This is a genomic window from Chengkuizengella sediminis, from assembly GCF_010078385.1.
GTDB classification, from domain to species: domain Bacteria; phylum Bacillota; class Bacilli; order Paenibacillales; family KCTC-33759; genus Chengkuizengella; species Chengkuizengella sediminis.
The window spans coordinates 173,015-288,357 of record NZ_SIJC01000002.1 but is presented as its reverse complement, the minus strand read 5'-3'; the positions used below and the strand labels follow the sequence as shown (position 1 = coordinate 288,357).

The following is a 115,343-nucleotide window of genomic DNA, read 5'->3' as shown; positions in this document are numbered from 1 at the left end:
AGGAGTCATGTTGTCATTATTAGGAAAGGAAATTACTTTGCTATTTACTTTATTTCTCACATCATTATCCATGATTAGTTTATTTGTAGTAAGAGAAGGGGAACACTCTACAATCGTTCAAGTTCAAGAAAAATTGTTCAAAAGACTTACTTCTGGTTGGAAATATTTATATAAACATAAAGGAACAAGAGTGTTGGTTTTAATGGATATCATGGAATCATGGGTAGGTACGATATGGATAGGAGCTGTCACACTAACTTATGTACAAGAAGCTCTAGGAAAAGGAGAAACATGGTGGGGATATATTAATGGTGGTTACTATTTCGGAACGCTTATAGGAGGGTTTTTAGTCTATCGCCTATCAAATATAATGAAAGGTCGTTTGGTCATGTTTATGCTAGCTGGTTCATTTGTATTTGGGATATTAACTATCATTTACGGAGTAGCAACAAATGCTTATTTGGCACTTGTACTAGTTGTTTTTATGGGACCTTCCTTTCAGATTAGAGATCTTGCACAGGAAACGATGTATCAAAATAGTACAGATGAAAAAACATTAACAAAAATACTTGCCGCAAGATCCACCTTAGTTCAATTCATTTTTATTTTCTCTATTATGGGTATTGGGATTATAACTGATCTTATCGGAGTTAAGTTAGTATATATTTTATCAGGAATTCTCTTAACCTCTTCTGCGGTATTTGGTTTTGTTCACCTTGTAATACGAAAAAAAGGGTTAACACTTGAAAAAGAGCAGATTGAAAACCCTTTTTAAATGCTAAGAGTAAAACTTTCAATGTTGAATCCATAATTAGGACATCTTACATGTTTTCCTTTTGGTTTTTAATATCTTGACTTTAAATTTTAAATTCTTCAAGAAACAGAGTGATTAGGATATACTAACTTTAAAGGGAGGTTTATTCTATTGAAACAATCAACTTGGGATGCAATTGTCAATAATGATAAATCATTTGATGGTTTGTTTTTTTATGCTGTAAAAAGCACACAAATTTTTTGTCGTCCATCTTGTAAATCTAAAATACCAAATCAAAAAAATGTGAATATATATACTACTACAGCAGAGGCTTTACAGAATGGTTTTCGACCATGTAAAAGATGTTGCCCAACCGATAGAACATGGGTTGAATCATCAGAGGATATCTCAAATAAAGCAATTTCATATATGAAACAAAACTATCAGGAGGAAGTACAATTAAACCAAATTGCGGCTGCTATAGCTGTAGATCCTTATCATTTAGTTCGTACTTTTAAAAAACAAACAGGAAAGCCTCCTCTTGAATTTTTACAAGAATTCCGTGTAATAAAAGCAAAGGAAACACTTATCCATACAAGTCTGACAATTACTGATATTGCTCTTAACCATGGTTTTAATAGTACAGCTTATTTTTCAACCGTCTTTAAAAAATTTACAGGATACTCACCTTCACAATTTCGTAAGCTAGAAGTATCTAATAAAGGATACTAATCGATTTAAATATTTACTATTGTTCTATGACTTGTTGGCTTGATATAATGAAATTTAGTTTAATTTATATCATAATTGAAACCAAAGGAGTTAAGCAAAGAATGACAAGAAAAGAAATAAAACAACATGCTTTAGAATCTTTAAAAGGAAATTGGGGATTAGCAGTTTCAGTTACTTTAGTCGTGTATAGCGGATTTTATTATCTACTTCCTTTTTTATTAGAAATATCACTTAGCGGGTGGGTTGGTGAGAGTCTTTCGATTTTAGGTGTTGACCTATTAAATTTCATCATACAGATCGTAATTATCCCTCTTTCAGTAGGAACAACCTGGTTTTTTTTAGAACTAAGTAGAAAACAACCTGGTAAATTAAAAGATGTATTTATCGTTTATTCTGATTCAAAACTAGCATTAAAAACAATTGGACTTAGTTTATTAGTTGGACTATTTGTATTGTTATGGATGTTATTATTAATCATTCCTGGAATTATTAAATCCATTGCTTACTCACAAGTTTATTATATTCTTAAAGATAAACCTGAGTTAACTGTATTTGAAGCAATAAAGGAAAGTAATAAACTCATGGAGGGTTATAAATGGAAGTATTTCATATTAAACCTTAGTTTCATTGGTTGGGTACTTTTAAGTGCATTCTCATTTGGAATTGGATTCATATTCCTGATCCCTTATATGAATACGTCATTGGCATCGTTTTATGATGATATAAGCAATCAAAATAAAGAAGTAATTTCATAATATCCAGTGAAATGAGATTAAAAGCCCAACAAGAAGATACAACTTCTTGTTGGGATAAATGATTTTTCAAAAATTATTTTTACTTCTCGGAGATAGTTACTTCAGCCATTTTATCACCTTGTTTAATAGCATCTACAAATTCCATACCTTTTGATACTTTTCCAAAAACAGTATGTTGTCCGTCTAAGTGAGGTTGTGGTTGGTAACAAATATAAAACTGGCTTCCACCTGTATTACGTCCAGCATGAGCCATAGCTAATGATCCACGCTCATGTTTATTTGGATTGATTTCGCAATCAATTTGGTATCCAGGACCACCCGTACCTGTCCCGTTTGGACAACCTCCTTGTGCAACAAAACCAGGAATTACACGATGAAATGTAAGTCCGTTATAGAATCCTTCATTTGTTAGTTTTTCAAAATTAGCTACCGTATTAGGTGCATCCTTCTCAAATAAATCAATAAGGATCTCAGCACCATCTTCCATTTTAATTTTTACTTGTTTGTCCATTATAATCACTCCTTTTTTTATAAATCAATCATTCATTTATGATTTGATTGCCTCTTGTTTGCGTAAACGTTCAGGAATCACATCATTACCAACAATATCTTCATGGCTTTCTCTATTTACAACTAAGTCCGCCTCACCATCTTTAACAAAAACTACCGCAGGTCTGCGAATACGATTGTAATTACTTGCCATTGCATAATTATATGCTCCTGTACACGAAACTGCAAGAATATCACCTGAATTTACTTTAGGTAATTCCAAATCCCATATCAGCATATCTCCACTTTCACATGCTTTACCAGCAATAGATACAACTTCTTCATTTTTATCATTTGCACGGTTTGCTAACATCGCTTCATAAGGAGAGTTATAAAGTGCAGGACGAATGTTATCAGTCATTCCACCGTCTACAGCTACATATTTTCTTACTCCAGGAATATCTTTTTGCGTACCTACGGTATATAACGTAGAACCTGCCTCTCCTACAATACTTCTACCTGGTTCTACCCAAATTTCTGGCATTGGATATTCATTTTTTGTGAAATTATCTTTAATTGCATCTGTGATTGCTTCTACATATTCTGGAATTGGAAGAGGTGTATCTTCATTTGAATAACGAATTCCAAATCCTCCACCTAGATTTATCACATCATATTCTATATTTAATTGTTTACGTACTTTTACAGCAAATTCTGCAACTCTTTCAACAGCTAACTTAAAACCTTCAACTTCAAAGATTTGAGAGCCAATGTGAGAATGCACACCTAAGATAATAATATTATTTAGTTGAGAAGCATCCTCCATCACTTTCATAGCTGAACCATTGCCAATATCAAAGCCGAATTTTGAATCAGTCTGACCTGTAGAAATGAATTCATGCGTATGAGCTTCAACACCTGGTGTTACACGGAATAAAGCTTTTACTTTCTTTCCTTTTTGTCCTGCTAACTCATTTAATAAATGTAATTCCACAAAATTATCAATCACAAAACAACCGATATTAGCATCTAGGGCCATTTCGATTTCAAAAGGTGTTTTATTATTTCCGTGGAAATGAATTCTTTCAGGAGGAAAACCTGCTTCAAGTGCAGTATATAATTCACCATCAGATACAACATCTAATGATAACCCTTCTTCATCCATCACACGACAAATTGCTTTCACACAAAATGCTTTACTTGCATAAGCAACCTGAAAAGTTAATCCAGACTCACGAAAGGCATCCATATATTCACGACATCTTTGTCGAACCAGTTCTTCATCAACTACATATAAAGGAGTGCCAAATTGTTTAGCTAATTTTGTTGTATCACATCTACCTATCTCTAGATGTCCATTATTATTCACTCTACTTGTACCATGTAAATACATTGTTCAATTTCCCCTCTTCTGAAATAAAATCATCATATTATTAATAAATTATCATATCAAGCAGTAGAAAACAATACGGCATTACTGTAATCTTAACAATTGGGGATGTAAGTCTAATAAAAGGGAGCTCACCCTTCTTTTAAAAATTAAAGAATATACCAGTTCAAGATTGAACTGATATACTTCATCATATGATCTCCAATTAATGTTTTAGGTTGGTTGTTTAGTTTCATCTTGCGGATTTGTAATGCTTGGTCGATTATTATCATGAGTAATGGGTCTTCTCAATACAATAGTGAAAAATGCTTTTGCATCAAACGGAATAAACGGCCACAAATAGGGTGCATTAAAGGATCTTGTAAAAACCAATATTAATATAATCAATGTTGTTCCAATAATTAAACCTGGAACTTTAAACAAAGCAACTAAAATTAATAAAATTAGTCTAGTCATGCGATTAGCAAGCCTTAATTCATAACTAGGTGTTGCATACATGCCCATCATAGCTATAGCTAAATATAATATAACTTCATATACAAATAGACCTGTTTGAACTGCAAATTCTCCTAATATGATGGCAGATATTAATCCAAGTCCAATTGCAAAAGGAGTTGGGGTATGGATCGATGCCATTCTCATGAGATCCGTACCAATCTCTGCAAATATAAATTGAAAAAGAATCGGAAGTTCACCTGTTTCTTTAGGTCCCAAAAACTCTAAAGCATCCGGTTTAAGACTAGGTTCAATTACAAATAAAAACCAAATGGGCAGTACAAAAATCGAGGCAAAAATCGCAAAGAATCGTACCCATCTTAAATATGTACCTACAACGGGAGCGTCGGTATACTCTTCTGCGTGCTGCACATGATGAAAAAAAGTAGCTGGTAAAATCATCGCACTTGGTGAAGTATCAACAAATAAAATAACATGTCCGTCTAATAAATGAGCAGCTATAACATCAGGACGTTCTGAGTATCTCACCATAGGAAATGGGTTCCAGCCGTTCCCAAAAATAATTTCTTCTAACTGCTTATTTGCTACTGGAATACCATCAACTTTGATTTCTTTTATTTTATCTCTTACAGATTCCACTAAATTTTTATCAACAACATCATCAAGATATCCAATACATACATCTGTTTTTGTTCTTTTACCAACATTCATGACCTCATACTTTAAATTAGGATCACGTAATCTACGTCGAACTAAAGTAACGTTAGTAAGCATTGTTTCAACAAATCCATCTCTAGAACCACGTGCTACTTTTTCTAAAGAAGGTTCGTCAATACCTCTTATTGGAAAAACTTTTGCATCAATTACAATAGCCCGTGTTTCTCCATCAACAAAAAAAGCACACATTCCAGCTAAAACACTATTCACGGTTTTAGTTAGATCATCTTCAACCTCGACTTGGATATGAGGAATATATTTATCCAAAAAACTTGATAATACCTTAGGAACTAACTCCTCACGTTTTAAATAACTCAATCTTTTTAAGATCTCTGTTAACACATCATCCTTGGCAAATCCATTAATATATAATAATCCAGTCTTCTTTGTTCCAAATTCCATTTCCCTAAACAAAACATCAAAGCTGCTATCTAATCCAATATGTTCATTCAAAGCTTCTTTAACTTTTTTTATATCCTTTGGAATAGGTATCTTTTCTTTATTTTCTTCTGCCATCGTTTACTTCCTTTCATGCTGCAATTACAATGTTCGATATACTATCCATTGAAAAAGTGATCCAATAATTTTCCCCAATACCATAGCCATTAATAAAACTATAATGTACTTTGACATATTCATTCTTTGCGCTAATATAGGTAAAACATTTAATACTTCCGTTAACCCAGCTGCTATCATTCCAACAAAAACACCAGCGAATAAGCCAAATATTATGGTACTTAACGGAAAAAGGTGAAAATTCCATTTATAAAAATCAGTAAATGTCCAAAATACCGCCCCAATTACAACAGCGGATTCATATAAATATAGAAACTTATTGGATTTAGTAAGCTGTGTTAAACGAGGCACAACATCCAGAACTGTTAAAAAAGCAACCAAACCGCTTCCTACTGCTATACCTCCAGATACCCCTATAAATATAACTAAAACATTACGAAACAGTTCCATCATCTGAACCACTTCGCTTATCATTCTGTTGAAATTGTTTTGTAATTAGAAACTGATTCATATTTTCTTTATACATAAACATCTCTAATTCAAGGGGTGAAGGCTCTTCACTAAATTTCTTCTTAAATAACCGGTTAAAAAATAATATCATCCCAATACCTAATCCTAATGAATATGGGATTTGCAGAAGTAAGGGAGAGTCTATTTCGTCCCCTGTTACTAATGTATAAATTTTTTGATGAACTTCCTCCATACTTACATCAGCATGAAAGTTCATAATAGCTAAACCAGAACCCACAAATAATAACAACCATACTAAAGCGATGAATATAATACTAGGTGAAGGTTTATTATCCTCAAATTCTACAAATACATGTGGTTCTCCAAAATATTCTATGGTTACATCTGGAAGGACTTCCTTCACTTTTTTTATAATCATCATTAAATCAATGACTAAATTCAGTTCATCTTTTGGTTGCTTAATTAATAGCTTCTTTAATATCATCTCCCATTCAGGATCAATGATGATTTGAGCAATATGTCCTAAATAGATCGGTTTTCCCTTTGTTAATTTGATCGATTTCCTTAACCTTAAATATAATACCTGCTGGTTGTTATTCATCACCACCACCCCTAACATACCCCAAAAAGTGAAGTCACTCATTGATGTGACATCAGGTTTAAAAAGTTCCGTTTCAAGAAGATTGTAATGCTGGAATAGTACTTCCTGTGCTGAAAAAATTGGGACTTTCTAAATCTTCTTCATAGTATGTACGTAAAAAAGCTCAGATAGTCATAATGCTATCTGAGCTTTAATCGTTCGTAATATTTTCTTTTCCAATCTAGATACTTGTACTTGTGATATTCCCAATCGGAGTGCAACCTCTGATTGGGTTTGATCTTTATAATACCTTAAGTATACAATGAGCTGTTCTCTTTCACTTAATGATTGAATGGCTTCATTTAAAGCAATGTTTTCAAACCATTTATCCTGTGTATCATCTGAAATTTGATCCATGAGAGTAATAGGATCTCCATCATTTTCAAAAACGGTTTCATGAATGGATGAAGGAGGTTTATTGGCTTCAAGTGCAAACACTACTTCCTCTGGGGTTACATCTAGTTCTTCTGCTATTTCAGATATGGTAGGTATTCGATTTAATCTTTTAGTAAGCTCATCCTTTATTTTTCGCACTTTATTAGCCATTTCTTTTAAGGAACGACTCACCTTTATGGTCCCATCATCCCTGAGAAAACGTTGTATTTCACCTATAATCATCGGAACAGCATAGGTGGAAAATTTGACATCATAAGATAAGTCAAATTTATCAACTGATTTTAACAATCCTATACATCCAATTTGAAACAAATCATCTGGCTCATATCCTCGATTTAAAAACCGTTGTACGACAGACCATACTAAACGAATATTATTATTCACTAAAGTATCTCTCGCTACCATATCACCAGTTTGACTTAAAGCAATCAATCTTTTGACTTCATTGTCCTTTAGATATTTATGTGTCTTGTTATTCAAATCCACATCCATATTCATACCCCTAATTGTATAAAGCTTTTTTTGATTCAATCCGCTTCATCATAGTTACCTTAGTTCCTTTTCCTAAGGCTGAATTGATCTCAACTTCATCCATAAAATTCTCCATAATCGTAAACCCCATACCTGACCTCTCTAACTCAGGTTTTGATGTATATAAAGGCTGTATTGCCTCATCTAAATTCTCGATGCCTAACCCTTCATCCTCTACAGTGATATAAACTGTATCTTCTTCTATTTTTGCAGTAATCGAAATCATACCCTCTGGTTTATTCTCATAACCGTGTATAATTGAATTAGTTACCGCTTCAGAAACCACTGTTTTAATGTCTGTTAGTTCGTTTACTTGTGGATCTAACTGAGAAACAAACGCAGCCACTGTAATTCTTGCAAAAGCTTCATTTTCAGATTTACTCATAAATTGAAGAGCCATATAATTATTCATTTTCATGATACAACCCCCAAACTAGAAAGAGCTTGTTCTTCATCTTCTTCAATAGTTAATATTTTAAACAAACCAGACATTTCAAAAAGTCGATAGATTGAAGAATTGACGTTACATACAACCATCCTTCCACCTTTATTCGTAATTTGTTTATATCGTCCTAATATAACCCCTAAACCTGAGCTATCCATAAATGATAGATCCTTAAGTACTAAAACGATATGATTACTATTTTCCTGTATTATCGCACTCTCCATTTTTGTTCGTAGCAGTTCTGATGTGTGATGATCAAGTTCACCCTGTAGTCTAACGATCAATGCTTCACCTTGATTAGATATCTGCACGTGCAGACTCATAGTTCTTCACTCCTTATTAACTGATGATGAAGCATTTCTACATTACATTTAATAATTCCTGCTCTTCGACAAAACTAGAAGAGAACTTTGTTTATTTGACATTTTCTTCTTTATTTTCTCTCGTATTTTCTTCTAAATCATTAGGTTGATTTTCTATTTTTAGTTCATCTTTTTTTTGAATAAATAGTACTTTTTCCAGAGTTCTTTTTAAGATCTGCCAATAATTTGCTTCTCTCACTTCGATAGGAGAATCAAGATCAATTTCTTTAATTTTTTCTCCATTTTGATAGATCTTTAATTTCCCAACCGTTTGTCCTAAAGTAACGGGTGCTTTTATTTCTGATTCTAATTCAATTTCATGTTTTATGTTTTCTTTGGATTCCCCTTTTTTCATCAACACGCTGTATTGTTGTTTTGCTACAATCTCAATATTTCGAACATCCCCTTTTTCAATTGGGATCGTACCGATCATTTCACCTGGTTTAAAAATAGGATAATTTGTGTATTGAGAAAAAGCATAATCAAATAACTTAGACACTTCATAGTTTCTGGATTTTGTACTAGGTTCACCTAAAACAACAGCTATCACACGCATTTCATTTCTCTTTGCAGTTGCTGCAAGACAATACTTAGCTTCACTCGTATAACCCGTTTTCAGTCCATCTGCTCCTTGATAAAATCTAACTAACTTATTCGTATTCACTAACCAAAAAGGATCATCTGTATCCTTACGTAAATAATCTTGATACTTACTTGTGAATTGTGTGATCATTTCATGTTTTAATAACTCTTTAGACATCATTGCAATATCATGAGCACTTGAATAATGTTCTGACGCAGGTAATCCATTACTATTCTCAAAATGTGTGTTCTCTAATCCAAGTTCTTTTGCCCGATCATTCATCATCTGAACAAACATTTCTTCTGATCCTGCTATTTTTTCAGCCATCGCTACAGATGCATCATTACCCGAAGCCATCGCTATGCCTTTTAGCATATCTTCAACACTCATCTCTTCTCCGACTTCTAAAAAAATCTGAGACCCTCCCATAGATGCTGCTAATTCACTAGTTCGAACCATCTCATCTTTTTGTATTTTTCCGCTATCAAGTGCTTCCATAATTAGTAACATGGTCATCACTTTTGTGATACTAGCGGGAGGTAAACGATCATGAGCATTTTTTTCATAAATGATGGTACCCGTATCTGCGTCTATCAACATCGCAGAATGAGAATTTGGAGCTAAATCTATCTGTTTTTCTTCAGGTTCATTGGCAATCAATTGAGCTGGGAATATCATACTTATGAATAATACTGTGCTTAAAAAATAGATTAAGTGTTTTCTGTACATTACATGTCTCCTCCTAGCATGAATTACTTGTATACAGTGTTTACTAATCTCATGTAAATTATTCCATATTAAAATAAATATTTAATCCCATGATTAGAACCATTTCATCTCAACCAGTCTAGTAGTGTGTAAATTATATTTTCATATGTTGGAAAAAGTTTATTGAAAGTTTAGGAATATTTAGACATAATAAATTTAAATGAAAAATAATATATAGCGTTTTTAGGTTTTTTAGGGAGGAGAAGTTATGGGCAAATTTTTAACAGAACTCAATGAGGAGTTAATTGAATTTATTCAAAAGCAACATATGTTTTTCACTGCAACAGCACCCTCAGATGATGGAAGGATTAATTTATCCCCAAAAGGTTATGACTGTTTAAAAATTGTAAACAACCAATCTATCATTTACTTGGATTATGCAGGTAGTGGGAATGAAACAGCAAATCATTTAAGAGACAATAAAAAAATTACAATCATGTGGAATAGTTTTGATCAAAAACCACTGATATTACGCGTTTACGGGTATGGTGAAGTGATTGAAAAACAAGCAGAAACATACGCTGAATTATTACAGGATCATTTTCCAGATATTGATCCAAAATCAGCAAGACAGATTTTCAATATTAAAATTGAGGCGGTACAAACAAGTTGTGGATTCGGTGTTCCAATCATGGATTATGTAGAGGATAGAGATGTACTCATAAAATGGACTAAAAACAAGACCTCACAAGGTATACTAGATGAATATATTGATAAACATGGAGCCAGATTGGATGAGAAGTTTCCAATAAACAGATAAAGGATCAATACTTAAGGAGAAATTCAAATATATCTGAACCTCAGAAGGAGACTACTCCCTCTAAGGTTCAGTAACCACCTATAGGAATTGCGGACTAAATAAACTTTAGTCCCAATCTTTAAGTTTATCTATCATTTTTTTCATCTTTCCTTTTACGTTTGAGTTTTGATCTTTTTCTTTGTTCTTCTTTTGCCATTCATAATAACTAGCAAATCCAATAAGACTCATCCCTGCTACTAATAAATAGACCCACCACGGTGCATTTCCCCATAAAGGTTTTGTTTGAATAAATAGATTTAACAATAACACTCCGCTTCCAATGAAGAAGTAAGATTTCATTTTATAATGCAAACCAGCTAATAATGAGATGAGAGATAATGTTCCTAGAATTACCGCATCATTCATCGTATAACTTAACTGAGCATCAATCACTAAAATAACTGCTACAATCAGTACTATTATGGCTTGTACCCATTTCATTTGGTTATAATTTTGCTTCCAAGTCATTTTTGATAATACCACCGTCAACACGATCCAAGGTAATACATAACATTCAACCTTTATTATTTTGGGAAGCTCTAAATTCATAATTGAAATGTAATATGGATAAAAAAGACTAACAGCTGTAAGTGTTGTCATTATTTTTTTAGTTAAATTCAACTTCACTCTTTTTATATGAGAAAAAATCCAATACACTGTTAAAATTGCAGGAACTAACTGCAGCCATAGAGGATCTTTCAAATCAATAAACTGATACAACATGATCATGTATAGGAATGAAATGAATGTATACCAATCTATAAAAATGTAATGATTTTTTTTAATTTGTATAATGAATTTAAAACAAATTTCACCGACCACTTTTAATATGAAGAATCCTGCTATACAAACTATAATCATAACCTGTTTACTTAAATGATGTTGATATTGAACTAATAAGAGGATAGATAACAATAATGGAATGAAATTTAATAAAGTCCATCTTCTTTGATGAAGTAAATAAAGTGTAAAAACGATATATATCATACCGATCACAACGTTAGCTAAAGCTGTATTTGCATTTACGACAAGAGTCACAATTCCAATCATGGATAAAGGAATTAAATAAAAATCAATCCTCTTCCTCCAAATACTATTCATGAATAACCATAAAACTCCTATTATCATGCTGGTTATGAAAAGTACGAAATCTATTTTAATAAATGAAACATCATAATAAAGAATATTGTAGTTTACAAGCATTAGTAAAATCGTAAAAGATGAATATAAAAACAGCTTTATAAACCACTCATTATTTGCTTTTATTACACTATAAATATACACCAATAAAGCTAGGATTAGTGCATTCGGATTTGCATCTACAAAATCAAACATGTACAGACTAGCTAGTACAGCAAAGGGTAAATAAAAATGAGCTGTCCAAAAGAAATATGGTTTAATGACTTCGTATTTTCTACCAATCCATTCATAAGCACTTAGTAAAACAACAGGAATGAACAATAAATAGATGGACAGATATAGATCATTTTTAATATTAAAGGCTGAAATTAACGACAAAAGGAAAAACAAACTTGTTACACTTGAAAATAGCCATAATCCGTTGATTTTTAATCTCATCGCTAATAGAATATGCATCCCTATACCTATAAGCAGCAAAGTTGGTCTTAAAAATGTCTCCTCTACATTAGGACTTAATAGAAGGAATAACCCTCCCGTATATGAAAGTTGGGAAATAATAAATGTTGTTAAACTTAATTCGTGTTCCTTTAATTTTTTCCAGAACTGACTTATGCCGAGTAATACAAGTCCGCAAACACTAAGATGAAAAGGTAACCCTAATATTAGTTCGTACCATCCTATTTTTATTTCATTGATTATATAACCAAAACTAAAGATTCCACTTAACAACCATATAATTGGGATTAATACAGCCGTTAAATCACGTACATATATATTTTGATTCGTCTTAAAAATTGCTAATATAATGAAGCCAAAAACAAACAACATCAGAAACACTTCAAAAAAACTCCCATGATATAAAGCCATTCCCATTACATATATCATTGTTAACATAGAAATAATCAAACTGCTTATTTTTATCGTTGAAGTCAGTTCCCATTGATTGAACAAATAAAAAACTGCAAATATCACAACAGCATATCCAAACATATACCACTCAAAATACATCAAATTAATGAGATCATAAACAATCTCAAAGGATTCATATCCAGCAACAATAAAAAATATCGGAGTTAAATAGGAAAACAGTATACGTTTGGTTTTAAAAGATAGATACAAGTAATTTAATGAGATTAAAACATATGCCAAAAACATAAATGTTGATGGTTGATGCAATTGTAGTAAAACACCTTGAAGACTAATATAAATGAATGCGAAAAAAGAAATAACTCCACTCGTATATTGAAACATCTTTTTTAAGTATTGATCCTTTTCTAGAACAAATTGCAACCCAATAAATACAAATCCAATGAGAGCAATGAAAATAACGTTAAATTGTTGTAAAAATGAATTTTCTATAAATTGATATAAACCGTAAACCAATAAAGCACTGAACACAAAATGATAATGTTTGGTTTGATATACAAAAAACATAGACATATACAATATGGCTGTTAATATCACATTAAAACTATAAAACAGAGCGTTTTCAAATATCATTAACATCAGGAAAGTACTTAAAACTAAATTTAATTGTGCATAATTCGGCAGTTCTTTAATGAATAATTGATGTTTTTGGAGTTTATTAAATTTATGGTAACCAACTAATAGAATCGCATTATAAACCATGATTCCAAAATAAAAGGCATCATTGGATAAATGCAATGCAGCTAATAAGAAACCTACACAAATTGAGGAAGTAACAAAGCTAATCCAGACAAACATTCTTGATTTAAATTTATGTGCAATAAGCATATATATTGGTAAACAAACCAAAGCACCTAATCCAATAAATAAATACCTACCCTCTCCCATTAAAGAAAACCACTCATTAAACAATTGAAAATATCCAGCAGATAAAATAACGATAGGAATGAACAAACTGCCTAATGTTAAGAATGCAAATGCTGTTTTTTCAATTTTTAATAATTTAAATGAAAACCAGCTTATGCCGAAAAACAAAGTAGAAACAAGGGCGATGGACATGATCTTCATTTCATTCGCCATGATACTCCAATTACTAGTGGCAACGTATAAACCTCCTATTAAAAGCAAAATCACACCTAAAATTAGTGTCCAAGTAATATTCCGATCTCTTATTTGTTCAGCTGATTTTACTTTTTTAGGTATTGGAGACTTCACTTTCTTAGGAATCAAAACCTCAGCATGATCTTTATCATTTGATAAATTTTGTTGTACTTCTTTGTTTGTTGGATCATGAATTTTTATAGGCTTAGATTCGTCATTCGTTGAAGTAGGAGCAGCTAAAGTGTTTTCTTCTGATTTCATCTTGGAGGTATATCGTTGATGAGCGCTTTTTACATTTTCATATATCTCATCATGAATATATTTTCCGTTGCGTAAAGCATCTAATTCTTCATTAAACATAACGCTTCTTTCCTTTTTAGAAAAATGCCTCATAATCACCATTCCTTTAAATTGGAATCATTTTGATAAATAACTCTATTATGAATGATGTTATCATAGACATCTTTTGCTAATAAGTACTATTTTTTTTTAGTACCTCACTTTTTGTTTTTCATAATTAGATATCTAGAAAAACCATCACCCAAAAATAAGGAGATGGTTCTATTTTAACATTTAGGATTACTGTTTTATAAGTTGATAGGTTATTCCTAAGTTTCTTTATGATCTGGTGAGATAATCCCATAATACAATAACGTCATAAACTGATCTCTAATCGTATTAATATCCGTGATTCCTACCAAATTTTCAGGTTTAGAAAAAAACTGTTTTATACTCATGATAAACAAAGTTAGAACATGGGGGGAAATGTCTTTGCGAATTTGGCCTTTTTTCTGAGCCTCAAAAAGGAAATGTTCAAATCGCGGGAAGAGTTCCTCCCTTTGATAAGTTAATAATCTCTGTGCTTGTTGAGGATAATATTTCACTAAATCCATAATAAACTCTTCAGATATCTTATCTGCTCCTTCATAATGCTGTAATTCCATTAACCCTTCCAAAGGATTATCATTGGCATGATCTAGCATTGCGTAAAAATCTGTAGTGATTTCATCAACAATTTCATTTAACACATGTTCTATTAACCCTTCTTTATTGGAGAAATGTTTATATATGGTCATCTTGGAAGCAGGGACTTCCTCAGCAATTTGCTCCAAGCTAGTCTCCTGCAATCCCTGCTCCATAAAAAGTTCCTTTGCTTTTTTAAGAATTTGTTCTTTTTTACGACTCAATGAAGCTCCTCCTAATAACTTTACATCGTAATATCTCTTCGTACAAATATAATATTGCCTATTAGAATCCCGGCTAAATATATCCCTAATGTAATGAATATACCAGGCATTGTCAAACTAGCTTCCAACACGATTTGCTTCGTATCAAACGTGGAAAACAAACTGAAGTCTGCCATCCAATTCAACTTTTCATTTAACGAAGAAAGCATGTTTAATAAAAAGGATACTAGAACGATCCCAACACCTAATGAAATAGCAGCACGTTCGGATGATAATATAGATGTAATAGCATAACCAATTCCTGCAAAAGCCAAGCTTATGAAGTATGCACCTAACATTAACATCATAACTGTTTTAGGAGAATCAATACTGCTAAAAAGAGAACCAAAAGTAAAAACAATAAGTAAGTTTACAATTGAAATAGCCGTAATTTGAATAAATTGAGCTAAGATTTTATGAAAGAAAATACTAGTTCTGCTATATGGCAATGTGAACAGAAACTCTCCTGTTTGCTGATCTTTTTCTTTAGAAATACTTGTAGCTGCCCAAATCCCCGAGAAGGCTCCTAATAATAAAACGGTAAACATAAATGGCTCTCCAGCCATCCAACCTTCAAAGGTAGTCATTAATTCTGCATCCATACCAAAAGCATCTAATAACCCTTGTGGCATCGTTTTTAACATGTCTACCATAAGTTCATTGCTAAGATACATATCAGCCATTCCAGCAAACATTGCACTAAATAATAAAATAACTGCACCACTAATCAGGAAGCTGCGTCGATTTAAAAATAATTCATTTCGAATTAAATTCATTTTCATCACTTTTCACCCTCTTCCTTTTCATAATACTCCATGAATAGCTCTTCTAGAGTTGGTTTGTGAATTGAAATATCTTGTATAGGGTTTTCTGAGATTTGCTTTAGCGCCGTATGAATTTCTTTTTGTATTGTTAAACTGTGAATGCCATTTTGAAATGTCACAGATGAATCGATTTGCTGCAAACCATACTTTTCAATCAAATTCCCTGATTCAACAAACTGAACTTCAATTGTCCGTTTCTTTGATTCCTGTATTTCACTTACTTTAGAAGTACGAATGATTTCTCCAGAACGTATGATTGCAACACGATCACATACCTTTTCAACCTCAGATAAAACATGAGTTGAAAAGAATATCGTCATACCTGATGCATTCAGTTCTTTTAATAAATCAAACAAGGAATGCTGCATTAAAGGGTCCAATCCCGAGGTAGGTTCATCAAGAATCAGCAGTTTGGGTTTATGCAATAAGGTTTGAAGAATACCTAACTTTTTTCGGTTACCCAATGAATATGATTTTACTTTTTTAGACATATCAAAGTTTAAAATTTCCGCATATTCTTTCGCAGAAGTGTCTTTTAGTTGGACATCATTCGCTCTAGCTGCAAATTCTAAAACTTGTTTTCCTGTCATATCCTTGTAGTAATTTATTTCTGATGGTAAATACCCGATGTTTTTCCTCAAAGATGGTTGTTCAGTTGATAATGTTTTATTGAGCACTTTAATTTCTCCTGAGGTTGGGTTAATCAACTGCATTAACATACGTATTGTAGTAGACTTCCCAGCACCGTTTGGTCCAATAAAGCCAAAAATCTCTCCTTCTTTTACATCGAGGTTAATTTTAGAAACTCCTTTGTGTTTTCCGTAATATTTCGTTAAATTCTTGGTGGAAATTGCACTCATGATTCTCTCCTCCTTATTATTAACATGGTCAAAAATATACTTTAAACTAATATAAGTATATTATAACACAAAAATAATTTTAATTTCCAATTAAATTATACTTTAATATTATAAAAGTACATTTTTATATTTTAATTAATTTTATAACACTAATTTTACCGTTCATAAGAGGAAGTTTAGGGGGCGCGCTCCTATATGAAAAAGATGTATATAGAATTTAAGAAGAATATCTACTTGGCTTTTTATGTTGTAAAAGAATTAAATCTTTGAAATTGAATTTGTAAGTTAGAAAAAGAGAGCTGAATATTCGAGGGTACTGATAAAAAACTAATCTGACGGAGATAGTGCTTTTCCTGTCAAAGTTAGAATTTCATTAATATACTAAGAAATATAGTGATACCGATATGAATGATGGGTACGGTACTACAAAAAGATAGTACTATTTTTTAAAAAAAATGATGGTTAAACTATTGGTGAGCTTTAAACAAATTAAAATGAAAGGATGGAAATCTTCATGCCAAATATAATATATTTTTTTCTAATATCTATTGGAATTTCAGTCCTGTTAGTTTACATTGCTCAATTTTTAGAAACAAGAATGAAAACAAAAAGAAATCTGATTTATGTTATTACACTGTCAATGTTTATACTTTCACTAATTTTATTTTCAATTCTTTACACACCGTTAAGGAACATTATTTCTATAAATAATTTGGATCCATTTAATTTATTGGCTATCGCAATTATATTATTAATGACAGCTTTACTAAGCTTCATATTAGGAGTTCCTTTGAAAAAAATACGTAATTAGCTTTTAACAATAAAAAATAATTAAACCTTTTTCATTTTAGGTTATAAGGACTTTAAAAAATAAAAAGCCTAATTTCTCAATATCTCAAATGAAGAATTAGGCTTTCATCATTCAAGAAAGACGTCAGATTAAGGAGATAAAAGTATGAGAAAAGGTTTCCTCAGTACAAATATGATCCTTACTTTAAGAAAACACTATTGTATTTACTCTTCAAGCCTTATTTCATAATAGTCTTGAACACCATAAGATTGAAAGCCACAATCTGTATACAGTTTCAAAGCGTTTTTATTCGAAACTTCTACCTCTAAAAAGATAGAATACCCTTTTTCTTGTTCAGCCAACACCGTATTTATCAACGTTTTACGTCCAATCCCCCTTCCTTGATGTTCTGGCAATATAGCAAATCCATATATCCAAGTTTCATCATTTGCATGATCTAATGTTATTTTCCCAACAGTTTGTCCACCATAATCGATCATATAAAAAGATCTATTTTCCTCCCCTTTAATCCTCTCATTAAAGATTTTCGCCTCATCTTGATTAAAATCAAAGCATTGAACATCTAATTCAACTTCTAGTTGTTGGTCTTCTATTCTTGCCTTTCGAAGCATAACATCAGGTGAATGAGATAATGAAGTTTCTTTCCATTTCATTTGATACTCTGAAAAACGATAAGAATATAGTGGGTTCTGTAAAAAATATTTCCCTGAAATAGAGGGAGCAGGAGCATTTAATAAAATAGAAGAGACTTCTTCCCTAGCACATGCTGTTAAAGCCTCTTGTAATAGGGTTGAGAAGATGCCTTTATTTCGATGTTCGGGGTGAACCATCCCACATACCTCTACCTTTGTACCGAACAAATACAGGCCTAAAAAACCGATTAATCTTCCATTCTTCTCATAGAAAAAATCTCGTTTCTCTTGTTCCTTTCGTGTTCTTAATATATCCCAATTTAATTTTAATGAAATCGGTTCTTCTTTTTCACAGATTTCTTGTAATTCTTTTATTTGAGTTAATTTCAACTGACTAAGCAACATGATTCTCCCCTTTCTCTTCCTAATTTATTATAACAAACACGGAAAACATAGTAGAGGATATCTTATGGAAACCATCATTTGGTTTATTCTTCTTTGCGGTGAATGAATAACTCGATTACTTTCTCTTCATACAAATCTTTCTCTTCTACATTAGGTAAATGACCAGATTTTTCGAATAAGATTATTTTTTTCTTTGGTGCCGTTGCATTTTTCAAGTAGTTTTCTACTAAATATAATGGGGCAATCATATCTTTTGCTCCTGTTATAAAGTATATAGGTACTTTATAATGATAGTTTTCATTGAATAAATTAATATTCATAATATCCTTCCAGAGTACATCCGTAGAAAACAGCAATCCTTTTTTCATATTAAATGCATCTTTGATTGAATATAGAGGAGAGAGGGCACTTATAACAAACAACAGGTTAGGATTAAACGATTTTTGGTTAAAGTTATATCCACCAATCTTAGCCATGGCGCTTCTTTGTAATTTAATGTACTCAGAAACTTGATTTTTATCAAACAAGTTCATACTACGAATTAACATTGTTTTTACTTTCTGATTTTGTTTCTCTTCTGCTAGTTTCAAAGCTTCTTGCGTACAATACCTTTCGCTTTCTTTCATATTTATCAATTGAGATATACCTAAATAAGCATGAATGAATTGTGGAATTTCTTTACATAAACGAAGTCCTAAGATCGATCCAAAAGAATGACCAACTAGGTAAATTTTTTTCTGATTATATTTTTCTAATAAGAAACAAATTAATTTTTTAAAATCATCTATTATGAAATCAATAGAGAGTTCTTCAGGTAATAAACTTTTGCTATATGTCTTACCAGATCCTCGTTGATCATATTGCACTATAGAAAAGTGTTTCGTTAATTTACTTTTTAAATCCAAAATACTTGAGAGTGCTATATTGGCTCCTCCAGGTCCTCCATGTATATACAGCAAAAGTGGTTTGGATTCATCATCTGTTTGAATGGAATAGTATTGAATCATATCGTTTGAATGTATTGAAAATAGCTTTGGTTTAACTTTGTTCACATTGATACTCCCCTCTCATATCCACTTGTAATTCTTGTTTTTCATCTTCAATTAGTTTATGTATGTTAAGGAGAGTTTACAATATGAATTAGGTCATAATTGATGGTGACAATAGTCAGTTTTCATCTAAAAACAAACTTTATAAAGTGAACCTTTCTTTCAGTGGGGGTTTTCATCTTTCCCCACTGAAAGTTAGACTAGTACAGGATGTACTGATGCATCGTTGGTCACAGGTCGTGACCAGAATTTAGATGTAATCCATTTTCTTGGTTTCTAGAGTCCGTTATCTCCCTCTTTGAGAAGAGGGAGTTTTACGGAATGTTGATACGTGATTAAAAAAAAAGAGAAAAGCATTCCTCCAACGAGAATGCAACCTCTTTTTCCAACTTGCCATTATTTTTATTTACTGTTACTCAACTACTTCATAAATGATTGGTAATTCCTCTATTCTATCAGAAGAAATTTTCACAGATTGCTTTATTAGTTCGTAACTATCTTGTACATTTTCGCTATTGCTATGAATCAATGCAATTACTTCACCAGCCGTTACTTCATCGGCTACTTTTTTCTTTAAAGAAATTCCTACTGCATAATCGATTTGATCCTCTTTTGTTTTTCTGCCTGCACCTAAGTACATCGCTGCATTCCCCATCGCTTCTGCATTGATTTCTTCAATATATCCTCCTTGTTCAGCAGTTACTTCGATGTGATATTGGGCTTGAGGCAGTTTTTCAGATTCAGTTACTACCTGTGAATTCCCACCTTGAGCTTCAATAAATTTCGCAAAGGTTTCAAGAGCTTTTCCAGTTCTTAATATTTCTTCAAGCTTCTGATATGCTGTATTGAAATCAGGGAAAACTTGACCAGCTACGGCCATATGAGATGCTAGTGTCAAACACACTTTTGTTAATCTCTCTTCTCCTTTTCCGCTTAGAACCTCAATCGCTTCTCTCACTTCATTTGCATTACCTATTTCAAAACCTAACGGTTGATTCATATCTGTAATTACTGCTACCGTTTTTCTGTTTAAATGATTTCCGATAGAAACCATCGTTTTTGCTAATTCTTTGGCATCCTCTAAAGATTTCATAAATGCACCCGCTCCAACCTTTACATCCAAAACGATTGCATCTGCACCAGAGGCAATTTTTTTACTCATGATGGAACTTGCTATCAAGGGCATCGAATTTACAGTTCCTGTTACATCTCTCAATCCATATAACTTTTTATCTGCCGGTGTTAAGTTTCCACTTTGTCCAACAAGTGCCATTTTGAAATCATTTACATTTTGAAAAAACTGCTCTTTAGTTAACTCGATCTTAAATCCTTCAATAGACTCTAATTTATCAACCGTTCCTCCTGTATGACCAAGTCCTCTACCTGACATTTTTGCAACTGGAACTCCTACTGAAGCAACTAATGGAACAACAATTAAACTTGTTTTATCCCCTACACCGCCTGTAGAATGTTTATCTACTTTAATGCCTTGTATTCCTGACAAATCAACCTGATCCCCAGAGCGTGCCATTTCCATTGTTAAGTCGGAAGTTTCTTTGATATCTAATCCTTGAAAAAATACAGCCATCGCCCAAGCTGACATTTGATAATCAGGGATGGTTCCTTCCGTATACCCTTTTATCATAAATTGAATTTCATCTCTAGATAAAGATAAACCTTCTCTTTTTTTAGAAATCAAATCAACCATTCTCATGTTTGTGTATCTCCTTTGTTATGGTGTTGGTGTAAATAAAACACTTTCATTAGAACCATCAATTTTCACTTTAAAAGTACGATAACTTTCTTGATTTTCTGTAAATAATATGCCTTTTTCTGTAATCTCTAAGTCTTCAATATATCCATTGATTAGTTCTTCATATGATCTCCCATTTGTTTTCACTTTAAATACAGTTGTATACACACTAACAGGACTCGCACTTAAAGAGGATGAGGCATATATCCAATCATTTTCTATTGACAATAATAAACTCACTGACTGATCACTAATTTTTATTTTTTCCGAGCCATCCAGCATTATTTTATGCAACTTCCAATCTTCAATATAATAAATCCAATCGTTCAAGATTATGTAATTATTCTTGTTAATTGTAGTCAGTTTTGTCTGCTCACTTCCATCTAGATTTATTCTGTATAAATTTTCATGTTCGTCATAACCAACATAATAAATCCAATCATCTAGAATCTTAGGGTTCTCTAAGTAACCACTTGTTAATTTAAGCAGATTAGATCCATCCAAATCAACAATATTAGAACCCTCTTGTGAAGTATAAAAAATCCTTTCATCTAAAATATAAAATTGGGTAACCTGCTCATCTGTAATTTTAGTCAATTGTTTGGTTTTCAAATCAAATTGGAACAATCGCTGTTGTTCATTATCTTCAATAAAATACAACTGATCATTATAGATCTCATATTGTAAAAGTCTTTGATCTATTACACTTACATTATTTCCACCCAATAAATCCGTCTCATACAGCTTGTTTTCATCCATAGCATTTCTATAGTATATTTTTTCTTCATAAATATCATATTCTGTAACGCTTGAATCAACAATATTCCTTACATTCTCACCGTTTAATTCCATTTTGTATAACTTATTAAAATCATTATTATCTAGATAAAATACCCAGCCATTATGTACAAACAAGTTACTTACGTCTTTTTCTGAGATCTTTTTTGAGTTCTCATCTAAAATATACAGTTCTTTATTTAGGAAAGCGCTATAGTAAAATACCCACTCGTCCCAAATTTCTATAAAATCGAGGTCATATCCTGAAATAGAAATTTGCTCTTTGTTAGTACCATCTAGCTGCATTCTCCATAAGTTGCCTCCTACTCCTTCTGTACGATAATAAATCCAGCCTTCGGAGATTTGAAAAAACTGAATGTATTCATTAGAGACTATATCAAGATCCATTCCATCCGGATTTGCTTTATAAATATTATTTTCAGATAAATAATAAATCCAATCATCTAACATTTTAATATTTGTGACAGAGTCCCTAATTACTAACAACTTAGAGGTTCCATCTGTTTTCATCTTATATAAATTTAATTCATTTGAACGATTTACATAATAGATCCAATTGTCTTGAATCAAAAAGCTGTGTATTTCGTCTTCAGACAATACTACTTTATCAGTTCCATCAAGTTTAACTTTGGTTAACTTATGATGATCTGAAGCATTCACATAATATACCCACGAACCTTGTACAATAAACTGGTGCGAAGAATCATCCGTTATTTTTTCTTTATTTGATCCATCAGTATCAATCATGTAGATACCAAGCTCATTTGATTGTGTATAAAGTATTTTCTGCTCTACTTTAGCCATAAAATAAACTGCTTCATCGATTACTATTTTTGGCTCCTGGTCTCCATTATGTAATACGTACAATTTCCAATCATCTAATTCATTCCGGTAATAAGTATCATTCCCATCATAAATGATGTTACTTGATTCAAATACATCCAAATTTTCTTCTGGTTGTATTGGGTGATTGTCTACAAGTAGTTCATATGTTGGAAAAGGAAAAGGAAGAGGAAGGTCTTCCATTGAACCCTCCTCAACTTCTGGTGGAGTATGAGGTTTTTCGGCTTCTTGTGTAGGATACAACCACCAACCAATAAAACTTATAATTAAAACTAAAACTAAAATTAGAATTAGAATATAAATCTTTTTTTTATTTTTGACTTTTTTCTCTTTGTTCTTGTTCTCTTCAACTTCATTATTTTTCATTGTTTCCCTCTCCATGACCAGGTTTTACAATTATAAATTGCATCTCTATATTTTTAGAAAATACACCTTTTATGAATATCTATTTCTCTTATATATAGTTGTACGATTTTTCCATGTAAAAAGTTGCATAAAATTTTATTTTTGGTCATTTTGAGGGAATTTTTCTTCTTATCTTAATTTCCTTTTACAATTTAGGAAGGATACCTTTAACTAACCCTAAAAACTGTTCTTTTACTTTTTCAGTTGTTTCCATTACTTCATCATGAGATAATGGTTGATCTAAAATTCCTGCAGCCATGTTACTAATACAGGAAATACCAAGCACCTCAATACCAGCATGTCTAGCAGCTATCACTTCTGGAACTGTAGACATTCCAACTGCGTCAGCTCCTAATATACGCAACATACGAATTTCAGCTGGAGTTTCATAGGAAGGACCAAGTAAGCCGATATAAACACCTTGTTGTATATTAATTTGTAAATCACTTGCCACTGATTCTGCAATTGCTCTTAACCTTTTGCTATAAGCTTCAGACATGTCAGGGAATCTAGCCCCTAATTCATTATCATTAGGTCCAATCAACGGATTTTTGCCTGTAAAGTTAAGATGATCTTGAATTAACATAAGATTACCTGGCTCAAATGAAGTATTAACTCCCCCCGCAGCATTCGTCACAACAAGTGTCTTAATCCCTAACTCCTTCATGACTCTAATTGGAAATGTTACTACTTCATCAGTATACCCTTCATATAAGTGAAAGCGACCTTTCATCATAAGAACGTTTCTACCTTCCAATAAACCTATGACTAACTTCCCGTCATGACCTTCAACTGTTGACACAGGAAAATGAGGAATTTCTTCATAAGGAATCTCCATAGCAGATTCAATTTGATCTGCAAGCACACCTAATCCAGAACCTAGAATAAGTCCAACTTCCGGTGATTGTTTTAGTTTTCCTTTGATATAGTTTGCTGATTCTTTAATATATTCACTACTAAAATTTCTTATTTCATTACTCATAGCTATACACCCCTCATTATTCATAATAGATTTTATTTTTAATCTTTCAAATCATTTAAAAACGATGTTCCGTTTTCTGGTTTTTTAACATTAAAATTTTCTGCTACTGAAGCACCAATATCCGAAAATGTTGAGCGTATACTTAGTGATTTACCTGCTGAGAATGTAGGATTCCATACTAATAATGGTACGTATTCTCTTGTATGATCAGTACCGTGATGAACAGGATCATTCCCGTGATCTGCTGTGATAACCAACAAATCTTCTTCCCCAATTTCGTCCATAATCTGTGGTAAATAAGTATCAAATTCCTCGAGTGCCTTGGCATAACCAGCAGGATCTCGTCTATGACCATAAAGTGAGTCAAAATCAACTAAATTTGTAAATACCATTCCATTAAAATCCTTTTTCAAAACTTCAATTGTACGTTGAATACCATCTAGGTTGCTTTTTGTCGGATAAGATTCAGTCACGCCTTCACCTGAAAAAATATCATTTATTTTCCCAATCGCAATACTGTCCTTATTTTCATTTTTTAACTCATTCATCACTGTACGTGCAGGTGGCTTGAGGGCGTAGTCATGGCGATTGGCAGTACGTTTAAAATTACCAGGTTCACCTATGTACGGACGAGCAATAACTCTCCCAACCACAAATTCATCTTCTAAAGTTAACTCTCTTGCAATTTCACATGCTTTGTATAATTCCTCTAATGGGATAATATCCTCGTGAGCAGCAATTTGAAATACACTATCCGCTGAAGTATAAACAATCCAAGCTCCTTCCTTCATTTGTTGCTCGCCTAACTCATCCAATATTTCAGTACCAGAAGCTGGTTTATTCCCAATGACTTTTCTTCCTGTTTTTTCTTCAAACTGTTTTAATAATTCCTCTGGAAAACCATCTGGATACGTTTTAAAAGGGATAGTTACTTTTAAACCCATGATTTCCCAATGACCTGTCATTGTATCTTTTCCAACAGAGGCTTCCTCCATTTTTCCGTAATGTGCCAATGGGTTTGAAGTTGCTTGAATCCCACTCATTTGAGTTATGTTACCTAGACCAAGTTTCTCTAGGTTCGGTATGGAAAAAGATGGCACTTGCTCCGCAATATGCTGTAGAGTATGTGCACCTTTATCTCCAAATTGTTCTGCATCTGGCATTTCTCCAATGCCTACACTATCTAATACGATTAACGCTATACGTTTGTAACTCATCTGATTTCCTCCTAATGTAAGTATGAAAGTCCATTTAAAAACCTATTTTCCCCTATTTATTCTGATTTTACTACCATAAGTTAACATTCTCCATATCCACTCTAGTGGACCGTATTGATATTTTTTGAACCAAATTAAGCTAAACCAAAGCTGTACGCTATAAATGATTAAAGCTATTAATAGACCCAAACCAAATCCTATGTCACCATATAGACCTAATCCAATATTATAGAAAATAAAGGAACAAATAACAGATTGAAATAGATAATGACTTAATGCCATTCGTCCAACTCTGCTGATATGTGTAAATAGATTTTTAAAAACCTGTTTCTGAAATAATAATACAATAGATGTAAGGTAAAAGAAACAAACTAGCGGATCTCCAATTGTAACCCCTACAAAATACCAAAAAGTGTATATTGATTCTGGATTTGCAGTTAAATAATTAGATGCCCACAATTTCACCATCTGTAATGTAAATCCAAATATCAAACTCCAAATCCATATTTTTTTAAAAAGGTAAAGATGTTCATTCATCCTAACAAAAATACTCCGCTTTCCAAAATAAGCCCCTAATAAAAACATAGGTAAAATCAGAAACAATGCAGAGATCATACTAGAAGGAAAAATATATAACCAGTCATTGATATTTTGTAATATAATTTCAGTTAAAGTCCCTTCTCCATAATGATTTAATGAAGACTTCATATTTTCCAATATTCCGTTTGATGCATGTGTGATGCTGCCTGTATCAACTGCGTTCTCCTTTGGAACCATAAGACTTACTAACAAGTAATTTAAAACATTATAAACAGTGACTAAACCAATTGCCCATGTTAAAAGCACTTTTGGAGAAGATTTATAAAAAAACAATAATATAAATCCAATTAGAGCATAGATAACAAGAATATCTCCCCACCATATAAAAATCGCATGAATAATACCAATCCCTAATAAAACCAACATTCTGCGTGCAAATAAAATTCGAGGTTTATTTATTGACCTCTCTGCTCGTTGTATAAATAAAATAAAACCCAGACCAAATAAAAAGGAAAACATTGTATAAAACTTTCCTTTGATTAATGCCACATACAACTTATCTATATATGGATCCCAAGCGTGAATCCAAATCTTATCCACTAATAAATCATTATATATCTGAGGTGACTGAAAATATGGCATATTGGATATTAGGATTCCTAAAATTGCAAAACCTCTTAGTATATCCAAAATCACCACTCTTTCCTGTGGTTGTGTTGGTTTTTTTTTCTGTAAAATATGAACTTCGTCTCCTTCCAATCCGACTTTTTGAAATAGATGTGTTTTTTCATTTTGATCTTTCATTATATCACTACCTCCCCAAAACGTAATCAATTTACTTATAAAGTACAAAATTTCTCCACTTTTTACTCTGGAGAAATCATTGTTTTTTAGGGTAATATTGACCTATGAATTTTATCTCGAAGATATTGTGTACAATGAAAATATGAAAAGTTTAGTAATAACTAAAAAAAAGAGGGTTTTAATATTGAGGAGAAATGATATTACATTACATGAAGTGAACTCGTTATAGCATAATTTGACTATTGGATGAATCAGATGGCAGTCTACAACATCTGGATTTAAATGAGGAAAAAGCTTGGTGTTAAATCAAGCTCTCCCCTTTACCCAAGCATCATTTTCATATCCTCGTACTTCCCAGTAACCCAAGTGCTCCTCTTCAATAAGTTCTATTGCTTGCAGCCATTTCACTGATTTGTACGCGTACATTTGTGGAACCACTAACCTTACTGGACCTCCTAACTTCTGTGGAATTGGTTTTCCATCTAATAACACAGCTACCATGACATCATCTAATTTAGCCTGTTCTAAAGATAAAGCATCGGTATATACACCATCTCCTGAATATAACTTGACGTATTTTGCTTTCGAATTTATACCCGCCAAATCTAATAGCTGAGATAATGGGATGCCCTCCCAAGTATTACTGTATACAGACCATCCGGTTATACAGTGAAAATCACTAATTTGGACCTTCCTCGGTATTTTTAAAAATTGTTCCCAATTCCAAGTCAACTCTTTACCAACTAATCCTGTAATCGTAAATGACCATGAGTCTGATGAGAAAGATGGAATTTCTGTGACTGTATAAACTCTGTAATTTCCTTGACTTCCCCCTCCAATTACCTTTTGAGAATCAGGAAGTGGTGTTGGTGCTGGCAACATTCGATTGCCATCTCCTGCAGTGAATTCTGTTAAATCCGAGCCACCTGTATCCAGCGTTTTTTTCATCCATCTATAAAAGGATGGACCAATTCCTAGTATTAACAATGTTCCTACGGATACTCTCATGAAACTGCGACGAGAAATGGGAGATTTTTCTATCCACATTGCAATTCGTTTTTGAATATCGTTATTATCTTTAGTTTCATCGTTCATTTCTTGATCGGAAGGAACAATTTGGTCTTCTTTCTTGGAAGCTGTTCGTTTCTTATTTAACCACCTTAATCTTGTGATGGAATGATAAATCACATAAGGGATACCGATCCAAGTTAATAAATCATGATAAAACAATGCTGTATTTGTCCAAGCAGGTGGCAAGTTTCTATATTGCCACAATACTAATCCTGATAAACTCCAACCTATAATAAGGAATAAAACAACACCTAAATTAAATTTCTGATTTGTTTTTTTTCCTAGTTGTTTAATATGTTTAAATAAATAAGGAATATACATCACCAATAATAAAATGGATATAAACCCAATATAAATGTGAAATTCCTTCAGAATCGTTCGAACCCAGCCTAAATCACCTCGGATGGAGGGGATATATAATACCCCTCCGGTGATGGCTAAAATCAATATAACCCAAGCATTCCATTTATGAAGATTTCTTAGTTTTTTTCCATATGGAATTTTAAACCAATTAAACTTGTTTTTCAATTAAATCACATCCAATATTATGATTTGGATAATTCAGCATAACCAAAATCTACATCAAATGCTTTACACCATATAACCACTTTATCATACTCAGATAAATCAACACCTTCTGGAAGTAAGTAGTTTTGATCTCCAACATTTCCTTTTAGTTTTTCTAATCTAACTCCCTCTGAGGTTTCCTCACCAGATTTAGCTAGATATACATATAAATCAGGACCGTTTGTTGCTTCAAAATTTTCAAAACGTAAATATACACCGTCATCTGTATTTACTGTAAATACATCTCCTGAAGCTGAATGAGTGCTGTCAGCATCTACAAAGCTACCTGAAAAACTAAGATCAACCATTTCATCTTCGGACATTTCCTTGTCTTCCATTTCATCCTTCATTTCATCGTCCATCATTTCTTTGTCTTCCATTCCATCTTTCATTTCATCGTCCATCATTTCCTTGTCTTCCATTTCATCCTTCATTTCATCGTCCATCATTTCTTTGTCTTCCATTCCATCTTTCATTTCATCGTCCATCATTTCTTTGTCTTCCATTCCATCCTTCATTTCATCGTCCATCATTTCTTTATCTTTCATGTCATCTGAGGACGCTCCACTTGATAATGGAAGAGGTTCGCTTACTTGTTTATCAATAAACAATGGAGAAGCTAACCACCAACCTACTCCTAATACTGCTACAATGACCACACCTAGTATTATTTTTTTCTGTGCTGTAAATTTCATTTTTTCTTCATCCTCTCAATTTGTTTTAACTATAAGATGAAGTATAAATGATACATCTTAATTAAAAATAACTTAAATATTAAATAAGTATTACATAGAAAAACAATAATAAAGTAGCGTTCTCCTAACTTAGTAAGAGTTAGTACATTGTTAACAAGCTATCAATGAACTAGTGTACGAATAACTAATTAATTCAAATAAAAGCTGTTCCATTAAGTAAACAATAAAAGATCACATTATGAGCGAATGTCACAAATAATTTATAATTTTTCCCATTATTATTCTTTAAAATAAAGGTAAATGACGGTCTTATTCTGTACCTTTTAAGGAGATTCAAAAAATAGCAGGAAAAACTGGTCTTATATTGATGTTTTTATCCCAGATATGGTGATTTGATGTGAATTTGTGTGAAATAAGACCACGAGATTCCTCTATTTTCTAATTTGAGTTCATTTTATTACAATAAGACCAAGAATTCCCTCTATTTCTAGCCCTATTACATTTCCTGCTAACTTCGAAGCTCTTGAACTTTCACCCTACAGATTGCAAACATGCTGGACACACAACTTGAAAAACCGTCCTAAAAGGACGGTTTTAGAGCAACCCACACTATTGCTCAATTTTCAAGGATGGCAATTTCCACCATTGTTGAATTCAAAACTAGTTATAGGAAAATGACTAAAATTGTTATTATATGAAAGTATTTTGATCAAAAATGAGCAACCATTTGTCATCTTCTTTTTTAAATAAAAGCTGTAGATAATACTTTTTTTGATAAGGTTTTTGTTCTTGATCAAGATCATTATAAATAACACTAAGTAATGTTGAGGACATCTCATTTGTTTCTAACACTTTAACGATCTCAAATTGTATTCTCCAGTCCTCGTCTGCGAACCAAGTCTCATGAAACTTTTCAAATTCCTCATAATGATCAATATATTTCCCATTTGGAAGTACAAGTGTAATATCAGAATGTACAGTTAGTAAAAAACGAGGTAAATCTTTATTTGAGATAGCATGTAAATGGTCTTGCAATGTTTCAGAAAAATTCATATAAACAACGTTATTAAAAACTTATACAACCCCGTTATTTAAATAAAATTTCATTGATAATATATAGTTTAAAATAAGCTAAAAAGCTTGATTTGGAGTTTTATAATGTTACGTGTTTTCTATAACGTTTTTCCTCCCTTATTTTTTCAATAAATATATTTTAGAAACTTCCGTAGTAACAAAACGAAATAGTCCCTTTTCTTTTTATGTTGTTTTTATATATATAATAAATAGCTTTTTTATTCACTTTCATGATGCATCACTCCTTATAAAAAATCTAAATCTCAATCCATTCCTTATTATAAAGAACATTTGATGAACAAACAATTAGAACAAGTCACTTTTGGAGGTGACAAAAGTAATGAGTTTAATTTTTAAGCAATGTAAACCAAAAACGACTTCCCTCCCCCTCTACACTTTCAACCCCTATTTCTCCACCATGTAGATCTATGATTCCTTTAGCGATTGCCAAACCAAGTCCAGAACCTCCACTGTATCTATTTCTTGATTTATCCGTACGGTAAAACCGTTCAAATATTTTTTCTTTTTCATCAGCTAGTAGACCTTCCCCCTGATCTTTGACTGAAACTAATACTTTTTTATCGTTTAGATTTTGAACAGAAAGTTCAATAGTACTTCCATTTGGTGAATGTCGTATTGCGTTTCCAATTAAGTTTTGTAAAACACGAATAACTTTATGAGGCATCACGGATAAACGAGGTAAATCATCAGGCATGCTTACGGATATGTCTAATCCTTTTTCTTCAAATTGAATCGCAAACCCTTGCAGTGTTTCAATAATGATGGGATCAATAAAAATAGATTCAGGTTCAAACTTTTCTGCACCTGCATCTAACCTTGATAGATGAAATAAATCATCAATTAAATTCCCCAAACGTTTGCTTTCTAATTGTATTGTATTTAAATATTCATTCATTTTGTTTTTATCTTGAATGACATTATCCTGAAGTGCTTCTACAAAGGATTGAATAGATGCGAGGGGTGTCCTTAAATCATGAGAAACGTTAGCAACTAATTCCCTTCTAGAGGATTCAGTTTGTATTATTTTTTGAAAACTTTCATCTAGTTTTTTATTCATGTCATTAAATTGTAAAGCTAATTCTTTAAATTCCTTCGGGCCAATATCAGGCACTTCACCCTGAAAATCACCTACAGAAATTCTCTTTGCTTGATGTGTAATTAGTCGCAAAGATTTTTGTACCGGATGCATAACAATAAAATGGATGATAAATGAAAGTAAACTAGCACCTACTGTGACTGAGCTTAACAAAATAAAATCATCAAGCGTTAATTTCATATGATCATACACATAAAATAAAGAAAAAAGAATAAAACCAACGCTAATGAAATTAGCTAAAAATAAATAAGTTCGCAGCTTCATGACTCAGTACTTCCTTCAAGTTTATATCCAATACCCCATACCGTTTTTATATACTTTGGTTTTGAAGCGTCAGGCTCTATCTTTTCCCTTAATCTTCGTACATGTACCGTAACTGTGTTCATGTCTCCAACATAATCACTTTCCCATACTTTATTCAATAGTTGATCCCTTGAAAAGACTTGATTAGGATGACTGGACAATAACAGTAAAACTTCAAACTCTTTTAATGTTAATTCGATCGCTTTACCGTCGACCATTACACTTCTTTTTTTCACATCAATTTCTAATCCTGAAAATTGAATCAAGTCAGGCTCGGATGAAGTTTGAGTTACTACACGCTGCTGTCTACGTAAAATCCCTTTTACCCTTAGTACTAATTCCCTAGGACTAAACGGTTTTGTTAAATAATCATCCGCCCCCATTGTAAGCCCCATTACTCGATCCATTTCTTCAGCTCTAGCAGTTAACATGATAATCGGAATATCATCCTGATTTCTAATTTCTTCACATACCTGCCATCCATTTTTTCCTGGCATCATTAAATCAAGTATAATCAGATCAAGGGATATTTTTTTCCACTTTTCAAGGGCAGCATCTCCATCATTAACAGTAATTACGTGGTAGCCTTCTCTTTCTAAATATCTAGAACAAACATCAGTTATATTTGTTTCATCATCAGCAACTAAAATCGTATAATCCATAACATTACTCCTATTTTTTTCAATATAGACAGAATACGAAACACCCATTTTTATGAACACCCTCAGGTTTACTATTTTTTCTCCAATATTCTGCTTCAATAAAAAATCATCTATTTTGTCCATTATAACGCATTTATGACCATAATAAATAACTGAGTTACTCCTCAAGTTCTAACAATTTGTGTACCATAAAAAAGAGTAGAGATATGCTGTTGTTTATATACTATCTCTACCCTCTGAGGCTTTATTTAGTTCTAAGGAAAGTTAGATTAAGGACGAGAAGAAGTCCCATCTGGCAATCTAGCTAATGTCCAAGTTGGCAGCTCATTTGTACATGGATATTTTTTCGCTAGTTCCTCATCGATATCTACACCTATACCAGGTTTTTCATTCGGATATACGTATCCATTTATAACCTTAGGAGTACCTGGGAATACCTCTTGGATGGCATCATTAAATTTGTTCATTTCTTGTATCCCAAAATTAATACTACTTATATCAAGATGTACATTTGCAGCATGTCCAACAGGAGAAAGGTCACCTGGTCCATGCCAAGCCGTCCTTATCCCAAACGACTCACATAATGATATTAATTTTTTTGCTGGTGTGATTCCGCCTATTTGACTCACATGAATTCGAATAAAATCAATTAAACGATCTTTAATTAAAGGAATATACTCATTCGGATTATTAAATAGTTCACCCATAGCAATAGGTGTTGTACTGTGCTGACGAATCGTTTTAAACCATTCAATCTGTTCAGGTGGTAAAGCATCTTCTAAGAAAAATAAGTTATATGGTTCTAGTAGTTTTGCAAATCTAACCGCATCAATGGGAGCTAAACGTTCATGAACATCGTGCAATAACTCAATCTCTGAACCGAGAATAGATCTTAAATAATCAAATAAACTGATTACATCCCTCATGTAAACCTTCGGGTCATAATAAGCTCCATCGAGTGCATTATCTGGCTTAATCATTTTCTGCTCTTTTCCACCATACAAACCCATCTGACATCGAATATAACGATATCCTTCTTCCATGTATGAACGAACATTTTCCCTTACTTCTTCTTTTGTTCTCCCATCTGCATGAATATACACAGGGGCAGCTTCTCGACACTTACCACCTAATAATTGATACAATGGCATATTTGCAAGTTTCCCTTTGATGTCCCAAAGCGCCATATCTACCCCAGATATTGCATTATTTAGAACAGGTCCGTTTCTCCAATATCCACTTACCATGGATGTCTGCCAAATGTCCTCTATACGTTGAACGTCTTTTCCGATTAAGAAAGGTTTTAAATATTCCTCAATGGCACTGTGTACCGTTAAATATCTTTGCGTAAATGTAGCACACCCTAAACCATATAAACCTGGCTCAGAAGTTTCAATTTTTACTATGACAAGATTAATTCCTTCAGGTGCTGTTAGTATCGTTTTTACATCTCTGATTGTAATCATTAGGTATTAATTCCTCACTTTTTTGTTTTGATTAAAATATGTTTAAATAGTTCTTTGTGTTGTCCTTATGTACAGTTACAAAATGTCCAATATCATATTTTTTTATACTTTTGTGGAATCGATTTCATTTTGTAAAAGTATATCCAATTCTCGTATAATTTCTACTTTAAGTTAAATCCACATGACTCCCTTATCTTTAACTCACTTTTTAATAAAACGAGGTTGTTTTTAATCTGTTCACCTGCAATTTGTTGTTGTAGTAGACTCATAGCTGTTTTTCCCATTTCAAAAAAAGGTTGTGCTACCGTCGTTAATGCTGGTTCAAATAGTTTGGAAAACTCTATATCATCAAAACCAACAACTGCTAAATTGTTAGGAACTAGAACACCTTTTTCCTTAGCTGCTTTAATAGCCCCCATTGCCATTCGATCACTTGCTGCAACAACTGCCGTTGGAGGATATTTTAATTCCAATAAGCTTAACATATTGTCGTAACCAGACTGGAATGAATAATCACCCTTTGTTAAATAATCAAATTCGATAGGAAGGTCATGATCCATTAAAGCTTTTTGATAACCACTTAATCGGTCTCTGCTGATGGACATATCAAGCAGCCCTGATATATGGGCTATTTTTGTATGACCTAATTTAATTAAGTGTTCAGTGATACGATAACTTTCCTTCATATTGTCAATTCCAACAGTTGGGACAACTTTGTTATTCTCTAAATAATCAGAAACTAACACCACTGAATATTCTTCTGCAAGTTTTACAAGTTCCTTAAAGTCTAGTCTTGCCGTCAATAAAATCATACCATCTACCTGTTTTTGTTTCAGGTGTTTTATCAAACTGTGTGCCCTTTGTTCATCTTGCATCGTATTTCCTAATATAACTTGATATCCATTTTTTGTTGCTTCGTAATCAATACCAACTATAATTTGTGAAAATACATTGTTTAAAATGCTAGGCATGACAACTAGAATCGTTTTCGTTTCCAGACGTCTAAAATTTCTTGCTAACATATTTGGTTGATAATCCAATTCTCTGATTACTTCTAATACTTTTTGTTTCGTTTCTTCTTTAACTGTTTCTGGTTTTTGCAATACTCTGGAAACTGTAGCTGTTGAAACTTTAGCAAGTTTAGCGACATCGGACATTTTTGTCATATTTTCTTAACTCCTAAAAAAGTGAACTTTAATTCCTTATATTTGAGACTTAGAAACATTATTAAATTACATGTAATCGATTACATCAACAAACTTATTATAAATAATGATTCATTAGATTTCAAGTTTTTTATTATCTTATTACTGCTCTCTTTCCATAAATATAGTCCTTTAAACAATCTTCATGTTGCTTATTTACTAATGAAGGTGCTTCTTTTGGGTTAATATATTTAAGCTCTAGTGTCTCGTCGTTATCAACCTGAAGTTCTCCTCCGATGATTGAACATTTAAAGAAAAAGAGAATTGACTGTGTTTTGTCTCCACTTGGATATTGATCGTTATATTTTGTATATATACCTATCAACTCTTCAACCTGTACTTTAAGTCCGGTTTCTTCTTCTATTTATCTAACTGTTGCTTCTTCTGCCGATTCACCCAGTTCAAGTGCGCCTCCTGGAAAACCCCAAATGTTTTTATCTCCCCTTTTCTGTAATAATACTTCACCAAATGAATTAACTATACATCCCCCAGCAAAATTCAGAAAAATGGGATCATGACCTACCTTACTTCTTATCCATTGTATGTAGTTCATTGTAATCCTCCAAACATTTTTATTTATTACATCTTGACAAGCATATTCATATACTTTCTATGATACCAAGCACTCATCCATTTACTGTTTCTTATGAAGGTTTTTTGAAAAAGGAATGTTTGAGTTCAATGATACAGTTATGAAAATCATAGTGAAATAATTGCATAAAATAATAATAAAGAAGAAATACAAATATATCAATAAACTGTTATAAGGAAACTATCAAACATGTCATAGATTGTGAGAAGAATATCAAATCTATTAAACTAAGTATAAATGATGTGATAAAATCATTAGATATAGCTATGCAGATAAATGACAGACTTATTTTAAACATACAGAAATTGTAGAGACACTTTTAAAATACGAACTAATGTTTCCATTTTGTTTTTTTCATATGTTATAATAAAATAGAAGAATACAATATTTCAAATTTATTTAAAGGGTGATCTCTTGGATAAAAATCAGCTTAATCGTATGGAAGAAATGCTAGGTACCTTGATTAAAATGGTTGGAGATACAAATGCAAGATTAAATACTCATGAAAACAAAATGGATGAAGAGTTAGAAAATATAAAAGAAGAAATAAAAGAAATAAAAACAGACGTGAAAGATATCAAGGACGGACAAGAACGTCAAGATCGAATACTAGATTTGTAATTAAATAAAAGGAGTGATCATTTTGGCGAAATCAAAAGCTAAAAAGTTCAGAGAAAGACTGGAACGAGAAGGAAGAAGAAATCCATTGGAAAACAGAAGCCCCTTTGCACTAATTGACATGCATACAAGAAAAACGAAAACAAAAAAAGATTACTTATATCGAAATAAACACAAGAACCAACACATTCAAAAAGAAAATGTTGGTTCTTTTTATTTTAATTATACAAAAACGCTAACAACCAATAATGCGGGTAATTTATTAACCAAAGTATAACAGGCGGGATAAGTAATAAAACTTGATCTGCTGGTCCATGTCTGCGAACGACACTATGCATTGCATTCATACAGGTCACAGGAGCACTTAATGTGAATGCCCAACAAGCACTAATCAATACTAACTTTTGATGGTTTTTTACCCACCTTCTTGATACCCAGATCCAAAGCAAAGTAAATAAAATAAGTTTAATACTATACAATCCTACTATATTCCAGGACCAGCCTGTCCATACATGAACTGAAGAAATAAATATCATAGAAATAATAAAACCATAGAGTGATAAAGTTCCTGCACTTAAAACACTAGATATCCACTGATCAACCTGAGAAGAATCCCTAGTTTTTAATCTCCTTCCCAATACAAAACCTATAACCATGGATATCACAAAATCAAAAATAAATAAAGTCTCATCTAAATACATATTTTTTAAAAACAAAGCAAAAATCGTTACTAAAAATAAAATCATAACCGCATTCAATTTCCAAGAATGAAAATCTTTCGTTTTATAAGGTTTCATTTCTGAGAATTGAAAGTTGCGCATCAATCGAATGACCACAGGTGTCAATATAAACACTATGATTAATGAAAAATGAAATTGAAATACTAAACTGCCCGAAAACCAATTTTGAATTCGGAAGATCCATTCTTCATTCCAAGAGAAAGTTTGTGAATTATAAACTTGTAATAAAAACGAGTTATTTTTAAACAAAATCATAGCTATCAATTCAATAATTGCAAGAATAAAAGTAGAAAAACCAAATAAATAAAATAAATGTTTGATGTGTTTTTTTTGATAAGTTAAGCCCATTTTCATTCCAATAGAAAATAAAAATGCTGTGACAAAAAAACAAACTACCCATTCATTAGGTATGAACGTATAGGAATAAAAATAATAAAGAATTCCGCTAACAATCATTGCAATCATGCCACCTGCTAATGCTGGTGATATATAATATTTTGATAGTTTCCAGCGCTTTTCTATAAATAAACCTATGAATAATAAACTTATAATAGTTAAATTATGTAATATAAACATGTAGATTAAGTATTTTTCACTTCACATATTTCAGAGATATTCACAGCTGCTTCTACTCCTTGAGATATCCGTTCACGGTTGTAAGCGATAGGTTTGCTTAAATCACTAATGGTTACACTAATTTCATTCATCGTTGTAGCTTTCGAAAATACTTCCTCGTTATCTTTGCTTAACGTATCAACTGCGGATTGAATCATTAGGAATTTTTGTTTTGCATTTTCAACATCTGTTTTACCCTTCTCCGTATCTTTCTCACTATTATTAGTATCTTTAACTAGATCATTGATTTCTCTTGTAATTTGACTGATTATACTTTCAACTTCTTTGGAGGATTTCTCACTACTTTCTGCTAGTTTTCGAACTTCAGAAGCAACCACACCAAAACCTCTGCCATGATCTCCAGCACGTGCAGCTTCGATCGCTGCATTTAACGATAATAACTTTGTCTGAGAAGCAATTTGCTGTAATACATCAACCACTTGTAATATATCTGTAGAAAGATCTGTTAAAGTATTCATTTTTTTAGCAATATCTTCTGTTCGTTGATTAATTTGTTCCATTTGAGCTACCGTTTGTTCGATTTGCTGTTCCCCTTCTCGTGATAAATTAACTGCATGAGAAGACAATAATTTAATGTTTCCTACCTTTTCCATTACATCCGAAGCATGGACAGCAACATCATTCGAATGATCTACTAAACCTTGAACAAGATCCTTCTGTTCCCTCATAGTCTCCTGAGCAGTTTCGATATCATCTAAATTTCTTTTTAGAGCTTCGTTCATTCCTATATCTCCTTTTCTACTTATTGAGAAAATCTATAATATAATGTTATACATATTTCGACATAAAATCTACAGTTTTACCCATCTTACTAAAAAATATATAAAACACCCACTTCAATTAGGAAGTGGGGTGTTTATATAAATAAATTGAATTATAGAATTTCATCTAATGGAGTGAAAGGTTGATCAACAGCATCGGCAACTGCTTTATACGTTAATTTTCCTTTATAAGTGTTCACACCTAATTTTAATGGTTGGTTTTCTTTAATCGCTTGATCAAAACCTTTATTTGCTAGTTCCATAACGTATGGCATTGTCACATTGGTTAAAGCATAAGTTGATGTTCTTGGTACGGCACCAGGCATATTGGCAACAGCGTAATGAATAACCCCATATTTTTCATAAGTTGGATCACTATGAGAAGTCACTCGATCAATCGTCTCAATCGTTCCACCCTGATCTACTGCGACATCTACGACAACTGCACCATTTTTCATTTGTTTTACCATATCTTCTGTTACTAATTTTGGTGCACGTGCCCCTGGTATTAATACTGCGCCGATTAGTAAATCTGCTTTTTGTACAGCACTTGAAATATTGTATGGATTGGACATTAAAGTACGAACTCTTCCATTAAATAAATCATCTAACTGCCTCATACGTTGTGCACTTTTTTCCACGATGACTACGCTTGCCCCCATACCCAATGCCATTTTGGCTGCATTCGTTCCAACTACACCACCACCAATAATACATACATCACCTGGTGGTACTCCCGGTACACCACCTAAAAGCACACCTCGTCCACCATAATAATTTTCTAAGAACTGCGCCCCTACTTGAACTGACATTCTCCCAGCTACTTCACTCATTGGAGTTAATAGAGGTAATTCACCTGTAGGCAATTGAATGGTCTCATAAGCGACTGCAGTTACGTTTTTTTGTAATAAATGATCTGTTAAATCTCCAGCAGCTGCTAGATGTAAATATGTAAAAACAATTTGATTTTCTTGAAATAATTCATATTCTGAGGGAAGAGGTTCTTTTACTTTGATAATCATTTCTGCGCTAGACCATACTTCAGAAGCTGTAGATAAAATATTAACCCCTTCTTGGATATAATCTTCATCTAAGAAACCGCTATTTTCTCCAGCTCCTTTTTCCAAGATGACTTGATGACCTGATTTTGTCAGCATTCCTGCGCCTGCAGGTGTTAAAGACACACGATTTTCATTCACTTTTACTTCTTTCGGTACTCCGATGATCACTTCAATACACTCTCCTTAAGATAAAATTAACTATGATATATTTTGTAACAATTTAAATAAATAATAACTATGAAATAGGATTTCCAAAAAAAACAAAAATACCCCCATCACTGATTATCTACGAGTATTGAGAGCGGGTTGTATGTAATATGTTATTATTGTTTTTCATTACAGCGATGGCAGATACCTTGAAAATCCAAGCGATGATCAATAACTCTAAAGTTATACTCTTTAGCAAGTCTTTCCTCTAAAGGACCTAACCAATCTTCCATAATTTCATCTACTGCTCCACATTGAACACATATGAGGTGATGATGATGGTGATTTTTATCATTATTTCTTAAATCATATCGTGCAACTCCGTCACCAAAATTCATTTTCTCAACTACATGTAGTTCATTCAGAAGCTCCAGTGTGCGATAAACAGTAGCAAGACCAATTTCGGGGGCCTTATCCTTTACGAGCATATATACATCTTCAGCGCTTAAATGATCCTCTTCATTTTCCAATAAAACGCGAACAGTCGCTTCACGTTGAGGTGTTAACTTATAACCTTGAGCTTGTAACTGCTGTTTGATTTTTTCAATTCGCGCCTCCATATTCCTTCCCCCTAATACTCAATCATCTGCAAGAAAAACTCTAAATAAACATAATAAAATTACTAATCCTATCATTCCTAGTATCATTATAGTGGGAGGTCATGAGTAAAGTCAAACAGACAATAACATCGGTGTGATCCACTTCATAATTGCAGGGGTTAAATACGTTTCGTATAAGGATATAACAAAAAGAATACCAATTAGAGATAATATTAAAAATGAATACGTCATAAACGGTTTTGATATATTCCCTCTTTTTTGTAAGAAGCGATTTTTAATTAAATAAATAGAAAAGGAAATTCCAGATACACTCGCGATAATGATGACTGGAACAATAATCAAATTTTGTGGCGCAATAGATACAAGTGCAAATAGAATTCCATCCCATGAAAGTTCCCCTACAATATACCCAGTAGTAAAACCGATTAGTACACCTTTTAAAAAATCAAGAATTAGAATAAATGGTAAACCTATTACTGATAAACCTAATACCCAAATTAAAAGCATCCATTTCAAATGTAAACTAAAGGTTTCCTGTAAGAGTTGTTTGCTGCTTAAATCTGTTTCCTGATTTATCATTTTAAAAAAACTTCCAAGATAACTTGACATGTCCTCTGTTTGTTCAAATGATAAAGCATTAACCATCAACGCTCCAAAAATAATACCCATGATAAATAATACCGAAACAAAGATATAGAGAGAGAGGTGCTCTTTCAGATAATACTGCATATTCATACAATTCTTTCCTCCTATTGTCCTATTGTTACATTCTATGAATCTAAGAAGTAAACTATGACAAATTAATAGAGGTAGATTCTATTATGTTATCTTTCCGTAGGTCCCTCCCCCTCCAGTCTGTATCACACTTTTCCCTTGCTTTGCTAACATAATTAGATCAGATAATTTCTCTCCAACTACTTCACTTATTTGCTCTCTAGTGGCATGATGGAGTACATTCATTTCAGTGCCAAAACGGGATAAAAGTTGATTTAATTTACTAGGACCCAGTCCAGGAATAAACTCCAAAGGAATTTGATATAAATAAGGAGGTTTATTGTTCTTTGACCTTTTTTGGTCAGCAATTTGTGTGATGCGATCAAATACCCCCCGTACTACTTTCTCACTTCCACAATAAGTACACCTTTCTACAACAGAATTGTTTTCTTCAATGATAGAGGAACAATTAGAACAATAAGTTCGATTATATTTGCCTAGCTTTGGATTCAATCCGAAATTTGCTGTTATTTTACGACCATCCTTACGAAGAAGTGCTTTTTTAAGTTCAGAAAAAGTCGGACTCTTTAGTCTTAACTGATTATATTCTCTTGCTATTTTCCCTAATGAATGAGCATCTGAATTTGTTAAAAAAGGAATCTCATTTAACTCTGAAATTAAACCCGCCATTTCTGAATCTGAACTTAATCCTAATTCAACTGCGGAGATAAAATCTAAGTTGAATACATGTGAAAGTTTAGAGGAACAGCTACCATATGCACTCTTATGAGGTGTAAAAATATGCGCTGGAATGAATAATCCATCTCTTCCAATCACTTCTTCTTGTAGTATTTTAGCTGGCACATAAAGCCTTTGAGTACTTAAATTTACATTTTTCATATAATTACTCATCCATCTTGTAAAATCCATCATGCTTTGTAAGTTTGGTAAATATGCTAATACATGAGCTGGTCCAAACCCTTCGTCACAAATCTCTATTTCACTTCCAAGCATCATAGTTGTATTTCTAAATTGAATCCCTCCACCATCCACTTCTTTCATCGTACCTTCATTTAAATAATAAAGGATATCCTCTTGAACAGCAGGAGATTGACAATCTATGATACCTACAATGTCCATTCCTTTTCGCGTGGAAGCTTCTTCCATTATGTTATAAAAAGTTAAATCCCTACTTGCTGTTATTTTAACAGCTTTGCCTTTATTCGATCGTCCAATATGTATATGTAAATCTGCATAATATAATTGCATTTTAAATCTTTCCTGTTAATTTATAGATTTGCCAAGCATAAATAGCTGTGATCGTTTTAGCATCGCTGATTTTCTCTTCCTTAATATATTCCAATGCTTGCTCTAAAGTAATGCTTTCACATGATAAAAACTCATCCTCGTCCAGTTTCATTTCTCCTCTAGTTAAATCCTCAGCTAAAAATAGAACGATTTTTTCATCCGCAAATCCAGGTGAGGTATAAAAAGAGTTGATATGTTGTAATGAACTACAATCAAAACCTGTTTCTTCTTTCAGTTCTCTTAATGCCGCTTCCTCTGGTTCTTCCCCAGGATCTAATTTGCCAGCTGGAATTTCAATCTGATTTTTTTCTAAAGGTTTCCGATATTGTTCTACAACAATCATTTTATCTTCATAAATTGCTAACACAGCTACAGCACCTGGGTGTTTAACAATTTCCCTAGCTGACATTTTTCCATTTGGAAGTTTCACTTTGTCCACCTGCAACGAAATGATTTTCCCTTTAAAAATCTGTTCAGTCTCCACAGTAATTTCTTCAAATCTTTTGTTAAATTCTTCTTTCGATGGTTTGTGGCTCATCACAAAATACCTCCCACATTTATACATAACTTGTCCATTATGGTCATATAATATTGAAAACAACTTAAATAACTATATATTTAAATATCTTATCATGTGAAAGGAATGTTGAACAATGAAATCTTATATTTTAAAAAATCAAATTAAATTCGTAGGAAAGGCGTGGGAAATTCGTTCTCACCTTAATTCTTTACTTAAACAATCTAAATCACAACATATCACATTGCTTGATTATTTAAATTCTATTACTCCCGCTGCACAACATTCAAAGCATCTTGTGCAGCACAACAAACCCCAAGAAAAAAATAAGGATCATCGTGTAATCCCATTCCCATCGACTTAATTGGATAGGGGTATAAGTCCACACTTTTTTCTACTTCATTAATAAATAATTCTGTATTCAATGTGATATTATGCTTCTTATAAAGATGATAGTCAGTCAATTGCTTTTGAATGTGATCTTTATATTTCTTAGGCAGATTGAAAGGTAATGGAACTCGTGAGCTTTGTAATACAATGTTAGATAAAGTTATTAATATATGATGGCTTATTCCCTTGTGTCTATCACGATTTCTTTGAAAACTAATACGTGGGACCATGACCGGAACGCCTCCAAGTATAGATACAGCATTTGCAATTTCCCCAGCCTCTATCCCGGTATGTCCTAATTTTGTACCAGTACCAACAATACCTGGACCCATTAGAATAATAATGATATCCGCTAGTAAAATATGTTTGGCAGCAATCAAAGCAGTAAATTTATTCACAGCTTCAATATCCCCGCCATACGAATGTCCATATGTAATTGTTCCTTCTATCCAATTTAAGTATTTTAATTGAGCTACATGTTCACTAAATGAAATGGGTAAAGCTCCTCCTTCACTCATTACATATCCTATTTTTAGTTTATTTGAAATTTTGTCTTGATTTTGTTTATACTGCAGCCAAGTACATAAAATGGGAAGCATGCTATGTAGTTCACCTATAAGTACGGGTGTACCTTCTAAATTTCTATCCTCCAAAAATAATGAGTGGGTTGAACTATCTTCCTCCTCACATGTTAGTACTGCCCTTTGTTGAGGAGTATATCGAAACTTCATTATATGTCCTATTTTTTTAGAACTACTTTTACTACTGTTATCATCTCTATTGCGGTTTTCTCCCTTATCTAAATATTTTTTATTGTTTAAAATCATATAAACAAAATGATATCCCCCAGAACCTAATTGTAAATCAACAGCAGTTGTATTTAATAAAACCTCGTGTCCAATCTGTACTGACGGGTGAACATCCGTATAATGGATTGCTTTTATATTTTCACCATTTTCTTCTTTCACTTGGATGAACTGTACATTTCTTCTTTCTTTATCGATTTTTGTTACGATACCAATTCTCCAATGTATCATCCCAATTTACATCCTTCCTCTAACCACACTTTCTCAATTGATATTATGCTAAAAAAAAATTTAAAGTACGATTTTATGTGCAATTAACATTTCATTAAGACTCTCTTAATTTAAAAGGATTAAAATAAAACTATCTGAAAGGCAAGGAGATGATTCATATGAAACTATTTGCAGCTGTAGCCCTATCTTCGATATTAGATGGAGCTAAAATTTCAACTGATGCTGAAGTTATGAAAGACAATAAATCTATTGTTGTACAAACTGATGAGACAGAGTCTCGAAATACACCCTCTGAAAACCATCAAAAGAAGTTAATTAATAAGTTTGCTGTACAATTAGGAATCAATACGAATGGAAAGTCAGTGAATAAAATTAAAGATGAGTTGAATCAAATTTGTACGATAAGCATTCTCGCCAATAAATCCCAAGTATAATCAATATTTTTTAATGTTATTTTAAGGTTAACTTAACCTATCATTTATATTCGTTTTTTATAATAAGTATATAACAAAAAATACATACAACTTAGGAGTGAACATTATGAAAAAAGTGATAAGTACAGTTGCTTTATCAGCTTTATTAATTGGAGGTGGAAGCGCAGGAGTCATAGGAATTGCGAATGCACATGAGTCAAATACAGAACGAACAAATATCTATCAAATGATAGATAAGGATCATTTAGAAGAAATAGCAGAACGTTTTGGTATAGATGTAGAGGATAAATCCAAAGAAGAATTACGTGAAGAAATTCAAAAGGCCGCTAAAGAGAAGTTCGAAAACTTATCAATTGAAGAATTAATTGTTATCGCTGAAGGAATGGGTATTGATACGGACGATAAATCTAACGAACAATTACGAGAAGATATTAGAACGGTTATAAAAGAGAGACATAACCAATTATCTATGGAGGAGTTAGAGAACATCGCAGAAAAACTAGACATTGATATTGAGGATAAAACAATGGAGGAAATTCGTGAGGAAATTAGAGAAGTCATCAAAGAACAGTTTGACGATTTATCTTTGGAGGAGTTAGAAGCCATTGCAGAACGATTAGGTATTAATATCCAAGATCTAACAGCTGAGGAAATTCGAGAAGCAATCAAAACTTATCAGAAAGAACATCTATCTTCTAGAGAAGAGTTAGAAGCCATCGCAGAACGATTTGGAATAGAAATCGAGGATCAAACAACTGAAGAGATTCGCAAAGCTATTAGAGAGGCTCGAGAGTCATATTTTACTGAATTGGCAATAGAATTAGATTTAGAATTTAATGATTTATCTATTGAAGAAATTAGAGAAAAAATTAGAGATTATAAAAAATCACAACTGCAATTAACATTAGAAGAATTAATTGTCATTGCAGAGAATCTTGGCATCGATACTGAGGGTCAATCTAAAGAGGAGCTTCTTGAAGCCATTAGAATGAATCATATGACAGAAATTTCTGATCAACTACAAACCATTGCAGAGCTGCTTGGTATTGACATTGAAGGTATGTCTTTAGAAGAAATTCGAGAAGCAATCCAAGAAGTAGAAGATGATTATGATTTCGAATTTTCTGAAGAAAGATTAATTAACTTTGCTGAATTTTTAGGAATTGACACGGAAGGCAAATCAAACGATGAAATCCGTGAAGAAATTAGGCAGTATTTTGAAGATGAAATCGATGAAGATGAAAATGATGAAGATGAAGAAGACAATCACTTATATGGATGGCAGAAAAAAGCTATAAATCTAGGTATTGATATTGAAGGGCTATCTAAAGAAGAAATTTTTGAAGCGATTGATGAGTTAAAATCAGAAAATAGTCAACTAAGTGAAGGTTGGATCAAAAAAGCTGTAGCTAATGACATTGATTATGAAGATAAAACAAAAGACGAAATCAAAAGTGAAATCAAAAAAGATAAAGAAAATAACGGTAACGGACATGGAAAAGATAAAGATAAGGATAAAGGAAAAGACAGAGATTAATATTTGAAAATTTCTGAAGGAGGGTTTCCCCTCCTTTTTTCCTGTTACTTGAGCTATTGTTAAGATTTTATTTATTAATAAACTACATCAATTGTTTTAATAAGATCACTATAAGAACCGAACCTAATATCACAAATAATATGTTTAATCTTAGTAAAACAAGACACGCAGCTGTAATACCTCCAATTATACCAATCCAAGGCTCACCTTCCTCAATAGTTAAAATACCAGGAAATAAAAGTGCTCCTAATGCAGCGTAAGGAATATAACTCAACCATGACTTTACCCAATTAGGCATTATGAAACGATCAACAATCCATACAGGTAAATAACGTGGAAGCATTGTTGCAAGAGACATCCCTAGAATAATTAATAAAATAGAGTCAATCATGTTGTTTCTCCCCTTTAAAAATGAAAACCCCAACCAAACTAACTAATAAAGTGGCTAACAACATAGACCAGCCACTGCTGATTAATAACCATCCACTAAAAATCCCATTTATCAACATGCTAATAACAGCCAGTAAACCATATTTCCATGCCGTTCTCACTGCAGGTATGAGCAAACCAATAAATAATGCATAAAGTGCTATAGACATACTTTCACTAATGTTAGATGGTATAATTGTTGAAAGCAAGGCTCCTAATAATGTGCCTACGATCCAGGATACATAGGAAGTCAGAAATAATCCAACCAAAAAATAAACATTAGGTCTATTATTATTTATAGAGGCAACTGCAAATGTTTCATCAGTGATACCTATAGCTAAAAATGTTTTCCACCGTTTAGGTGCCTCATTAAATAGCTGATTCAGAGATAAACTCATGACAAAGAATCGAAAGTTAATGATAAAAGTAGCTAGTATAATTTCAAAAAACCCTGATCCTGTGGCATACATATTCAACATCATAAACTGACTAGCTCCTCCATAAACAATACTCGACATGAGTACCGAATGAAATAATGATATACCTGTTTCTTGTGCGATAATACCAAAGGCAATACCAACTGGTAAAAAACCTATGACTAAGGGTAAGGCAGCAAAAGCTCCTTTTGTAAATGAATGATTGTTCATCTATGATCTCTCCCTTATATATATTATAATATACTTAAGATTAATTATAATATATCTATTTGGTTTAGGATAACACTTTTTAGTTGAATTGTATATGAAAATTTATTAAGATTTATTTTAAAATAATTAAAATATATAATGAATTTAATGTAATAGAAAAATGGAGGTAAGTATGAATTCTGAAAATCTTTGGGATGAAGAACAGGTAGGAAAACGAGTAGGTACAAAGTTAAGAAATTTAAGATCTATGAAAGGACTAAGCATTGAGGGATTGGCCAATCATATTGGAGTTAGCAAATTAACTTTAGGTAAAATAGAAAGAGGGGAAGCAAATCCCACATTGTCAGTGCTTTGGAAAATTGCAAGTGGCTTATCCGTCCCTTTAACAAGTTTATTCTCAGTTGAATCGGATGTTATTATCTCTCGCAAAAAGGAAGGTATCCAATTCAACAGCTCTGACAAAGTATTTATAGTTGAACATATGTTTAATAATAATTCTCAGTCTTTTGAGTTGTTTAGAGGATATTTACAACCCTTTAGTGAATATGAGTCTGAAGCTCATCCTTCAGGTGTAGTTGAATATGTGACAGTTATGTCTGGCATATTAAAAGTTGAAGTAAGGGGAAATACCTATGTATTACAGGAACATGATTCGATTTGTTTTAAAGCAGATAATGCACATAAATATATAAATCCAAGCTCAGAGTTAGCCGAACTTCATTTTACAATCAATTACCAAAACATAACGTAATACAAAATTCAACAGTTGAAGATGGTTTATAAAACAATGAAAGTAGCAACAAGGTATCCATCCTTGTCACTACTTTCATTTTAGGGTTTGTCATTAAAATACCCCCTATACGTATTGTTTAACTTCAAGACATAAGCTTGTGTATTAACAATAATATAGGGGAAATGATTTTTTCTATTTATTTTCACAATTCAAATTTAAATGTTCTTACTCTCCTTCAGTAACATCTTTCACAATTTGTAGTACTAGCTCAGCACTTTTCACCAACTCTTCAATTGGCATTTGTTCAGCAGTTGTATGAATATGCTCATATCCCACAGATAAGTTCACTGTAGGTACATTCATTCCATTAAAGATGTTTGCGTCACTTGCTCCACCTGAATGTGTTGTTTTTGATTCACGTCCAATTTTCTCCGCTGATTTCATAGCTAATTTAACTAATGGTGCTGTTTCATCAAAGAAAAATCCTGGGAGTTCTTCTGTTTCAAATTCAACCTTAGCACCAAATTCCTCTGCAGTAGAGTAAAAAGCTTCTCTCATTTCATTCACTTGGTTAACCATTTTTTCTTTCACAAGACTTCTTGCTTCAGCAACAATAACAACCTTATCGCTTACTACATTACGAGGTCCACGACCATCAAAGCTTCCAATATTTGCTGATGTTTCAGGATCAATTCTACCTAATTTCATTCTTGAAATGGCTTTACTTGCAACTTGTATAGCACTAATTCCTTTTTCAGGACTAACCCCAGCATGAGCAGTTTTCCCTTTGATCACAACGTCTACATGAGTTTGGAATGGTGCAGCCACACATATTTCACCAACTTTGCCGTCAGAATCTAAAGCATAACCAAAACTTGCATCCAAATGTTTTGGATCAAATACACATGCTCCTACAAGTCCTGCTTCTTCACCAACCGTAATTACAAATTGAATTTTACCATGTGGTATATTTTCCTCTTTAAGAACACGAATCACTTCAAACATCACAGCAATACCGGTTTTATCGTCGCTACCTAAAATCGTTGTACCATCAGAACGAATATAACCATCATCATCAATCTGAGGTTTGATTCCCTTCCCTGGCGCTACAGTGTCCATATGACATGTAAAATAAATGGGAGTTACGTCTCCCCTTCCTTCTGTAGCTTCTAAGGTTGCAACTAAATTTCCAGCTCCATGTTCTGTTTTTTCCTCTGCATCATCCTCAAAAACAGAAAGTCCCAATTGGGTGAACTTTTCTTTTAAAACAATGGATATTTCCTTTTCAAATGTTGTTTCACTATCCACTTGCACTAACTCTATAAACTCATCCACTAAACGTTTTTCTTGTATCAAAACTCTTCCCTCCGATATGTATTATAAGTTACAATATAATTATACAGCTTGGCTCACTTATGATGGCCATTATAGTACTATTTTAGTATGACTAAAAGGAGATGTAAATGTATGGGCAAAAATAAATTATGGTTTAAAATAGTTATTTATGTAATGATAGCGTCTATGTTACTGTCTGTAGTTGTAACTGGTGTTTCTTTATTAGGCATTTAACAAAATCTATATAAACATAACTATAGATAATCACTTCATTAACTTGTTAATGTTAGGAAAATGTTGGTATAAAATTGATTAATTTATATTTTAAAAATGTCGGCCAAAAAAAGGGTATCTGCTTATTCTTTAAGTTGAGATACCCTTTTATATTCTTATTTTAATATAGTTTCGTCCCAAGTCCAAAAGATTCAATATTTTCTTTCACTCTTTGCAAGAACCTGCCACAAATGACACCATCAAGAATTCGATGATCAAGAGATAGGCACATGTTAACCATTGAACGAACAGCAATCATATCATCGATGACTACTGGTTTCTTTACAATCGACTCAAAGGATAAGTTTGCTGCTTGCGGATAACTAATAATCGGATTCGATAAAATAGAGCCAAAAGATCCTGTATTATTTAAAGTAAAAGTGCCACCTTGCATATCATCTAATGTTAACTTCCCTGCTTTTGTTTTTTTCGTTATTGAATCAATATCTTTAGCTATTCCAGCAATCGTTTTATGATCAGCATGTTTAATAACTGGAACATAAACTGAATCCTCAGTACCAACAGCCAATGAAATATTAATGTCTTTTTTAACAATAATTTTGTTCACTGCCCAAGTAGAATTTAATATAGGATAATCTTTTATTGCATTCACTACCGCTTTAATAATAAAAGCTAAGTAGGTTAAGTTAACCCCTTCTTTTTGGAAAAATTCCTGTTTTACTTTATTTCTTAAATTCACTAAATTTGTAACATCCACCTCAACCATTGTCCAGGCATGAGGGATCTCAGTTACACTTTGTCTCATATTTGAAGCTATAGCACTTCTAACAGGAGTTACATCAATAAAGTACTCATTATCTGCTTCTTTTTGATTGCTTTCAACCGATGGTTTTGGAGGAGCTGATAAATGAAGTCCCTTTGTCCCAACAGCTTCTACTTTTTTCTTTTCAGGTACAACCGCAGCCTGAGAAGAGATGGACACCATTGGTTCCTCAGAGTCATTTTCGATATAATTTAATACATCTTTTCTAGTAATTCTTCCACCAATCCCTGTTCCATGGACTAGGTTTAGATCCACATGGTTCTCCGCTGCGATTCTTTGCACCGCAGGTGAATATCTATTTCTCATGCTTTGATCAGAATCTGATGTAACATTTTTCATCGCATTACTTTCTGCTTGTTGAGTCTCTGAGACTTCTTGAACATTAGAGACGCTTTCATCTTGCTTTATTTTAATATTACAAATGACTGTACCTACGTCAACAGTTGCGCCTTCTTCTATGAAAATCTCTTGTAAAACACCTTCGACAGTACTAGGTAATTCAGCTGTCACTTTTTCTGTCATTATTTCACATAAAGGTTCAAATTCTTCAATAAAATCACCAGGGCTTTTTAACCATTTTACGATTGTTGCAGAAACCACGCTCTCTGCAAGCTGTGGCATTGTGATTTCTTGAATCATAGGAATAATACCTCATTTCTTTTAAAATAATGCTAATTCTTTTATGGCGTCCTTTACTTTTTCTGTGCTTAACATATAATACTTCTCTAAAGTAGGACTGAAAGGCATAGCTGGCACATCATAACCACATAATCTCTTTATAGGAGCATCAAGTTCAAATAATAATTCTTCAGAGATAATAGCAGATACTTCTGCACCAACACCACCAGTTTTATTGTCCTCATGAATGATAAGAGCTTTACCTGTTTTTGCAGTTGCTTCCAATATAGCTTCAACATCTAAAGGTTGAAGTGTTCTCAAATCTAATATGTGTGCACTAATTCCTTCTTGCTCTAGTTGCTGGGCTGCCTCTAGTGCGAAATGTACGGTTAAACCATAAGTAATAACTGTGACGTCAGTACCTTCTTTTTTTATATCTGCTTTCCCAATCGGAACTACAAAATCATCATCAGGTACTTGTGAAATGATGGATTGATAACATTTTTTATGTTCGAAATAAATAACTGGGTCTGGATCACGTATTGCTGACTTCAACAATCCTTTCGCATCATATGGAGTCGATGGGACAACAATTTTCAACCCAGGTGTTCCAAAAAAGATTGATTCAGGACATTGAGAATGATATAAAGCTCCAAAAATCCCTCCGCCAATAGGAGCTCTAATCACTACTGGACAATCCCAATCATTATTAGATCGATATCGAATTTTAGCCGCTTCACTTATAATTTGGTTCGTTGCTGGCAGCATAAAATCGGAATATTGCATTTCTGCAATTGGACGCATGCCATACATTGCAGCACCAATGGCAACACCCGCAATAGCTGACTCAGCTAGGGGAGTATCCAATGCCCTGCTTTCTCCAAACTCTTCTATAAGTCCTTTTGTTGCCGTGAAAACTCCACCTTTAACCCCAACATCCTCACCAAGCACAAATACGTTGTCATCTCTGCGCATTTCCTCTGACATCGCTGTCCGTATGGCATCAAGGTAACTTAATTCAGTCACTTCGTTCCGCCTCCTTCGTCTGCATATACATGCGTTAGTGCTTCTTCAGGTTTTGGATAAGGAGCTTGTTCAGCATACTTTGTCGCTTCTTTCATTTCTTCTTTTATTTTTTCCAACAATTGTTGATCTTGTTCTTCGCTCCACAAACCACAATCTATTAAATATTGTTTAAACTTTGGTAATCCATCTGCTTGTCTATGTGCCTCTACTTCTTCCTTTGTACGATAGATCATATCATTATCTGAAGTAGAGTGTGGCGACAATCGATAAGTAACTGCTTCGATAAGTGTTGGTCCCTCACCTTTAATCGCTCGTTCACGAGCTTCTTTTACAACTTTATACACTTCAAGGGGATCATTACCATCAACTTTTATTCCTGGAAAACCATATCCAAGAGCTCGATCCGCTATACTTTCACAGGCCACCTGTTTTTCAAACGGAATAGAAATTGCATACTGATTATTTTCACACATAAAAATGACAGGTAACTTATTAACACCTGCAAAATTACAACCCTCATGGAAATCTCCCTGATTACTGGAACCCTCGCCAAATGAAACATATGAAACAAAGTCCTTTTTTTTCATTTTTGATGCAAGCGCAAATCCTACTGCATGTGGTACTTGTGTTGTTACAGGACTTGAACCAGTAACAATATGATGCTTTTTATGACCAAAATGACCTGGCATCTGTCTACCGCCACTATTCGGATCTTCCGCTTTAGCAAATAGTGACAGAAACAGTTCTTTAAGTGTCATTCCAGCAGCTAACACAAATCCGTAATCACGATAATAAGGAAGAAAATAATCCTTTTGTTTTTCTAGTGCAAAGGCTGCTGCAACTTGAGTTATTTCATGTCCTATACCTGAGACGTGAAAATTAATTTTCCCTGCTCTCTGCAATAACAAAGCTCGCTCATCATATTTCCTTGCTAATACCATTAAGGAATACATCTCTATAAAGTGTTGATCTGTTAAGCCAAGCTTTTCATGTTTGTTTAATTGACCTACTGAATTCATCATGGAGAAAACCTCCTCCTTAAATAATTATAATGAGAACTTAATATCAGGTCTTAATACTTAACTCTAGTATCATTATATCAGTTTTATATTTAGATGCCAATTGCATTTCCATCCACTCCAAGCATAGCTTCTCCCAGAGCTTCAGATAAAGTAGGGTGAGCATGTATAGTTTGTCCTACTTCCCAAGGTGTAGCATCTAATACTAACGCTAGCCCTGCTTCTGATATATAATCTGTTACGTGAGGACCAATCATATGCACACCTAAAATATCATTGGATTCTCTATCTGCGATGACTTTTACGAAACCATCATTACTGCCGTATACTAATGCTTTTCCAATTGCTTTAAATGAAATCGAAGCTGTTTTCACATCAAAACCTTTTTCTTTGGCCTGTTGCTCTGTCCAACCTACACTGGCAACTTCAGGACGAGTATATACACAGCGTGGAATATTTTGGAACAACATTGGATGAACCTCATGTCCTGCTGCATGTTCGACAGCTAAAATCCCTTCATGACTCGCCACGTGTGCAAGCTGCAATCCTCCTATTACATCTCCAATCGCATAGATATGAGACTCATTTGTTTGTAAGTATTGATTGACTTTAATAAACCCTTTTTCTACTTTAATATCCGTATTTTCAAGCCCCAAATTTTCTACATTTGCTTGTCTCCCAACAGATAAAAGCATTTTTTCAGCCATTAAATCTATTTCGGTATCCTTTTGTTTCACTTTCATTTTAACCATTCCATCTTCTGTTTCAACACTATCTGTAAGTAACATTGCATTTTTTATAATCTTTATTTTTCTCTTTTTAAATATACGTTCTAATTCTTTGGAAATCTGTTCATCTTCCGTTGGAATGATGTTTTTTTCAGTTTCAACAATCGTTACTTCTACTCCAAAATCATGAAGTAGAGAAGCCCACTCAACACCAATCACACCACCGCCAACAATAATGATCGATTTAGGTAACTCATTCAACTCTAAAGCCTCATCACTAGTTAAAATAAACTTTCCATCAACATTTAGGTTTGGTAAAACTCGTGGGCGTGAGCCTGTTGCAATAATTAAATTTTTAGGTACAAGTGTTTTATTATTTTCTTCAATCTCTGACTCAATAGCAATCGCACCACTTCTAGGTGAAAAAATGGAGGGTCCTATCACACGTCCATTTCCATAAAATACATCTATTTTATTTTTTTTCATTAGAAACTCTATGCCTTTATGTAGTTGATTTACTATTTTGTTTTTTCTGTTTTGGACTTTTTCAAAATGCAGTTGAATTGAAGATGCACTTATCCCATATTCTTCACTGTTATTCATAGTTGCATATACTTCAGCACTGCGGAGAAATGATTTGCTTGGAATACACCCTTTATGCAAACATGTCCCTCCTAATTTTTCGCGTTCTACTATAGCAACGGTTTTGCCTAATTGTGCAGCCTTAATAGCAGCTACATACCCACCTGTACCACCGCCAAGTACAACAACATCATAATTTAAAGTGCTCACAATCAATATACCCCCTATGTTTTATAAAATTCAATCGACTCTATTGTAACTTTTTCAACATAAGAAATATAGTTAAAAATTTAATATTTTATGTTTAAGGGAAATTCACATGCAATGTTACTTAATATATGATATGATTTGTTTCGTAACAAAATAACTATTTACTGATATGATGTCAATTTGAAAGAGGCACGAAAAATGAAATTAATGATCTCTCGTTTTATAGCTATTTTACTATTAGTGATTCCCGGATTTTTAGCCACATATGGTTTTTTAGAAATAAAAAATTCAATATATGATTATATCGTGACAGTCGGAAATACAGAAGTTGAGAATCAAATCCAATGGGGAAAACTAATGATTGGAATTCTCTGTTTTTCTATAGGCGTTGGATTCATAGGTGGTTGGATTTTTTTCAGAGATCAGAAACGAAACTATGTAGCACCTAGATTCAAACAAAAAAAAGAATAATAGATAAGAAAATGACAATTCCGGCACAAGTTCATCCTTGAACTTGGAAACTTCATCGAAAATGTCTCTTCATTTTCGGGGCGAGATTTGGGCCCCGCAAAAGTACCAGGTATACGCCACGAAGCTTTTCATCACTTTTGTGGGTATATATTACACTCTCCCCCACTGATCAATCCAATGAATAAAGGGTTTAGTTTGAATCCATTGAGTAATGGAACTTTGTTCTGAAATCCAGTGCATATAAACTAACAATATAAAAACGGAAATTTGAGTCCACCATGGCGTCATTATAATGAAACAAAACCCTAACACAAACCCTAATAAATTAGATCCAGAATCACCAAGCATAACTTTTCCCTGAATATCTTTTGGCAACAATAATAATACAGCAATTACTACAGGGAGCAGATAAATAAAGATATTTAATAAGCTGCTAATCAAAAATATTACACTTGATAATAACAAAAAGAACTTTATCGCTCTTCCAGGTCTTAGATCCAACAAATTAACCCCGTTAGTCATTAAAGTAAGAATGAAAAACTGAAGCACTTCTAATAATGGATGGTGTTCTAAAATAATTAAAACCCAAACAGTAAGTACCCCTGTTGATAAAGCCTTGAGTAAACCTGTAGTTAACCTCCTTTCCTTCATGAGTTTCATTAAATGCCCTTTAAAACCCTTTACTTCAGAATCACCTACTTGGTCATCTAGCCATCCCACAATAAATAAAATTGTCAATATGACAATGTATTCACGAAGTAAGGTTTGCTTTATTTCGTATGTTGGGATGATCCATTGAAAAGAGGAGTAATATATGATGAGAAATAACCACAAATACATACCTAAACCGATTGGAATTTCTTGTTGAAGATAATTTTTTGCAACAATATGATGGTTTACTAAATATTTTATGACAACCTGTAAGAGAAGAACTCCGATACACATCATCATAATAGTAAAAAACACCACTTGTGTTAACATACAGGGTCACGCCATTTGTGATATAAGGTTCTTGAGACTGATATAAATTGTTTACCTCTATGTTTAAACCCTGCCCAATCTCTACCAGTTTCTCGATGTTTATATGCGATATCTACCTCGCATAATTGAAAACCTTTTTTAACCGCATCTATCGTTAAACCTACCTCAATCCCAAACCCATCAGACAAAGATATCGACTCCAACAAACTTTTCCGCATCGCCCTTTGACCGGACAAAGGTGCTGCTGTTTTATAACCACTTAACCAATATATCCCATTGACCGCTAGTTTTTTAACAAATCCAAATCCTGCTTTTTTATTTACCTTTGGGAAACGTGCGATCGCCATGTCCATTTCAGCGTTAATAATCGGTGCTACTAACTTTGAAGTCAAAGATGCTGTTTTACCTAAATCAGCATCTAAAAACACAATAATTTCATTTTTCGCTTTTCTCCATCCGTAATCTAATGATGCACCTTTTCCTAAATTTTTAGGATGTCTTATGATTAAGTCCGCCCATTTTTCAGCCTGTTCAAAAGTATGATCTTCACTTCCATCATCTACAACGATGATCTCATTCCATTTATCTTTTCCTTCACAATTTCTTAGATCATGTAAAGAAAGTAAAGTATCTGCTATATTGTCGGCTTCATTCCAAGCTGGGATAATTATAGACACCGATGGCTGCATGTGTTTCTTCCTCCATTATTTTTTTAATATACATCATGAAATTAACAATTTTCTGGGGCTCATCAAAAGGTAATACATTAGAACTAACTTGAATGATAATAGGGTTTGATTGTTTATTTAACGAATTCCAATCTTTCATTTGATTAGTTATCAATTCAAATTGTTGTTCTTCAGAAACCATAATAAGATCTGGTGTTTCCTTCATAGGGGCCTCAAGCCACTCGCCACCCACTGATTGAATTGCAAAAGCGAGCATATCTTTATTGACATCTTCAGAGCTCATCCACATCATTTTTTTATGTTGAAAAATAGGGATCGTTTTTTGATTCAACAGTTGTAACGAACCAACTTGTTTTTGTAGTTCTTGGTTGATAGACAACTGTGATTCATACTTCTCCATAAATCTTTCAGCTATGCTTTCTTCTGTATGATGAATCCATTGTTGACCTAATGTACTGCCAATCAATATTCCAATTCCTAAAGCAAGGAAAATGGAAATGATCGTAATAATATAATATCGACTTGAAACCATTCATTACACCACCTAGAAAACGGATAGTTTAATATAAATCCAGAACATATGAACAATGTCTCTAACTCCAGGATGAACATATGCCATAATTACAATAGGGAAAAGTGCTGCTAATGGAAGAGGCCACATACTTCTGAATTTTACATTTCGTTGATATAACTTGCTTACACCCTTTGCATCAATTAATTTGTCACCTATTTTCATTCTGACAAGTAAAGTACTGGACATTCCCTTTCTCCCTTTTTCTAAAAAATCAATCATATGTGAATGTGCACCCAACGTTATGATCATTTCAGCCTTCTTCTCATAAGCTAACAACATGGCTATATCTTCACTAGTTCCTGCTGCTGAAATCTTTTTTGCTTCTAATCCTAGAGATTGAATTCTTTCAAGCCCAGGAGCATTCCCATTAGGATAAGCATGAACGATAATTTCTGATCCAGATAAAAGAGCATGATTTGAGATGCTATCCATATCACCAATGACAAGATGAGGGTGATAACCATGCTCCAACAAAGCATCAGCCCCACCGTCAACTCCAATCAATACAGGTTTCATATCTTCTACAAAATCTTTAATTGCTAGAAGATCGTTTCTGTAGTCTTTTCCCCTAACTACAATAACCACAGGTCTATTTTTAACTGATGTTTTCAACTTTGGGATTTTCAGAGGTTGAACTACAAAACCCTTCTCTTTCTGAGCATACTGTAGTGTGTTGTCAATAAAACTATTTAAATTACTTGGCAAATTTTTATAACTGATTTGAATTAATTGTTCATACTTGTCTTCAGTAAACATAACAAAAGGAATTTGAATACCCTTAACAAGAATGTGAGATGAATTAATTTTTACGAATTGATTGTCTGAAAATTTCTCAAAAAAAACGTTGTCTATTTCTAAAATGGGTATACCGGCATTTAATAAAATAAGCGGACCTTTTGTTGGATAACTGCCAGTCATTGTTTCACCAGCATTAATAACCGCTTTCACTTTACATCGAACTATGTCCCTTGCTGCAATTTCATCAATATCTTGATGTTTAATAACTGCGATTTGTTTAGGTTTAATGGTCATGAGCAGATGTTTTGTAATTTCATCAACTTGAACAGTACCTTGTAGAGAGAGGAAGTCCTTCTTGTTTAGTTGGTTCCATAGCTTCACTTTAAAACACTCCTCATTTATCTCTGTTCCAAGTTTTATTATTTAATAATGGGGTGAAATTTATACACACCATTTTATCCAAAACAAAAAAGAGCACAAAAAAACCGTAATACATGTATCACGGATTTTTTGTGCTCTTTTTTGTATTATTTAATTCATTACTGTACTATAATTGTGGAAGCCATTGTTTCATGTCCTTCCCCACAAAGGATACTACACACAACAGTGTAAGTTCCAGCTTCATCAAAAGTAACTTCAACAGGTTCTTCACCAGGTAACAATTCAATTCCTAGCCCCTCGATTTTAACTTGGTGTTTTCCTTCATTTGGTAAATTTTTCATAGACAACTTTAATGTTTGGCCCTTTTCAACGATATATTCTTCTTCATCGAAACTCCAGTTTTTTGCTTTAAAGACTAAAGCATTTTCTTCTTCAACTTCTTCTCCAGTTTCATGTTGTCCGATAGCATCGAATGTAACAACAATTCCTAACACACTAGCTATGACAAACAGTGAAACCATGATCCACTTGTGCATTTCTGAATCCCCCTAAAATTTTGATCTATATTATTATTTTACATATTGTATTATCTTAAACAAATCCCTTTTATGTCAACACTGTGAATTAAATATGAATTTTTTATGAACAAAAATAAACCATCTCATTTTGTTTAAAAAGACGATTTATTTTTTAAATTCATTATTTGCTTTTTAAACTAACAACTTGCGCTAGGAGAAATAATTAAACATGATTCTACTTTTCGTTTTTGAATTAAAGTTAAATCCAACAGGATAACCATTTTTTCCCTAATGACACAAAATGATTTTTCTGTTTTAGGACCATAGGATAATGGCACCTGATTTCTGAACAAATCCTTTTCGTTAAATGTAACATTATCTATACAACATTCAACAGGTTCATTATAAGGTTCAGAAATGGTTTGATTAAACTCTTGAAACTTACGACCATGAAAATCCATGGTGCCTTTTTCCGTATGCGACATGCTAACATTTGAATCCTCAACTGGAACTACACAATGAAATGGAACATTTACTGTACAGTGCCTAATCCCACCACAAACTCCATCATCATGTGCATAGTCTACAGTAGAATATCTAATGTTTTTTCTAACATAGCCGCCTAAAAAAACTTTCCCATTCACTACACCACAATCACATTTTGACGAACTGATATTTACTGAGACAAATTCACATTGTTCAAGAACAACTTTCTTATCAATATCCTTTATATCAATTGCTGGAGTATCCAACTCTATATCTGCCTCTAAATCAATTTGCAAGCTCAATTCTCCTACAACGACATCCACTTTTATTTTATCAGGGCATAAAGATTGAGATTGAGAAGTACAATCACATAAAATTGGGGTTACTTTGGCACCCATATCTTCTTCTCCTTCCATAATTAAATAGTGGTACTAAGATATTGTATTCTGAAGATAATAAATTGATTGGTTGTTTGCCATGGAATTAAAAATAAATTAAAAAATAGGCTATAGTATAATTAGGTATAATTTCACAATAAAAGTCCATAAAGAAACCGTTATTTATCGGATTTAAAAATCAAATAAATAACGGTTTCTATAATTTATTTCTCATTCTTTTCAAGAAACTTTATGTTCAATCCTTAGCTTATCCGCCACCATTGCGATAAATTCACTATTCGTAGGTTTAGACTTGCTGATATTCACTGTGTAACCGAATAGAAGGCTGATGGAGTCTATATTACCTCTTGTCCATGCTACTTCAATTGCATGTCTTATAGCACGTTCTACACGGCTTGGTGTTGTTTTATATTTTTCTGCTATTGCAGGGTATAATGTTTTAGTTATTGAACCTAATATCTCTATGTTTTTATATACCATTGTGATCGCTTCACGTAAATATTGATACCCTTTAATGTGAGCTGGTACACCAATTTCATGAATAATGGAAGTGATATTGGCATCCAGATTTTTCGTTTTTGCAATAGGAACAATATTTTGTTTTGAAGAAGATGATAGTGAACTTCGAGATGAAACAACAGATGAATGATTGACTAATTGTCTAATTCGATTTGATAACACATCAAAATCAAATGGCTTTAATATGTAGTAAGAAGCACCTAGTTGAACTGCTTTTTGTGTAATATTCTCTTGCCCAAAAGCGGTGAGCATTATGATTTTTGGTTGTGGTGATATATTTAATTCTCGAAGTTTCTCTAATACCCCTAAACCGTCTAAATGAGGCATTATGATATCAACGATAAGAACATCCGGAGTTTTTCCTTGTTCAATTAAGTCGATAACTTCTTCACCATGAAACGCAATCCCCATCACTTCCATATCTTCCTGTTCAGAAATATATTCTGAAAGTAAATTTGTAAATTCTCTGTTGTCATCTGCTAATAACACTTGAATTTTTTGTTGCACGAAAGATCCTCCTCAAAAGAAATATTTGCCATAACTATCATTTCGACATGACAAATCAAATTCCTTCTGTCGAAAAAAATTTTTTTGTTGGAAATATAGAACAAAAATCTGATAAAACTCACTTTTTTGATGATATCATCGAATTTCTTTTTTAATCTTTAAAAAATGCGCCCTTTAAGGGCGCTAACTTTTGAGATAAATCATCTTTAATTTATGCTTTTAAATGCTTCTTATTTTATTCAATAGTACTAAGCAGCAGAACCTTCATTATTTTTGTTTATATTTTCCATAATATCTGCATCTTTTAACATCCATTCAATAAAACACCCATACCCAGAGGTTGGATCATTTACAAAAACGTGAGTAACAGCACCTACAATTTTCCCATCTTGAATAATTGGACTACCACTCATTCCTTGTACAATCCCACCTGTTTTTTCAATTAAACGTGGATCGGTAATTTTAATGATCATTCCTTTTGTAGCTGGTGCATTTTGTTCAGCAATATGTTTGATTTCAATATCAAATGCTTCAACTTTTTGACCATCTACAACGGTTAAAATTTGAGCAGGTCCTTTTTTTATTTCTTCAGCAAATGCTACAGGCAGTGCTTTTTTAATTTTACCGTGATCGGGCAACTCACCCATATTTCCAAAGATTCCAAATGGTGTGTTTTTAATAATATCTCCTAATACTTTACCTTGATTTGATAATATAGCTCTTTTTTCACCTGGTATACCGTTTTTACTTTTAGAAATCGATGTGACTTTAGAGTGTACAATTTCGCCTTCACCTACAACGATTGGAGTATTTGTATCCATATCTGTAATCGTATGTCCTAATGCTCCATATTTTTTTAAATCAGAGGAATAAAATGTAAGGGTTCCTACACCCGCAGCTGAATCACGAATGTATAGTCCTAATCGATATTTATTATCCTCTACATCAAAAACAGGTTTTAACTTTACATTAAGTTCTTTTCCGTTTCTTAATAAAGTTAAATTTATTGCTTGTCCTTTTTTGCCAGCATCATTCACAAAATCAGAAACTTTACTTACTTTAGTAATTTTTTGTTGATTGATTTCGGTTATTAAATCTCCTAATTTTACCTTTGCTTTTTCTCCTGGAGAAATTTTATTCTCCTCAGATGATGATACGAGGTGGTGTCCTACAACTAAAACCCCATCAGATTTCAACTTTACCCCAATTGTTTGTCCGCCTGGAATAACCTTTAAATCAGGCATAATATTTACACTTACTTTTTTAAAAGGGATCTTACCAAATAATTTCAACTGCATTTCAGTGTGTCCAATCTCATTTGACTGTATGGAAATGGGTTCATTTAAATCCAACTGAAACGAAGGTTTAGATTGCCCATTAACTTTTAAAACAGTTGGGTCTTGAACAGTGAGCTGAGCATGAACAGGCATCGTAAAATCCAGCTGCTTTCCTTGACCAGAAAATAACCTTAATTCAGTCGGAAATGATGCATAACTTTGAAATGGAGAAGATAAACCAAAGATACAAATGAAGAAAACGAGCAGAAGTCCAATCAATCTTTTTACGAACAAAAAATCACACTCCCTTATCCTCCTTCGCTTGACGAATAGGGTATCGCCAATTGCGTACCTATAAGTTATCCTCCACGCCGTTCTTTTATAATTGTAAATGATTCCTCTGTTCCTTTTTCTTATCGGCCATGACAAGCATTTCTTTGGCATGATGTTCCGTTGTTTTTGTCACTTCAACACCACCAAGCATTCGTGCCATTTCATTAATTCGATGTTCTTCATGTAAATGACTTACATGGGTAAAGGTTCTATCGTTTTCAATGGACTTACGAATTAGATAATGTGCATCTGCCATACAGGCAACTTGTGGTAAATGAGTAATGGAAAACACCTGACATTCCTTTGACAACATTGACATTTTTTCTGCTATTGCTTGAGCAGCCCGTCCACTTACTCCTGTATCTACTTCATCAAATATTAATACTGGTATCCGATCCATTTTAGAAAAAATGGTTTTTAAAGCAAGCATAATACGAGACATTTCTCCACCAGAAGCTATTTTATGTAGTGGTCTTAATGGTTCTCCTGGATTTGGTGAAATCATAAACTCAATATGATCCCATCCTTCTTTAGTAAAATGACTCATATCATTAGACATATGTACATCAAACTTGGTCTTCTCCATCTGTAAATCACATAGTTCTAATTCAATTTTTTTTGACAATTGATTTGATATTTTTCTTCTTTTGTCTGACAATTGTTTAGCTGATTTCCTCAACTCATTTAAAATAATTTCTTTTTCTTCTTCGAGCTCCTGAATTTTAACATCTTTATTTTCCATTTGCTCAAGATCAGATTTTATTTTCTCCACATAATTCAAAATTTCTTCGAGATTTTCTCCATACTTCCTTTTTAGGGATGCTATCAAAGCAAGTCTTTGTTCAATTTCATCAAGACGAGACGGGTTAAACTCTATATTTTCCCGATATTCCCTTAAACCAAATGATGAATCCTCAATCTGATAATATGCAGATTGTATTTGTTCTAATAAAGGTTGTAACACTTTCTGATCATAGTGAGATATATGCTCAATATTTGAAACAGCTTTTCCTATAGAATCTAATGTTTGTTCTGTTCCAAATAGGAGCTGATATGCTTTATTTATTCCATCATACATTTTCTCTGCATTAGCTAGTTTGTGCTTTTCTACAGTTAAAAATTCATCTTCTCCCATTTTTAACTGTGCTTTTTCAATTTCGTCAATTTGAAAAGAATATAGATCTTTCATTTGTAAAAGTTGCTTGTCCGATTCTTCTAGTTGTCTCAAATCAGTTTGAACCATTGTGTATCTCTTATAGATAGATTGATATTTAGTTTTTAAATTCTTAATTTTTTCATCACCAAATAAATCCAACCACAATAAATGTTGATCAACATTTAATAATGATTGGTGTTCATGCTGCCCGTGGATATTGATTAAACATTCCCCTATTTCACGTAACATAGATAAATTGACTAATACGCCGTTTACTCTTGATGTACTTTTTCCTTGAGTTGTAATTTCCCTTCGAATGATTAAGTTTTCAGTTTCATCAATTTCTATTCCAAATTTTATAAGTACATTTATTACTGGATGATCTTTCTCCAAGTGAAATAAACATTCAATCTCTGCTTTTTGAGATCCATGTCTAACAAATTCAGATGATCCTCTACCACCAATAATCAAACTTAATGCATCAATAATCATTGATTTTCCAGCACCTGTTTCACCTGTGAAAACATGGAATCCATTTAGAAATTGGATGTTTGCTTCTTCTATTATAGCCAAGTTACGAATAGAGCATTCAATTAGCATAATTATCTACTTTGTCAAAACGAATATATCAACGAATAGAAACTTAGGATGATTGTTAAAAGAAATAAAGTATTTTAGATTCATATTAAAATCAGTTTTGACAAACTTACCTCCCATCTTGTTCTGTTATCTAATGATACGAACGTTTGTTTGAATACATTGTACCATACATATGTTCCCTTTAAAAGAACTGATGAGATATAAGTAAGTTATGAATATTACAATATTTGAATATACTGATATTATTTTAAAAATCTACATTTAAGGCAGCATAGCAATAAGTTTATCCTTAACTTCTATACTCTGCTCCTTCGTTCTACAAATAATAAGGATCGTGTCATCTCCACAAATACAGCCAAGTATTTCATTCCATTCTAAATTGTCTAATAAAGAACCGATTGCATTCGCAGTTCCAGGTAGACATTTCATAACTAATAAATTATCTGCAGCATCGATATGAAGAAAATTATCAACTAATGATCTTTTTAATTTATGAATCGGATTAAACTTTTTCTCCACAGGGATTGCATATTTATATCTACCATCGTTTAAAGGAACTTTAATGAGATGAAGCTCCTTAATATCTCTAGATACTGTTGCTTGAGTTACGTTAAAGCCAGCTTCTTTTAAGGAGGATACTAATTCCTCCTGTGTTTCTATGTCATGATTTGTAATTAATTCTCTAATCTTTATCAATCTTTGTCCTTTCATAACTTCCTCCTAAAATTAAGTAAATTTATATTAATTTCACTTGACTTTTTACCACTGGAAAACTACTTTTTTAATGGTATTATTTGATAAGTCTACGTAGATAATACCCTTAATCTTGTCGTATAAGATCGCATAATTAAATAAATGATCTCTAATTGAGCTCCCTGCTTTCCAATTTACATTATGACGATGTTTTGCAAGTATTACAATATAATCTTCATTATCTTTTGTAGCTATATAATCAATATAAAATCGGCTTGAAAGATCTGACCCATCGATATTAATTTGAATAGGTACGACTAGTTTTCCCGCAATTACATCGTAACCATATCTTTCTAGAATGGAAATCGCCTTTCCTTTTGGCTCACTAGCCTCATGAAGTGGGATATTGGATCTCATTGCTGTTTTGAACCATTTCCTGATCAGAAAGAAGAACCAAACTAATACACTAATAACAATGAGTAATAATACCAATAAATCCTTTTCATATGGCATCATATCACCTCGAAATTAATATTCGAGATAAGACATCAATTTCCTGCCATAATTAACAGAATTTCATCCTTGAGATGAAATATATTGGACATCATCAATAATGTAAGCCTTTACATATAATGTGAAATAAAAACCACCTACCGGTGATCTTTAATTCGATAATTCTTTAGCTTGATTAAGAACTTCATCAATTAATTTTGAGAAGTGATCAGATTGCACGATAGTCTTATTCAATTCATTAGAAGTATTCCAACATGCTAAAAATTCTATGTTTCCTTCTCCGCCTTTAATGGGTGAATAAGTTAAACCTTGTAAATATAAACCTAATTGTTGAGCCATTTCTAATACAGTGATTAATACCTCTCTATGAATTTGAGGGTCCTTGATAACTCCTGATTTCCCGACTTTATCACGTCCTGCTTCAAACTGAGGTTTCACAAGTGCTACGATTGTTCCCTTTTCATCTAATATTTCCTTTAATGTTGGTAAAATCAAACGTAATGAAATAAAACTAACATCTATAGAAGCAAAAGTTGGTGTTGGACCTTGTAAGTCCTCTTTTTTAACATATCGAAAATTAGTACGTTCCATTACTTTTACTTGAGAAGATTTACGTAGGGACCAATCAAGTTGATTATAACCTACATCAATCGCATATACGTATGATGCCCCATTTTGCAGTGCGCAATCAGTAAACCCACCCGTTGATGCTCCAATATCTAAAGCTACACTACCTTCCAAGTGGAGATTAAAAGCATGAATTGCTTTTTCAAGTTTTAAACCTCCTCTACTTACGTAGGGGTGCAAATTTCCTTTTATTCGAATTTGGGTAGTATTTCTTGGTATCTTAGTACCTGCTTTTTCAACCCGCTCTTCATTTACAAAAACAAGACCTGCCATAATAGCTGCTTTTGCCTTCTCTCTGCTATCGAAATGTCCTAATTCAGTTAATAAAATATCAATCCGTTCTTTATCTGCTTGCATAATACACCTAGATTCTTAAAGAAGTTAATTGAGATTCTGGTTAAATGTGTCCAGATTCCATATTTGTTGTTGATGGTTATGTGTTTACTTCACTTTTTTGATTACATAGATGTTTTACTTTTTCAATGATGTTTTCAACTGTTAATCCGATTTCCTTACGTTGATATTTGACACTGCCGTGTTCGACAAAATAATCTGGGTAACCCATTTGTTTAATCCTCATATGATAAATTTCTTCTTCTGCATAAAATTCAAGAATAGCACTTCCAAGTCCACCCTTGATGGAACCTTCCTCTAAAGTAATCAATGCTTTATTATCATTTGCCAAGTCTTGAAGCATGGAATGATCTAAAGGTTTCACAAACCGTGCATTGATGACCTCTAATTGGATATTTTCTTTAGCTAATTCATCAGCTGCTTCTTCTGCTAGTTTTACCATAGGTCCTACAGCTAAAACAGAAACTTGATCACCGTCTCTAACTACTTCCCAAGAACCAATCGGCAAAGCTTTTTTCTCTTTATCCATTTCCACACCAAAACCTGATCCTCGTGGATAACGGAATGCAATAGGTCCCTCATTATAATCTATTGCAGTTTTCACCATATGCTGAAGTTCATTCTCATCCTTTGGTACCATAATAACGATATTTGGAATATGATTTAGATAAGCTAAGTCATATGCCCCCTGGTGTGTCTCCCCGTCATCACCGACTAATCCAGCACGGTCAATAGCAAAAACGACATTCAAATTTTGCCTGCATACATCATGAACAAGTTGATCGTACGCTCTTTGTAAAAACGTGGAATATACTGCAAAAACAGGCTTCATACCTAAATCAGCTAATCCCGCACTCATGGTTGTTGCATGCTGTTCTGCAATACCTACATCAATCATTCGGTCAGGAAAATGATGAGCAAATTTATTTAAAGTGGTCCCGCTAGGCATTGCGGCAGTCACTCCTACAATTCGTTCATCTTCTTTAGCTAAATCGATTAAAGCTTTAGAGAATACGTTTGAATAACTAGGTACTGTTTGTGCTTTTTTTTGCTTTTCATCCTGATCAGATTCTAATTTATATGGACCTACCCCATGCCATTTATGAGAATCAATTTCCGCAGGCGAATAACCCTTTCCTTTTACAGTCACAACATGTACAAGAACAGGACCATCAATTTTATCTGCTTGTTTAAAAGCTTGCAATAGCAGTTCAATATTATGTCCATCTATGGGACCTATATAATTAAAGCCCAATTCCTCAAATAAAACACCCGAAACAATTAAATATTTCATACTGTCCTTTAGACGCTCCACAGATTTAGCTAATGTACCGCCTACTTTTGGTATTTTTTTAAGTAATTGTTGAGCTTCTTCTTTCGCTTTTAAATAATGCTTGTCTGCTCGGATTTTGCTTAGATAGTTATGAATCGCTCCTACATTTGGGGCTATAGACATCTCGTTATCATTCAAAACAACAATCATTTTTTTCTTCTCATGCCCTATATGATTTAAAGCCTCTAGAGCCATACCTCCAGTCATTGCACCATCTCCAATTAAAGCAATGACATTGTTCTTTTCTCCTTTTAAATCACGTGCCAAGGCCATACCCATCGCAGCAGATAATGAAGTGCTGCTATGTCCTGCTTCCCAAACATCATGTTCACTTTCAGAACGTTTAATATACCCACATAAACCTTTATATTGTCTAAGTGTATCAAACTCATCTTTCCTGCCTGTTAAAATTTTATGCACATAGGATTGATGACCTACATCAAAGATGAGTTTATCCTTTGGACTTTCAAACAGGTGATGTAATACAAGCGTTAATTCCACCACACCTAAGTTTGGTGCAAGATGACCTCCTGTAAGAGAAAGTTTTTGAATTAAAAACTCTCTTATTTGCTGAGCTAAATCTTCCAGTTCATTTATAGAGATATTTTTTATATCATTGGGATGATTAATTTGATCGAGTTCCACGTTTTTTTCCTCTCTTTCCGTGATTCGACTTATTCTTTTTCCCATTAAAAATAATGATGCCTAACTGATGCTCAAGGAAATAAAATATTTTTCCTACATAAAGAATAAGTTGCGTTGAAAAATGAATCGCAATGGATTTTCCCATTGCCTTTCCTCCGACTGTTAAAGCCGAAACGACTCCAGCAAAAACTACGGTTACCATTGTATGTAAAAGTGGATTCGCATTTGCGCTGCCAATAAGTTTTAAAATAACTAGACCACTTGCTACTCCACTGATAACTCCAGACATATCACCAATCACATCGTTGCAAAAACTAGAAAACCGATCTGCATTTCTTACAATTCGGATTCCTTGTTTGGCCCCTTTTATTTTTTCTGATGCCATGGCATGAAACGGTGTTTCTATTGCAGCAGCTGAGGCTAATCCAATCATATCGAAAAATATACCAATGAGTATAATAATAAAAACGGTTAGCATTCCTAATGCCCACGAAACCCCTTCTAAAATCGCAGTGGCTGCAATTGAAAAAATACAAGCAAATATAAATGTAACAATGGAGATTGCAATACTCCATCTTATTGAACTTCTATATGAAAATTTTTTCATTAATCATTAAAGCTCCCTAAAGAAAGAAAATCACCTATTGGTGACCTTTCGAAGATGTTATCGAAGTAGATTTTATTTCCTCGTAATAAAAATTATCAAATTGTAATAAGAGTGGTAACTTCATGAGTAAACGCTGCGGCTTAGGTCCAGTTGGTTTTCCCATGCAAGACACCTTTTCGTTGCCGTAAAAGGCGGTTTCCCTTTATGCTTACATTGATGTCGTCACCGAACATCTGACTAGATTACCACTTAGTCCACACTATAATCCTCAGAAAGTCTCTTGTAACTGAACAGTCTAGGAGTTTTCCTCAACAACCATAATTCATTTCTTAGCCTCTTTTGCAAAGTAGATTTCATATAGCATCCAGCATTTATTTTTTTGGCCTGAAAAAATAAACGCCTACCATCTATAATTCCACTAGTTCACTCAAGGCAGGCTACGCTGCATACAAGTCACTCTATATTTTATAATCAATATAAGACTATAAGAACAAGTTAGACTCGCAAGTACAGGTTCATACCCCAAGCCGTAGCTATTCGCACGGTGTCGCCTAACCACGAACTTGGGCCTCCGCGGAAGCCGGGTCAACGCCCACATGCCATTGTGGATCGCCCAACAACCTTAACTTCCAGCATCAACCCCAGACTGGGCTTCTGAAGCCAACACCAGAAACTTCATTGATGTGCCCTTTGGCGAATTTTTAGGCCCGCCTTCAGAAATGCCTGGCTGACTAGAATACTGCACCACTCAGTTAATTACAATATATATTATAGCATATGAAAAAAGTATAGCTCAATGAAATGTCATTCCAAATTTACCATTCAATGCTTATTACATTTCAAAGAGGAACAAAAGCTCTTATTAGTGCCTCTTAAAGAGGTAGCCGAATACTTCATTAGTGATACTGTTCATTAATAAAGAAAACACTTGTTTTGTCAGTGTTCTCGCTGCATTAGAAAATCTGCTATTTCAAGTAAACGATTCGGATTCGGAAAATTTGCATCTATGATATCTTGTTTAGCTTCTTCAGTTAATTCTTTTACTTTTTCAACACATGCATCTAATCCGATTAAATAAGGATAAGTTACTTTATTCGCATTCTCATCACTTAAAATAGGTTTACCTAACTTTTGCTCATCTCCGATAATATCTAAAATATCATCTTGAATTTGAAATGCTAGGCCGATTTTATAACCAAAACTCGCTAAGGCTTTTAACTGATCATTATTGGCTCCGGCAATATGACCTCCTGCACGTAGAGAAAATACGATTAAATCACCCGTTTTATGGATGTGAATTTGCTCCAATTGATGAATATTTGTAATCCCCTGTTCTCCATCCATATCATCCACTTGACCACCTACCATACCTCTTGGTCCAGCATAGGATGATAATTCTTCAACTAATTTTAGAATTTGTTCAGCAGGTAGCTCTTTCATCCGTAGAGAGTTGGATATTACGTAAAAAGCATGAGTTAACAATGCATCACCCGCTAATATTGCCATAGCTTCGCCATAAACTTTATGATTAGTTAATTTCCCACGTCGATAATCATCATCATCCATTGAAGGCAAATCATCATGAATAAGCGAATAAGTATGAATCATCTCAATAGCTGCAGCTACTGGTAAACCAGAGGGTATAGGTCCGTTAAGAGCTTCTAATGCAGCAATTATTAATATAGGACGCATTCTCTTACCCCCAGCAAACAAGGAATAACTCATCGCTTCCTCTAAACGTTTAGGAATGTACCAATTTTTTGGGAAAATATGCTTTAATTCTTTTTCAACTTCTTGTCCATAATAATTAATGAATTCTGTAATTGTATTCAATTTCAATCCATATCACCTTGATTATCATCATTCAAAGGATGAAAGGCTTTTTTTTGCCCATCCTCACTAATTAACATCTCGATTTTTTGCTCCACTTGTTCTAACTTTTGACTACAGTAACTAGAGAGCTTTACTCCCTCTTGAAATAAGTCAATCGCTTTTTCTAATGGTACATCTTCACTCTCTAATGCGTTAACAACTTTTTCAAGATTTTCCATTGCTTCCTCAAAATTTAGCTTCTTATCTTCCATTATGTCTCCTCCTCCACCGTTTTAACCTGACAATCTAAATTTCCATCTGTTAATTTCACTTTAATCATTTGATCTGTTTGAATTTGTTCAACAGTTTTAACGATTTCTCCATCTTCGTTATATACTAAACTATAACCTCTATGCATAACCTTTAAGGGACTTAATGCATCTAATTGACGGACATTAGAAGAAAGTTTTAGTTTTTGATTTTTTATATATCCTTTGACTACATGATCCAAACGATGTTGAATATTTTTCAAACGTTGATTAGAGTAATCAAGCTTATTTTTTAAATTTAAAGTGGAAAGCCCTGCTTCAACCTTAGACAGCTTCCCCCTAGTGTATCGTATTTGATTTAACATATTAAAAACCAGTTGATCTTTCAAACGATCCAAACGTTCAGTTGGTTGTACCAATTGTTTTTGAGGAGAGCGTAAATAAGAAGATCGTTTCAATCGTTCTAACTTTTCTGCCTTTTTTTGAAGATGATAATATATCGCTTGGTTTAACCTTTGTTTTAAATGCTCCAAATTATTTTTAATTTCTAATTGATGAGGAACCGCTAACTCTGCAGCAGCTGTTGGTGTAGCAGCACGTACATCTGCAACAAAATCAGATATTGTATAATCCGTTTCATGCCCTACTGCTGAAATGATAGGAATATTTGATTCAGAAATACTTCTTGCAACAACTTCTTCATTAAATGCCCACAATTCTTCGAGGGAGCCTCCACCTCGACCTACTATAATGACTTCCACTTCTTCATATGTATTTAATACTTCGATCCCTTTTTTAATGGAGGGTATCGCATTTTTACCTTGAACCGAAACAGGATATAAAAGGATAGATACCATAGGATTTCGACGTTGAATTGTTGTCACAATATCTCTTACTGCAGCACCAGTAGGTGATGTTACAACACCGACTGTTTTTGCATAACTAGGAAGTTTTTTTTTCTTATTAGTTAAAAACAACCCTTCCTTTTCGAGCTTTTGTTTTAATTGCTCAAAAGCAAGATATAAGCTGCCTATTCCATCAGGTTGCATTTGATTAACATATAATTGATACTGTCCATCTCTCTCATACAAGGATATATTACCCCTAGCTAACACTTTCGTTCCATTCCTTGGAATAAAAGGGATCCTTTGATTTTGAGAGGCAAACATGACGCACTTTACTCTACTGTTTTTATCCTTTAAAGTAAAGTACATATGACCACTTGAATGATGTATAAAGTTTGAAATCTCACCACGTACCCAAATGTTTTGTAATGCGGGTTCAAACTCCAATTTATTTTTAATAACTCTAGTTAATTCTTTTACTGAGTAAACCACCTGATTATCTTTCATAATGACACCATCTTCTCATATTACTTTTCTTTATGCTGATTTAGATGCTGCTTCTAGTGTGTTTTTAATTAACATGGTAATCGTCATCGGTCCTACACCACCAGGAACCGGTGTAATGTACCCTGCTACGTCCTTCACCTTATCAAAATCAACGTCACCACAAAGCTTTCCGTTGTCCATTCGATTAATACCAACATCAATCACTACAGCACCTTCTTTAATACAATCAGGCCCAATCATTTTAGGAATTCCCGTTGCTACAATCAAAATATCTGCTTGTTTTGCTATTGTTGCAATGTCCGACGTTTTTGAATGACATATACTCACAGTTGCATTTTCCCTAAGGAGTAACATAGAAACCGGTTTTCCTACAATATTACTCCTTCCTATCACTACAGCATGTTTACCTGCAATTTCAATTCCTTCTCTTTTTATCATTTCAATTACTCCAGCAGGAGTACAAGGTAATAAACTGTCATCACCAATCAATAAATTTCCTACGTTGATAGGATGAAAACCATCCACATCTTTTTCCACAGCAATGGCATCAATAACTGCTTTTTCGGAGATATGTTTCGGTAATGGAAGCTGAACTAATATTCCATGAATATCTGTATGTACATTTAACTTGCGAATAAGTAGTACTAACTCCTTCTCAGTAGTTGTTTCAGGTAGTTTATGTACTTCAGAATATATCCCTAGTTGGTCACAAGCTTTGGCTTTTCGACCCACATAAACTTCAGAAGCAGGATCATCACCTACTAAAACAACAGCCAAACCAGGATGTACATTCTTTGATTTCAGCAACTCAACTTCACTTTTCAATTCTTCACGAATGATTTTGGATAAATCTGTTCCACTAATCAATTTTGCAGTCATGGTTTTTCTCCCTTTTATAAACTTATATTTTATTCTTCAATTAAAAGATTCTATTTTTGCCTTTATAACTTCAACTTCTTTGATCATTTTACCTAATACCCCATTTATAAATTTACCCGATTCTTCAGTTCCGAAATACTTTGATAGCTCAATCGCTTCATTTACAACCACTTTTGGTGGTGTATCGTTTAAATAAAACATTTCATAAAGAGCTAATCGAAGTATTTGGATGTCTACTCTAGAGAGTCGTTCTATTTTCCAGCCTTTTAAATAATCATTAATGAGAAAATCTATGTTTGTTTTTTTCTGAAATGTACCATCTATTAACTGTTGGATGAATTGTAAGTCTTCAGGATTTATATTATTGATACCCTCATTTTCCACATCGTCCTGTTCTGTAATAATGGAATCAATTGCTGAAGTTGAAGTTACTTCGTTTAGTTCCATTTGGTACAAACATTGAATAATGATTTCCCGTGCCTGTCTTCGTTTCATTTTGTTCCTCCATTCGATAGCTCAATCTATTGATGTATGTATTTCTAGATCTCTATACTATAGTATACGTTTTTTGTTCAAACAACAAACAAAAAGCCCCATAATTACTTATAGGGATTTAAATCTAGAGGTTGCATTTATCGATAACGATCTAAAAATCTTGAGAATTGTAATTTTATTTTCGTAAAAATTTCTGATCTTTCTTTTAAATCCACTTTTCTACCGATATAAAAACCTATAAAAACAATAAGAACAAACATCAATGTATCCCAAAAACCTACAATTAAATATATGATTCCAAAAAAAACTCCAATAATAGGCCCAATCAATTTTCCTGGGTGTCGTTCCCATAAATCTTTCCACATCGGGAGCTCCCCCTTTATTCTACTCTACTTTTAAAAGTATTTGATTGAAAAATATTGACTACTAAAACAGATACATTAGAAACAGGAATTCCTGTTACATCTTCAATATAATCATTCACATTTTGTTGGATTTCTTCTGTTAGTTTTGGAATAGCAGTTTCACCATCAACATACGTTTTTATTTTCACTTCAATTCCTGATTGGTTTGCAGTAATTTTCGCTTTTGTATCCTTAATTCCTTTAACTCTAGCAGCAGCTTTTAATGCAACCTGCTCTATCGTCTCCATTGAAATTTTTATATCACCATAATCGTTTCTTTGATCTATACTAGGTTTGGAAGAACGATTGGAACGTAAAGTAATATATAAAAAGCGTATGCTAATGAGTACAACAACAGCAACTGTTGAATATAATATGATTTGTTGCGTATCATTAAGAGAAGGAACGATAATATCACCTGTTTGAATCACTTGTATTAAAACAGCTAAAGAAACTACAGTAACAAAAACACTATATAGAAACAATAATAATCGATCTAAGATTTTCAAGATAGATCAAACTCCTCTCTCATGTAACTGAACTTTTTGAACACGCATTACTATGTATTTTCCTTAAAATGAAACCCCCTGCTAATGTGAGGGGGTTATATTGTCATCTATAATAATTGAAATTATTTTACGCGTTGTGTTTTAATTTCTTCAATCTCATTTTTCACTTTTTCTTCCTGAGTAATGTGCACATCATGAATATGTACATTCACTTCTACAACCTGAAGTCCAGTCATAGATTCAATTGCATTTTTTACGTTTTGTTGAATTTCTTGAGAAACATCTGGTATTCTAAATCCATATTCAACAATAATAGATACATCAACCGCTGCTTCTTTTTCACCAACCTCTACCTTTACACCCTTTGATAGATTTTTCCTTCCAAGAAGCTCTGCGATTCCACCTGCAAAACCACCGCTCATACCTGCTACACCTTCAATCTCAACTGTTGCCAAACCAGCAATGACTTCTACGACCTCAGGTGCAATTTGAATATGTCCCATTTCAGTCTTCTCATAATCAAGTGCGACTGTATTCATCAACATTACCTCCTTAAATTCACGCGTAATTTTTCAAATAAAATTTATATTATCTCCTAAGACTTTACACTTACTACTATAATATAACACCTTACAAATATTATGACAAACTAGGAGTTAAAGTCATAATCTATACTTCGTTTTCCTCTAAGAACTTAATATCGAAATCCCCTTGAAGAAACTTCTCGTTTGAAAGTAATTTTAAATGGAAGGGAATTGTAGTATGAATCCCTTCTATCGAAAATTCCGATAATGCTCTTTTCATTCTATCAATAGCTTCTTCCCTAGTTTTCCCCCAAACAATCAATTTAGCAATCATTGAATCATAGTGTGGAGAAATCGTATACCCCGGGTATGCTCCACTATCTACTCTCACACCCAGACCACCTGGAGGTAAGTAGAACTGAATTTGACCTGCAGAAGGCATAAAGTTTTTATCTGGGTTTTCTGCATTAATACGACATTCAATAGACCATCCATCAATTTCTACATCTTCTTGAGTAAATGATAAGGGCTTCCCCTCAGCAACTGAAATCATTTCCTTGATCAAGTCAATGTTTGTGACCATCTCTGTAACAGGATGTTCGACTTGGATTCTTGTATTCATTTCCATGAAATAGAATTTTCCGTCTGGTCCTAGTAAAAACTCAAGAGTACCCGCTCCAGAATACTGAACTGCTTTTGCAGCACGTACAGCAGCGTCTCCCATTTCCTTACGGATTTCAGGTGTTAAAACGGGACAAGGTGCTTCTTCTATTAATTTTTGTCTTCTCCGTTGTATAGAACAATCTCTTTCACCAAGATGAACTGCATTCCCATGTTTATCAGCAATCACTTGAATTTCTACATGTTTCATACCTGTTAAAAATTTTTCTAAATATACACCTGCATTACCAAAGGCTTTTTCAGCTTCTTGTTGAGCTGCTGTGATTTGATGAATGAGCATCTCTTCATTTTCCGCAACTCGGATACCCTTACCTCCACCACCTGCAGTAGCTTTAATAAGTACAGGATATCCTATATCTCTACTGATCATTACAGCATCATCAATATCTTCAATGAGTCCGTCCGTTCCAGGAATAACTGGAACATTTGCGCTTTTCATTGTATCTTTCGCTACAGCCTTATCCCCCATTTTTGTTATCGCTTCAGGAGACGGACCTATAAAAGCTATATTACATGACTCACATATTTCAGCAAAATCAGCGTTTTCTGCTAAGAATCCATAACCCGGATGTATAGCATCAGATCCAGTTAAGGTTGCAATACTCATAATATTTGTTAAATTTAAATAACTGTCCTTTGATAATGTTGGACCGATACAATACGCTTCATCCGCTAATCTAACATGAAGAGAATCCTTATCTGCTTCAGAATAAACAGCTACAGTTTGAATCCCCATTTCATGACATGCTCTAATAATCCGAACGGCTATTTCACCGCGGTTAGCTATTAAAACCTTTTGAAACTTCATTACAATATCCTCCCAAGGGCTGTCTTCATAGAATAAACAACGAACATGTCATTATTCTGGTTTGATTAAAAATAAGGGTTGACCGAATTCAACCAAATGACCATCTTCTACTAATATCTCTACGATTTCACCTTTTATTTCAGCTTCGATTTCATTCATAAGCTTCATTGCTTCAACAATACATACTACGGTATCGTTTGTTACATTATCACCTTTTTTTACAAAAGGATCAGCACCTGGGGATGGAGCAACGTAAAATGTACCTACCATTGGAGATGTGATTTTATGTAAATTAACGTCTTGTGACTCAGTTTGATTTGATTGAATTACTTCAACAGTTTGATCTTCAACAGCTGATGTTTGTTGTGTTTGAGGGACTTCCTGTATAACTGGTTGAGATACTACAGGTGTTTGCTGTACGATTTGTGGAATAATTTCTGTGCTAATAACTGGTTTTCGTATTGACAAACGAGAACCTTCATTTTCAATTTCTAGTTCTTGAAGTGTAGATTTATCTACAAGTCTAACCAATTCTTTAATTTCACTTAATTTAAACATTTTTTCACTCCTTAAAATTCTTAAAAGGATGTACATGTATAACAATGATAGTATTATAGCACAAACCAATAATTAGAACATCTATGAATTACCAAAACAAGGACATTATGATTCTTAGGTTGCCAAGACAGGACGTCTTGATATCAATGTTCACCAATAAGATGTGGCTTTTAATTGTAATTTTTTTTTAGTTTTGTTCAATCCACTTTAAATTTTGATCCCCACTCAGACATGGCATCTAATATGGGTTTAATCGTTTTTCCTCTTTCAGTTAAACTATATTCTACCTTAGGAGGTACAACTGGATACACTTTACGTGTTATGATTCCATCCATTTCTAATTCCCTTAATTGTTTTGTTAATACTCGATCTGTGACATCAGGCATTAGCTTTTGAAGCATTCCATATCTTTTCTTCCCATCCATGAGATTGTTTAATATAACAACTTTCCACTTTCCCATAATTGTATTTAGAGTTAAGTCCACAGGACACCTAAAAGATTTATCATTGATCTTAAAATTCCCCATAGTTTCACCTCATATAACCTATTTCATATAATCTTTGAATAGGAGTATTCAAAGTTACGAATGTTTTAATTACAAATCACCAAAATCTAGATTAATTCTATCACATACTCAGAAGTTCAACCAAAAATTCAAAGTGATTCGCACCCTTACTAACTTTTAAGATAGTATATAACATTAAAGTACATACTTGCTATAAGTAATTAAGTATATTAATATTTTAAGCATACGTTACTTTTTATTGGTTACATTAAATAAAAAATTGAAATTAGAGGAGTGAAGATTTAATCATGAAACATTTAGTTGTTTATGCACATCCAAATCCACAAAGTTTTAACAATGCTATAAAGGAAACAGTTGTTAACTCATTAAAAAATAAAGGACATGAGGTGGAAGTCAGGGATCTTTATGCTTTAGGGTTTCAACCTGTTCTAAGTGGAAGTGACTTTGAAACATTCCAATCTGGAAATATGCCAAGTGATATTCAAGCTGAACAAGAACATATAAAAAAGGCTGATGTTATTACTTTCATATATCCAATTTGGTGGACTGGTTTACCAGCAATTTTAAAAGGTTACATTGATAGAGTTTTTGCTTACGGATTTGCATATTCAGTAGATGAGCAAGGTGGATATGTGAAACATTTAACTGGTAAAAAAGGACTTATCATTAATACAACAGGCGCTCCAACAGAATTTTATGATCAAGTGGGTATGAGCAATTCACTAAAACAAACTTCTGACATAGGTATTTTAGATTTTGTAGGTATAGAAGCAATCCATCACCAATTTTTCGGTGCAGTTCCAACTATCGATGATGCTGCAAGAAAAGAAATGCTTGTTGAAGTCGAACATTTAATCAATGAAAAGTTTTAATTTATCCCTTACCAACATTCCGTAAGACCCTCTTCAATAAAAAGAAGATACGGAATGTAGAAAAATTTGTAATTCCTGCACTAGCTCATCCATGAACCAGCTTTGATGTATCAGTGCGTTGTACTAGTCTAACTTTCAGTAGGGATGATGAAAAGAAAAAGTATGTGTAATAAGATGAACTATTAATATTGAGGGGTGCTAAGGTTCTTAATATTTAGTTAGAGGTATTTGATGGTCTTATTCTTTTCTTTTCAGTTCATTTTTGAAATTAACGGTAATTGGTGGTCTTATTTTGGTCAAAAATGGCTATTTCATTGTATTTCCGAGTGAAATTAACGAAATAAGACCATGAATTCCCTTTATTCACTAAAAGGAGCTATCTTTTTTTCATATAAGGTCACAATTTACCTCTTTCTATTACTCGTAATCTACCTTTCTATTACCTCTAGTTAAGAAATCAACTATGTAACCTCTTGAAATCAAACCCTTTACCAAGGGTTTACCTACAAACTCTGTGCCTCCCTTAACTAGAACTCTATTCAATGACATCTCCCCTTACCTTTTCAAATTCCCTTTAGTATAATTTAATTTATCGAATATTAAAACTTCATTAGACTTTAGCGAGAATCTTATCGTGAGTGAAAACCCAATAAGTTTAATAGTTTTTATTTGGGGGAAAACAGGTTTTCACCTTATGCAATGATTGTAATTAGTTATTTTAGGGGGATTAATACAAATGAAAAAAGAACTGTTAGATGACTTATTGAAGTTAAATGTTTGGGCAATAAAATTAAAAAAACTTGAAAAAGAAAGAATCTATCAACCGATTACCAAAAACAAATGGTCAATAGCCGAAACCATCAGTCACTTAATGTTTTGGGATCGTTTTATATTAGAGGAGCGAATGCCATTGATGGTACCAAAAGCTAGATTGCTTAGTAATGTAGATGTAACAGAAATGAATAGTAAGGCATCGGAATATGCACTTTCAGAAGTTTCATTTGAGGAGCTTATTGATAGCTTAATAGATTACAGAAAAAAAATTGTTTCTATGCTTCAACATAAAACTGAAGGAGAACTAAGTTCATCTTTTAAAATAAATGATAATGAACTTAATTTGATTACTTATTTTAAGGGAACTGTGAAACATGATTCACATCATATACGGCAAATTGATATATTTTTACAAAATTAAAAGGGATTTTTCATGAGTAATTATACAAAAAATACGAAAACAATGCCTGCTCAGCATGAAAACCTAAACCGCCAACCAGGCATTGAATCAGAATGAACTCTTCAGTTCAGATTTAAATTCTCTTGGATAACTGTTCTATTAAACTTTCAAAAAAAATAGTTTCTTCATTTTTCAACTTTATCAATCTTTCCCTTACCTTTTTGATTCCATTTAAATCCGTTTTTTCTGTACTCATATGGTAGTAAGCAACTTTCAAAAAGAGATTTCTTAATTTCATCGTTTGATCCTCTATCTCTTCTAATATCTTATCCAATACAGAATAGTTACCTAACAAGTTCAATTCATTTATATATTGCAAATGATTTTTCAAACAGGATTTATGCTCCCATAAGATGTGAAAAGGGCGAATATCATACACTATGTCCGCTTCTTCCAAATAAGTTGTATAAATTTCTAGGTTTTTATATACATTTATACCAAAATCAAATTGATCAACATTCGTTCCAAACATACGATATCGATCATAATGTAAATCTACTTCTCTATTTCCTTGTAAATAATCTTTAAATGTTTGTAAATTGCTTTTTACGTCATATTTATATTCAAATGAATCTCTAGGTTTAACTAAATAATTGTATTTTAAATAATCCTGTGATACCTCAAGCGAATGAAAAGAGTTAGCATAATCTTCAAAACCGATCTTACCAAAAGCAAGTTTTCCATCTTTATCAAAGTAAGCAATTTCAAATATCGCTTCATCTTTGTCATATCCAAAAATCAAGTTACTATGTGGAAAATCTCTAAATTGATAAGCTCTCGTATTAGGAACATAAAACTCATTTAGATACGTACAAAAATAATATCCATCATTGATCCAATCTATCGTAAATTCAACAATATTATTGGTATATTTTAAAATGAGCTCCCTATAAATAATTTGATAATAAACTAAAGGGTTATCATCTAACATTGGGTTATAAGCATCAAATTCAAACCAATCTGCATAAATAAATTTCTCATGTAATGATTGAGTATGACATCTTAATTGTACGTAATTAGAAAATACCCACGGAAGAGAATTTTCTATCGTACTGATAATGGCTAAGTTAAATGCATGTCTGGGATAAGAGGTGATCATTGGATAATTGACTTTCAGACTTTTTTTCATAATTAGTTTTCATTCCTTTCAATCAGGATAATTAAAACGACTCTTTATCCGCAAATAAGCGAGTACATCGATTACATACATTTAAATTTTGTGTTTTTAATACCTCTCTAAATTTCGTAACCTTGTCCCCAGTCCAGATCTCTTCAAAGGATGATTCGTGAATATTTCCAAGTTTATAATCTGGAAAATCAACACAAGGATATACATCCCCTGTTCTTCGAATGATAAGCTCATGCCATGGAGCTAGACATTTAGATCTACCAAAAACATTCTCTATATTATTAAAATACTCTTCTACATCCACAAAATTTGAACTGTCTACTCCTTCACTCTCCCAAATATCTTCTAGGTCATTTTTTAAACGTTTCGTATCAATACCAATAGGGTCCTCGACAAATCCTTCCCATGCAGGGGAAACGTCGCAATCTAACAATTCCTTCATCTCTATCGCATACTGCTTACCTTTCTCACGTGTCGTAAATAATAGCGGCCAAAAGTTTACGGAAAGATCTCTTGGTTTTACCCATGGATTCATCGTATCATGAAGAATGATTTTTTCATTGCTAAATCGATCCCTTAGCGCTGATAGGAATGGTTTTGCGCTTTGATAGTTGTATTTAGAAAGAGTCATATTGATATTAATAAAAGGAAACATTCTTTTTCTTTTCTTTTTCTCTTTAATGAGCAGCTCAATATTTTCACATATTTGCTGAAAGCTCCCCTTGCCTCTAATCGAATCATGATATTCCTCGGGTCCATCAATAGAGATATTCAACGCAACCACATTATTTAAAATTAAATCGATTTTGTTCTTGATCAATGAGCCGTTTGTAAGTAAGTAAATCGTAACCTTTTTACTTCTTAAATACTCTACTAATTCTGTAAAATTTTTATACAACATGGGTTCACCACCCGTAATGATAACACCTATTTTAGGGTTTACTTCCAACACCTGATCCATAAATTTTTTAATCACATCAATATCTACTTGCTCTTTGATTACCCTTTGCGGTTCTTTTAACGCCCAGCCTGTTTCCCCCCATATATGACAAAATGAACATCTATAATTACATAAATCCGAAGCAAAAATCGTAATTTGTTTCAATTGTGGAGTTAAATTCTGTACATGTTCTAGAAGTTTTTCATTGCCTAAATTCCCTGCTTTTGTTAACATAATTCCATTCCCCTCTTTCACTTCATATGAACTTTTTATCCTGCAGTATGATTCTCAGGTGAATTTGAAATATAATTAATAATATTGTTAATCGTTGAAAAATTACGAAAATCCAATTCTTCATCATCCCATGTCATACCAAATTCCATCTCCGCTGCAATAACCAGTTTTATAAATGTCATAGAGTTAACTCCTAATATAGATAAATCATCATCAAGACCTAATTGATCTATAGCTACCCCTTCATTTTCTTCAAGATTTTCCTTCAGCATGTTTAACACTTTTTCTTTTATATCAATTGACATTTTATTTCCCCCTCATTTGTCTTTTTGTATTATGATTTGTTCTAATTCAACATGTAATAATTCATATAATTGCTTTTCATCCGTAACTATTTCAGTGAGCTTCTCGTAACAAAAAGCAAAACTTTCCGATTTATATACAGGTAAATACATAAACCTTACAACTCCTTTACGAATAAAATCCCACTTTTTAATCATCTGCTCCAATCGATTTATAACTTCACTCCCTTTATGAAATAACTTTGTGAATCTATATTTTTCGACTTGTTTTGCATTGATAACTTCATTTAAAAACTCAATTAATTCATCCAAATTTTGTTTTAACTCCGCTTCCGAGGAAGTTTTTTGTTTAAAGCTGTGCCTAAAGAGATTGATGATTTCTAAACTTTCATAGATTTTGTCTTTCTGGGTTAATAAACTATCTAAAAATATGTTTTGATACAGCTCTTTGTCATCGATCTGTTGACTAGATTCATTAGTTGGTTTTTGTTCAAAAATATAATGAGTAGGTACACTCCCATTCTCTATAACAAAATGTTCTGAAAATGCTTTACAGCCTTTTTCTATATCAGAAAATGGAATTTTACATTTTTGATAGGTTAAATTTTCTCTGCGATCATGTTCAATGATATGAAACTGTTGTTCTTTTTCGTTATAACCGTAGACAAGTATCGTGTGATCTAAGTGCTGTTTTTGATAAGTGTCTTTTCTTATCGATTCATAAAATGCATCTACCCATATGACTACTGGTTTTCCATCTGAAATACATTGCTTCAGCTCTTCTACAATATTGTTGTTGTCGAATCTACGATCGACATGCAATCTTACCTGATCAAAAATTTGATCCAATGACTTTGTTGCAACGTATTTAATACTAAATTTTCCGGTTTCATTTTCATACTCGTAAAAAATCATATCGTTTAATAAAAAGTACATCATATCTCCACCAACATGATTTACAATTGGAAACATAGAATTGTAAAAACAGTTTCTATAATATAAATCATTAAAAGGTTCTATCGGTTCTATTGTGATTTCATCACCATTAAGATAGCTAGCAATCTCCTTAATACTTCTGTATTCATATATTTCATCCGTAGAAAGTTGAAGGTTGTATTTCTTCTCCAAATCCACCTCCATTTTGATAGACAATATGGAATTTCCACCAATTTCAAAAAAATCATCATTAACATTTATTTCTTTCATTCCCAAAATGTTCGCCCATACATGAGCTATATTTCTATGTAAAGAGGTATAAGTTTTATCTTGCAATCCTGTTAAAACGACATCTTCTATACTCATCTCTTCTATCACTACTTGATCATCTGAATGATCTTGAGAATCCAATGTACCTCGTTTATCATCACTGGCATCTTCAAGTATATTAGTAATTATCCAACACCTTGTTTTTTGAAAAGGATAAAGTGGTACAGGCACTTTCTTTCTATGTTGATCCGTATATACTAATTCCCAATCAAGATCTGCTCCCTTCACATATAAAAGGCATAAATTCCGAAGGGCTTGGATATCATCATTTTGAAAATCATGACTTAACAACTCTACAACCTGCTCATCAAGCTTCCTTTTTTCAGAAATAGAAGTATGATCTTTACCATTCATTTGCTTTTGTCTAGCAACGATACGGAAACTTCCAAAATAAATCTCTTCATTTTCTATGTTTTGTAATTCAATACTAGATGTGAAATCTAGCTTTTGCAGCAAGTCCTTTTTGTTGCTAGCTATCAATGCCAATCTATATTGATAATGTGTTCTACCTGTATTTGATGTATAACAAATGTCTTTAACATCGTTTTCACTTTCACTAAGGGCTACCACATCTCGATATTTATTGATTATTTCTTTTAAAGCAGACTGACTTTTTGCGGATAAAACAAGCAAATGAAATTCATTCATTTCATTAAATTGTGTTTTCGCCATACTCTGTTCAGTTATTAAGGGAGCCTCTTCTAATACTACATGGCAATTCGTGCCACTAAAACCAAAAGAACTTACTCCACATCTTCTTGGAAAACCTTCTGACTCCCATTGAACTAATCTATCATTCACATAAACGGGAGAGTTTTCAAAAGCAATATTTCGGTTTGGTTTTTCAAAATTAATCGTAGGGGGCAATTGTTTGTATTTTAATGCCGCGATCCCTTTCACTAATCCTGCTATACCCGAAGCACTATCCAAATGCCCAATATTCGTTTTCACGGAGCCAATTGCACAAAACTGCTTTTTATTCGTGTAATGTCTAAAAGCTCTCTGAATCCCATCAATTTCAATGGGATCACCTAATTTCGTTCCTGTACCATGAGCTTCAATATAACCGATCGTTTCTGGGTGAATTCCTGCATTCTTCCAAGCTTCCACTAGAACTTGCTCCTGTGCAGCAGCATTCGGAGCCGTAATACCTACAGACGAACCATCTTGGTTGTAAGCACTTCCCTTGATGACAGTATGAATATGATCTAGATCCTTCAGAGCCTTTTGCAACGGTTTCAACAACAAAGATACTGTGCCTTCACCCCATACCGTACCATCTGATCGATCATCAAAAGTACTCGTATTATGACTGGAAGATTCAATACCAATTTCGTAAACTCCATCTACAGGCATGAGACACACCTTCACTCCGCCAGTAATCGCCATATCACACTCATTATTTTTCAATGCCATACAAGCTAAGTGAACAGCTACTAATGAAGAAGAACATGCTGTATCTACTAGAAATGCAGGTCCTTTTAAATCCAACATATAAGCAATTCGACTAGCAATTAAAGATGGAGTATTTCCAGCACTAGCAATGCTTATATTTGAAGGCTGCTTTTTAGATATATATTGACCAAATACAGGCCAATCAGCGTATCCAAGGTATACACCTGTTCTACTTCCAGTGATTCTCTTACCTCCATAACCTGCATCATCAATACATTGCCATGCACTCTCTAGAAACAACCTTTGATTAGGGTCCATTAAGGCTGCTTCTTTGGGTGACAAGTTAAAAAAGGAATAATCGAACTGATCCACATCATCCAAGTACCCTCCATGGCTAAATTGAATGTCCTTTTCTCTTAAACTAGTAAATTCTTTAATGAAACCTAAACAGTCCTCCTGCCTCTCTCTCGGAAATTTTTTAATAGATTCTTTTTTATGTGCGATCAAATCCCAATATTGTTCTAGATTTTTCGCTTTCGGCATGTGAACCGAACATCCAATAATGGCTATATCATCGTTTACTTTTTCATTCATCCCCTCTAATTTGATAGACTTCAGCAGTTCCAAAGCGGTTTCTTTATCCATCCTTCCTTTAGAGACTTTTTCAAATATCATTTGAGATAAATTTTCCATTATAAACCTCCAAAGCACGAAATTCGGATACAGCATCTTCAATTGTTAACTTTCCTGTTTCTATTTGAGAAAATAACGATAAAATATCTTCTTCCAAACTAAATTCATCACCTGAAATCTCATATGATTGTCCAGTTTGTCCCATCATAAATTCGGACAACTTTGCAATGGTAGGATAAGAAAATAGATCTGCTACCGTAACTTGTATTTGAAATGACTGTTCCAAGAGTGCATGTACTTTTGTAATCAATATGGAGTCTCCTCCAATTTCAAAAAAGTTATCGTTCACATCAAGTTCCTCATATCCTAATATTTGTACCCAAATTCCAGCGATCTTTTTTTCTATTTCCGTGTAATGGTTTTCTTCTTTCCCTTTTAATTTAAGTGATTGGTGGGAAGTACTCTTAATTTCAAAAGTGTTTATTTTCTCATCCATGTTTAGTTTATCTCGTAATTCTGCTGTATATTTAAAAGGAAGCACATCCTCAAGTTTAAATAACTGACTGTTTGTATTTAAAGCTCCAATGTATGTTTGCTTTATGTTTTGATTTAAAAGACGATCAAAAATGCTAAGTCCTTGAGTTACTGTCAACACTTTAAATAATTCCTTACCCTCTTCAATATCATCCCCTTCAGCAAGTCCTGTATTTTGCCACGCAGGCCAGTTGATTACCATTGTATTGCCTCTATTACGATTTCTATAAGATGCATAACCATCTAAAAATGTATTTGCAACATTATAAGGACCTGAGCCTACACCACCTACTAAAGTAATAGCAGAGGAAAAAAGGATAAAAAAGTCTAACTGTTCTTCTGCTAATAATTGATCTAATAAAACCGTCCCATGAACTTTAGATTCTATCACCCTTCTAAATTGTTGTTTCGTTAATTTGCCTAATAAGTTTCCTTCTCCGATTCCAGCAGCATGGATAACGCCATGAATATTGCCAAATTGTTGTTTTAGATTTTCTAATACATTTTTTAACGATCGTTCATCGGATACATCTACATCAAAACAGATCACTTTGGAACCTGTACTTTCTATTTCTTGTATCCCCCTTAATTTGGCACATAATTTTTTATTTCTATTTTCTTTTAATATACCTTTCCATAAATCACGTTCAGGTAGTTTCGAACGTTGAAGCATCGCAATATTTATATTCCCTTTTATAGCTAAATGTTTTGCTATGTTGAGGCCAATTCCACCTAAACCTCCTGAAATGAGATATACGCCTGTTGTTTTCAATGCAATTGGCTTTTCAACTTCTTTTGATAGTTTTAAAACATCCAATCGTTCAACATATCTATCCTGATTGCGATAAGCTACTTTGTATTCATTTGAATGTGTATGCAACTCATTTACAAGTGATTTGACCTTTGTATGTTGATCGATATCAATACATCTTACTTTTAAATTTTTATATTCCCAACCGATGACCTTACCTAATCCAAATAGAGCAGTGTTCTCAGGGGTCACAATCTGTTGTTCCCCGTTAACATCATTCGCAAAGTTGGATATCGTTATGATTTCAATCGGTTTAACCATTTGATTTTTCACCAGTGCTTTAGTTAAATAAAACAAACTATAAACCCCATCGTTTAACTTTGCTTCTAATTGACACAAGTATGAATTTTTCTTACCTTCTGAAATCGAAACCAAATGAAGGATATGTGTGATATCCATAGTTTTAAATTGTTGCAGTAGCTTATCATAATCCTCTTCGGATGTTGCTTTTTGTTTGCCTATGTCCACTTCAATGACCTGATGTCCTTTATTCTTCAGTTTTTCAGAAATTTGATCTCCAAGCCCCATTTTATTTTTTAAAACTAAATAAGTTCGGTTTGTTTGCCTTACCTCTTTTTCAATAACAAGTGGTGCCTTCTCCCAAATCGTTTGGTAATAATAATTTTCATTATGAAATTCATCCTCTTCATTAGGAAAGTTAAACCAACATCTCTTTAATTCAAACGGGGATGTGGGCAGACTTATTTTATTTCTTTTTTCATATTGAAATAACTTATTCCATGGGATATCCTCACCATCTATATACATTTTTGCAATTTCCCTTAAACTTAATTCCTCCATTTTAGTGGATTGTACCTTTGACAGACCTAAATCTATTGCTGTCAACTGCTCTATTAAATCCTCTGTATCGCGTACAATCAATGCAATTCGTTGACTATAGTGATTTCTAGCCGTACACAACGTATAACTTAAATCTCTGATATGAATTTGATTATTGTTTTTTAAATATTGTATATACTTGGTTATTAAATGATTTAATGAAGATCTTGTTTTTGCCGAGAGTACAAAAATTTCTGGTTTATCACCTGAATCGCCTTGTATCTCAGACTCTATTGCAGGAGCCTCCTCTAGTACAACATGACAATTTGTTCCACTAATTCCAAAAGAGCTTACTCCACATCTTCGTACCTCATTGTTATCTACTTCCCATTTGCTCCATCGATCAAGGATATAAACAGGGGATGATTCAAAGGAGATTTGTCGATTAGGTCGATTAAAATGCAGCGTAGGAAATAACTCTTTCATTTTTAAAGATAAAACAGCTTTTAATAAACCTGCAATTCCTGCTGTACTATCCAGGTGCCCTATGTTGCTTTTTATTGAACTTATGGCACAAAATTGTTTTTTATTTGTATATTTTCTAAAAGCGCTTTGAATGCCTTCAATTTCAATAGGATCTCCGAGTTTAGTTCCAGTTCCATGTGCTTCAATATAAGAAATAGAATCTGGATCAATTCCCCCTCTTTCCCATGCTTCCACGATCACATCTGTTTGTGCTTCCGCATTAGGTGCCGTAATCCCTATTGAACTACCATCCTGATTCATTGCACTGGATTTAATTACGGCATAAATATGGTCTCGATCATCCAAAGCTTGACGCAAAGATTTTAAAACCATCACCACTACCCCTTCTCCAGTCCCTGTACCATCCGAGCTGTCATCAAATGCTCTGGTTCTCGATGTTGAAGATTCTACACCGACCTCAAACTCTCTCACAGGTACCAAATGCAATTGAATACCTCCTGTAACCGCCATATCACATTCGCCGTTTCTAATTGCTTGACATGCTAGATGGACAGCGACTAAAGATGAGGAACATGTCGTATCTACAGTTAAACTCGAACCTTTTAAATTCAAAATATAGGAGAGTCTACTCGCGATAATCGGTCTTACATTTCCAGGCATAGATAATGAAACTGCATCAGGTTCCATTTTTTGGATCATGTTTTTATAATCTGAATCAGAGCCATATCCTAGATAAACCCCAGTGCGACTTCCGTTCAGTTGTTCTTCTGTATAACCAGCATCTTCTAAAGCATTCCATGCGGTTTGCAAAAAAACTCTCTGATTGGGATCCATTAGGCTAGCTTCCTTTGGTGATAGTTTAAAAAAAGAATAATCAAATTGATCAATTTCATCCAAATAGGCTGCTTCACCATATTGAATTGTATTTACTTTCTGGTCACGATGTTTGAAATACAAATCTGTATCTTTTTTTCTTGCAACAGGAATTTCTCTTACAGAATCAACGCTATTTCTTAGATTATCCAAGAATGTTTCCTTCGTGTCTGCTTGGGGCAATTTTAACGATAATCCAATGATAGCAATATCTTGTTCAGCCACCTCCTCTGATTGAATATCTATTTCTTCTTCAAAGGACAACTCATCCAATTTAATTGAGCTGAAATCCAATTTTCTCACCTCCAAGATGAAGTATGGAAGTTTGAACAAATTCATTTAATACCAATACGGTTCCTGAATCTTGTAAAATTCCATGAAAACGTTCGATTTGTTCCTCCATCGGTGTTCTTTTTGTATCAAAGATCGTTTTTATCAAAAATAAAGCTTCTTTCATCTGTTCCAAATTAGGTGACTCTCCCGTTTCATCAAGCTTATCCTGTATCTGCTTGATTTTTTGATAAGGTTTAATGACTCCCTCTTCATATAATGTTTGATCCCAATTCCGATTTCGTGTACAAACAGCAACTGCGAGACATTTAGTCACAACATTTTTTACTTTTTTATTGCTTTTTTCCATCTCTATATCTGTTTCTAGTTCTTTCTTCACTTTTTGAATGTCTACTAATTTTTCAAATGGATAGCTTATGAACTGACTGTCATTGTATCGCATCAAATTTGTTAATACTTTTTTAGGACCTAACTCTATGGCTGTATCTATACCTTGTTGAGAAAGATACAATACCGACTCATCCCATTTCACAGGTGAGAACATTTGAGTTGTAAGATTTCCAATAACATCTTTCGGATTGAAATAAGGCTGTGCAGTCACATTCGATAGGATAGGCCATTTAAACGCTCCATAGTGATATTTATTTAATTCCATTTCTAGTTTGATTGCGGCTGATCTCATTAGTGGGCTGTGGAAAGCTGCACTAACTTTTAATACAGAGATTCTGGCTCCTTTATTTTTCAACACATCAGCTGCTTTTTGTACCTCTTGGCGATGACCAGAAATCACAATTTGCTCTGGTGCATTATAGTTAGAGATGACTGCAAAATGCTCCGTAGTAGAAACTTGTTTACACACACCTTCTACCTCTTCTTTACTCATTCCTATTACAGCGCACATCAATCCACTACCTTCTGCTGCGGCTTCTTTCATGAATAAACCTCTTTTTTTAACAAGCTGGAGTGCATCAGTAAATGAAATCACACCCGCACAGGTTAATGCTGAAAACTCTCCTAAACTATGACCAGCAGTATAAGCAGGCTGTAAGCCCACTTCTTCCTCAAACACACGGTAAGCAGCTACACTTAAAGTTAGCAAAGCAGGTTGGGTATTTTCTGTTTTTGTTAACTCTTGCATATCTCCCTCAAGACACAGCTTTTTTACATCCACTTTTAATACATCATTTGCTTCTTCAAATACACATCTTGCAATATGATAATGATCCACTAATTCTTTACCCATACCGACGTATTGAGCACCCTGTCCAGGGAATATCAAGGCTAAATTTTTCAAGTCAAATGCTCCTTTCTAGATGAATTCGTATTTTTGACAAGCTGCTTTAGCAAGTTTACGTAAGCCTTTATCAAAAAACTCATCATATCTTTTTTGATTTTTCTATCATTAAATTTAAAGGTTACGGTTAGACTATCTGCCTTTTCATCTTCTTCCACGCAACATGTGATATCAAAAAATTCTAAAAACTTCGCATCTATGGATACATCCGTATTGTTGTATATAAAAGGCAAGATGAAATTCTTCTCCTTTTTTAGTGTTAAATAATGGATGGAGTTCAGAGTGTAGGTTTCATGGTAACCATCACCTCGTCTTAACTCGTTCACTACTTGAAATAACTGAGCAAAACCCCCTAATTTGTGTATTTCTATCTTTAGTGGGATTACTTCCTCACCATATTCTTTTAAATACTGAACTTGAGCTGCTTTTTCCCCGGAAACCTCTGTAAACAAGTAAAGATACATGGCTAATAAAACATCTAATAGATTTACTTGATGGTCACTCGCTATCGAACGTATTGATTTAACAAAGTCAGAATCTATATGATAACGAACCTTATTCATCCCACTTGCTTGCATATTCATATGAAAATACTGACTAGGAAGTTTTTGATAGCTTAATTTACCCATTAAATCTATTTTTTGCTGATTATGATCAATAAATTTTGCTAGTTTTGCAATGGTTGGGTGATTAAATAAATCTACGATGTTTGTTCCCCAGTTAAAACGTTTTTCAAGTTGAGAGTGTAATTGCATGAGCAAAATCGAATTCCCGCCTACATCAAAAAATTGATCATGAATGCCAACCTTCTCAACTTCTAATACTTCCATCCAAACCTGTTTAATCTTCTGTTCGGATTCACTTATGAAACTTTCATCATCCAAAATTTCTTCGTTTAAACGATCTTTACATTGAATTAATCGTTTTTTATCTAATTTACCGTTGCTCGTTTTGGGAATTGTATCGATTTTATAAAAAGAAGTAGGAATCATATAGTGAGGCAGCTTGTCACTTAAAAAATCTCTAAATTCAATTGAATCCACTTCCTCAATTAATTTGACATACGCAGCGATTTGTTTCTGCCCATCGACATCATCTACAGCAAGAATGAACGCTTCCTCCACTGCATTATGTGAACGAAGATTAAATTCGATTTCACCTAGTTCAATTCTAAAACCTCTAATTTTAACCTGATCATCGTTTCTACCAAGATATTGAATATTTCCATCTGGCAGCCATTTCCCCATATCTCCTGTTTTATACATTCGTAAGTGAGATTGAAACGGATCCGATATAAATTTTTCATTAGATAACTGTTCATGATTTACATAACCGGATGCAACACCATGCCCCGTAATACAAATTTCACCATAAACACCTATTGGCATTAAATGATTCAACTCATCTAAGATATACACATTGTAATTATGAATAGGACGACCAATTGGTATATTTTTCAAACTATCCAGTCCACATTGATAATATGTTGCACAAACCGTAGCTTCAGTAGGTCCATAAGTATTGTATATTTTAGAATGCTTCACTAAATTTGAAAAGAACTCATATTTCAGAATATCTCCACCACTAATAAATGTATGTACCTTTTCCAAACCTTGTTGTTTATTTAGCTCATTTAATAACAATGGTGAACAAGAAATAATGCTAATGTGGTGATCATGAATCAATTGTAGTAGTGTTCTCATATCCATAACATCTAATCTATCAGCCATCACTATGCTACCACCATTTAATAAAATAGGGTAAACTTCCTCAGCAAACTGATCAAATGAAAATGAGGACTGCTGAAGTATAACGTCATTTCTAGTCAGATTAAATTCTCGCTGAAAAGCTTCCACATAATTTGATAGATTTGCATGTGTCACCTTTACTCCTTTTGGATTTCCAGTTGAACCCGAAGTGTAAATAATATAAGCAATGTTTTCAAAATGATAGGTATTTTGTAAATTTAAAGCTTCACCTTTATAAATATCTTCATCATTAATATGAATAACCAGCCCATCAAAATTTATTTTTTTCTCAATTCCAGATTGTGTAATCCACACCTCTGCCTGACTATCATTTAAAATATAAGAAATTCTTTCGCTAGAGTAGTTTTCATCAATTGGAATATAGGTTGCCCCAGCTTTTAAAATCCCCAATGTAGAGATGAGTAAATAAGCCGATCTTTCAATTGTTATGGCAACTCGATCATTGGATGAAATCCCTCTTTTTCTTAAATATCTAGCTAATTGATTTGCTTTTTCATTCATCTCTTTATAGGTATACTGTAATCCATCAGAAACTACCGCAATTTGATTTGGTGATTTTTCTACCTGTTTTTCAAACATCAAATGGACCAAATCTATCTTTTTATTTTTAACTATTAAGGGGTTAAAAGAATTAAAAATCTGCTCTTTTTCAATTGTTGTAACAAGTTCTAACTCACTAAGTTTTAATTCTTGATAATGGATGATTTGTTTTAATATGAAAGTAAAATGTCCCCCCATTCTTTGAATCATTTGCTTTGAAAATTTACTTGTGTCATAAGAAAATTCTATCTCAAATAAATCATTGAACGTTTTTAGACCTAATGTCAGCTCAAAATTAGTCGTTTCAACCATGTCATAACCATCAATCTTTAACAAACTATCTATTTGATTACTTACATCAAGTGGGTAATTTTCCAATACAACAATAGATTGAAATAGAGGTTGTTCATCAGCATATTGTTCTATATCAACTAGAGGCGTATTTTCAAATTCACTTCTCAATTGCAAGGATCGATCTACACTGTGAATCACATCTTTCACTGTATCAGTGTATTTTGATTGAATTCGTAGAGGTATCGTATGAATAAAAAGACCTACCATTTCCTCTTCAACCGCTTTAGTAAAATTAGTTCTTCCTGATACAGTAGTCCCAAAAACCACATCACTTGTTTGATTATATTTTTGCAACAAAATCCCCCATACACTATAAAATAGAGACGCTAGTGTGATGTCGTTTTGTCTTGTGAAATGATGGATTTCTTCAGTTTCTACAGTGGTCAAAGAAGTGATCACAATATCATTTAGACTGCTCCCCTGAACATGTTCAACATCGTAAGGTAAAGATATCGATGGCTCAAAATCGATAAAATTACTTTCCCAAAACAACTTTTGTTTGTGTTTGTCCTGAGTTTTATGCCATGAGATGAACTCTTTAAATTTTGTTTTGTTACGTTGCAGAGGCTGATCATCCACATAAAATGCTTTATAACCATCCAAAAATTCATTTAATAGAATACTATTACTCCATCCATCAAACAGAATATGATGCCAAGTGATGATCATCTCACAACAATTTTCAGTTAATAAACAAACAGTCACTCTAAAAGGTGAAGTTTCAATATCCACACCTATTTGTTTATCCTGCTCTTTTAACTCTTGAACCAACTCCTCTTGATCCTTTACTGAACGATTTGAATAATCGACTATTTTTATAGGAACTTCTACATTTTTCAGTACAACCTGAACAGAGTGTTTTAGTTTTGTCCACCTAAAAATCGTTCGTAACATTTCATTTGTTGTCATTACATGCTGCCATGACTTTTGAATCGTTTCTACACAAATTTCTCCAGATAACTGTATGCTTAACTGTTGAATATATTCGTTTTTCTCTTTATTTTTTATATAATGAAATAACATCCCCTCCTGCGTAGGAGTAAGCGCTAAAATATTTTCAATATTTTCTTTATCAATTTTTTTATTTCCCATCACTTTTCCCTCCATTCTATGATGGTTGTTCTACTCATACGTGATCAAAAGTTGACTTTTTGAACAACCTCTCCTCGTGGTTGTTAACCTGACTCAGTGAAATGAAGTTGTTCTTGCTGAACGATTTTCCCCATTTCCATTTTGATCACTTTATCCGCAGTATCAAAATATCGATCGTCATGTGTAATCGCAATAACACATTTTCCTCTATTTTTCAACTCTGGCAATAATGTATTGTAAAAAAATTCTCTAAATTCTGGATCTTGATCTGCCGCCCATTCATCAAAAAGATAAATCGGTCGATCCTCTAAGTAACTGATGATTAATGCTAATCTCTTTCTTTGTCCAGTGGATAGTTTGATCGTATTCAATACCCCATTTTTAATCTGAACCTTTTCCGTTAATAACATCTGATCTAAATATTCATTGAATTCATGGTTTTTCGTTTCATATTGAATACCATACAGCTTTTCAAACAAATGAAAGTCACTAAATATAGCAGAATATTTTTCGCCTAGTTGTTCTGAATTCACCTGAATACCATTAATTGAGATTTCACCATGATCCACCTCATATAATCCTGTGGCTAATTTTGCAAGTGTAGATTTCCCACTACCATTCCCACCTGTAATAAAGGTCACCTCTCCTGATCTGAATGCGGTATTAATCGGACCTACCTTAAATGTCTCGCCCTCATTCGTTTGATAAGTATATTCAACTTCTCGAAGTTGAAGCTCGACTACGTTGTCATCGATTTCATGAAGATCAAACATGGATTGATTTTGTTTCACATGAACAACATCTAACTCCTTCGATATTTCATTAATTCGATTCCAGCTAATTCGAACTCTGAAAATATTAGGTATCGTTCCTAGGATGCCATGGACTGGACCCGTCATATATAAAAGAACAAACACGTAACTTCTTAAAGAATCCACTTTTAAATCCGTAAAAAGAATAGGAAACATAAAAGCTACCGCACCGATTACAAAGGTGAAGAGCAATTCTCCTGCCACATTTACGTTTGCAAACTTAACGTCTCCTTGAATCCGTTTTTCCTTGTACATCTGATTACTTTTCTGCATATCCAGTTTAAAATCCGTTCGTTTCTCACGATTCAATCTCAATTCTTTAAATCCATCATTTAAGTTACGAATAAATTTAAAAAACACGTTTTGAATATCTCTTGTTTGTTCCCACAATTTATTCGCTTGTCTTCCAAAGAAAAAGTGAAGACCAGCTGCGATAAAAATAAATAATATCGATGCTAACAAACCATAAAAACTAATAATACCCATATAAACAAAACAACAAATTAAAGTCACCAAACTCGTTGCACCTGTAATGACAATATTAGAAAAATCACTGATCGTTTCTGTGTCGTTATTTAACGAAGCTTCAATTTTACCTTGTTCCATAACATCTATGTTTTGATAGGAGGTGTTAAGTAGTTTATCTATTAATTCCGTCCTTTTTTGATAGACCATATGATTGGCAATTTTAATCAATTTTGTGCGTACTAATTTTTGACCAAACACGTAAAGGAGAATTCCAAAAGCGAAATATGTAAATAAGCCGCTTTGAAAACCTTCACCCCGATTTAAAGCTTCATTGACCATAAAAATAATAAGCGCATTTCCAAAACCACTAACGATACTTAAAATGATTAACACGAGCATTCCTTTATCATCATGTTTTGGAAAAAATAAAGTTAACATGTAATACAAACTAAATAGTATTCCAGATGTTAATATACACAATACTGACAAAGTGAAACTAATCGGTGCCCACACCTTTACAAAATCCCAATTTAATCCCCAATATAAAACGTTAGGAAGTTGATATAAACAGTAGGAGAAACTAGCTATAAAGATACTGAAGATAACCAAACTAGTAAAAACCCTCGCAATATTTCCTTCAAACTTTCTTTCTTTTATTAAAATCTGTCTTATAGCTTTACTTATAAACCATACAATAAACAGCATCATTGGGATCGTGATAAAAATAACCGCTGAAGAAATGTTATCCATACTTTGATAAAAATCTGTTCCCATACTTTCTAATTCTTTACTGTAGATCAAGTTCATAATTCCTTCACCAATAAACTGAATATCACTAGAATTAAGATTGCCCAATACTGCAATTCCAATTCCATCTACAGGTCTAATAGTAATGAAGGAAGCATAATTCGGATTATTTCCCCCGTGCGAAATCTCTCCAGACCCATTTTGAAATACAGCCCAACCTGCTGCATAAGATGAACCATCTGGACTTGGGGATACAGTACGATCTGGTTTATGTGATGTTTCTACAATTTCTTGAAAGATATCTGTATTTGAAGCTGTGCCAAGTTGTATTTTCAACCATTTCGCCATATCATTTGCATTTGAAATCAAATATCCTGCTGGTGTATTTCCCCTATATATTGGAGCATCATACGCTATAGTACGTAATAAACTGGGTTTATAACCTATCGCTATTTTAGAACCCGCTTCCTCTCTAAATAAATAGGTATCGTTTAAATGTAAAGGCTCTAAAACCTCATTTTTCATATAATTTTCATAGGATACGCCCGTAACCTCTTGTATGACCAAACCTAACACGTCATAATTTATCGTTGCATATAAAAATTGTTCCCCAGGTTTAAAATCCAAAGTCTCTCCTATCAACGTTCTTACTGTCGTTTCTAATGCACCTTCACTTTCTGATATAGGTATTTCTTTAATCGTTTGAAAAGGGATTCCACTCGTATGATATAAAAACTGCTTTAAAGTAATATCCTCGTTTTGTCCTTCATAATTGAAGCTTAGCCAAGGGATGTACTGTGTAACAGAGTCCTCTAAGCTAATCAAACCTTGTTCTTCCAACTGTAATATGGCTAATGCTGTAAAAGCTTTACTTGTAGAACCAAGTTCAAACAATGTCTTATCAGTAACAGGTATGTGATTCTCCACATCCGCATAACCAAAACCTTGTTGATACACCGTTTCATCCTCTTTTACAATCACTACTGAAAGTCCTGGAATATCAGATTGATCCATACTTTCATCAATGAACTCTTCTATTTCACTTCTCAATTCATCTGAAAAGATAGTAGACGCGATAACACTGCTTTGAATAAGAAGTATCATAAGAGATACTAATATGATAAAAATTTTAAGTGTTCTCATAAATCCCCCTCTTATTTCCTACAAATTTAAAAATTTCTTCAACTGACTTATCTAACCCCCCTGCCTTTTTAAACGAATCCTTAATCTTTCTACAATTTTCCTTATAACTAGGTTCTGTTAGAACTTTATTTACGACCATCTTTATCTTAGAAATACCTTCCTCTTGATTTCTGATATATATACCTGCCCCAACTCTTTCCACTGCCATCGCTCCCATAAACTGATCAAAGTTTTGTGGCAATAAAACCATCGGCACAAGGAAATTTATACTTTCATGTACACTATTTGCCCCACCATGTGTAATAAAAGCATCTGCGTATTTTAAAACTTCAAGCTGAGGTACAACATTTTTCACGATGAAATTTTCTGGAACGCATCCCAAATCTTCTATGTGTATTTTTTGCCCTATGGACATCACAACCTGCAGATCTGTATCACCAAAAGCATTTATAAAACTTCTATAAATATCTAATCGATCATTAAATATCGTACCTAAGGAAATATAAACAAGAGGTTTATTCGTTAGCTTTTCAAATGGAAAATCCACTTCACCATTCCGATGATATATCGAATAACCTGTAAATAAATAAGTATCATCAAAAGCTTCGGAATAAATTTGCAGCTGTTTCGAAGTAAATAAAATATTTAATCCTTGCTTACTTAAAAAAATATCATTGATTACATTTGAATCTTGTAAATTATGTTTTTTAGCTATGCTTTTAGACACTTTCTGAATTAGTTTCTTATACATATTTGTATTACCCTTATATTTTTTATAAAGCGGATCCTCTCCAGCTCTAAGTATGTTTTCCATAAAAAACGATGGGTCTATATTTGCCATTTCATCTATAAATGCAAAGCTATCAAAAACAGAAATACCAGGAATATTTAATATCTTAGAGATTTCTTTTCCCCAATAACAAAATGCATCATGAATGATATAATCCGGTCTAAGTTCTGCAATTTCATCTAGTAAGTTATCCAAAATGATTTTACTTTTACTTAGAATAAAGTCAGCAAAAACAAGAAATGTTTCAATCCCGCCCCCATCATAAGTACCAAAATGAGCTAAGTCTCGATAACTTTTAAACTTTGCTCCTGTTTCTTCAATTTTCTCACGGTACTCATCTGTACAATAATAAAAAACCTCCTCTCCTTTATCCACAAGTTTTTTCATTAATCCAAGTGTTGGGTTCACATGTCCTGCTAAGTCCACACCAAAGTAAATCACCGTTGACACAAAATCACCTCCATGTTTATTAGGTCTGATCGTATTTGTGAATGATTTATGTTTCATGTTAATAGATCATCTAGTTCATCTTGTGATAACGCTATGGTTTCAAAATCAGATGGAGTATACTGTATACTTTCAGTCTCCATGCAGTGTTTTATGACTTCTTTCAGATGATACAAATACAAATTCATAAATGTTTGTATCGTTTCTTCTTTAAATTGATTTCTGGAATATTGGAACCTCATATTTAATTTTTTATTGAAAACGAATCCATTGATGTCTATGAGAGCAGTTAGCTCATTATTTGGACTGTACTCAGGGCCCGAATCTTCTGAAGATAATGAAAATAGATTATTATGAAAAGACTGTTCAAAATCACCTAGATAATTAAATCGAATTCGATTGTGTTCTTGTTGATCGATGATTTCTTGTAACAAATATTTTAGTATGCCAAACCCTAACCCTTTATTCGGAATGTTTCGAATCTTCTCTTTCATTGTTTTGATGTGATCTCTTAGATCTGTATGGCTTTTTGAGAGTTTAAATGGGTACAGACTCGTAAACCAACCTACAGTTCTAGAGATATCCAATTTATCAATGTCTCTCCCATGACCTTCAAGTTCAATCACAGTTTCGCTTAGGTTAAAAGTATCAGATATAGATTTGGATAGAGCTATCATCAATAAATCAATTATTTCCGTATGATACGTATCATTTGCAATCGTTAACAATTGACTAGTATGATCCTCATCTAGATCATAAGATAATGAAACTGTACTCCCATAATTAATCTCTCCTAAATGAAAATCAACAGGTACTACATGTTCATCCTTAAGAGTGGATATCCAGTATTGTTTTTCCTCTAGAAACTCATCCTTTACTTCCCATAATGTTTCTGCCCAAGCTTGTAAGGAATAGGTTTTAGAAGGAAGATGTACTTTGTTAATTAAACTGATATTGTTAAACAACATTTGGATATCTTCTAAAATAATTCTCCATGAAACACCATCCACAACTAGATGATGAGCCGTTAATAACAATCTATTACCCTGCTCTCCTAAATCAAATAAAGCAGCTTTCAATAAAACACCCTGTTCAAGATCAAATCTAGATTTAACCTGTTCTCCTATTTGAACCATTTTCACCTGCTGTACATCAGAAGAAAACTTCGATAAATCAAACTCCTGGATTTTATCTCGAATCAATTCTTCCTTTTTCATATAAAACAATTCTTGGTTTATAGGATTAACATTCATTCTTAAGGAATCATGATGAGCAATTAATTCATCTATGATTTGTTCAAGCTTGTCAGCTTTCATCTCTTGTTTCAAATCTAATAAAACAGATTGATTGTAGTAGTTTAATTCATTAAAGTTATGTGATAAAAACCAAGATACAATAGGTGTATGTTTGATCTTCCCCTCCACTGTTATTTGATCTACTTGATTTCCAGGCTCTTTTTTCATGTGCTTGACCATCTGCCCTAAGATGGGATTTGAAAGAATATCCTTTACTTTTATAGAGTATTGTTGACTCTTTAGTTTTGAAACAATTTGGATCGCTTTTATGGAGTCTCCTCCATGGTGATAAAAGTTATCATTCATACTGATTTTATCCATCTGTAAAACTTCACCCATGCTGATAACGAGTTGCTGTTCTGCTTCATTTCGATAAGAGATAAAGTTCGTATTTTCACGATACATTACTTCAGGTTTTGGAAGCATACTCCTGTTCACTTTTCCATTTGCAGTTAAGGGAATTTCATCCAACTGAAAAAAATAAGTAGGAATCATATAATCAGGTAATTGACCTGTCAACTTATTTCTTACCTGATTTGAAGTCATCTCTTCTTGGGTACTTACGAAATAGGCACAAAGAAACTTACTCTCATTTTCATGTTCACCATCTATGACGACTGCTTCTTTAATGGAGGAAACATTTAAAAGTTGTTTTTCAATCTCACCTAGTTCTATCCGATAACCATTTATTTTTACTTGATGATCTGACCGCCCTAAATATTCGATTTGACCCTCAAGATTAAACCTAGCTAAATCACCTGTTTGATACATCCTTTTTCCCGAATGAAATGGATTACATAAAAATCTTTCCTTTGTTAAATCCTCACGATTTAAATATCCCCTTGCAACTCCATCTCCAGAAATGTACATTTCACCTACTTCATTTATAGGTACAGGATTAAAGTTAGAATCAAGTATATAAATATTTACATTATGAGCAGGTTTTCCAATCGGTACAGAAGATTTTGCATCTTTTTCAATGTTATATTTATGAATCATACAACCTACTACGGTTTCAGTTGGACCATACTCATTATAGATTTCAACGTTTCCGCCAAAACTTTCTATAATCTTTCTGGATAGGTTTACACTTAAGTCCTCTCCTCCAACGATGAATCTTTTAATTGAGCTGTTAACATTATCCATATCTTTTAATAAAGATAAATGTGAAGGGGTAAGTTTTACTACTGTAGATTGATTTTCACTACGAATTTTGTATAAAACGTACTCATCTTCATCACTTCTATACACAACAATCTTCCCTCCACTGATTAGAGGAGTAAAAATGGATGTTATCGTTAAATCAAATGCTAGGGATGAATATAGAGGGAAGACTTCATATTCATCTTTTACATACATTTGTTTTGCCCACCATATATAATTCACTAACCCTTGTTGTTCAATCATCACTCCTTTTGGTTTACCTGTAGAACCAGAGGTGTAAATGACATAAGCTAAATGAGACATAAAGTATTCAGTATTAAGGTTAGAAGTATCTCCTTTAAAGATTTCATCGTTACAAAGGTTAATAACCTCCCTATTAAATTCTGTACAATATTCAAAATTAACTAGTAACATCTTACAATCTGAATCTGAAAGCATATAAGTGATTCGATCTTCAGGATAATCAGGGTCTATAGGCATGTAAGCTCCACCAGCTTTTAATACCGCTAACATACTAATTACACTTTCAATAGAGTGATGTGTTAGTAATCCTACAATAGATTCTTTTTGCAAACCTTTGTTTATTAATAACCTGGCGAGTTGGTTTACTTTTGCATTTAACTGCTGATAAGAATATTGTTTCTCATTAAAACGAATCGCTATTTTATCCGGAGTTTTTGAAACCTGCTCTTCGAATAATTGAATGATAGATTTATGTTTTGGGTAAGGGGACTCTGTCGCATTAAATTCAGTAATGAGCTTCCTCTTTTCCTCATTTGATAAAAGGTTTATATTCCTAATTTCTTCATTACAATCTTCTAAAATCTGATTTATTAGAATATTTAATCGATGATACATTTCTTCAATCTTTTCTTCATCGTATTCACTTGTTTTATAATCAAATTCAACCATTAATCTTCCAGAATCTAACCAGTCTTTAATAACTAGTTGCAAAGAATACATTTGATGTCCACTGTAAAATTCTATATTTTCTACTTGAGAGTCGTTGAATTGAGTTTCTAATTTAGTATTATAATAATTAATACTTGTATCAAATAGTTGATGGTATCCTTTTTTTTGAAGCTCCAAATCTCCCATTAATAAATCATAAGGATATTTTTGATGAAAATAACATCTCATTAATTCACGATTCATAGATTTTAATGTATCTAATATAGTGGCTTTCTCGTCGATTCGAAATCTAAAAGGCATTGTACTCGTAAACATGCCTATGATACTTTTATCCTTTTGACCTGATCTGTTTAAAACAGGCGTACCGATAATGAGATCTCTTTGATGTGTGATTTTATTTTGATATAAAAAGTATGAGAATATAAAAAATGTATTTAACGATACATTATTATTTTTTGCAAAGTTTTTAATTTTTGAGGAAAGTTGAGGTATTATTTGAAATGTTTTTCTTTTCCCTTTAGTAAAATCTGAATTTTTGTTTATAAACCCTTCTGGTAGGGTTTTGAATAAATCATTCCAAAACTTTTTATTTTTAATAAAACGGTCTGATTTAAAATAGGTTTGTTCTTGATTAATATACTCCAAGTAAGAAACTGAAAGTTCATCTGTTATGGATTCTCCATGAAGTAATTTTATGTAAATTTCTCTAATCTGTTCAGTGATGATGTGTATGGACCAACCGTCAGCTATGATATGATGAAGTTTAACAAGATACCCATTTTCTGAATCTGAAACTTTAAATAAACTAAATTCAAATAAATTTTCATTTAAGATAAATGGTCTTCGAGCCTCATCTTCCACCCACTGATTAAAATGAAGCTCCGGATTTTCAAAAGTAGAAAAATCCTTAAATTTTAAACCTGTTTTTTCATACTCACTTACATATTGACTCACTTCTCCGTTTACTTCGATTAATTTCATTCTTAATCCGTCATGTCTACGAATTAGAGTTTGAATTGCTTTCTCCAATAATCGGAAATCAATTAAACCTTTTATTTTAACAGGTCCGCCGATATTATATAGAGAACTGTTAGGGTATATTTGTTCAATATACCATACTCGTTTCTGAGGGTGTGTTAATGGATATAACTTTAATGTTTTCATCTGAGCACACATTCAGATATTCCCACTTCCTTTTTTTATTCGATTTTATGAAAAGTAAAAATTGCTCCTTTTAATACAAATGAATTTAATATTAATTCAAAAAAATATATAAATATAAATACCAAGTATTCTATATTTTTTAACAATTTCCTTCTAAAAATTTCATAAAAAAAACAATATTTTTTGGTAGCGCTTATATAAGAATAAAATTGAAAATTTTCCTTTATATGTTTTGTAAAAAAAAAACTTCTAATTTATAATTAGAAGTTTGTTAAAGTTTGTTACATCTAAAGTAACTTGAATATTTTCCTATACTTAACAAAAATATAAAATTGAATCTCCATCTACATGTTCCGTCGATATTGCCCGCCTACTTCGTACAAAGCTTTTGTGATTTGCCCCAAACTCGCTACTTTTACTGTTTTCATTAATTCTGCAAAAATATTTTCTCCATTTATTGCTTTGGTCTTCAAACGATTTAAGGCAAAGCTTGAATGTTCTTTATTTCTCTCCTGGAAGTCATTCAAATTACGAATTTGGGTTTCTTTTTCTTCCTTTGTCGCCCTTGCTATTTCCATATTATTCACTTCTTCATCAGATGGTGGATTCGGATTGACATATGTGTTTACACCTACGATCGGTAATTCACCTGAATGTTTTTTCATTTCGTAATACATGGATTCTTCTTGTATTTTTCCACGCTGGTACTGAGTTTCCATGGCACCTAATACTCCACCACGGTCATTGATGCGTTCAAACTCTTGTAGTACAGCTTCCTCAACAAGATCTGTAAGCTCTTCTATTATAAAAGATCCCTGCATTGGATTTTCATTCTTTGTTAGTCCATGTTCTTTAGTTATGATCATTTGAATCGCCATTGCACGACGAACAGATTCTTCTGTTGGTGTGGTTATCGCTTCATCATAAGCATTTGTGTGTAAAGAATTACAATTGTCCTGCAATGCCATCAACGCCTGAAGTGTTGTTCGAATATCATTAAAATCGATTTCTTGAGCATGTAAAGAGCGCCCTGATGTTTGTACATGATATTTAAGTTTCTGACTTCGCTCATTTGCTCCATATTTATCACGCATCACGGTTGACCAAATACGACGAGCCACCCGACCAATCACAGTATATTCTGGATCAAGACCATTACTGAAAAAGAAAGAAAGATTAGGAGCAAAGTCATCAATATTCATTCCTCGACTTAAATAGTATTCAACATAGGTAAATCCATTTGACAATGTAAATGCCAGCTGTGAAATCGGATTGGCACCTGCTTCTGCAATATGATAACCAGAAATCGATACAGAGTAATAATTACGAACGTTCTTTTCAATAAAATATGCCTGAATATCTCCCATCAAGCGTAAAGCAAACTCTGTTGAAAAAATGCAGGTGTTTTGCCCCTGGTCCTCTTTTAATATGTCAGCCTGCACAGTTCCTCTTACGGATTGTAAGGTATTATTATTCACATCCATTTGTTCATCTTCTGTTAAAGAGCGTCCCAATTCCCCTTCCATCTTCTGTATCTGCTGTTGAATAGCAGTGTTTAGAAACATAGCCAAAATAATAGGAGCAGGTCCGTTAATTGTCATCGATACAGAGGTGGTTGGAGCACATAAATCAAATCCATCATACAACTTATTCATATCATCAAGCGTACAAATACTCACTCCACTTTCCCCAATTTTTCCGTAAATATCAGGGCGAACGTCTGGATCTTCACCGTATAAAGTAACAGAATCAAAAGCGGTGCTTAACCGTTTTGCTGTATCATCCTTTGACAAATAATGAAAACGACGATTCGTTCGTTCTGGTGTCCCTTCACCTGCAAACTGACGTTTTGGATCTTCACCTTCACGTTTAAAAGGAAAAACACCTGCAGTATATGGAAAGGAACCAGGCACATTTTCTTTATAAACCCAGCGAATAATTTCCCCGTAATCTTTGAATTTGGGTAAAGAGACTTTGGGAATTTCTAATCCTGATAAACTTGTTGTCGTTAGCTCAGTGACAATTTCTTTATCACGTACCTTGGATATAAATTGTTTAGAGTTATATTTTTGCTTTTGATCCTCCCATTGTTCTAAAATACGTCTGGATGAAACAGATAATTTTTGGTTATAGTCCTCTATATAACCTTTTAAAGGTGTTAATATCTCTTGATCTTTTTCCTTCAATATATTTAATGTACCTTCAATCTGATACAACCCTCGAGCTATGTGTTCTTGTTCTTCTGCCTGCTGATGGTATCTCCTTACAGTTTCCGAAATGTCACGTAAGTATTGCCTTTGTTTATTCGGGATGATGATGTTTTGTTTTTTAATTTCTTTCTCTTTAATTAATGAAGTCGTCCAATTTAAACCCAATTTCTCATTCAGTTTTTCAATTAAAGCAACAAACAATGTATTTGTTCCTGCATCATTAAATTGACTTGCAATTGTGGCATAAACGGGCATTTCATCTAATTCCTGTTCAAATAACATATGGCTGCGTTGAAACTGCTTCTGCACCTGATTTTTTGCGTCCTCTGAACCTTTTCTCTCAAACTTATTAATGACAATTAAATCTGCAAAATCCAACATATCGATTTTTTCAAGCTGAGACGGTGCTCCGAATTCACTTGTCATTACGTATAAACTAACATCACAAATTTCAGAGATTTCCGCATCTCCTTGTCCAATTCCACTTGTTTCAACAACGATAACATCAAAATCCGCTGCTTTTACTACAGCCAGTGCATCATGAATCGCTAAAGATAATTCAGATTTTGATCCTCTCGTTGCCAAACTTCTCATATATATACGAGGTGAAAATATCGCGTTCATCCGAATTCGATCCCCTAATAACGCTCCACCCGTTTTTTGTTTTGTTGGATCAACAGATAAAATAGCCACTTTTTTATTTGGAATTTCATTTATAAATCTACGAATCAACTCATCCGTAAGTGAGCTTTTTCCAGCTCCACCCGTCCCAGTAATACCGATCACAGGTACTTTTCGAGTCAATTGTTTGACTTTATTTATCACTTCGCTTGCAGGTTCATAATCATGATTCACACTCATTTCTGCAGCAGTAATCATCCTAGCAATGGAAACAGGCTTCCCATCTCTTAGTTTCGTTATTTCTTCTAAAATATTGTTATTGATAGTTAAAAAATCACATTCTTCTAACATTTTGTTAATCATGCCCTGTAATCCTAATGTTCTACCATCCTCAGGTGTAAAAATACCTGAAATTCCGTATTCATGTAATTCTTGAATTTCACGAGGGATAATCACGCCACCCCCACCACCATAAATCCGAATATGTGATGCACCTTTTTCATTTAATAAATCATACATGTACTTAAAATATTCAACGTGGCCACCTTGATATGAGGAGATCGCGATGCCCTGCACGTCTTCTTGAATGGCTGCATTCACCACTTCCTCTACAGATCTATTGTGACCTAAATGAATAACTTCTGCACCACTTGCCTGTAAAATTCGTCTCATAATGTTAATGGATGCATCGTGTCCATCAAAAAGGCTAGATGCTGTGACGAATCGAATATGGTTTTGTGGACGATATATTTCTTCAATACTCAAAAGAAATACCCCCTTCAGTAATCTTATTATGTTTATGATTATGATTAACATACCTATATAACTCACTGAGTTGAGGCAAGTTTACTTTGTTAACATTCTTGAAATAACTAGTTTTTGAATTTCTTGCGTCCCTTCATAAATCTGGGTAATTTTAGCATCTCTCATATAACGTTCTACAGGATAATCTTTTGTATACCCATATCCTCCAAAAATTTGTACAGCCTCTGTTGTCACCTTCATTGCCGTATCTCCTGCAAACAACTTAGACATGGCGGATTCTTTGCCGTATGGTAAACCCTTTGACTCTAGCCAAGCTGCCTGATAGGTCAATAGTCTTGCCGCTTCAATACTAGTAGCCATCTCTGCAAGTTTAAATCCAATTCCTTGCTGATTGATAATTGGTTTACCAAATTGATGTCTTTCTTTAGCATATTCCGTTGCAGCATCCAGTGCACCTTGCGCAATACCTACCGCTTGTGCGGCTATACCGTTACGTCCTCCGTCCAATGTTTTCATCGCAACCTTAAACCCTTCGCCTTCTGCTCCTAACCTATTTTCCTTTGGAACACGACAATCTTCAAATATGATTTCTGTGGTTGGAGAGGAACGAATACCAAGTTTTTTCTCCTTTTTACCTACCAAAAATCCTTTAAAATCTTTCTCTACAATAAATGCACTTGTTCCCTTATGTTTGTTAGAAGGATCTGTTAGAGCGAACACAACATAATAATCAGCTATACCCCCATTTGTTATAAAAATCTTTGATCCATTAAGAATATAGTCATCCCCATCAAGTTTTGCTGTCGTTTTCATACCCCCTGCATCTGAACCAGATCCAGACTCTGTTAATGCATATGCTCCGATAGATTCACCTAACGCCATCGGTTTTAAATATTTTTGTTTTTGTTCTTCTGTGCCAAACGTATAAATAGGCCAACCAGCCAACGAAGTATGTGCAGATAACGTAACTCCTGTTGAAGCACAAACACGAGAAAGCTCTTCAACAACGATACAGTACGCTAAATAATCACTACCTATGCCTCCATATTGTTCTGGCCAAGGAATTCCTGTTAAACCTAATTCGGCCATCTTATCAAAAATCTCACGATCAAAACGTTCTTCTTCATCACGTTCAGCCGCCGTATGTGCCACTTCATTTTTAGCAAAATCACGGATCATTTCTTGAATCATGGAATGCTCTTCAGTTAATTTAAAATTCATAACCATCTACCTTTCAGCGATTTAAAGTTCTTTACTAATTACGATTTTTTGAATTTCACTAGTACCTTCATATAGCTGCGTCACTTTTGCATCTCTGAATAAACGTTCAACTGGGTAATCCTTTGTATAACCATATCCACCATATACTTGTATAGCCTCTGTTGCAACTTCCATCGCAGCATTCGATGCAAATAATTTTGCCATTGATGCTTCTTTTCGGCATGGCAATCCCTGTGATTTTAAGAAAGCAGCACGATAAACTAATAATCTTGCAGCTTCAACAAGCGTTACCATATCTGCTAGTTTAAATCCTATCCCTTGCTGCTCGGCAATCGGTTTTCCGAATTGCTCACGCTCTTTCGCGTATTTTATTGCATGCTCTTGTGCTGCCTCAGCAATACCTAATGCTTGTGCAGCAATGCCTATTCGTCCTATTTCTAAATTTGCTAATGCGATTTTGAACCCCTGTCCTTCCAAACCTAATAAATTTTTAGCGGGGATCTGCATATTTTCAAAAATTAACTGAACAGTCCTTGAACCATGTAAACCCATTTTATGTTCGTCTTTCCCAAACACTAAACCTGGGGTATTCTTTTCAACTATAAAGGCAGAGATTCCACGACTTCCCGTTTGAGTTTGATCCGTTCTAGCAAAACAAATATAAGTGTCTGCTTCACCACCATTTGTCACAAACATCTTGGAACCATTCAAAATATATTGATCTCCTTGTTTAATGGCTTTCGTTTTGAGACTGCCTGCGTCTGATCCTGAACTTGATTCCGTTAAACAAAAAGCACCCAGATAAGTCCCTGAAGCTAATTTCGGTATATACTTCTCCTTCTGCTCCTGTGTTCCAAAATAAAGAATCGGGTTCGTTCCAACGGAAGTATGGACAGATAAAATAACACCTAATGTAGCACTTACCTTAGATATTTCATGAATGGCAATAATGTATGAAGTAAAATCCATTGCTGCTCCACCGAATTGTTCAGGTATTGTAATTCCCATCAGCCCAAGTTCAGACATTTTGCTAATGATCTCTCTAGGGAATTCTCCGTTTTCTAATCGATCTAAGGAAGGAGTAATCTCATTCTCTGCAAAATCACGAACCATTTTTCTAAGTATTTCTTGTTCTGGCGTAAATCTAAGGTTCAATATTCATTCCCCCTGACATTCACTTTTTATATATTATAAGATATTCTACAACGATATCATTTTTGAACAATCACTTTATTACGACATTTATTCATTATTCATAGGTGAAAAATCCTTTTCCTGATTTTCTTCCTAACCAGCCTGCTTTAACATATTTTCTTAACAACGGGCAAGCACGGTATTTATCGTCACCAAAACCATCATGTAGGATTTCCATTATATACAAACAAGTATCCAAACCGATAAAATCTGCGAGTGTTAATGGACCCATCGGATGATTCATGCCTAACTTCATGACTTCATCAACCGCTTCGGGTGTTGCAACTCCCTCATAAACTGTATATATTGCTTCATTTATCATCGGCATTAATATACGGTTAGAAACAAAACCTGGAAAATCATTTACTTCTACAGGTACTTTGTTCAGTTTTTTTGTTAAATCTTCAATAATTTCATACACCTCATCACTCGTTGCTAACCCCCGAATGATTTCCACTAACTTCATCACGGGCACTGGATTCATGAAGTGCATACCGATCACTTTTTCAGGTCGTTTTGTTGCTGCTGCAATTTCAGTAATAGGAAGTGATGAAGTATTAGTTGCTAAAATTGTGTGTTCTGATGTGATGGAGTCTAATTTAGCAAAAAGATTTGACTTTACCTCCATATTTTCAACGGCAGCTTCAATTACCAAATCCACTCCACTTACATCATCTAGAAGTAAATTCGGATTAATTCGTTCTAAAACAGAATGTTTCTGTTCGTTGCTTAAGCGCTCTTTTTCAACTTGGCGTGATAAATTTCTTTGAATGGATTCAATGCCTCGATCTATACTTTCTTGGTTTATATCATTTAAAACGACATCAAACCCTGACATGGCACAAACTTGTGCTATACCAGCGCCCATTTGCCCTGCACCAATCACCATTATTTTTTGAATATTCATATGAACTCCCCTCCGTTTAATTCCTAAAAATGAAATTTGATACTAATAAGTGTTCAAAAAGTTCAGTTTTCAGTACCTAGAAACCACGTGATCCTTTATTAAAATCAGACACGTCCAACAGAGGTTTCCATCTAAAATCAGGCACATTCTGTACGCAATCATAAACTATAACATCTTGTGGTAATTCTGAACCAGTTCATGGTTTGAACAACCTCTATTATTCATTTACACTTCTATTAATAGGGCATCTCCTTGTCCCCCACCACTACAAATCGCTGCAATTCCTAATCCTCCACCTCGTCTCCTTAATTCATGAATCAGAGTGGTAACAATTCTTGCTCCGCTAGCTCCTATTGGATGACCAAGTGCAACGGCACCTCCGTTGACATTGATTTTATTTATATCCAAAGATGCGATTTGTTTACTTGCTAATGCCACTGCAGCAAAAGCTTCATTTATTTCAAACAAATCAATATCGTCTGCAGTTTTCCCTGTTTTTTGTAATAATTTATTAATAACAAGACCAGGAGTTTTAGGAAAATCTTTCGCTTCTACTGCGATTTCTGCATGCCCTAAAATAGTAGCAAGGGGCTGTTTGCCTTCACGCAGAGCACGTTCCTCATCCATTAATACGAGTGCAGCTGCACCATCATTCACTCCTGGAGCATTTCCAGCTGTGATCGTTCCCCCATCTCCAAATACAGGTTTTAATGATGTAAGCTTTTCTAAGGATGTATCTTTTCTAGGAGCTTCATCATGTTCAACAATCTGAATTTGACCTTTTTTACCAGGGACTTCAACAGATACAATCTCTTCAGCTAACTTCCCTGCCTCAATAGCATCAAGTGCCTTGTGATGACTTTCAAAAGCCCATTTATCCTGTTCTTCACGAGTAATTCCGTATTCTTCAGCAACTCCATTTCCATATATACCCATATGCACACCAAAAAAGCTACAAGTTAAACCATCATGAATCATCATATCTTTGACGCTGTTATTACCCATTCTTAAACCCCAACGTGCTTTGTCCATAAAGTAAGGTGCATTACTCATGGATTCCATACCACCAGCTACGATCACTTCCTCATCACCTGAACGGATGATTTGATCTCCTAATGTAATACTTCTTAATCCTGATGCACAAACTTTATTTATCGTTTCCGTTTTGATATCCCAAGGTATATCAGCTAATCTAGCAGCTTGTCGTGAAGGGATTTGCCCTTGGCCCCCCTGCAATACAGAGCCCAAAATAACTTCATCTACATTATCAGGGTTAACTCCAGCACGAACTAGCGCTTCTTTTACAGCTAGACCACCTAACTCAACGGCTTTTAACGAACTTAAACCCCCTCCAAATTTTCCGAAAGGTGTACGAACTGCACTTAAAATCACTGTTTTCCCCATAAAAATTCCTCCTTATTCCATTGGATACAAAGGTTATATTTATCTTGTATGCGCTTCCATAACAGATGTATTAAATTAATTTATACAACTCTATTATATAGGAAAAAAATAAAAATAGAAATATGTTTCATTTTTTATTTTTATTACCAATTTAACGTGTTAAAATGGTTATGTGTTAGTTAGATGCTCTATTAACATGCATAATTTTTAATTAAACTATAATTGATATTCATGATAAACAAAGGAAATGTTTCAATTTCATAAAAATTGATAATATAAACTTTTATGTTATATATTTACAAAATTCAGAATATTCTGTAAAGTATGACTTAGGGGATAATTTGATAGTTAAAAGAAATTAGGTGATGGCTTTTGTAACAAAAAAATTATCGGAGGGTGAGCAATGAAATTAAAACGATTATTTTCTGTTTTTATGGCAATTGCACTAATTCTATCTTTTTCAATTACTAGTTCAGCAGAGTCTACTTCACAAGACAGTACAATCATAGTAAAGTTCAAAGATAAAACTTCCAACGAGATGAAAAAACTAATCCATCAAGAAGAAAAAGCAGAGGTCTTAAAGAAAAATGAACAAATTGGTTTTGAAGTTGTAAAAGTCAAAGGAAAATCTGTTGAGAAAGCCTTAAAACAATATAAAAACAGAGCAGATGTAGAATATGCAGAACCTATTGTTGAATACTACGCTCTATTTACTCCAAACGATCCACTTTATTCAAGTAACCAATATGGTCCTCAAATCATGGATGCCGAGAATGCTTGGGATATCGAACAAGGTAGCTCATCTGTTGTCGTTGCTGTTATTGACACAGGAGTTCAAGCAAATCATGAAGATTTACAAGGGAAAGTAATCGCAGGTTATGACTTCATAGATAATGATAATGATCCTTCTGATGGAAATGGTCATGGCACACATGTAGCCGGAACAGTCGGAGCAATTACAAATAATAGTGTAGGAGTTGCTGGTGTAGCTCCAAATGTTAGTATCATGGCTGTACGCGTGCTGAACAATTCTGGTTCAGGAACAAATCAAGGAGTTGCAGATGGAATTACTTATGCTGCTGATAATGGTGCAGATGTAATTAACTTAAGTCTTGGAAGCACTGCTCCTTCAGCAGCAGTAGAAGATGCTGTTAACTATGCTTGGAATGCTGGAGTTGTTGTCGTATGTGCTGCTGGTAATGCAGGAAGTACTAGTCCACATTACCCAGCCTACTATACAAATTCATTAGCAGTGGCTGCTACAGATTCCAACGACAATAAAGCATGGTTTTCTACTTATGGATCTTGGGTAGATGTGGCTGCACCTGGTGAAGATATTATTTCTACGTGGAATAATGGTGGATATAATACGATCAGCGGAACATCTATGGCTGCACCACATACAGCTGGTTTAGCAGGCCTACTTGCATCACAAGGTTTAACAAATGTTGAAATCCGCGATAGAATTGAAAGTACAGCAGATCCTATTCCTGGTACAGGTAGCGACTGGGAGCATGGAAGAGTTAATGCATTTGCTGCAGTAAGTGGGGGGGATGTCCCTGGTCCCGGTCCAGATCCAACTGTAGTATTTGAAGATGATTTCGAAACGAATAAAGGATGGTCTGCAGATCCTAACGGAAGCGATACTGCTACAACAGGTATGTGGGAGCGTGCTAATCCTGAGTCTACAAGCTACAGCGGAACGAAACAACAAGGAACAACACCAAGTGGAAGTTATGATCTTGTAACAGAAGGAAGTGCAGGAAGTTCTGTTGGTGCGAATGATATTGATAATGGAGACACAACTATAGTATCACCAACAATTTCACTTCCAACTGATGGCACACTTACATTATCTTTCTCTTATTACTTAAGTCATTACTCTAATGCTACTAGTGATGACTACTTCCGTTTGAATCTCGTACGCTCAGGTGGAAGTACAGTAACTTTATTTGAAGAATTAGGAACTTCCAGTGATCAAGATGCGGCTTGGTCGGAAACATCAATTGATCTTTCTGCTTATGCTGGAGAAGATGTTCAGCTTCAATTCGAAGCGGCAGATGCTAGCACTCCTAGCTTGGTAGAAGCTGCAGTAGATGATGTCAAAATCGTACAAAGTACAGCATCCACTTTAATAGAACAAGCGATAGATTAAAGACTGTTTTTAAATAAACTATCATATTTAACCCCTAATCATATTTGATTATAAAAGTCATCCGTAAACATCCTAAGCCCTTATTGATCTGGGCTTAGGATGTTGTTTGTTTCAATCATCTTTAGTATTGAACAAAACCAATCCATTTGTTATATTTTACATAAATTCAACTTGTGATTAGGAGAGTGCATAGATGTATATTCCAAGAGCTTTTGAAATACAAGATAAAGAACAAATTTTTGAGTTTTTAAAGAAAAATAGTTTTGGAATGTTAGTTTCTAATCATGATCAGCTCACTGTTTCACATTTACCTTTTTTGATAGATCAAAAAAACATGAAATGTTACGGTCATATGGCAAAAGCCAATCAACAATGGAAAGAGTTAAATGGGCAAGAGGTGTTAATCGTTTTTCAAGGACCACACGCTTATATTTCCCCTCAGTGGTACAATGAAGAAAAAACAGTACCTACTTGGAACTATATGTCCGTTCATATTTATGGGGACTTTATTATTCAAAATCAAGACGAGCATGTCATCGAACAACTAGAGTCTATGGTCAATACATATGAATCTGCTTTTGAAACACATTGGAAAGCTGATTTTTCCTCAGATTACAACCAAAACTTAGTAAGACATATTGTGGGATTTGAAATTCTGATCAAGGATATACAGTGTAAATTTAAATTGGGGCAAAACCATCCTATTAAGAGAAGGAAAAATACGATCATGGGATTAAGAGGAACGAACCAACATGAGTCTAGTCAAATCGCTGATGCGATGGAGAAAACACTAAAGAAATAAAAATTCAAATTTAATACTCCCTCTTGGGAGTATTATTGTTTACTATAAGAATTTCAACTTTTCCCATTCCTCTCGTAACATCCCCATCTTAACAGAATCATAATAATCCCCGTCTACGATTCTAGCTTTTCTAATTCTTCCTTCCTCAATCATTCCAATCCTACTAGCTAAGCGAATCATTCTCTCGTTTCCTGACCAAGTAGAAATCCCTACTCTTACAACATCCATCTTTTCAAAAATATAATCCGTCCATAAAGAAAAAGCTTCTGTGCCATACCCACCAGACCAATAACTAGAG

General features: G+C 33.5%; 99 protein-coding genes and 3 pseudogenes (2 of these 102 running past the window's edge). 17 read left to right on the top strand and 85 right to left on the bottom strand.

All coding sequences use genetic code 11. From position 1 onward, the window contains the following. The 3 genes from EPK97_RS05900 to EPK97_RS05890 all read left to right on the top strand — a co-directional run. Positions 1-775 carry the 3' portion of an MFS transporter gene (locus EPK97_RS05900; protein ID WP_162035679.1) on the top strand. Its footprint begins 461 nt before the window's first position, so 775 of the gene's 1,236 nt are visible here — the last part of the coding sequence; its start codon lies off the left edge, out of view; it ends in the stop codon at positions 773-775. A gap of 150 nt (positions 776-925) precedes the next feature. Then, positions 926-1,486 carry a bifunctional transcriptional activator/DNA repair enzyme AdaA gene (locus tag EPK97_RS05895; RefSeq protein WP_170295469.1) on the top strand — a complete coding sequence of 187 codons (561 nt, stop codon included), beginning with the start codon at positions 926-928 and terminating at the stop codon, positions 1,484-1,486. A gap of 101 nt (positions 1,487-1,587) precedes the next feature. Next, complete coding sequence (locus tag EPK97_RS05890; protein WP_162035678.1) at positions 1,588-2,241, top strand: DUF975 family protein; 654 nt, start codon at positions 1,588-1,590, stop codon at positions 2,239-2,241. Between the two features lie 79 nt (positions 2,242-2,320). On the opposite strand, the gene EPK97_RS05885 is transcribed toward EPK97_RS05890, so the two are convergent. The 9 genes from EPK97_RS05885 to EPK97_RS05845 all read right to left on the bottom strand — a co-directional run bounded on the left by EPK97_RS05885 (position 2,321) and on the right by EPK97_RS05845 (position 9,966). Then, a complete protein-coding gene (locus EPK97_RS05885; protein WP_162035677.1) occupies positions 2,321-2,752 on the bottom strand; it encodes a peptidylprolyl isomerase in 432 nt (143 codons plus the stop codon). A gap of 36 nt (positions 2,753-2,788) precedes the next feature. Next, a complete protein-coding gene (gene lysA, locus EPK97_RS05880; RefSeq protein ID WP_162035676.1) occupies positions 2,789-4,123 on the bottom strand; it encodes a diaminopimelate decarboxylase in 1,335 nt (444 codons plus the stop codon). Between the two features lie 210 nt (positions 4,124-4,333). Continuing rightward, positions 4,334-5,809, bottom strand: coding sequence for a spore germination protein (locus EPK97_RS05875; protein ID WP_162035675.1), 1,476 nt, complete (start codon positions 5,807-5,809; stop codon positions 4,334-4,336). Positions 5,810-5,833: 24 nt separating this feature from the next. Further along, positions 5,834-6,259 carry a stage V sporulation protein AB gene (locus EPK97_RS05870; protein WP_162035674.1) on the bottom strand — a complete coding sequence of 142 codons (426 nt, stop codon included), beginning with the start codon at positions 6,257-6,259 and terminating at the stop codon, positions 5,834-5,836. Continuing rightward, the gene (locus tag EPK97_RS05865; protein ID WP_162035673.1) at positions 6,243-6,881 is read right to left on the bottom strand and encodes a stage V sporulation protein AA; all 639 of its coding nucleotides are present in this window, start codon (positions 6,879-6,881) and stop codon (positions 6,243-6,245) included. Before EPK97_RS05865 ends, EPK97_RS05870 begins: the two co-directional genes overlap by 17 nt. Before the next feature lie 171 nt (positions 6,882-7,052). Continuing rightward, positions 7,053-7,808, bottom strand: a complete 756-nt coding sequence (gene sigF, locus EPK97_RS05860; protein ID WP_162035672.1) for an RNA polymerase sporulation sigma factor SigF — start codon at positions 7,806-7,808, stop codon at positions 7,053-7,055. A gap of 10 nt (positions 7,809-7,818) precedes the next feature. Then, positions 7,819-8,265 carry an anti-sigma F factor gene (gene spoIIAB, locus EPK97_RS05855; protein WP_162035671.1) on the bottom strand — a complete coding sequence of 149 codons (447 nt, stop codon included), beginning with the start codon at positions 8,263-8,265 and terminating at the stop codon, positions 7,819-7,821. After that, a complete protein-coding gene (gene spoIIAA / locus EPK97_RS05850) occupies positions 8,262-8,615 on the bottom strand; it encodes an anti-sigma F factor antagonist (protein ID WP_162035670.1) in 354 nt (117 codons plus the stop codon). Before spoIIAA ends, spoIIAB begins: the two co-directional genes overlap by 4 nt. Positions 8,616-8,706: 91 nt before the next feature. After that, positions 8,707-9,966 (bottom strand): D-alanyl-D-alanine carboxypeptidase family protein, encoded by a 1,260-nt coding sequence (locus EPK97_RS05845; protein WP_162035669.1) that lies wholly within the window; start codon positions 9,964-9,966, stop codon positions 8,707-8,709. Positions 9,967-10,213: 247 nt separating this feature from the next. On the opposite strand from EPK97_RS05845, the gene EPK97_RS05840 reads away from it, so the two are divergent. Further along, entirely contained in the window at positions 10,214-10,765 is a 552-nt protein-coding gene (locus tag EPK97_RS05840) for a pyridoxamine 5'-phosphate oxidase family protein (protein WP_162035668.1), read from the top strand. A 105-nt stretch (positions 10,766-10,870) separates the two neighbouring features. Here the strand turns inward: EPK97_RS05840 and EPK97_RS05835 are convergent, their stop codons facing one another. From EPK97_RS05835 to EPK97_RS05745, 19 genes and pseudogenes are all read right to left on the bottom strand, one after another. Next, a complete protein-coding gene (locus EPK97_RS05835) occupies positions 10,871-14,332 on the bottom strand; it encodes an SCO7613 C-terminal domain-containing membrane protein (protein WP_162035667.1) in 3,462 nt (1,153 codons plus the stop codon). A gap of 248 nt (positions 14,333-14,580) precedes the next feature. Next, positions 14,581-15,159 carry a TetR/AcrR family transcriptional regulator gene (locus tag EPK97_RS05830; protein WP_162035666.1) on the bottom strand — a complete coding sequence of 193 codons (579 nt, stop codon included), beginning with the start codon at positions 15,157-15,159 and terminating at the stop codon, positions 14,581-14,583. Positions 15,160-15,179: 20 nt separating this feature from the next. Next, a complete protein-coding gene (locus EPK97_RS05825; protein WP_162035665.1) occupies positions 15,180-15,980 on the bottom strand; it encodes an ABC transporter permease subunit in 801 nt (266 codons plus the stop codon). Beyond that, the gene (locus EPK97_RS05820; protein ID WP_162035664.1) at positions 15,980-16,882 is read right to left on the bottom strand and encodes an ABC transporter ATP-binding protein; all 903 of its coding nucleotides are present in this window, start codon (positions 16,880-16,882) and stop codon (positions 15,980-15,982) included. The genes EPK97_RS05825 and EPK97_RS05820 overlap by 1 nt, the downstream gene beginning before the upstream one ends. A 1,014-nt stretch (positions 16,883-17,896) precedes the next feature. Continuing rightward, positions 17,897-18,727, bottom strand: a complete 831-nt coding sequence (locus EPK97_RS05815) for a GNAT family N-acetyltransferase (protein ID WP_162035663.1) — start codon at positions 18,725-18,727, stop codon at positions 17,897-17,899. 86 nt (positions 18,728-18,813) lie between these two features. Beyond that, a complete protein-coding gene (locus EPK97_RS05810; RefSeq protein WP_162035662.1) occupies positions 18,814-19,782 on the bottom strand; it encodes an alpha/beta fold hydrolase in 969 nt (322 codons plus the stop codon). 409 nt (positions 19,783-20,191) lie between these two features. Continuing rightward, complete coding sequence (locus EPK97_RS05805) at positions 20,192-21,493, bottom strand: pyrimidine-nucleoside phosphorylase (RefSeq protein ID WP_162035661.1); 1,302 nt, start codon at positions 21,491-21,493, stop codon at positions 20,192-20,194. Between the two features lie 18 nt (positions 21,494-21,511). Continuing rightward, positions 21,512-23,539 (bottom strand): DUF5050 domain-containing protein, encoded by a 2,028-nt coding sequence (locus EPK97_RS05800; RefSeq protein ID WP_162035660.1) that lies wholly within the window; start codon positions 23,537-23,539, stop codon positions 21,512-21,514. 184 nt (positions 23,540-23,723) lie between these two features. Then, positions 23,724-24,560 (bottom strand): purine-nucleoside phosphorylase, encoded by an 837-nt coding sequence (locus EPK97_RS05795; RefSeq protein WP_162035659.1) that lies wholly within the window; start codon positions 24,558-24,560, stop codon positions 23,724-23,726. Positions 24,561-24,598: 38 nt separating this feature from the next. Continuing rightward, positions 24,599-25,777, bottom strand: a complete 1,179-nt coding sequence (gene deoB, locus EPK97_RS05790; protein WP_162035658.1) for a phosphopentomutase — start codon at positions 25,775-25,777, stop codon at positions 24,599-24,601. A 42-nt stretch (positions 25,778-25,819) separates the two neighbouring features. Further along, entirely contained in the window at positions 25,820-27,121 is a 1,302-nt protein-coding gene (locus EPK97_RS05785) for a DUF418 domain-containing protein (RefSeq protein WP_162035657.1), read from the bottom strand. A 306-nt stretch (positions 27,122-27,427) separates the two neighbouring features. Then, a complete protein-coding gene (locus tag EPK97_RS05780; RefSeq protein WP_162035656.1) occupies positions 27,428-28,720 on the bottom strand; it encodes a molybdopterin-dependent oxidoreductase in 1,293 nt (430 codons plus the stop codon). Between the two features lie 17 nt (positions 28,721-28,737). Continuing rightward, on the bottom strand, positions 28,738-29,454 hold the full coding sequence (locus EPK97_RS05775; protein ID WP_240903706.1) for a DM13 domain-containing protein: 717 nt from the start codon (positions 29,452-29,454) through the stop codon (positions 28,738-28,740). A gap of 690 nt (positions 29,455-30,144) precedes the next feature. Then, the gene (locus tag EPK97_RS05770) at positions 30,145-30,507 is read right to left on the bottom strand and encodes a YybH family protein (RefSeq protein WP_162035655.1); all 363 of its coding nucleotides are present in this window, start codon (positions 30,505-30,507) and stop codon (positions 30,145-30,147) included. A 367-nt stretch (positions 30,508-30,874) separates the two neighbouring features. Next, positions 30,875-31,909, bottom strand: a complete 1,035-nt coding sequence (locus EPK97_RS05765; protein WP_162035654.1) for a sensor histidine kinase — start codon at positions 31,907-31,909, stop codon at positions 30,875-30,877. Continuing rightward, positions 31,906-32,610: a response regulator transcription factor gene (locus EPK97_RS05760; protein WP_162035653.1), complete on the bottom strand. Its 705-nt coding sequence runs from the start codon at positions 32,608-32,610 to the stop codon at positions 31,906-31,908. Before EPK97_RS05760 ends, EPK97_RS05765 begins: the two co-directional genes overlap by 4 nt. A 269-nt stretch (positions 32,611-32,879) precedes the next feature. Beyond that, positions 32,880-34,076, bottom strand: a complete 1,197-nt coding sequence (locus EPK97_RS05755; protein WP_162035652.1) for an enolase C-terminal domain-like protein — start codon at positions 34,074-34,076, stop codon at positions 32,880-32,882. A 161-nt stretch (positions 34,077-34,237) separates the two neighbouring features. Continuing rightward, positions 34,238-35,242 carry a LacI family DNA-binding transcriptional regulator gene (locus tag EPK97_RS05750; protein ID WP_162035651.1) on the bottom strand — a complete coding sequence of 335 codons (1,005 nt, stop codon included), beginning with the start codon at positions 35,240-35,242 and terminating at the stop codon, positions 34,238-34,240. Positions 35,243-35,375: 133 nt separating this feature from the next. Continuing rightward, positions 35,376-35,834 (bottom strand): annotated as a pseudogene (locus tag EPK97_RS05745) (NUDIX hydrolase). Positions 35,835-36,287: 453 nt separating this feature from the next. Between EPK97_RS05745 and EPK97_RS05740 the strand changes: the two are divergent. Next, positions 36,288-36,494, top strand: a complete 207-nt coding sequence (locus EPK97_RS05740) for a hypothetical protein (protein ID WP_162035650.1) — start codon at positions 36,288-36,290, stop codon at positions 36,492-36,494. Between the two features lie 22 nt (positions 36,495-36,516). Beyond that, complete coding sequence (locus tag EPK97_RS05735) at positions 36,517-36,768, top strand: hypothetical protein (RefSeq protein ID WP_162035649.1); 252 nt, start codon at positions 36,517-36,519, stop codon at positions 36,766-36,768. Here the strand turns inward: EPK97_RS05735 and EPK97_RS05730 are convergent. The 7 genes from EPK97_RS05730 to EPK97_RS05700 all read right to left on the bottom strand — a co-directional run bounded on the left by EPK97_RS05730 (position 36,710) and on the right by EPK97_RS05700 (position 43,016). After that, positions 36,710-37,807, bottom strand: a complete 1,098-nt coding sequence (locus tag EPK97_RS05730) for a sodium/glutamate symporter (RefSeq protein WP_162035648.1) — start codon at positions 37,805-37,807, stop codon at positions 36,710-36,712. The two genes, EPK97_RS05735 and EPK97_RS05730, sit on opposite strands and share 59 nt — an antisense overlap. A 5-nt stretch (positions 37,808-37,812) precedes the next feature. After that, the gene (locus EPK97_RS05725) at positions 37,813-38,589 is read right to left on the bottom strand and encodes a methyl-accepting chemotaxis protein (RefSeq protein WP_162035647.1); all 777 of its coding nucleotides are present in this window, start codon (positions 38,587-38,589) and stop codon (positions 37,813-37,815) included. Positions 38,590-38,741: 152 nt separating this feature from the next. Next, positions 38,742-39,857: an alanine dehydrogenase gene (ald, locus tag EPK97_RS05720; protein WP_162035646.1), complete on the bottom strand. Its 1,116-nt coding sequence runs from the start codon at positions 39,855-39,857 to the stop codon at positions 38,742-38,744. Between the two features lie 155 nt (positions 39,858-40,012). Further along, positions 40,013-40,456 (bottom strand): ferric iron uptake transcriptional regulator, encoded by a 444-nt coding sequence (gene fur / locus EPK97_RS05715; protein ID WP_162035645.1) that lies wholly within the window; start codon positions 40,454-40,456, stop codon positions 40,013-40,015. 111 nt (positions 40,457-40,567) lie between these two features. Beyond that, entirely contained in the window at positions 40,568-41,191 is a 624-nt protein-coding gene (gene spoIIM / locus EPK97_RS05710) for a stage II sporulation protein M (protein ID WP_162035644.1), read from the bottom strand. 84 nt (positions 41,192-41,275) lie between these two features. Beyond that, positions 41,276-42,439: an endonuclease Q family protein gene (locus EPK97_RS05705; RefSeq protein WP_162035643.1), complete on the bottom strand. Its 1,164-nt coding sequence runs from the start codon at positions 42,437-42,439 to the stop codon at positions 41,276-41,278. 1 nt (position 42,440) lies between these two features. Beyond that, positions 42,441-43,016, bottom strand: coding sequence for an NUDIX hydrolase (locus EPK97_RS05700; RefSeq protein ID WP_162035642.1), 576 nt, complete (start codon positions 43,014-43,016; stop codon positions 42,441-42,443). A 115-nt stretch (positions 43,017-43,131) separates the two neighbouring features. Here EPK97_RS05700 and mciZ point away from each other — a divergent pair, with 115 nt between their 5' ends. Next, positions 43,132-43,359 (top strand): Z-ring formation inhibitor MciZ, encoded by a 228-nt coding sequence (gene mciZ / locus EPK97_RS22535; RefSeq protein ID WP_162035641.1) that lies wholly within the window; start codon positions 43,132-43,134, stop codon positions 43,357-43,359. On the opposite strand, the gene EPK97_RS05690 is transcribed toward mciZ, so the two are convergent. After that, positions 43,262-44,422 carry a DUF3866 family protein gene (locus tag EPK97_RS05690; RefSeq protein WP_162035640.1) on the bottom strand — a complete coding sequence of 387 codons (1,161 nt, stop codon included), beginning with the start codon at positions 44,420-44,422 and terminating at the stop codon, positions 43,262-43,264. The two genes, mciZ and EPK97_RS05690, sit on opposite strands and share 98 nt — an antisense overlap. Before the next feature lie 158 nt (positions 44,423-44,580). Here EPK97_RS05690 and EPK97_RS05685 point away from each other — a divergent pair, with 158 nt between their 5' ends. Together EPK97_RS05685 and EPK97_RS05680 are read left to right on the top strand one after the other, a co-directional pair. Continuing rightward, positions 44,581-44,856 (top strand): hypothetical protein, encoded by a 276-nt coding sequence (locus EPK97_RS05685; protein WP_162035639.1) that lies wholly within the window; start codon positions 44,581-44,583, stop codon positions 44,854-44,856. A 106-nt stretch (positions 44,857-44,962) separates the two neighbouring features. Further along, positions 44,963-46,393, top strand: coding sequence for a trigger factor (locus tag EPK97_RS05680; protein WP_162035638.1), 1,431 nt, complete (start codon positions 44,963-44,965; stop codon positions 46,391-46,393). Positions 46,394-46,475: 82 nt separating this feature from the next. Here the strand turns inward: EPK97_RS05680 and EPK97_RS05675 are convergent, their stop codons facing one another. Then, the gene (locus tag EPK97_RS05675) at positions 46,476-46,784 is read right to left on the bottom strand and encodes an AzlD domain-containing protein (RefSeq protein ID WP_162035637.1); all 309 of its coding nucleotides are present in this window, start codon (positions 46,782-46,784) and stop codon (positions 46,476-46,478) included. Beyond that, positions 46,777-47,469, bottom strand: a complete 693-nt coding sequence (locus tag EPK97_RS05670; RefSeq protein WP_162035636.1) for an AzlC family ABC transporter permease — start codon at positions 47,467-47,469, stop codon at positions 46,777-46,779. The genes EPK97_RS05675 and EPK97_RS05670 overlap by 8 nt, the downstream gene beginning before the upstream one ends. 172 nt (positions 47,470-47,641) lie before the next feature. On the opposite strand from EPK97_RS05670, the gene EPK97_RS05665 reads away from it, so the two are divergent. Continuing rightward, entirely contained in the window at positions 47,642-48,220 is a 579-nt protein-coding gene (locus tag EPK97_RS05665) for a helix-turn-helix domain-containing protein (protein WP_162035635.1), read from the top strand. 207 nt (positions 48,221-48,427) lie between these two features. On the opposite strand, the gene EPK97_RS05660 is transcribed toward EPK97_RS05665, so the two are convergent. Beyond that, positions 48,428-49,558 (bottom strand): M20/M25/M40 family metallo-hydrolase, encoded by a 1,131-nt coding sequence (locus EPK97_RS05660; protein WP_162035634.1) that lies wholly within the window; start codon positions 49,556-49,558, stop codon positions 48,428-48,430. 87 nt (positions 49,559-49,645) lie between these two features. Between EPK97_RS05660 and prli42 the strand changes: the two genes are divergently transcribed. After that, positions 49,646-49,771, top strand: coding sequence for a stressosome-associated protein Prli42 (gene prli42 / locus EPK97_RS22125; RefSeq protein WP_338075658.1), 126 nt, complete (start codon positions 49,646-49,648; stop codon positions 49,769-49,771). A 160-nt stretch (positions 49,772-49,931) separates the two neighbouring features. Here the strand turns inward: prli42 and EPK97_RS05650 are convergent, their stop codons facing one another. The 4 genes from EPK97_RS05650 to lpdA all read right to left on the bottom strand — a co-directional run bounded on the left by EPK97_RS05650 (position 49,932) and on the right by lpdA (position 54,777). Further along, positions 49,932-51,233: a dihydrolipoamide acetyltransferase family protein gene (locus tag EPK97_RS05650; RefSeq protein WP_162035632.1), complete on the bottom strand. Its 1,302-nt coding sequence runs from the start codon at positions 51,231-51,233 to the stop codon at positions 49,932-49,934. A gap of 21 nt (positions 51,234-51,254) precedes the next feature. Next, positions 51,255-52,238: a pyruvate dehydrogenase complex E1 component subunit beta gene (locus tag EPK97_RS05645; RefSeq protein ID WP_162035631.1), complete on the bottom strand. Its 984-nt coding sequence runs from the start codon at positions 52,236-52,238 to the stop codon at positions 51,255-51,257. Then, positions 52,235-53,260, bottom strand: coding sequence for a thiamine pyrophosphate-dependent dehydrogenase E1 component subunit alpha (locus EPK97_RS05640; protein ID WP_276609473.1), 1,026 nt, complete (start codon positions 53,258-53,260; stop codon positions 52,235-52,237). Before EPK97_RS05640 ends, EPK97_RS05645 begins: the two co-directional genes overlap by 4 nt. 89 nt (positions 53,261-53,349) lie before the next feature. Then, complete coding sequence (gene lpdA, locus EPK97_RS05635; RefSeq protein ID WP_162035630.1) at positions 53,350-54,777, bottom strand: dihydrolipoyl dehydrogenase; 1,428 nt, start codon at positions 54,775-54,777, stop codon at positions 53,350-53,352. 198 nt (positions 54,778-54,975) lie between these two features. Between lpdA and EPK97_RS05630 the strand changes: the two genes are divergently transcribed. Next, a complete protein-coding gene (locus EPK97_RS05630; protein WP_162035629.1) occupies positions 54,976-55,248 on the top strand; it encodes a DUF2627 domain-containing protein in 273 nt (90 codons plus the stop codon). 150 nt (positions 55,249-55,398) lie between these two features. On the opposite strand, the gene EPK97_RS05625 is transcribed toward EPK97_RS05630, so the two are convergent. The 25 genes from EPK97_RS05625 to EPK97_RS05505 all read right to left on the bottom strand — a co-directional run bounded on the left by EPK97_RS05625 (position 55,399) and on the right by EPK97_RS05505 (position 77,995). Next, positions 55,399-56,229 carry an MraY family glycosyltransferase gene (locus tag EPK97_RS05625; RefSeq protein WP_162035628.1) on the bottom strand — a complete coding sequence of 277 codons (831 nt, stop codon included), beginning with the start codon at positions 56,227-56,229 and terminating at the stop codon, positions 55,399-55,401. Continuing rightward, positions 56,223-56,918, bottom strand: coding sequence for a glycosyltransferase family 2 protein (locus EPK97_RS05620; protein WP_162035627.1), 696 nt, complete (start codon positions 56,916-56,918; stop codon positions 56,223-56,225). The genes EPK97_RS05625 and EPK97_RS05620 overlap by 7 nt, the downstream gene beginning before the upstream one ends. Next, positions 56,878-57,450 (bottom strand): copper transporter, encoded by a 573-nt coding sequence (locus tag EPK97_RS05615; RefSeq protein WP_162035626.1) that lies wholly within the window; start codon positions 57,448-57,450, stop codon positions 56,878-56,880. The genes EPK97_RS05620 and EPK97_RS05615 overlap by 41 nt, the downstream gene beginning before the upstream one ends. Before the next feature lie 12 nt (positions 57,451-57,462). Next, positions 57,463-58,611: a putative cytokinetic ring protein SteA gene (gene steA / locus EPK97_RS05610; RefSeq protein WP_205690233.1), complete on the bottom strand. Its 1,149-nt coding sequence runs from the start codon at positions 58,609-58,611 to the stop codon at positions 57,463-57,465. 158 nt (positions 58,612-58,769) lie between these two features. Beyond that, positions 58,770-59,147, bottom strand: coding sequence for a cupredoxin domain-containing protein (locus EPK97_RS05605; protein WP_162035625.1), 378 nt, complete (start codon positions 59,145-59,147; stop codon positions 58,770-58,772). Positions 59,148-59,326: 179 nt separating this feature from the next. Beyond that, entirely contained in the window at positions 59,327-60,013 is a 687-nt protein-coding gene (locus tag EPK97_RS05600; RefSeq protein WP_162035624.1) for a CsxC family protein, read from the bottom strand. 219 nt (positions 60,014-60,232) lie between these two features. Then, the gene (spo0A, locus tag EPK97_RS05595) at positions 60,233-61,039 is read right to left on the bottom strand and encodes a sporulation transcription factor Spo0A (protein WP_162035623.1); all 807 of its coding nucleotides are present in this window, start codon (positions 61,037-61,039) and stop codon (positions 60,233-60,235) included. Positions 61,040-61,287: 248 nt separating this feature from the next. Next, a complete protein-coding gene (spoIVB, locus tag EPK97_RS05590; protein WP_240903705.1) occupies positions 61,288-62,610 on the bottom strand; it encodes a SpoIVB peptidase in 1,323 nt (440 codons plus the stop codon). Positions 62,611-62,695: 85 nt separating this feature from the next. Then, positions 62,696-64,405, bottom strand: coding sequence for a DNA repair protein RecN (recN, locus tag EPK97_RS05585; RefSeq protein WP_162035621.1), 1,710 nt, complete (start codon positions 64,403-64,405; stop codon positions 62,696-62,698). 261 nt (positions 64,406-64,666) lie between these two features. Next, positions 64,667-65,116, bottom strand: coding sequence for a transcriptional regulator AhrC/ArgR (ahrC, locus tag EPK97_RS05580; RefSeq protein ID WP_160643733.1), 450 nt, complete (start codon positions 65,114-65,116; stop codon positions 64,667-64,669). 48 nt (positions 65,117-65,164) lie between these two features. Further along, the gene (locus EPK97_RS05575; protein ID WP_162035620.1) at positions 65,165-65,611 is read right to left on the bottom strand and encodes a hypothetical protein; all 447 of its coding nucleotides are present in this window, start codon (positions 65,609-65,611) and stop codon (positions 65,165-65,167) included. A gap of 150 nt (positions 65,612-65,761) precedes the next feature. Further along, complete coding sequence (locus EPK97_RS05570) at positions 65,762-66,595, bottom strand: TlyA family RNA methyltransferase (protein WP_162035619.1); 834 nt, start codon at positions 66,593-66,595, stop codon at positions 65,762-65,764. Between the two features lie 76 nt (positions 66,596-66,671). Beyond that, positions 66,672-68,570 carry a 1-deoxy-D-xylulose-5-phosphate synthase gene (gene dxs, locus EPK97_RS05565; RefSeq protein WP_162035618.1) on the bottom strand — a complete coding sequence of 633 codons (1,899 nt, stop codon included), beginning with the start codon at positions 68,568-68,570 and terminating at the stop codon, positions 66,672-66,674. Then, the gene (locus EPK97_RS05560) at positions 68,551-69,177 is read right to left on the bottom strand and encodes a hypothetical protein (RefSeq protein WP_162035617.1); all 627 of its coding nucleotides are present in this window, start codon (positions 69,175-69,177) and stop codon (positions 68,551-68,553) included. Before EPK97_RS05560 ends, dxs begins: the two co-directional genes overlap by 20 nt. Positions 69,178-70,113: 936 nt before the next feature. After that, the gene (locus EPK97_RS05555) at positions 70,114-71,010 is read right to left on the bottom strand and encodes a polyprenyl synthetase family protein (protein ID WP_162035934.1); all 897 of its coding nucleotides are present in this window, start codon (positions 71,008-71,010) and stop codon (positions 70,114-70,116) included. A 2-nt stretch (positions 71,011-71,012) separates the two neighbouring features. Next, positions 71,013-71,264, bottom strand: a complete 252-nt coding sequence (gene xseB, locus EPK97_RS05550; RefSeq protein ID WP_162035933.1) for an exodeoxyribonuclease VII small subunit — start codon at positions 71,262-71,264, stop codon at positions 71,013-71,015. Beyond that, positions 71,261-72,610 carry an exodeoxyribonuclease VII large subunit gene (xseA, locus tag EPK97_RS05545; protein WP_162035616.1) on the bottom strand — a complete coding sequence of 450 codons (1,350 nt, stop codon included), beginning with the start codon at positions 72,608-72,610 and terminating at the stop codon, positions 71,261-71,263. Before xseA ends, xseB begins: the two co-directional genes overlap by 4 nt. Positions 72,611-72,640: 30 nt before the next feature. Next, the gene (folD, locus tag EPK97_RS05540) at positions 72,641-73,489 is read right to left on the bottom strand and encodes a bifunctional methylenetetrahydrofolate dehydrogenase/methenyltetrahydrofolate cyclohydrolase FolD (protein WP_162035615.1); all 849 of its coding nucleotides are present in this window, start codon (positions 73,487-73,489) and stop codon (positions 72,641-72,643) included. Positions 73,490-73,525: 36 nt separating this feature from the next. After that, positions 73,526-73,984 carry a transcription antitermination factor NusB gene (gene nusB, locus EPK97_RS05535; RefSeq protein WP_162035614.1) on the bottom strand — a complete coding sequence of 153 codons (459 nt, stop codon included), beginning with the start codon at positions 73,982-73,984 and terminating at the stop codon, positions 73,526-73,528. A gap of 137 nt (positions 73,985-74,121) precedes the next feature. Next, complete coding sequence (locus EPK97_RS05530; protein WP_162035613.1) at positions 74,122-74,349, bottom strand: DUF2273 domain-containing protein; 228 nt, start codon at positions 74,347-74,349, stop codon at positions 74,122-74,124. 14 nt (positions 74,350-74,363) lie between these two features. Continuing rightward, entirely contained in the window at positions 74,364-74,897 is a 534-nt protein-coding gene (gene amaP, locus EPK97_RS05525; protein WP_170295465.1) for an alkaline shock response membrane anchor protein AmaP, read from the bottom strand. A 122-nt stretch (positions 74,898-75,019) separates the two neighbouring features. Further along, complete coding sequence (locus tag EPK97_RS05520; protein ID WP_162035612.1) at positions 75,020-75,436, bottom strand: Asp23/Gls24 family envelope stress response protein; 417 nt, start codon at positions 75,434-75,436, stop codon at positions 75,020-75,022. Positions 75,437-75,566: 130 nt separating this feature from the next. Then, the gene (gene accC, locus EPK97_RS05515; RefSeq protein WP_162035611.1) at positions 75,567-76,910 is read right to left on the bottom strand and encodes an acetyl-CoA carboxylase biotin carboxylase subunit; all 1,344 of its coding nucleotides are present in this window, start codon (positions 76,908-76,910) and stop codon (positions 75,567-75,569) included. A 51-nt stretch (positions 76,911-76,961) separates the two neighbouring features. Beyond that, positions 76,962-77,468 (bottom strand): acetyl-CoA carboxylase biotin carboxyl carrier protein, encoded by a 507-nt coding sequence (accB, locus tag EPK97_RS05510; RefSeq protein WP_162035610.1) that lies wholly within the window; start codon positions 77,466-77,468, stop codon positions 76,962-76,964. A gap of 197 nt (positions 77,469-77,665) precedes the next feature. Then, entirely contained in the window at positions 77,666-77,995 is a 330-nt protein-coding gene (locus tag EPK97_RS05505; RefSeq protein WP_162035609.1) for a winged helix-turn-helix transcriptional regulator, read from the bottom strand. Positions 77,996-78,282: 287 nt separating this feature from the next. Here EPK97_RS05505 and EPK97_RS05500 point away from each other — a divergent pair, with 287 nt between their 5' ends. Continuing rightward, on the top strand, positions 78,283-78,867 hold the full coding sequence (locus EPK97_RS05500; RefSeq protein ID WP_162035608.1) for an NAD(P)H-dependent oxidoreductase: 585 nt from the start codon (positions 78,283-78,285) through the stop codon (positions 78,865-78,867). Between the two features lie 417 nt (positions 78,868-79,284). Here EPK97_RS05500 and EPK97_RS22120 read toward each other — a convergent pair whose 3' ends face one another. Continuing rightward, positions 79,285-79,410: a hypothetical protein gene (locus EPK97_RS22120; RefSeq protein WP_276609472.1), complete on the bottom strand. Its 126-nt coding sequence runs from the start codon at positions 79,408-79,410 to the stop codon at positions 79,285-79,287. A gap of 193 nt (positions 79,411-79,603) precedes the next feature. Between EPK97_RS22120 and EPK97_RS05495 the strand changes: the two genes are divergently transcribed. Further along, complete coding sequence (locus tag EPK97_RS05495; protein WP_162035607.1) at positions 79,604-80,062, top strand: DinB family protein; 459 nt, start codon at positions 79,604-79,606, stop codon at positions 80,060-80,062. Positions 80,063-80,174: 112 nt separating this feature from the next. On the opposite strand, the gene EPK97_RS05490 is transcribed toward EPK97_RS05495, so the two are convergent. From EPK97_RS05490 to EPK97_RS05420, 15 genes are all read right to left on the bottom strand, one after another. Continuing rightward, positions 80,175-81,230, bottom strand: a complete 1,056-nt coding sequence (locus EPK97_RS05490) for a hypothetical protein (protein WP_162035606.1) — start codon at positions 81,228-81,230, stop codon at positions 80,175-80,177. A gap of 31 nt (positions 81,231-81,261) precedes the next feature. Continuing rightward, entirely contained in the window at positions 81,262-82,404 is a 1,143-nt protein-coding gene (locus tag EPK97_RS05485; protein WP_162035605.1) for a radical SAM/SPASM domain-containing protein, read from the bottom strand. Positions 82,405-82,439: 35 nt separating this feature from the next. Beyond that, positions 82,440-82,709 carry an acyl carrier protein gene (locus EPK97_RS05480; RefSeq protein WP_162035604.1) on the bottom strand — a complete coding sequence of 90 codons (270 nt, stop codon included), beginning with the start codon at positions 82,707-82,709 and terminating at the stop codon, positions 82,440-82,442. Between the two features lie 12 nt (positions 82,710-82,721). Then, positions 82,722-86,060, bottom strand: coding sequence for a beta-ketoacyl synthase N-terminal-like domain-containing protein (locus EPK97_RS05475; protein ID WP_162035603.1), 3,339 nt, complete (start codon positions 86,058-86,060; stop codon positions 82,722-82,724). Further along, complete coding sequence (locus EPK97_RS05470; RefSeq protein ID WP_162035602.1) at positions 86,032-89,778, bottom strand: type I polyketide synthase; 3,747 nt, start codon at positions 89,776-89,778, stop codon at positions 86,032-86,034. Before EPK97_RS05470 ends, EPK97_RS05475 begins: the two co-directional genes overlap by 29 nt. Then, positions 89,759-91,069, bottom strand: coding sequence for an ACP S-malonyltransferase (gene fabD / locus EPK97_RS05465; RefSeq protein WP_162035601.1), 1,311 nt, complete (start codon positions 91,067-91,069; stop codon positions 89,759-89,761). The genes EPK97_RS05470 and fabD overlap by 20 nt, the downstream gene beginning before the upstream one ends. Beyond that, positions 91,066-94,824: a non-ribosomal peptide synthetase gene (locus EPK97_RS05460; protein ID WP_162035600.1), complete on the bottom strand. Its 3,759-nt coding sequence runs from the start codon at positions 94,822-94,824 to the stop codon at positions 91,066-91,068. The genes fabD and EPK97_RS05460 overlap by 4 nt, the downstream gene beginning before the upstream one ends. Before the next feature lie 83 nt (positions 94,825-94,907). After that, positions 94,908-97,994, bottom strand: a complete 3,087-nt coding sequence (locus EPK97_RS05455; protein WP_162035599.1) for a cyclic peptide export ABC transporter — start codon at positions 97,992-97,994, stop codon at positions 94,908-94,910. Beyond that, positions 97,981-99,234, bottom strand: coding sequence for a macrolide family glycosyltransferase (locus tag EPK97_RS05450; protein WP_162035598.1), 1,254 nt, complete (start codon positions 99,232-99,234; stop codon positions 97,981-97,983). The genes EPK97_RS05455 and EPK97_RS05450 overlap by 14 nt, the downstream gene beginning before the upstream one ends. A gap of 53 nt (positions 99,235-99,287) precedes the next feature. Continuing rightward, positions 99,288-103,766 carry a non-ribosomal peptide synthetase gene (locus EPK97_RS05445; RefSeq protein ID WP_205690232.1) on the bottom strand — a complete coding sequence of 1,493 codons (4,479 nt, stop codon included), beginning with the start codon at positions 103,764-103,766 and terminating at the stop codon, positions 99,288-99,290. A gap of 344 nt (positions 103,767-104,110) precedes the next feature. Beyond that, entirely contained in the window at positions 104,111-107,356 is a 3,246-nt protein-coding gene (gene icmF / locus EPK97_RS05440; RefSeq protein ID WP_162035931.1) for a fused isobutyryl-CoA mutase/GTPase IcmF, read from the bottom strand. An 87-nt stretch (positions 107,357-107,443) separates the two neighbouring features. Next, positions 107,444-108,583: an acyl-CoA dehydrogenase gene (locus EPK97_RS05435; RefSeq protein WP_162035596.1), complete on the bottom strand. Its 1,140-nt coding sequence runs from the start codon at positions 108,581-108,583 to the stop codon at positions 107,444-107,446. Positions 108,584-108,604: 21 nt separating this feature from the next. Beyond that, a complete protein-coding gene (locus EPK97_RS05430) occupies positions 108,605-109,738 on the bottom strand; it encodes an acyl-CoA dehydrogenase (protein WP_162035595.1) in 1,134 nt (377 codons plus the stop codon). Between the two features lie 94 nt (positions 109,739-109,832). After that, positions 109,833-110,684 (bottom strand): 3-hydroxybutyryl-CoA dehydrogenase, encoded by an 852-nt coding sequence (locus EPK97_RS05425; RefSeq protein WP_162035594.1) that lies wholly within the window; start codon positions 110,682-110,684, stop codon positions 109,833-109,835. Positions 110,685-110,909: 225 nt separating this feature from the next. Next, positions 110,910-112,088, bottom strand: coding sequence for an acetyl-CoA C-acetyltransferase (locus EPK97_RS05420; RefSeq protein WP_162035593.1), 1,179 nt, complete (start codon positions 112,086-112,088; stop codon positions 110,910-110,912). A gap of 403 nt (positions 112,089-112,491) precedes the next feature. On the opposite strand from EPK97_RS05420, the pseudogene EPK97_RS05415 reads away from it, so the two are divergent. The 3 genes and pseudogenes from EPK97_RS05415 to EPK97_RS05410 form a co-directional block, all read left to right on the top strand. Further along, positions 112,492-113,631, top strand: a pseudogene (locus EPK97_RS05415) (S8 family peptidase); the annotation flags it as partial. Positions 113,632-113,742: 111 nt separating this feature from the next. Next, positions 113,743-114,243: pseudogene (locus EPK97_RS22530) on the top strand (choice-of-anchor J domain-containing protein); the annotation flags it as partial. Positions 114,244-114,436: 193 nt separating this feature from the next. After that, positions 114,437-115,045 (top strand): FMN-binding negative transcriptional regulator, encoded by a 609-nt coding sequence (locus tag EPK97_RS05410; RefSeq protein WP_162035591.1) that lies wholly within the window; start codon positions 114,437-114,439, stop codon positions 115,043-115,045. Positions 115,046-115,087: 42 nt separating this feature from the next. On the opposite strand, the gene EPK97_RS05405 is transcribed toward EPK97_RS05410, so the two are convergent. Continuing rightward, on the bottom strand, positions 115,088-115,343 hold the 3' end of the coding sequence (locus EPK97_RS05405; protein ID WP_240903704.1) for a GNAT family N-acetyltransferase. It continues 323 nt past the right edge of the window; only the last 256 of its 579 coding nucleotides appear in the window; its start codon lies beyond the right edge, outside the window — the gene reads right to left on this strand; it ends in the stop codon at positions 115,088-115,090.

Coding starts and splice junctions, on each gene's coding strand:
- EPK97_RS05890 (WP_162035678.1), top strand. CDS start 1,588: ATGACAAGAAAAGAAATAAAACAACATGCTTTAGAATCTTTAAAAGGA.
- EPK97_RS05885 (WP_162035677.1), bottom strand. CDS start 2,752: ATGGACAAACAAGTAAAAATTAAAATGGAAGATGGTGCTGAGATCCTT.
- lysA (WP_162035676.1), bottom strand. CDS start 4,123: ATGTATTTACATGGTACAAGTAGAGTGAATAATAATGGACATCTAGAG.
- EPK97_RS05875 (WP_162035675.1), bottom strand. CDS start 5,809: ATGGCAGAAGAAAATAAAGAAAAGATACCTATTCCAAAGGATATAAAA.
- EPK97_RS05870 (WP_162035674.1), bottom strand. CDS start 6,259: ATGGAACTGTTTCGTAATGTTTTAGTTATATTTATAGGGGTATCTGGA.
- EPK97_RS05865 (WP_162035673.1), bottom strand. CDS start 6,881: ATGAATAACAACCAGCAGGTATTATATTTAAGGTTAAGGAAATCGATC.
- sigF (WP_162035672.1), bottom strand. CDS start 7,808: ATGGATGTGGATTTGAATAACAAGACACATAAATATCTAAAGGACAAT.
- spoIIAB (WP_162035671.1), bottom strand. CDS start 8,265: ATGAAAATGAATAATTATATGGCTCTTCAATTTATGAGTAAATCTGAA.
- spoIIAA (WP_162035670.1), bottom strand. CDS start 8,615: ATGAGTCTGCACGTGCAGATATCTAATCAAGGTGAAGCATTGATCGTT.
- EPK97_RS05845 (WP_162035669.1), bottom strand. CDS start 9,966: ATGTACAGAAAACACTTAATCTATTTTTTAAGCACAGTATTATTCATA.
- EPK97_RS05840 (WP_162035668.1), top strand. CDS start 10,214: ATGGGCAAATTTTTAACAGAACTCAATGAGGAGTTAATTGAATTTATT.
- EPK97_RS05835 (WP_162035667.1), bottom strand. CDS start 14,332: ATGTTTAATGAAGAATTAGATGCTTTACGCAACGGAAAATATATTCAT.
- EPK97_RS05825 (WP_162035665.1), bottom strand. CDS start 15,980: ATGAAAATGAATTTAATTCGAAATGAATTATTTTTAAATCGACGCAGC.
- EPK97_RS05820 (WP_162035664.1), bottom strand. CDS start 16,882: ATGAGTGCAATTTCCACCAAGAATTTAACGAAATATTACGGAAAACAC.
- EPK97_RS05805 (WP_162035661.1), bottom strand. CDS start 21,493: ATGAGAATGGTTGATTTGATTTCTAAAAAAAGAGAAGGTTTATCTTTA.
- EPK97_RS05800 (WP_162035660.1), bottom strand. CDS start 23,539: ATGAAAAATAATGAAGTTGAAGAGAACAAGAACAAAGAGAAAAAAGTC.
- EPK97_RS05795 (WP_162035659.1), bottom strand. CDS start 24,560: ATGAGTAATGAAATAAGAAATTTTAGTAGTGAATATATTAAAGAATCA.
- deoB (WP_162035658.1), bottom strand. CDS start 25,777: ATGAGTTACAAACGTATAGCGTTAATCGTATTAGATAGTGTAGGCATT.
- EPK97_RS05785 (WP_162035657.1), bottom strand. CDS start 27,121: ATGAAAGATCAAAATGAAAAAACACATCTATTTCAAAAAGTCGGATTG.
- EPK97_RS05775 (WP_240903706.1), bottom strand. CDS start 29,454: ATGAAATTTACAGCACAGAAAAAAATAATACTAGGTGTGGTCATTGTA.
- EPK97_RS05770 (WP_162035655.1), bottom strand. CDS start 30,507: ATGAATTTTTCTGAAACATTGCAAGACCATTTACATGCTATCTCAAAT.
- EPK97_RS05765 (WP_162035654.1), bottom strand. CDS start 31,909: ATGAAGCTGCGAACTTATTTATTTTTAGCTAATTTCATTAGCGTTGGT.
- EPK97_RS05760 (WP_162035653.1), bottom strand. CDS start 32,610: ATGGATTATACGATTTTAGTTGCTGATGATGAAACAAATATAACTGAT.
- EPK97_RS05755 (WP_162035652.1), bottom strand. CDS start 34,076: ATGATTACAATCAGAGATGTAAAAACGATACTAACAGCACCTGAAGGA.
- EPK97_RS05750 (WP_162035651.1), bottom strand. CDS start 35,242: ATGACAAAAATGTCCGATGTCGCTAAACTTGCTAAAGTTTCAACAGCT.
- EPK97_RS05730 (WP_162035648.1), bottom strand. CDS start 37,807: ATGTTTATATTACATAATTTAACTATTATAAGTTTATTATTCATAGGT.
- EPK97_RS05725 (WP_162035647.1), bottom strand. CDS start 38,589: ATGAACGAAGCTCTAAAAAGAAATTTAGATGATATCGAAACTGCTCAG.
- fur (WP_162035645.1), bottom strand. CDS start 40,456: ATGGAGGCGCGAATTGAAAAAATCAAACAGCAGTTACAAGCTCAAGGT.
- spoIIM (WP_162035644.1), bottom strand. CDS start 41,191: ATGAATATGCAGTATTATCTGAAAGAGCACCTCTCTCTCTATATCTTT.
- EPK97_RS05705 (WP_162035643.1), bottom strand. CDS start 42,439: ATGCAATTATATTATGCAGATTTACATATACATATTGGACGATCGAAT.
- EPK97_RS05700 (WP_162035642.1), bottom strand. CDS start 43,016: ATGAGCCACAAACCATCGAAAGAAGAATTTAACAAAAGATTTGAAGAA.
- mciZ (WP_162035641.1), top strand. CDS start 43,132: ATGAAATCTTATATTTTAAAAAATCAAATTAAATTCGTAGGAAAGGCG.
- EPK97_RS05690 (WP_162035640.1), bottom strand. CDS start 44,422: ATGATACATTGGAGAATTGGTATCGTAACAAAAATCGATAAAGAAAGA.
- EPK97_RS05685 (WP_162035639.1), top strand. CDS start 44,581: ATGAAACTATTTGCAGCTGTAGCCCTATCTTCGATATTAGATGGAGCT.
- EPK97_RS05680 (WP_162035638.1), top strand. CDS start 44,963: ATGAAAAAAGTGATAAGTACAGTTGCTTTATCAGCTTTATTAATTGGA.
- EPK97_RS05675 (WP_162035637.1), bottom strand. CDS start 46,784: ATGATTGACTCTATTTTATTAATTATTCTAGGGATGTCTCTTGCAACA.
- EPK97_RS05670 (WP_162035636.1), bottom strand. CDS start 47,469: ATGAACAATCATTCATTTACAAAAGGAGCTTTTGCTGCCTTACCCTTA.
- EPK97_RS05665 (WP_162035635.1), top strand. CDS start 47,642: ATGAATTCTGAAAATCTTTGGGATGAAGAACAGGTAGGAAAACGAGTA.
- prli42 (WP_338075658.1), top strand. CDS start 49,646: ATGACTAAAAGGAGATGTAAATGTATGGGCAAAAATAAATTATGGTTT.
- EPK97_RS05650 (WP_162035632.1), bottom strand. CDS start 51,233: ATGATTCAAGAAATCACAATGCCACAGCTTGCAGAGAGCGTGGTTTCT.
- EPK97_RS05640 (WP_276609473.1), bottom strand. CDS start 53,260: ATGATGAATTCAGTAGGTCAATTAAACAAACATGAAAAGCTTGGCTTA.
- EPK97_RS05630 (WP_162035629.1), top strand. CDS start 54,976: ATGAAATTAATGATCTCTCGTTTTATAGCTATTTTACTATTAGTGATT.
- EPK97_RS05625 (WP_162035628.1), bottom strand. CDS start 56,229: ATGTTAACACAAGTGGTGTTTTTTACTATTATGATGATGTGTATCGGA.
- EPK97_RS05620 (WP_162035627.1), bottom strand. CDS start 56,918: ATGCAGCCATCGGTGTCTATAATTATCCCAGCTTGGAATGAAGCCGAC.
- EPK97_RS05615 (WP_162035626.1), bottom strand. CDS start 57,450: ATGGTTTCAAGTCGATATTATATTATTACGATCATTTCCATTTTCCTT.
- EPK97_RS05605 (WP_162035625.1), bottom strand. CDS start 59,147: ATGCACAAGTGGATCATGGTTTCACTGTTTGTCATAGCTAGTGTGTTA.
- EPK97_RS05600 (WP_162035624.1), bottom strand. CDS start 60,013: ATGGGTGCCAAAGTAACCCCAATTTTATGTGATTGTACTTCTCAATCT.
- recN (WP_162035621.1), bottom strand. CDS start 64,405: ATGCTAATTGAATGCTCTATTCGTAACTTGGCTATAATAGAAGAAGCA.
- ahrC (WP_160643733.1), bottom strand. CDS start 65,116: ATGAAAGGACAAAGATTGATAAAGATTAGAGAATTAATTACAAATCAT.
- EPK97_RS05575 (WP_162035620.1), bottom strand. CDS start 65,611: ATGCCATATGAAAAGGATTTATTGGTATTATTACTCATTGTTATTAGT.
- EPK97_RS05570 (WP_162035619.1), bottom strand. CDS start 66,595: ATGCAAGCAGATAAAGAACGGATTGATATTTTATTAACTGAATTAGGA.
- EPK97_RS05560 (WP_162035617.1), bottom strand. CDS start 69,177: ATGAAAAAATTTTCATATAGAAGTTCAATAAGATGGAGTATTGCAATC.
- xseA (WP_162035616.1), bottom strand. CDS start 72,610: ATGAAAGATAATCAGGTGGTTTACTCAGTAAAAGAATTAACTAGAGTT.
- folD (WP_162035615.1), bottom strand. CDS start 73,489: ATGACTGCAAAATTGATTAGTGGAACAGATTTATCCAAAATCATTCGT.
- nusB (WP_162035614.1), bottom strand. CDS start 73,984: ATGAAACGAAGACAGGCACGGGAAATCATTATTCAATGTTTGTACCAA.
- EPK97_RS05530 (WP_162035613.1), bottom strand. CDS start 74,349: ATGTGGAAAGATTTATGGGAACGACACCCAGGAAAATTGATTGGGCCT.
- EPK97_RS05520 (WP_162035612.1), bottom strand. CDS start 75,436: ATGAATACAGTCGCACTTGATTATGAGAAGACTGAAATGGGACATATT.
- accC (WP_162035611.1), bottom strand. CDS start 76,910: ATGAAGTTTCAAAAGGTTTTAATAGCTAACCGCGGTGAAATAGCCGTT.
- accB (WP_162035610.1), bottom strand. CDS start 77,468: ATGTTTAAATTAAGTGAAATTAAAGAATTGGTTAGACTTGTAGATAAA.
- EPK97_RS05505 (WP_162035609.1), bottom strand. CDS start 77,995: ATGGGGAATTTTAAGATCAATGATAAATCTTTTAGGTGTCCTGTGGAC.
- EPK97_RS05500 (WP_162035608.1), top strand. CDS start 78,283: ATGAAACATTTAGTTGTTTATGCACATCCAAATCCACAAAGTTTTAAC.
- EPK97_RS05495 (WP_162035607.1), top strand. CDS start 79,604: ATGAAAAAAGAACTGTTAGATGACTTATTGAAGTTAAATGTTTGGGCA.
- EPK97_RS05490 (WP_162035606.1), bottom strand. CDS start 81,230: ATGAAAAAAAGTCTGAAAGTCAATTATCCAATGATCACCTCTTATCCC.
- EPK97_RS05485 (WP_162035605.1), bottom strand. CDS start 82,404: ATGTTAACAAAAGCAGGGAATTTAGGCAATGAAAAACTTCTAGAACAT.
- EPK97_RS05480 (WP_162035604.1), bottom strand. CDS start 82,709: ATGTCAATTGATATAAAAGAAAAAGTGTTAAACATGCTGAAGGAAAAT.
- EPK97_RS05475 (WP_162035603.1), bottom strand. CDS start 86,060: ATGGAAAATTTATCTCAAATGATATTTGAAAAAGTCTCTAAAGGAAGG.
- EPK97_RS05460 (WP_162035600.1), bottom strand. CDS start 94,824: ATGGGAAATAAAAAAATTGATAAAGAAAATATTGAAAATATTTTAGCG.
- EPK97_RS05455 (WP_162035599.1), bottom strand. CDS start 97,994: ATGAGAACACTTAAAATTTTTATCATATTAGTATCTCTTATGATACTT.
- EPK97_RS05445 (WP_205690232.1), bottom strand. CDS start 103,766: ATGAAAACATTAAAGTTATATCCATTAACACACCCTCAGAAACGAGTA.
- EPK97_RS05435 (WP_162035596.1), bottom strand. CDS start 108,583: ATGAATTTTAAATTAACTGAAGAGCATTCCATGATTCAAGAAATGATC.
- EPK97_RS05425 (WP_162035594.1), bottom strand. CDS start 110,684: ATGAATATTCAAAAAATAATGGTGATTGGTGCAGGGCAAATGGGCGCT.
- EPK97_RS05420 (WP_162035593.1), bottom strand. CDS start 112,088: ATGGGGAAAACAGTGATTTTAAGTGCAGTTCGTACACCTTTCGGAAAA.
- EPK97_RS05410 (WP_162035591.1), top strand. CDS start 114,437: ATGTATATTCCAAGAGCTTTTGAAATACAAGATAAAGAACAAATTTTT.